The organism is Vibrio sp. 2304, assembly GCF_033339475.1.
GTDB lineage: Bacteria > Pseudomonadota > Gammaproteobacteria > Enterobacterales > Vibrionaceae > Vibrio > Vibrio alginolyticus.
In genome coordinates, this window is sequence record NZ_JAWOUQ010000008.1 from 115,344 (window position 1) to 219,250 (window position 103,907).

The following is a 103,907-nucleotide window of genomic DNA, read 5'->3' on the forward strand; positions in this document are numbered from 1 at the left end:
TCTGAGTGGTTACTCGCGATATTTGTTAAATAGATGTTAACTTTTGTACGTTTGGAAGCTGAAATTGGTTATAACAATAAATGCTCAATGGAGCTGAGTGAGCAAGCCCGTGAAAGAAAGAAAGTCAAGACCTGTTAATTTAGATTTACAGACCATCCACTTTCCTATCACAGCAATCGCATCCATCCTACACCGTGTGTCTGGGGTAATTACGTTTGTTGCGGTGGGTATATTACTGTGGTTACTATCCATTTCTCTGTCATCCCCAATGGGTTTTATGGAAGCCGCTGACATCGTCGATAGCTTCTTCGTAAAATTCATCCTGTGGGGAATTCTTACTGCACTTGCCTACCACATCGCAGGTGGTATCCGTCACTTATTGATGGATCTAGGTCACTTTGAAGAACTAGATTCAGGCACGATGAGCGCTAAAGTCGCGTTTGGTGCAACAGCAGTATTATCATTATTGGCGGGGATCTTGGTATGGTAAAACACGTATCTTCATTTGGTCGTAATGGTGTACACGATTTCCTACTAATTCGTGCAACTGCAATCATTATGACGCTATACACGATTTATCTGATTAGCTTCTGTGCATTTTCAGATATCTCTTACGCATCTTGGACCCAATTCTTTGGTGGTACCTTCACTAAAGTATTCACCATGTTGGCACTTGTCTCGATCCTGATTCACGCTTGGGTTGGTTTGTGGCAGGTATTAACTGATTACATTAAGTGCGCGAAACTACGTGGCGCACTACAACTTGGTGTTATTGCCGTTCTATTCGGCTATGTCTTCTCTGGTCTATTTATTCTGTGGGGTGCGTAAGTGTCTATTCCAGTTCGTGAGTTTGATGCCGTAGTAATCGGCGCTGGTGGTGCAGGTATGCGCGCTGCACTACAAATTTCAGAGCAAGGCCTATCATGTGCTTTGTTGTCAAAAGTATTTCCAACACGTTCTCATACTGTGTCTGCACAGGGCGGCATTACCGTTGCTCTGGGTAACTCGCACAAAGACGATTGGCAATGGCACATGTACGATACCGTTAAAGGTTCCGACTACATCGGTGACCAGAACGCGATTGAATACATGTGTAAAAATGGTCCTGAGTCAGTTATCGAGCTTGAAAAAATGGGTCTTCCATTCTCTCGTTTTGATAACGGTACCATATACCAACGTCCATTCGGTGGCCAATCTAAAGAGTTTGGTGGTGAGCAGGCTGCTCGTACAGCCGCTGCTGCAGACCGTACTGGTCACGCACTTCTTCACACGCTTTACCAGCAAAACGTAAAACACAAAACAACCATCTTCTCGGAGTGGTACGCTTTGGATCTTGTGAAAAACCAAGACGGCGCAATCATGGGTTGTACTGCGATTTGTATGGAAACGGGTGAAATCTGTTACTTCAAATCGAAAGCAACCATTCTAGCTACAGGTGGTGCAGGTCGTATTTACGCATCGACCACTAACGCGCACATCAACACGGGTGATGGCGTTGGTATGGCACTTCGCGCAGGCGTTCCAATGCAAGACATGGAAATGTGGCAGTTCCACCCAACAGGTATTGCCGGCGCGGGTGTTCTAGTGACGGAAGGTTGTCGTGGTGAAGGTGGTTACCTTCTAAATAAAGATGGTGAACGCTTCATGGAGCGCTACGCACCAAACGCGAAAGACCTTGCTGGTCGTGACGTGGTTGCTCGTTCAATGATGATTGAAATTCGTGAAGGCCGCGGCTGTGATGGTCCTTGGGGTCCACATATCAAGTTGAAACTTGATCACCTTGGTAAAGAAGTACTTGAATCACGTCTACCAGGTATCTGTGAACTGTCTCGTACATTTGCACACGTTGACCCAGTGAAAGAGCCAATTCCAGTAATTCCAACTTGTCACTACATGATGGGTGGTGTACCTACTCAAGTCTCTGGCCAAGCAATTAAGCAGAAGGCCGACGGTAGCGAGATGGAAGTACAAGGCCTTTACGCATGTGGTGAGATTGCTTCTGTATCGGTACACGGTGCTAACCGTCTGGGCGGCAACTCATTACTAGACTTGGTCGTATTTGGTCGTGCTACTGGCTTGCACCTTGGCGAAACGCTAGCAGCGCAAGCAGAAGCTCGTCCTGCAACAGAATCTGATATTGAAGCGTCTCTAGCGCGTACTATGCGTTGGGAAAACAGCACTGGTGGTGAAGATCCAGTTCAGATTCGTAAAGACCTACAAGCATGCATGCAAAACAGCTTCTCGGTATTCCGTGAAGGCGATGCGATGGCAACCGGTCTAGAAGAGTTGAAAGTGATTCGCGAACGTTTGAAAGATGCGCATCTAGCGGACAAGTCTTCAGAGTTCAACACGCAGCGTATTGAGTGTCTAGAACTTGATAACCTGATGGAAACCGCGTTTTCAACTGCCGTTGCAGCAAACTACCGTACAGAGAGTCGTGGCGCACATGCTCGTTTCGATTTCCCTGAGCGTGATGATGAGAACTGGCTATGCCACTCTATCTACAATCCGGAAACAGAAGCGATGACTAAGCGTGATGTGAACATGACGCCAACGCATCGTGAAGCTTTCCCGCCGAAAGTACGTACATACTAAAGGGAGGATACGACTATGAAATTAAACTTCTCTTTATACCGTTACAATCCGGATGTGGATACTAAGCCTTACATGAAAGAGTATACCCTTGAGGTAGACGAAGGCTCAGACATGATGGTGCTTGATGCATTGATTCTGCTAAAAGAGCAAGATCCAAGCATCGCGTTCCGTCGCTCATGCCGTGAAGGGGTATGTGGTTCTGATGGTTTGAATATGAATGGTAAAAACGGCCTAGCGTGTATCACACCGTTATCTGCTCTACAAGGCGATAAGATAGTTATTCGTCCACTACCAGGGTTACCTGTCGTGCGCGATCTTATCGTTGACATGACGCAGTTCTATGATAACTATGCGAAAGTTAAACCATTCTTGATTGATGATGGTGCATTACCACCATCACGTGAGAATCTACAATCGCCTGATGACCGTGCGCATTTAGATGGATTGTACGAATGTATCATGTGTGCATGTTGTACAACGTCTTGCCCATCATTCTGGTGGAACCCTGATAAATTCATCGGCCCAGCTGGTCTTCTCGCAGCGTACCGTTGGCTAATTGATAGCCGCGATACGGCAACAGATGAACGTTTGTCTGATCTTGATGATGCATTTAGCGTTTTTCGTTGCCATGGCATCATGAATTGTGTAAGTGTTTGTCCTAAGGGATTAAATCCGACGAAAGCCATCGGTCACATTAAGTCGATGTTGGTTAATCGTTCGGTTTAATTTACTCGCTCTTAGGAATGTCGCAGTGTTGCGGATCACCCGATATGACCGCTTCACTGCTTCAGTAATATTCGAGTAAAGAATACAAAAATTGCCGACCGTATTTTTAGTCGGCTCTTATAGCTCGGCAAAGACCGAAGCAAACGTGAAAACTACTGGTTAAGGGAAAATATGCACAACGGCGTGATGAAGGCATGGCTCGAGTCTTCACACTTGGCTGGCGCCAATGCAACGTATGTAGAGGACCTCTACGAACTGTATCTAAGTGATCCCGATCTGGTAAGTGAGGAGTGGAAACGTGTTTTTGAAGGCTTGCCTAAGCCATCAGAAGAAGTGGCAGAACAACCACATTCACGTGTCCGTGACTACTTCCGACGACTCGCTAGAGAAACAAAGCATTACAATGTCCAAGTTAGTGACCCAGATGTCGATGCAAAACAAGTAAAAGTTCTACAGCTAATCAACGCATACCGTTTCCGCGGGCATGAAGCTGCAGAATTAGACCCACTAGGTCTATGGCAACGCCCAACCGTGGCGGAGTTAGACCCTGCTTTTCATAATCTTACCGAAGATGACTTCGAAGAAACTTTCAACGTAGGTTCTTTTGCTGTTGGGCAAGAAACCATGAAGTTGAAAGATATCTATGAAGCCCTCAACAAAACTTATTGCGGTTCCATCGGTGCTGAATACATGCACATGACTGACACAGAGCAAAAGCGTTGGATTCAGCAACGCCTTGAGTCTGTCGTAGGCCAGCCATCATTCAACAAAGATGAGAAGCGCACATTCCTAGAAGAGCTAACAGCCGCTGAAGGTTTGGAGCGTTACCTCGGAGCGAAATTCCCAGGTGCAAAACGTTTCTCTTTAGAAGGTGGTGATGCGTTGATTCCGATGACGAAAGAGTTGATCCGTCATGCGGGTACAAGTGGAATGCGTGAAGTGGTTATCGGTATGGCTCACCGCGGTCGTTTGAACATGCTGGTGAACGTACTTGGTAAGAAACCTCAAGACCTGTTTGATGAGTTCGCCGGTAAACACGACGAAACTTGGGGTACGGGTGATGTGAAATATCACCAAGGTTTCTCTGCTGATTTTGCGACTCCAGGCGGTGATGTTCACTTAGCGCTTGCATTTAACCCATCGCACCTAGAAATCGTAAACCCGGTAGTCATGGGCTCAGTTCGAGCACGTCAAGACCGCTTGGGTGATAATCAAGGTAGCAAAGTGCTTCCTATCACCATCCACGGTGATTCTGCAATCGCTGGTCAGGGTGTGGTTGCCGAAACGTTCAACATGTCTCTTGCTCGTGGGTTCCAAGTTGGTGGTACGGTACGTATCGTCATCAACAACCAAGTAGGCTTTACGACGTCTAATCCTCGTGACACGCGTTCTACGATGTACTGTACCGATATCGCGAAGATGGTGCAGGCGCCAATTTTCCATGTAAATGCAGATGACCCAGAAGCAGTTGCTTTTGTTACTCGCATTGCATTGGATTACCGTAACGAGTTCAAGCGCGATGTCGTGATCGATCTTGTATGTTACCGTCGCCACGGCCACAATGAGGCGGATGAGCCAAATGCGACTCAGCCTTTGATGTACCAGAAAATCAAAAAGCATCCTACACCACGCAAATTGTATGCAGATGTTCTGATCGATAAAAATGAATCAGATATCGAGACAGCGACTCAGTTAGTCAATGAGTATCGCGATGCATTGGATCGCGGTGAAGTGGTTGTTAAAGAATGGCGTCCAATGGCGTTGCACTCTGTAGACTGGTCCCCTTACTTAGGGCACGAATGGGATATGGAGTGGGATTCAAAATACGACAAGACACGCCTTATTGAGCTAGGCAATCGTCTGTGTCAGTACCCAGAAAGCCATAAACTGCAAAGCCGTGTTAATAAGCTATACAACGATCGTCTAGCAATGATGACCGGTGAAAAAGCTATTGACTGGGGGATGGCTGAAACATTGGCGTATGCTACATTGGTTGACGATGGCAAGCGTATTCGTCTTTCTGGTCAGGACTCGGGTCGTGGTACTTTCTTCCACCGTCACTCGGTTCTTCATAACCAAACCGATGCAAGCACTTACATTCCATTAGCGAATATTCATGACAACCAAGGACCATTCCAAGTCTTTGACTCAGTATTGTCAGAAGAAGCTGTGTTGGCGTTTGAATACGGTTACGCAACAGCCGAACCAGGTGGTTTAACTATCTGGGAAGCACAGTTTGGTGATTTTGCCAACGGTGCACAAGTTGTTATCGACCAGTTTATCTCGTCAGGCGAGCAAAAGTGGGCGCGTTTGTGCGGTCTTACTATGCTTCTACCTCATGGTTATGAAGGTCAAGGTCCTGAGCACTCATCTGCACGTTTAGAGCGTTACCTTCAGCTTTGTGCTGAGCAAAATATGCAGGTTGTGGTTCCTTCAACACCGGCTCAGGTGTACCACATGATTCGTCGTCAGGTTGTACGCCCAATGCGTCGACCTCTCATTGTTATGTCGCCGAAATCTTTGTTGCGCCACCCTCTATGTACTTCAACGATTGAAGACTTGGCGGATGGTACATTCCAATCTGCAATTCCAGAAGTAGATGATTTAGAACCAAGCAAAGTGAAACGTGTCGTGTTCTGTGCTGGTAAGGTTTACTTTGACCTACTAGAGCAGCGCCGTAACAACGAGCAAGACGATGTTGCTATCGTGCGTATTGAACAGCTTTACCCATTCCCAATGGAAGAAGTACAAGCAGCAATTGCTCAATACACTAACGTTGAAGACTTCGTGTGGTGTCAGGAAGAACCTCAGAACCAAGGTGCTTGGTACTGTAGCCAACATAACTTCCGTGCCGCTATTCCTGCAGGTGCAAATCTTAAATACGCAGGTCGCCCAGCTTCTGCTTCGCCAGCAGTTGGCTACATGTCGGTGCACTTGAAACAACAAAAAGCGTTGGTTGAAGACGCTCTGAACGTGAACTCAAAAACTTCGAATTAAGAACTAGAAGTTAAAGGAAGAAACAGATATGACAATTGAAATTCTGGTTCCAGATTTACCTGAATCAGTTGCTGATGCAACCGTAGCGACATGGCACAAACAACCAGGCGACGCAGTAGAGCGTGACGAGGTTTTGGTTGACATCGAAACAGACAAAGTTGTGCTAGAAGTTCCAGCTCCGGAAGCTGGCGTTTTAGAAGCTATTGTTGAAGCAGAAGGTGCGACAGTACTTTCTAAACAAATCATTGCTAAATTGAAGCCAGGCGCAGTTGCAGGTGAACCAACTGCAGACAAAACAGAAGGTACTGAAGCATCTCCTGATAAGCGCCACAAAGCTGCGCTTAACGAAGAAAGTAATGACGCATTAAGCCCAGCAGTGCGCCGTTTATTGGCTGAACATGGCTTAGAAGCAAGCCAAGTGAAAGGCACTGGTGTTGGTGGTCGTATTACGCGCGAAGATATTGAAGCGCATCTTGCGAACGCTAAATCTGCGTCAAAAGAAGACTCGCCAGCAGTGGTAGACGTGCCGGCAGCGGCTCGCAGTCAGAAGCGTGTTCCAATGACTCGCCTTCGTAAGACAGTTGCTAACCGTTTGCTAGAAGCGAAGAACAATACGGCAATGCTAACGACGTTTAACGAAGTGAACATGAAACCAATCATGGACCTTCGTAAGCAGTACAAAGATCAGTTCGAAGAGCGTCACGGTATTCGTTTGGGCTTCATGTCTTTCTACGTGAAAGCAGTAACAGAAGCGCTTAAGCGTTACCCAGAAGTAAATGCTTCGATTGATGGCGATGACATTGTTTACCACAACTATTTCGACATTAGCATGGCGGTATCAACGCCACGTGGTCTAGTTACACCTGTCCTAAAAGACTGTGACAAGCTTGGTTTCGCTGATGTTGAAAAAGGCATCAAAGAACTGGCTATCAAAGGTCGTGATGGCAAGCTAACGGTAGACGAGCTAATGGGCGGTAACTTCACTATCACAAACGGTGGTGTGTTCGGTTCACTAATGTCTACACCAATCATCAACCCACCTCAATCAGCGATTCTTGGTATGCATAAGATCCAAGAGCGTCCGATGGCAGTGGATGGCAAAGTTGAAATCTTGCCGATGATGTACCTAGCGTTATCTTACGATCACCGCCTAATTGACGGTCGTGAATCAGTTGGTTTCCTAGTAACGATTAAAGAGTTACTAGAGGACCCAGCACGTCTCCTATTAGACGTTTAATATCGCTAAAACGTCTAGTTATCGTAGGTAGCTAGACGTTAAAAATTTCAATGGCTAGACTAGCTCAACGTTTGGCCTTCATTTGAATCCTTCAGTATGAGAACTCATGATGAAGGATTGATTTGAGAAGACCCTACAGACGTACAAGCAGCCAAGACTGCAGCGTTATGGAAATAATAAATCCCTTAAGGGAAAAACAAACGGAATATCGAAATGAATTTGCATGAATACCAAGCCAAACAGCTGTTTGCAGAATTCGGTTTGCCTGTGCCAGAAGGCTACGCGTGTGATACACCACAAGAAGCTTTTGAAGCCGCAGGCCGTATCAGTACAGCCAAGAAAGTAGTTAAATGTCAGGTTCACGCTGGTGGCCGTGGTAAAGCGGGTGGCGTAGAGCTACACGATACAAAAGAAGGCGTTAAAGAGTTTGCACAGAAGTGGTTAGGTAAAAACCTAGTAACTTACCAAACAGACGCAAATGGTCAGCCAGTAACAAAAATCCTTGTTGAAGAAGCTTCAAATATTGCGAACGAACTATACCTAGGTGCGGTAGTTGACCGTGCTAGCCGTAAGATCGTTTTCATGGCTTCTACCGAAGGTGGTGTGGAAATTGAAAAAGTTGCGGAAGAAACGCCGGAACTCATCCACAAAGCAGCAATTGACCCACTAGTAGGTCCACAAGCTTACCAAGGTCGTGAGCTAGCGTTCAAACTTGGTCTTGAAGGCGACCAAATCAAACAATTCGTTAAGATCTTTATGGGTCTTGGCACTATGTTTTCTCAGTACGATCTTGCTCTGCTAGAGATCAACCCACTTGTGATTACTGGTGAAGGCAACTTGCTATGTCTTGACGGTAAGATCAACATCGACTCAAACGCACTGTACCGTCAGCCTAAGCTTCGTGAAATGCACGATCCTTCACAAGAAGATGAGCGTGAAGCACACGCAGCTCAGTGGGAGCTGAACTACGTAGCACTAGACGGTAACGTTGGCTGTATGGTTAACGGTGCAGGCCTAGCAATGGGTACGATGGATATCGTAAACCTACACGGCGGCAAACCAGCTAACTTCTTAGATGTAGGTGGCGGCGCGACGAAAGAGCGTGTTGCTGAAGCATTCAAGATCATCCTATCTGATGACAATGTGAAAGCGGTACTTGTTAACATCTTCGGTGGTATTGTACGTTGTGACATGATCGCAGAAGGTATTATCGGCGCGGTTAAAGAGGTAGGCGTAAGCGTACCTGTTGTTGTTCGTCTTGAAGGCACTAACGCTGACCTAGGTCGCGAAGTTCTTGCTAATTCTGATGTTGATATCATTGCTGCTGAGTCGCTAACTGATGCTGCTCAGAAAGTTGTTGCTGCTGCGGAGGCTAAATAATGTCTGTATTAATTAACAAAGACACTAAAGTAATCTGTCAGGGGTTCACTGGTGGTCAAGGTACTTTCCACTCAGAGCAAGCTATCGCATACGGTACGCAAATGGTTGGCGGTGTGTCTCCAGGTAAAGGTGGCCAAACTCACCTAGGTCTTCCTGTATTCAACACAGTTCGTGAAGCAGTAGAAGCGACTGGTGCAACAGCGACAGTCATCTACGTACCAGCTCCTTTCTGTAAAGATGCAATCCTAGAAGCGATTGACGCGGGTATCGAGCTAATCGTAACGATTACTGAAGGTATCCCTACTACAGATATGATCGACGTGAAAGTGAAGCTAGAAGAAACTGGCGTTCGCATGATTGGTCCTAACTGTCCGGGCGTTATCACTCCTGATGAGTGTAAGATCGGTATCATGCCTGGTCACATCCACAAGAAAGGCAAAGTAGGTATTGTATCTCGTAGCGGTACTCTAACTTACGAAGCAGTTAAACAAACCACTGACGAAGGTTTCGGCCAGTCTACTTGTGTTGGTATCGGTGGTGACCCAATCCCGGGTTCAAACTTCATTGATATCCTAAAACTGTTCCAAGAAGACCCTGAGACAGAAGCGATCGTTATGATCGGTGAGATCGGTGGTACTGCAGAAGAAGAAGCAGCAGCATACATTAAAGAAAATGTAACGAAGCCAGTGGTTTCTTACATTGCTGGTGTAACTGCGCCTCCTGGTAAGCGTATGGGCCATGCTGGTGCGATTATCTCTGGTGGTAAAGGTACTGCTGAAGACAAATTTGCTGCACTAGAAGCGGCTGGCGTTAAAACTGTGAAATCTCTAGCAGAGATTGGCCAAGGTCTACGTGAAGTGACGGGTTGGTAATCGACCACACTACTTAATAAGTATTAAAAAGCCTGCGATTTCGCAGGCTTTTCTTTTTCCGTTTCCGTGGATTTATGTTTGTTGTTAGCAAGGTCTTTCGCGTTTAATACTCAATGCGATTATGCTTTGCTTTTAATCAGCTGGCTCAGCATAAATAAGGATGTTGCGCTGATCACTACGGAAGGGCCGGCCGGTGTATCGAAGTGCCATGATAGGCTAAGCCCCATCAGTACTGCCACAGAGCCAATAATGGATGCGAACAATGCCATTTGCTCTGGTGATGAAGAGACTTTACGTGCTGTTGCGGCTGGGATAATTAGGAGCGAAGTCATGATCAACGCGCCAACGAACTTCATACCTACTGCGATTACTACACCCACCATTAGCATTAACACCAATCTAACTAAGTCTGTATTCACGCCCTCAACAGCGGCAAGTTCTTCACTGACAGTGCTAGAAAGCAGTGGGCGCCAGAAGACGTACAAACACGCGCTTACCGCAACAACACCTGCGTAAATAAACATCAGATCTTGTGGAGAGACGGCAAGTAAGTCCCCAAATAGGTAGCTCATTAAATCGACGCGCACGTTTTCCAAAAAGCTAACCGATACTAAACCGATAGAGAGTGCACTGTGTGCCAAGATACCTAACAACGTGTCTGTAGCCACAAGTTGTTGCTTTTGCAGGGTGACAAGCAAAACGGCCAGAGCTAAACAGCAGACGAGTAGCGCAAGGTAGAGATTTACGTTGAGCAAGAAGCCCAGCGCTAGGCCCATTAACGATGCATGAGCTAGGGTATCTCCGAAGTAAGCCATTTTACGCCAAACGACAAATGACCCAAGTGGACCGGCAATGATCGCGATACCAATACCAGCAAGAATAGAAGGTAGGAGAAACTCAATCATGATGGTGATGTCCGTGTTTATGGTGGGAGCATGATATCGCATCACCGCTTACTGGCGTTCCGGATAAATCGTGATGATGGTGCTCATGGTCGTGATGATAAAACGCGAGAGACTCTCTCGCAGCATTGCCAAATAGTGCGATGTAAGAAGGGTGCTGAGTAATAGTGGCAGGTGAACCTGAGCAGCAAACATGGTGATGCAGACAAATAACATCGTCCGTTTTCGCCATCACTAAATGTAAGTCATGCGACACCATAAATACGCCACAATCAAAGCGGTGACGAATGCTCTCAATTAAGTCATAGAGATCGATTTGACCTTGGATATCCACACCCTGAGCTGGTTCGTCTAATACCAACAGCTGAGGACGCTGAAGCAGAGCGCGAGCCAGTAACACTCGTTGGTTTTCACCACCGGATAAGCGATGCATATTACTATTAAGTAAATGTTCAGCGCCAACAAGCCTTAATGCATCAATGCACTCCTGCTTACTGTATTTTCCTGCTAAATTTAGAAAGCGGGTTACATTCAATGGAAGGGAGTCATTGAGCTTCAACTTTTGAGGAACGTAACCAATTTTCAGTTTTCTTTGTCGGTTAAACTTGCCGCTAGTTGGCTTTTGAAGACCTAAGATAACTTTGACTAACGTTGATTTTCCCGCTCCATTGGGACCAATTAGGGTAGTTATTTTGCCCTTTTCTAATTCCATACTAATGTTATCGAGAACTCTGCGGCCATCGAACTCGACGCATAACTGCTCAAGATGGACTAAGGAAGACATGAATGAAACTCATTTGCAAATCAATAATGTTATAATGTAACATTATCTCACTTTCCACGCCATATCCCAAGTAAAACTATGAAAAGAGCATTAATTCTTGCTGCCTCAGCAATGTTAACACTGCCAGCACAGGCGGTAACGGTACTGACGAGTATCAAACCTATTCAGTTGTTAGTAACAGAGCTTACTCAAGGAGTAACTTCACCAGACGTGCTATTGCAGTCTAACACATCACCCCATGACTATGCTTTGCGTCCATCGGATGTTAAAAAGGTCGCTTCGGCTGATTTGGTTATCTGGTACGGACATGATCTTGAACCGTTTCTAGAGAAAGTTGTTTCGGATAGATCGAATACTTTGACTATTAGTCAAATTCCAAATCTAGAATTGCGTGAATTTGATAGTGAGCACAACCATGACCATGATGGGCACGATCATGGCTCACATGATCCGCACTTTTGGCTAGGTGTAAGCCAAGCACAACAAGTGGCCAAGGCTGTTGTGAATCAACTTGTATCACTTGATCCGGAAAATGCAGCTCAATATCAAGCGAACCTCAAAAAGTTTGAACTCGAGCTAAAAGACACTGACCAACAGATAAAGCAGAAGCTGGCACCAGTAAAAAACAAAGGTTACTTTGTATTCCATGATGCTTACGGTTATTTCGAAGATCGTTATGAACTAAATCAAATGGGGCATTTTACTGTGAGCCCGGAACGCAAGCCAGGAGCGAAGACCTTAATTCAAATTCGTCAAAAGCTAAGTGGTGGAGATGTGGCTTGTGTATTTTCTGAACCTCAGTTTACCCCGGCTGTCGTTCAGAGCGTAATGAGAGGCAGTGATGTCGCTAAAGGCGAGCTTGACCCGTTAGGGAGTACAATTGAAGCAAAACCTGGCAGTTACTTTACTTTTCTCAACAATATGGCGAATAGTTTTGAGCAATGCTTGAACAAAAAGTCAGATTAAGTGCTGTCGTAATGTAGGAGTAGTCTTTTTAACGTGATCCAGTAGTAAGAATTACAACCTTTGGTAAGGCGAGCCTTTTCTCAGAAAGTAATTGAGATATCATTACCAATAATTATCAGCTCAAAATAACCGTATCAATCCATGTTTTACAAACGATGAACGGTCACTTTCAGAGCACAAATTGATACAAAAGGTTTTCGTCTTGCTACGCCAATTAGCCCTTGCTCTGTTGGGCTTTGTCTTATCCTACCAAGCATTTGCGCTTCATAATGCAAATGCAATCTTTTACCCTTTGCCAACTCAGGCAAAGGGTACTTTTATCGCGGCTAAAAAGTTGTTCTTGGGTGAAAAGGGCGGTTTGTGGATTCATGACGTACACGGGAGAGTCCTGTTTTACGATGGTCAAACTATATTGCCTAAATCAGGTAGCTTCCTACAAACGTCGGCCAAGCAGTTGGCCTATCATAAAGGTGCTTTTTGGACCTTTATTGAAAATGAGGTCTATCGAACTTATCCAAATCAGGAGCGACGTTTAGTCTTTAGTTTAAATCCAGGCTCACAAATAAGAAAAATAGGGTCTTCAAAGAACTATATTTGGGTGAGTGATGGCGCGCATTTCTATACCTACAATATCGACACTAGCGAGTTAAACTCTTTCTCTCTATTGCAGCTCTATCAACATAGTAATAATAGCTACGTTTACATTAATGATGCGGTGCTAGTTGAAACGAAGTGGGCACTAGCAACGACTTCCGGCTTCTATCTTTCTGAAGGTGATAAGTTTGACCATGTCGCTGCCTCAGGTCAAAACTACATTGAGAAAGTCTATTATTCACACACGCGAAGAGAAATTTTGATAGGTACATTGCGTGGCGCTTTAATTTTCAATATTTACCAGCCTGATAAAGAAGTGATTAGAATTGGCGGCTCACATGTTTTGACATTCGCAGAGACAAATCAAGAGTATTGGGTGGGGACAGAGCATGGCCTTTATTTGTACTCATTTTTTTCAGGTGAGGTCACCGAAGTCGCGCCTGCAAGTTTTCTTGAGTTAGAGTTAGATAACACGAAGATTTATTCGTTGTTGAGCGACAATATGGGAGGGATGTGGATTGCGACTAACCAAGGTATTCGTTATTACTCGCTATTTAGTAAAAAATTTGAACGAGTGACCTTTAGTAGTTATGACTCACACACCCTATCAGGACGAATTCGGCAAACTATTGAAGGTCCTGATGGTGCGCTTTGGTTTGCTGATGACCGAAAGATTTATCGTTCAGGAAAGAGTGGGATTAACCAAGTCTTAGAGTTGGAGTCGCAGATCAATGAATTTGCGTTTCAAAACGGCATGCTTTGGCTTGCAACCTCAAAAGGGCTGGAAATATTTGAGCTAAATGGTCTCAACAAGATTACATTTCCTTATTTACAGGTTATGGCTGGACATGCCGTAGAGCATGTGACCGTTGATGGTGATGACCGTCTTTGGGTATCAAGCGGATACCATCTTTACAATGTTGATACTGCTGCACAAAGCGTACGAAACTTTGGAAGTGAGTGGCTAGTAAGTCAGTATTTGCCTGCTAAGGTTACGCGCCTATATGATACTGAAGATGCCCTATTAATAGGCACCGATCATGGCGTATACCAATACAGTAATGACAACATCCAGTTTATCCGTTTTTCAGAAAAGTTTGGTGAATCATTAGACATGACCACGGCGGTTGATGGCAGCCAGTGGTTTGCTTCATCTTATGGTGTGTTTAAAACAGATACACGAAGCGATGAAAAACGTGTTGTTGAAATGAGTGAGCCCAACGCCAGACCTGCTTGCTTGATCAGAGACAGGCAAGGTGTATGGTTAGCTTCCTCTGTTGGTTTAAGCTATTACCACCTTTCGGGTGAGTTAGTGAAACATTACTCATCGTCATCAGGCTTAATGAACAATGAGTTCCTCCCTGGTATTTGTAGCGTTATACAGCAGACAGAAATTGGTGAGCGAGAGCTTGTTCTGGGGTCGAAGTACGGACTCGTAAAAGCAGAAGCATCCAAGCTGCTTGTATCTAATCCCCCAGAGTCTAAGTTTATTGTTAGCCAAGTTGTGCTTGAAAATGAAGTTCTGCAAGTTGGTAGTGCCGATCTGAATGGGATCACACTGCCATATGGATCTTCGCTGAGTTTTTTATTCGGTGTGATGCCAAAACCAGACAGTCAAAATTTGTACTATCGATTGAACAACGATGACCCATGGCAAACGTTAGAGGGGGGCCAACTGACACTCGAGCACCTTAGTTCCGGTGAATATCACTTGCAGGTCAGTAATGAGTCTCAAGTTGCCACTGGAGTAGTTGGTTTAGAATCTCACTTTATCGTCCTTCATCCTTGGTATCTATCGCGATTTGCTATTTTAGGCTTTGTCGTAGCTAGTATTGCGGTCGTCGCATTACTTGTTTTCTGGCGCTCTCGCTACGTTGTACAGGCTAACCGTGATCTAGCAGCTCAAGTGACTCTCAAAACGAATCAGTTAAGACATCAAAGTAGAGTGTTGCTTACGAGCAACCAGCAATTACGTAAACAGATTCAAGTTAGAAACCTACTCGTAGACCATGTAGCTCTATCCATAAAATCAAGCGTCGACTTTATTGTGGCGAAACTACCTATGCCTCTCGATACTGCGACGGAGGATCATTTGGCTAAAACGAATTGGCAGTTAAATGAACTCAAAAGCGTTCCAAGTGATGTAAGTGGTGGGAGTCAGAACTACAACTTGAGTCAGATAACTCAGTCAGTGGTTGATGTATGGCAAGATGACTTTGCAAAAGCGGGTATTTTGGTAGAGCTAGAAGATGAGAGTAAGCAGAGCCGGGTTGCTCTGGAAAGCTTTAATCTTGATGTTATTTTCAATAGCATTTTTGCCAATATCATCAAGCGCTCTTTCCGGGGTCAAACGGTTAGAATTATGCTAGAAAAGGGGCATGATATTGTGTCATTGAGCTTTCTTGATTACGGGACGCAATTACCTAATAAAGTCGCGACTGGGCTTCCATCTAACTTAAATCACTCTGAGTTGAGTATTGACCACCTTGCCCAACTAGTGACAACGAGTGGTGGTTATTTGGCTGTCTTCTCTTCTGATGCTCAAAACAAAGTCGAGATTACATGGCCATCTGCGAAGGAAAGTAGTTATCTGGATGAACCGCAGCAAGAACTCAATCCTGTAACTATTGCAGAAGATCAAGTCACACCAGAGAAAGAGTGGTTGCAAAAAGTCTATCAATTAGTGGCAGAGCATTACCATGATCCTGAATTTGGCACTGCGTCAGCCGCTAAAATGCTGTATATGTCTGAACGCTCTTTGCAGAGACGTTTTAAATCTGCCTCGTCAAGAACGTTAAAAGACTATGTCACAGAGGTTCGTTTAGAAACGGCGTGTGAACAGTTATTGGCGGGTGAGAAAATCAGTGAAGTCGCCTTTAACTGTGGCTTTAATGATCCATCTTACTTTAGCCAAAAGTTTAAGCTGCATTTTGGTTTGCCCCCTTCCAAGTTTGCTTTGACTCAAGAAAGCCAAGAAATTAACTAGAAAACCTTCATTATACGCTCCCTAGTTAATAGTTAAGATGCTGGGGAGCTGCATACAGTGCTCTATTATTGCTGCAGTTGCTAACGCAGTAAGTTTCATTGTTTCTTCATCACATCTAGCCTACAAATCCATTCTCAACACGTAAGCACGATCACGTTCTATCTGTTAGTCGCGATGTTCATAGCAATAAGCATAAATGGCTTCAAGAGAATGATTTACTGATAGTTGCAACAAATAAATGACAGTTGTATTGCTGTATCAAAAGAGCGTGGTTCATTTGGGGGAGTTATGGCATGCGACATTCGTGAAAACGAAAACTGTGTTGAAAAGATGAATAAGGTAAAGAAGTTTTGAAAGAGGTGAAAAAAAAATATCGTGGTATAGCCGGGGGGACTATACCACGGGTGTCAAGGACACCTTCGCTTGCTGCCGGAGTGACATGTTGCCATGCCACCTCTGGAATTTATTAGAGAGGTTGCCCTCTCGATGGAGTAACTATACGAGAGGTTACTTATTTTTCTTATAAAAATAACGCCATGTTTATATGAGAAAAGCGACAACGTTTGGTTTTTTACTTAAACCATTGTTTTAATTTGAATTTTTTGTTTTCTGTCTTGGTTTGTGACATTTTTGTTTCGTTAGGTGTCATTTTTAATTGTTAATTTTGACGTAAATAACGAGAGGAAATTTACGAAGTTAACGTTTGAAAGCGTGAAAACATTTACGGAATCTTTGATTTCACACAAGGATTGAAGGGGTATAGGGGAGTAATATTGGCAACCTAAACTTATTAAATAATAATATTTCTCATTAGCAATACTCTTAAGGGCCACTATGAAGTTATCAGAGATTAATCCTGGCGATACGGTGACGATTCGGTTGTTAGATGGTCTTTCATCAGATATCAGAAAGAAACTCATGGTAATGGGGCTGCTTCCCAATACAGAAGTCAAAGTGATTCGACGTGCGCCAATGGGCGATCCTTTACAAGTCGAAGTCCGTGGTGTGTCTGTCGCATTGCGAGAAACAATTGCTCAGAAAATTGAAGTGGAGCGAGTGTAATGCAATATCAAGTGCTAACCGTAGGTAACCCTAATAGTGGTAAAACGACGCTATTTAATGGTTTAACTGGCGCAAAACAGCAAGTTGGTAACTGGGCAGGCGTCACGGTTGAAAAGAAAACGGGACAATTCAAGCATGCTGGGGATGAGTTTTTGCTCACTGACCTTCCGGGTATTTACTCATTAGACAGTGGTAATGATAGTAATAGTATTGATGAATCCATCGCATCGCGTGCGGTTCTAACTCATCCTGCTGATCTCATTATTAACGTGGTGGATGCTACAAGTTTAGAGCGCAGCTTATATATGACGCTGCAACTTCGCGAACTTGGTCGCCCTATGATTGTTGTCCTCAACAAGATGGATGCGCTAAAGCGTGAACGTCAGATGATTAACGTTGCAGAGCTTGAGAAAACGTTAGGTTGTCCGGTTGTCAGTTTATCTGCAACCAATAAAACTCAAGTGGCAGAGTTTAAAGAAAAGCTTCATAAATCCATCGTTCAAGGAGTGCCACTTAAGGAATTGTCTTTGCATTACGGTGAGAAGATGGAGTCGGCAATTCAAACGGTTTCCGCACTTTTTAACGACCAAAACGTCGCTCATCGTGCACTAGCGATTCGTGCGCTTGAAAAAGACACAATGGTGCTCAATAGTCTTTCTGATATTGATAGAAGCAAAGTCTTGGAAGTCATTACGACGTTAGATTTGGATATCGATTTGCATGTCGCGGATACTAAGTACACGCATCTGCATGAACAGTGTAAAAAAGTTCGCCGAAGCGAAGGCAAGTTAAGTCGTAGTGTGACTGAAAGACTCGACCAGTTTATTTTGAACAAGTGGATTGGAATTCCTTTCTTCTTTGTTGTTATGTACCTGATGTTTATGTTCTCGATTAACATCGGTAGTGCATTTATCGACTTTTTTGACATTGGTGTGGGCGCATTATTGGTTGATGGTGGGCATCACTTGTTAGATGGTCACCTACCTGTTTGGCTGGTTACGGTGATTGCTGATGGTTTAGGCGGCGGTATTCAAACGGTTGCTACCTTCATTCCGGTTATCGCGTGTTTGTACCTGTTCCTAGCGGTACTTGAGAGCTCAGGTTACATGGCTCGTGCAGCATTCGTACTAGATAAAGTGATGCAGAAGATCGGCCTACCGGGCAAAGCATTTGTACCGTTGGTTCTTGGTTTTGGCTGTAACGTACCGTCAATCATGGCAACTCGTACTCTAGACCAAGAACGTGAGCGTAAACTGGCTGCCTCTATGGCACCATTTATGTCATGTGGTGCTCGTCTGCCTGTATACGCGCTATTCGCTGCGGCATTCTTCCCAGGTTCTGGCCAGAACATTGTATTCGCACTTTACCTACTTGGTATTGTGGCAGCGATCTTCACAGGTCTTTTCCTTAAGCACACGCTTTACCCAGGTAGCAGCGATAGCCTATTGATGGAAATGCCAGATTACGAGCTTCCGACGCTACAAAACGTGGTGATCAAAACTTGGCAAAAGCTAAAGCGCTTTGTACTTGGTGCAGGTAAAACCATCGTTATCGTTGTTGCTATTCTGAGTTTCTTCAACTCATTGGGGACTGATGGCAGTTTTGGTAACGAAGACAGCGAAAACTCTGTGCTTTCTAAAGCAGCGCAAGTTGTGACTCCAGTATTCTCACCAATCGGTGTTCAAGAAGACAACTGGCCAGCGACCGTAGGTATCATTACTGGTATCTTCGCAAAAGAGGCGGTAGTTGGTACGCTGAACAGTCTATACACTACGCCAAGCGACGGTGAAGACGCAGAATTTGATCTAATGGGCAGCCTAGAAGAGGCAGTAATGAGTATCCCTGAAAACCTAGCCGGTTTGAGCTACTCAGATCCACTAGGTATTGAAGTGGGTGACTTAACTGACTCAAATGCCGTTGCAGAAGAGCAAGAAGTCGATGCTTCTATCTTCGGTAACATCAAATCGCAGTTTGCTTCTGGTAATGCCGCATTTGCTTACCTAATCTTTATCCTACTGTACACACCTTGTGTGGCGGCGATGGGGGCTTACGTACGTGAGTTTGGTCATAAGTTCGCACGCTTTATTGCGGTTTGGACAATGGGCTTGGCTTACCTATGTGCGACGTTCTACAACCAATTGACGCATTTCGCAGATAGCCCAGTAACAAGTGGTATTTGGATGGCTGTGATCGTAGCTATCTTCTTTGGCACATACCGTGTGTTCAAACAAGTTGGTAAGAAACAAAACGGTGCATTAGAGGTGCAAATAGCATGATTTTAAAAGAGCTTTATCAATACATTGCAGACAAAGGAACCGTCTCCCAGTCAGCTCTGGCTAAACAGTTTGGGATGAGTGAAGATGGTGCTGACGCGATGTTAAGTGTGTGGATTAAGAAGGGCAAAATTAGCCGCCTAGTTGACACCAATAAAGCTCATGACGTGACTCGAGTTCGCTACTCAGTGACTAAACAAGATGGTTTGTCTCTGACAGTCACCATGTAGCGACTATCAAAATTAGTCACCTAAAAATTATCACGTAAAAACGACAAAGCCGCATCAGCAATGATGCGGCTTTTATTTTGCTGGTTATTGTTTGTGAATACAGCGAAATTAATGTTCTTCAGAGTGTTTAGTCGCGCCTAACCCTAGGAACTTTAAACCAAGACTTAAAACTAAAATCGAAATAGGTAATGTTAAGATCGTCCAATCTAAGCTGTCGAAGTTAATCAGCACGAGCTCTAAGAACTTCACAAACAAGATCACGATGATGACTTCAGCCAAAATGTTTTTTAGATGGCCGATGTTTGGGGTTCTGATCCAATGCAAAACCGACTGCTCTTGTGTTTTCGCTTTAGCTTTGTTGGAAATAAATAGTGTGTAGATGCCGTGAGCAAAGATGAACAAAACTAGTGCGACAAGAAACGTATCCAGTGACTTGATCAAATAAGCGATCGCGATGTCTGCTTTATCTAAATGTGCGAGTGCTTCTGGAGGTGTTTGATTGAGAATGAAGACCGCAAATGCCGAATAGGTTTTTGCTGCACCCATAAGAAAAAGCAAGAATGAAGCAGCCATAGAACAGATAATGGCGATCCAGCTGACGTATCGGAATGTGTTGAAGACTTGTTTCATGATGACCCTCTCTAACTGAGCTGGTAGTCTAAACAAGTTTTATTTTAGTGATAATCCCGGAAAAATGAGAAAGATTGTTACAAATACGTATTAATCTTTCTCTGTCTATTTCAGCCGTATTCAAAGGCGAATTATTTTCGCTAGCAGTGCTTATGCTTTTTGGAAAATAGAGCTCAGTGACAGCACATTTTTAATGCGACCAAGCAATTCGTTTTGCTCTTCTTCTGTACGGAATTCACCTTTGGTATTACCCCAAACCGGTCCCGGCCATGCTATGTCATCTTTGAAGCGAGCGATATGGTGAATGTGCAGTTGCGGCACCATGTTACCTAGTGCACCGAGGTTTAACTTGTCTGGACGGAATGTTGCTTCCAGTGCTTGGCTTACCGCTTGAGACTCTAGCAAAAACTGTTGCTGTTCTTTCATTGGCAAGTGGTGAAGCTCTTTTAGGTTTGCACGTTTTGGTACCAAGATAACCCATGGCACAGCATTGTCTTTATGCAGAAGCGCCGCACACAGAGGGAAGTGACCGATAACGGTAGTGTCTTTTGCCAATTGAGGGTGCAGTTCAAAACTCATTATATTATCCGATTTGAATTGAATGACATCAGTATACGCCAGATAAAACAAAAGGTTGACGCTTTCACGCCAACCTTTCTAAATCGTCTCGATTCTAGAATCGCTTACATACGCTCTAGAGTATCAATACCTAGTAGAGACAGACCTTGCTTGATGGTCTTCGCTGTTAGCGCTGCTAGTTTCAGACGGCTTTGTTTCACAGCTTCGTCTTCAGCAACTAGGATAGGGCACGCTTCGTAGAAACTAGAGAACTGACCTGCTAGTTCGAATAGGTAGCTACACATGATGTGCGGTTGGCCTTCGCGAGCGACAGATTGAACCGCTTCTTCGAACTGCATAAGTTTAGCAATAAGTGCTTTCTCTTTCTCATCAGTGATTTTGATGTCACCTTGGAGAGCGTCCATAGCAACACCAGCTTTAGCGAAAATAGAAGCTACGCGAGTGTATGCATATTGCATGTATGGTGCTGTGTTACCTTCAAACGCTAACATGTTGTCCCAATCGAACACGTAGTCAGTCGTACGGTGTTTAGATAAGTCAGAGTATTTAACCGCTGCCATTGCAACTGTTTTAGAGATCTTCTCTTTTTCTTCCGCATCTAGTTCAGGGTTTTTAGATTCGATCAGTTGTGCTGCACGAACTTCTGCTTCATCTAGAAGGTCGGCAAGACGAACGGTACCACCCGCACGAGTCTTGAATGGCTTACCATCTTTACCAAGCATCATGCCGAACGCGTGGTGCTCAAGAGATACTGACTCAGGTACGTAGCCTGCTTTACGAACAATTGTCCAAGCTTGCATTAGGTGCTGGTGTTGACGTGAGTCGATGAAGTAAAGCACACGGTCTGCGCTTAGCTCTTCATAACGATATTTTGCACATGCGATATCGGTTGTTGTGTATAGGAAACCGCCATCGCGTTTTTGAACGATAACGCCCATTGGTTCGCCATCTTTGTTCTTGTATTCATCTAGGAATACAACTTGCGCGCCATCATCTTCAACGGCAAGACCTTGTTCTTTTAGGTCTGCAACGATCTTAGGAAGCATGTCGTTGTACATGCTCTCGCCCATTACGTCGTCACGAGTCAGTGACACGTTTAGACGGTCGTAGTTGCGCTGGTTTTGGATCATGGTTACATCAACGAGTTTTTTCCACATTTCTGCACAGTACTCGTCACCGCTTTGCAGTTTCACAACGTAGTTTCGCGCCTTTACTGCGAAGTCTTCATCTTCATCGTACAGCTTTTTCGATTCGCGGTAGAAGCCTTCAAGGTCCGCCAGTTCCATAGAAACTTCGCCAGACTCTTGTTGTACACGCTCAAGGTTTGCGATAAGCATGCCGAACTGAGTACCCCAGTCGCCGATGTGGTTCGCACGGATCACTTTGTGACCTAGGAACTCAAGAGTACGTACTACCGCATCACCGATGATGGTTGAACGTAGGTGACCAACGTGCATTTCTTTAGCTACGTTTGGTGCAGAGTAGTCAGCAACGATAGTTTGAGCTTCGTCTGCTGCAACGCCAAGACGTGAGTCAGCCAGTGCTGCTTCCGCTTGTTTTGCTAGAAACTCTTCGCTTAGGAAAATGTTGATGAAACCAGGACCTGCGATTTCTGTCTTGCTTGCAATACCATCTAGGTCTAGAACATCCAGTACTTTCTGTGCAAATTCTCGTGGGTTAGTACCCAGTTTTTTAGCAACGCCCATTACGCCGTTTGCTTGGTAGTCACCAAATTGTGGCTTTGCTGATTGGCGTACTGCCGCAGGACTGCCTGCAGGTGCGCCAGCGGCTTCTAGAGCCTGAGATACTTTGTCATTAATAAGTGCTTGGATATTCACACGCGTTTCCTTCAATTCAAGGACGAAGAACTCGGCGAAGTAAGTGCCGAGTTCTGTTGGAGTTCACAAAAATGGGGCTAATGATAACAACTTTATTGCTTTTCATACAGAGAGGAATTGGGGAAATTTATACTTTTTCGATTGAATGGAAATGTGGTTTGGTTTGCGTTTACTATTGCGCTCAGAGTAATGAGATAAATCGCCCCATAAGAGAGCCACAATGACGACTCCACTAGTTGAAAAACGCCTAGCGCCTAAATTGATGATCCAAGATCTGGATGAATTTATGGCGAAGATTGAAGAGCTTGCATCCCTGTTAAAACTGGATCTGAGCTTTGCTCAAGCTGACCATATTGCGCTGCGAATTAATGATACTGAAACAGCAAAAGCCGCGCATGAAGCATGGAATCAATACGGTAAGGTGATTTCACAAGCGAAAATCAACGGTCGTCCAATCATCGTTATCGAATTCGACAAAGCGTTGGAAAGCCGTGGTTGGAAGATTGAGTGTCTGGAACTGCCATACCCTGCGGAAGGCAAAATCTACCCAAATGAAAGTTGGGAACATGTGGAGTTTGTGATTCCGTCTCATGCCGAAACTGCAGACGAGTTTCTTGCTGATTTGAAACACACTTACCCAGCGTTTGGCGCGCGTTTTAATGAGTTGGAAGAGCTAGGTGTGAAGATCAAACTGTCGAGCCCGAAAGGGGATGGCGAACGCTTGAACAACCCAACCGTGGCGTTTAAGTACCAAGGCATTTGTATCAAACTGCACCCGCATTCACTTAAGCGTATTGTGGAGTCTGAGCAGGCGTAAAACGCTAGAGTGAGAATTGCTGAGTTACGAGAGGTAAAAAGGGAGCCGAGGCTCCCTTTCGTAAGCGAATCACTATTTAGCCGGTGATTTGCGTTTTGGGTTGGTAATGGAAAGTTTTTTGCCTTTCAACTCTTCATCTAGAGTGAGTGTGAAAGTCTTTGGAAACGGCATTCGTTTACAATGATCCACTTTGTTCCTGACGATTGTGAGCAGGGCTTCCGTTGAAGATTTTTGCTCTATTTTCAAGCTAAAGTCATCGTTCTTACTGCAGCCATTAGACTCGGCGATAAATGAAATTTGACTATCGCTAGTTCGATACGCTTCAACCATGATGGCTTGATGTTCAGACTCTAGACCTTGCTGCGTTTCTGTATTTGCCGAGCAAGCGACTAAACTGATGGAGCTCAAGCCAAGCAGCATTGTTTTGAGTACATATTGCATCTTATTGTCCTTTTTTGCGACGCAGGAAAGGACCTGCGGCCAGCAACATTAATAGGCTAATTGAGAAGCTGCCGCCTGAACTTGATGTTTTGGTTACGCTGCTCTCGCTAGTGTTATCTGAACTAACTGACATCTTGATATTGCGAATATACGCTTGCGCGTTGTAACCACCGCTAAACTCGTAATTTTTCAGATAAGCAAAAGTAACCGTGTTTGACTTCCTGTAAAAATCGATAGAAAGTTCACTGTAATCAAGAAGCTGGCGGGTGTAGTCATACTCTTGGCCATTGACAAAAACGACAAAATAATCGAAACCATCGGATAGGACTTTAAAATCCATGGATAGTTTGCCTTTTGGCAAATCGGTTAAATGCAAAATGGATGCACCAGTAGACATTCCCATTTCTGCTGACTGAAGCTCACCATTTTCAGTTGTCCAAGCGTATTCATTGGTGTAAACAGTTGCGCCAGCTAGTGGGATGGCACTGCTCAATGAGCTGCTTGCTTTATCTACACCTGTATACTTAAACGTTGTTGTAAGTTTGGACAGTTTCGGATGATCGGTAAAGAGCTCTATCGTTGTTACTGACTCTGAATAGCTAGGTTGGTAACCCACGGTAATTTGGCAGCTTTGAGAAGGCTTTAAGGTACCAGTACAAGTGCTTTTCTCGATGGTACTTCCGTATGATATTGTGCTTTCGTAGATGTTGAATGGGATAGTATCGTCATTACGAATAGTAAAGGTCTCTTGCTGCGCTTTTCGCTCAACGAAATGAAGATCTCGATACTGGGTATAACTGATAGTATTACGATGACTATCTATCCAACCATTGTGCTGAAAATGAGCGACGTTTGCATAAACACCATAAGCATTTGGTTGAGCACATCCATCACCCCAACTGACCACCCCTAATAACTTGTTGATGCCGTTATCGTCAACGATGAGCGGACCGCCGCTATCTCCTTGGCAGCTATCTTTACCTCCCCAATAGTATCCGGCGCAAATGCCATCATCTGATACATTAGAGTAGTTTCCTGGTAGGTTTTGGCAGGTAGCTCGATCTACGTATTCCAAATCTACTTGTTGTAAAACGGTTGGGTATATTCGGTCTGTCGTGGACGTATTTCCCCATCCAGCCACGTGCAACTTGTCTCCCACACGTACGCTATCTAAAAGTTCTGGCGTTGCCAGGTCAATCGTTGCGCTATCGATATTGCGTTCTAATTCAATAAGAGCGATGTCATTGTTCGTTGTATTGCTGTTATATTCATTATGTGAATAGATATTGTTAACAGCGATACGCTGCGATTGAGACTCGTTGTTTTGGTCATAAAGGCCAAGAACGATATCTATATCGTCCGCATTAAGACCTTCCACACAGTGCGCAGCAGTTAATACGTATTTTCCACCAAGGAAACTACCGCCACAGAAGTGGCCAATAGATGTAGGTTGTCCTTTACGGACCAGTGAAGCAATAAATTTCCAGTCGGAAGTGTTGGCAGGTTCGCCGCCGATAATGCGAGTGGATACATCATTCTGAACAGGCTCAAGAGTATCTGCGATTGTGGTTGCTGGTAAAGTCAGCCCAATCAGAAAAGCCACTAACGTTTTTTTCATTTTAATTCCGTAATATTAACGTGGTTTATTATAAGGAGGACAAATGATAAACGGAATCATTCTCTCAGTAAATAGTTGTAGAGAAATGAAAAATTATAACGTATCGGTTTAACTTTGATGGTTAGAATTGGAGGGGGGGATCTTCTGAAAAGATGAAACCCGCCACGTTGGACGGGTTTCACTATCGTTGTAACTAGTACGGAGGGATTACAGGATCACGGTCTTATTCCCATAAACAAAGACGTGGTCATTGATCACTTTATTCAAAGCCTTACTCAATACGTTCTTCTCTACATCGCGTCCTGCTTGCGCCATATCTTGGGCATTGAATGTATGGTCGACAGGAATTACGTCTTGCTTGATGATCGGCCCTTCATCTAAATCATTAGTCACGAAGTGTGCTGTTGCACCGATGATTTTCACACCGCGATCGTAAGCTTGTTGATATGGCTTCGCGCCAATAAAAGCAGGTAAGAAGCTGTGATGAATATTAATGATTTTGTGGTGATATTTCTCAACAAACGTCGGCGTTAATACGCGCATGTATTTAGCTAGCACCAAAAAGTCAGCATCGTATTGATCGATCACTTCTAGCATCTTCTGCTCGTGTTCTTCACGGCTAAGGTTTTCATGGGTCACGTGGTGGTAAGGAATGTCGAAGCGCTCAGTGAGAGTTTGCAGTTTGTCGTAATTCCCCACCACAGCGGCGATCTCAACATCTAGGCTTCCATCGTAGGTTTTCATCAGAATATCGCCTAAACAATGCGCTTCTTTTGTGACGAGAATGACGATGCGCTTACGGCGAGAGCCAACCAATTTACGCTTAGCACCTTGCGGGAGAGCTTGGTCCAAGTCGGCAAGAAACGTTTGATCGTTGAAGTATCCCTCTAGCTCCGTTCTCATGAAAAAGTGGCCACTGGTATTATCAACAAATTCGTTATTGTGAACGATGTTGAGTTGGTGCTTGTAACAGATATTAGTAATTTTCGAGATGAGACCCGGGGCGTCAGAACAGTGGGTCAACAGTGTTTTCTTTTCCATAAATCAGGTACTTCCATGCATTAATATTTTAGCGTACGAATTTGTTATTATTCCCTGGCGGGTGTAACTGTACTGCCATGTTTCACCATAAATAATCTATTCTTACGTTGGTTTCAACAAAATATCCGCGTGTCGCCGCAAGCTGGTCAGATTGTGGGCTGATGTCACTCCTATTCCTCTGATATACTCTCGATAATTTTTCAAACTCAATACCAAGCATGATCGCAAAAACTTTTTCCTCTGATGGCGCGTTAGGTAAGGCCATTCCTGGCTTTCAAGCTCGTCAGCCACAAATCGATATGGCGGAAGCCGTCAGCAGTGCGATCAAAGATCAAACCCAGTTGGTGGTGGAGGCAGGAACCGGAACCGGTAAGACCTTCGCATACCTAGTCCCTGCGCTGTTGAGCGGTAAAAAAGTGATCATCAGTACAGGCTCGAAAAACTTGCAAGAGCAGTTGTACCATCGTGACTTACCGCTCATGGTCAATGCGCTTGGTTTTTATGGCCAAGTGGCGTTATTAAAAGGGCGCTCTAATTATCTGTGTTTGGATCGTTTGAGCCGCCAAATGGTCGAAAGCCACACTAATGAATCTGACCCGACGTTATTAACTCAACTGGTTAAAGTGCGTGCTTGGTCATCAGAAACCAAAACAGGTGACCTTGGGGATTGTGATGATCTGCCAGAAGACAGCATGATCATTCCGACCATCACCTCAACCAATGATAACTGTTTAGGTAAAGAATGTCCGAGCTACACTGATTGCTTTGTATTGAAAGCGCGTAAGCGAGCCATGGATTCCGACATTGTTGTAGTGAACCATCACTTGTTTCTTGCTGATTTAGCGATTAAAGAAACAGGATTTGGTGAACTGATTCCAGAAGCCGATGTGTTTATTTTTGATGAAGCTCATCAGTTGCCAGATATTGCGAGCGAATATTTCGGCCAGTCAGTTTCAAGCCGCCAAATTCACGATCTTGCCAAAGACATTGAAATAGCCTATCGCACCGAAGCCAAAGATATGCGTCAATTGCAAAAAGTGGGCGACAAACTCATGCAAAGCGCAATGGACATGCGGATTGTATTGGGTGAGCCAGGCTTTCGTGGCAACTGGCGTGAGGCGTTGCAATCAGGTTCTATTAAGCGAGAATTATTGCGCTTAACTGACAGCCTCGAATTGGCGATTGATGTACTCAAAATAGCCTTAGGGCGCAGTCAATTACTGGATACCGCCTTTGAACGAGCCAATTTGATCAAAGGCCGCATCGACCGCGTCTGTGATGTCGATATTACCGGTTACTCATACTGGTACGATACCTCGCCTCGTCATTTCGCTCTGCACATTACGCCTCTTTCTGTCGCGGACAAGTTCCATGAGCAAATAGAGATTAAACAAGGCGCGTGGATTTTCACGTCAGCAACCCTAGCCGTATCGGGCGACTTCAAGCACTTTACTGAGCGCCTTGGCCTCAAGCCTACAAAGCAATTTTCTCTGCCGTCCCCCTTTGATTATCAAAAACAAGCGCGCCTTTGTGTGCCAAGGTATTTGCCAGAGCCAAACAGTAACGGCTTAGCGGATAAGTTAGTCCGAATGCTTGCTCCGGTGATTGAAGAAAATGATGGTCGCTGCTTCTTTTTATGTACCTCGCACAGCATGATGCGTGAACTAGGTGAGAAGTTCCGAGAAGTACTTGAGCTGCCTGTGTTAATGCAAGGGGAGATGAGTAAGCAGAAAACCTTGGCGGAGTTTATGGAACTGGGTAACGCTTTACTCGTGGCGACGGGCGCTTTCTGGGAAGGGATTGATGTTAGAGGTGATGCGCTGAGCTGTGTTATTATCGACAAATTACCGTTTACCGCCCCTGACGATCCGTTACTCAAAGCCCGTATCGAGGATTGTCGATTACGTGGCGGTGAACCATTTGCTGAAGTACAAATCCCGGATGCAGTGATTACGTTAAAGCAGGGAGTAGGGCGATTAATTCGAGATCAGAAGGATCACGGTGCGTTGATCATTTGTGATAATCGCCTCGTCACGCGAGACTATGGTGGTATTTTCCTCGGAAGCCTACCACCTATCCCAAGGACGCGAGACTTAGATGGAATCAAAGCATTCCTGAAAGCAGAACAATCTGTCACAGACGCAAGTGCTGAGGCATAACCCAATAAATGAAAGTTGTAGAGAGTTAAATGAGCGCAAAAATTCTTGCTATCGATACAGCGACTGAAAACTGTTCAGTTGCGTTGTTGGCTAATGATCAAGTGATTTCACGTAGCGCGGTTGCACCACGCGATCACACCAAAAAAGTACTGCCAATGGTTGATGAAGTACTCAAAGAAGCTGGCCTGACTCTACAAGAGCTGGATGCGTTAGCGTTTGGACGTGGTCCAGGTAGCTTTACTGGCGTTCGTATCGGTATTGGTATCGCACAAGGTTTGGCGTTCGGTGCTGACTTACCTATGATCGGCGTTTCAACGCTAGCTGCAATGGCTCAAGGTAGCTATCGCTTACATGGTGTGACCGATGTCGCTGTGGCCATTGATGCACGTATGGGTGAAGTTTACTGGGCACGTTACACTCGCCAAGCAAACGGTGAGTGGGCAGAGATGGATGCAGAGTGCGTAATTCCACCAGCACGTCTCGTTGAAGAAGCACAAGCAGACGACAAAACGTGGACGACAGCAGGTACTGGTTGGGATGCTTACCAAGAAGTATTAGCAGACCTACCGTTTAATTTGACGCATGGTGACGTTCTGTACCCTGATTCACAAGACATTGTGATTCTTGCTGAACAAGAATTTAAAAAGGGTAACACCGTGCCGGTCGAAGATTCGAGCCCTGTTTATTTACGTGATAATGTGACATGGAAAAAACTTCCTGGTCGCGAATAGTCCGTTTTTCATTAACCTGACAAAAAGCAGGGCGTTTGCCCTGTATTTTTATGGAGTGCTATGGCGTCGATTAATGGCTTGCCTCCTTCTTTGATTCCCGGTGCAAATCGCACTCATAAAGCCAGTCAAAAGAAGCAGGTAAATAAATCACAAACAAAGCAGCCTGTAGGTCAGCCTTCAAAGGTTGCTAACGCCGTGGCGCACTCCATAAAACACGTGGATGAGTCCCAAATTCACCGAGCTCAAGTGCAATATGACCTTCCTGAAGGGGGCGCACGTAAAGCAATGGAGCAGTACATGGATGTCATGAATCGAGCTAAAAAAGAGGAACTGGCTCAATTACTTGGTGTCGATATTTACGTGTGAGATCTCCCCAGCTTGGGGTTACAAATATTGAAAGGTGGTTTATGAAGGTTTTTGGACGGTTTTTTCTCGCATTATTTGCTTCGGTTGGTTTGTCTGCGTGTAGCTCGTTGCCAGAGGAGCTAAATGCAAGCACAGAATTGGTCGTTACAGACTATAAAGCTTTTGCTGAGTCTCAGGGGCAAGTGAGTGAAGATGTTCGCCTTGGTGGAATCATCGCTAAAGTGGATAACTTTAAAGATAAAACGCGTCTAGAGATTGTAAACCTTCCTATCAGTAAGTCTGGTAAACCTGATATTGATGAAGAGCCTACGGGACGTTTTGTCGCCTATTTTGATGGCTATTTAGAGCCTGTCGCCTTTAGTGAAGGCCGTTTGGTAACGGTTGTAGGCAAAGGAGCAGGGGAAGAAGAAGGAAAGATCGGTGAGCACGGTTACATCTTCCCGGTAATTAAGGGGGAAGGGTACCGTTTATGGAAAATTGAAGAACGTGTACGCATGTATGACTCGCCAACCTACTTTTACCCATGTTACTCGATTAACTGCCGCATGTGGCGTAATGATTTCCCACAAGACGGTAAAGTGATAAAACAGGTCAAATAATCTGCGATGCATGAGCGTCAATTCGAGCTTCCTGCCGGCAAAATGGCAGCCCTTGAGATAGGGAACGAGAAAACGGCTGACTTGTCAGTCGTTTTTCTTCATGGGTGGTTAGATAATGCGGGCAGCTTTAAAGCGCTCATGGAGCAGTTGAATCAACTTAATCCTCACTTACACCTCCTCGCCATCGATCATTTTGGTCACGGTTTATCGAGTCATAAATCTCACGATAATTATTACCCCTTTCACGACTATATTGCCGATTTGTATCAGTTTTTGGACGAATTATCACCAAACAGACTGATATTAGTAGGGCATTCACTTGGTGCTTTAATCGCAAGTTGCTATAGTGCAGCGTTTCCAGAGCAGGTCGAAGCTCTTGTGCAAATTGAGGGAGCAGGACCTCTTCATGAGGATCCTATTAACAGTTTGCCTCGTCTTCGCGATGGCGTTTTAAGTCGAATAAGACAGCAAAACAAGCCAGAGCGAGCCATTGCCTCCTTCGATCTGGCGTTAAAATTACGCATGCAAGCCAACCAATTAACCGCTGAGCAGCTTCTACCGATAGTCGAGCGTGGAACAGAGCAGCGAGGAGATAAATGGTATTGGCGGCATGACGCCAAGTTAAAATGTGCGTCGCTTTACCGAATGGCGCAAGCGCATGCTAACTCGATTACCAGCCAAATACGTTGTCCTCATTTGATTGTATTAGGCGATCAAGGATTTCAGAATTTACCATCTAACCAAGCTGATTGGGGAGAGAACCCACCGCAAGTGGTGTCTGTCAAGGGTGGTCATCACTGTCATTTAGAGCAAATACTCGAGGTCGCAACGCGAATTCTTGGTGTAGTTAACAAAATTTAAACAAGTGTTTGAGAGTTGCGTGCTCAAGCACGTTCGCTGTGCTGTAATAGCTTTCAAAATAAAAAGGACGCTATTTTTTAGCCAGTTATAAACGAGGAGTAACATCGTGGATAAACCATGGCTTTCACGTTATCCAAGTGACGTACCTGAAACCATTAATCCAGAGCAATATGAGTCTTTGGTAGAAATGTTTGAACAGTCTGTACAAAAATATGCAGACCAACCAGCATTCATGAACATGGGCTCGGTTATGACCTTCCGTAAATTGGAAGAGCGTAGTCGCGCATTCGCAGCGTATCTGCAAAACGAGTTAAAACTGCAAAAGGGTGACCGCGTCGCTCTGATGATGCCAAACCTACTGCAATACCCAGTGGCGTTGTTTGGTATTTTGCGTGCAGGTTGTATCGCCGTAAACGTTAACCCACTTTACACTCCTCGTGAACTTGAACACCAATTGAATGACTCAGGTGCGACGACGATTGTGATTGTGTCTAACTTTGCGAACACGCTAGAACAAATCGTCGATAAAACACCAGTCAAACACGTAGTGTTAACCAGTCTTGGTCAAATGCTGCCACGAGCGAAAGGTACGATTGTCGATTTTGTCGTGAAGTACGTTAAGGGCATGGTGCCTAAGTACGATTTACCTGGTGCAATCTCAATGCGTCAGGCTCTACGTAAAGGTCGTCGTCTACAATACGTTAAACCGTTTATGTCTGGGGATGACATTGCATTCCTGCAATATACGGGGGGGACGACAGGTGTCGCGAAAGGCGCGATTCTGACTCACCGCAACATGATTGCGAACGTTCTACAGGCAAAAGGCGCGTACGGACCGGTTTTATCTCCGGGGCGTGAATTAGTCGTGACAGCATTACCGCTGTATCACGTATTTGCTCTTACCGTAAACTGTCTGCTGTTTGTTGAAATGGGTGGTCGTAACTTACTTATTACGAACCCTAGAGATATTCCAGGGTTCGTGAAAGAGCTACAAAAGCATCCGTTTACTGCGATTACGGGCGTGAATACCTTATTTAATGCATTGGTCAATAATGAAGATTTCCACGAGTTGGATTTCAGTAATCTACGTTTAGCCGTTGGCGGCGGCATGGCAGTGCAGCGCTCAGTGGCAGAAAGATGGCAAAAGACCACGGGTTGCTATTTGCTCGAAGGTTACGGTCTAACAGAGTGTTCTCCGTTGGTGGCGGCATATCCGCATGATCTTGTTGAATACAATGGCTCTATTGGTCTGCCGGTACCATCAACAGAAGTTCGTATCGTGGACGAAGAAGGTAACGCTCTTGCGAATACTGAAACTGGCGAACTTCAAGTTCGTGGTCCTCAGGTTATGCAAGGTTACTGGCAACGACCTGAAGCAACGAAAGATACGATTAACGAAGACGGCTGGCTATCAACCGGCGACATCGTTAAGTTCGATGACGAAGGCTTCCTGCATATCGTTGACCGTAAGAAAGACATGATCTTAGTATCAGGCTTTAATGTTTACCCGAACGAAATCGAAGACGTTGTAGCACTTCACGGCAAAGTACTTGAAGTTGCTGCTATTGGTCAGCCGCATGAAGTGTCTGGTGAATTAGTGAAGATTTATGTCGTGAAACGCGATCCGAGCTTGACCAAAGACGAAGTGATCGCGCATTGTCGAGAACACTTAACTGGCTACAAAGTTCCGAAGTTGGTTGAGTTCCGCGAAGACTTACCTAAAACCAATGTCGGTAAGATCTTGCGTCGTGTTTTACGCGAAGAGAATGACGCTGAACTTGCGAAGAAAAGCGCATAAGCCGATTTCGTCGAGTCGAGAGATTTAAAAAATGATAGAATGCCAGCGTTTTGCTGGCATTTTTATAGCGAGAAGTATGTGAACTATCAAATTATTACTAAAAACAAAGACCTAGAAGAGGTTTGCACTCATGCCCGAGAGGCAGACGTAGTGATGCTGGATACCGAATTCGTTCGTATTCGCACTTTCTACCCGCAGTTAGGTCTGATTCAGCTTTTCGATGGTAATCGCCTCTCGCTGATTGATCCGACTGAATTAACGGATATGACGCCGTTTGTAGCGCTATTAAAAGATACTTCTGTGCTAAAAGTGCTGCACGCATGTGGTGAAGATTTAGAAGTTTTCCAAAACGCTTTTGGTTGTACACCATTCCCTATGGTGGATACGCAGCTGATGGCCGCTTTTCTCGGGCACGGCCTATCGACAGGCTTCGCATCGCTGGTGGAAGAATATTTAAGCGTAGAGCTCGACAAAAGTGAATCACGTACCGACTGGATGGCTCGTCCACTGACACAAAAGCAATTAGATTATGCTGCCGCAGATGTTCATTACTTGTTACCGTTATACGAAAAGCTGTTCGATAAGGTGACGCAAGCAGGTTGGTGGGAAGCTGTACAGCAAGAAAGTGATTTACTCGTTTCGAAACGTATTCGCGTAACCAATGAAGAGAATGCCTACCTTGATATTAAGGGCGCTTGGCAATTAAAACCTTCTGAGCTGGCGATTTTAAAGCCATTGGCGACGTGGCGTTATCGTGAAGCAATCAAACGAGATTTAGCGCTGAACTTTATCTTCAAAGAAGGTGATCTATTAACGGTCGCTCGTCTTGGTTTAACGAACTTTAAGAAGATGGAAGCAGAAGATATTGATATCCGAGCGATTAACCGCCATGGCGCGAAGATTGCCGCGATTGTTAAACAAGCGAAGCAAACACCTTCTGAAGAGTATCCTGCGAAAATTGAGCGTTTAATGGACTATCCGGGTTACAAGCAGGTCTTCAAAAATATGAAAGACTTGGTGAAATCGGCTTCGCAGAAGTCAGGTTTAGCCACGGAGTTCCTTGCCTCTAAAAAGCAGATCAATCAGTTGATCAGTTGGGTTTGGAAAAAAGATCGTGACCCAGAAGTATTGCCTGATTTGATGCAAGGGTGGCGTTTGGATTTACTCGGCGACAAGATGAACAAAGCATTAAAGTAATGAAAGATGAAAAAGGTTGGCCTCGATGCCAACCTTTTTCGTTCTAATTAGAGCATTCGTCTTGCGAGAGAAACTGATTACTTTTCTTCGTCTGGTAGCTTCACATTCAGCTCAAGAACTGAGATATCGTCGTCTTTGTGCTCAAATGTTAAGTCAACCATATTTGGATCAATTGCCACGTACTTGCTGATCACCTTCAAGATGTCTTCTTTTAATTGAGGCAAGTAAGACGGCGCAGGATCATTTTGGCTGCGGCGCTCTGCGACAATGATTTGCAAACGCTCTTTAGCTAGATTCGCAGAAGTTTTCTTCTGTGGACGGAAAAATTCTAATAATGACATGTCTAGCCTCCAAAGAGTCGTTTAAAGAGTCCTTTCTTCTCCTCAGTAAGGAAACGAAATTCAACCTGATTGCCTAATAAGCGATCAACGGTGTCAGAATAAGCCATACCCGCATCGGTGTTATCGTCAAAAGTGACTGGCACACCTTTGTTTGACGCGTTAAGCACGGCTTGGCTTTCTGGAATCACGCCCAGTAGTGGAATATGTAAGATCTCCTCTACGTCTTCAACGCTTAGCATTTCGCCTTGAGTGACGCGAGATGGGTTGTAGCGAGTCAGTAGAAGGTGCTGTTTTACTGGCTCTAGCCCTTGTTCTGCACGCAGTGACTTGGAATCTAAAATACCGAGAATGCGGTCAGAGTCACGCACAGAAGAGACTTCTGGGTTCGTTGTGACAATGGCTTCATCGGCATAGTACAAGGCCATTAACGCGCCTTGCTCGATACCTGCTGGTGAATCACAAATAATGAAATCAAAGCCCATTTCATCAAGTTCGCCGAATACGCGCTGAACACCATCTTTTGTCAGTGCGTCTTTATCACGAGTTTGAGAAGCAGGAAGAATAAATAGGTTGTCCGTGCGCTTATCTTTGATCAGCGCTTGGTTTAATGTCGCTTCGCCGTTAATGACGTTCACAAAGTCATACACGACGCGGCGCTCACAGCCCATGATTAGATCGAGGTTACGCAAACCGATGTCAAAATCGATCACCGCGGTCTTTTTTCCCTTAAGAGCTAGACCAGAGGCGATGGCTGCGCTTGAAGTGGTTTTACCAACGCCACCTTTACCAGACGTTACTACAATAATGCGTGCCATTTTTTTTCCTTTTTAGATTAAATCGCGAGAACTTCTAAATGTAATGATTCATCGGCTTTACTGATCATTACTTTCTTTTGCCAGTACTCGCTTTCAATTTGATCGCTTAACCAGTAGTCACCCGCAATGGATACCAGTTCTGCTTGTAAATCGTGGCAAATAATACGCGCTTCCTGCTGACCACTTGCTCCTGCAATCGCACGACCTCGAAGTGTGCCATGGATATGAATAGAGCCGTCAGCAATGACTTCAGCACCTGCACTTACGTGCGCTAGCACCACCAAATCACCATCTTTTGCGTAGATCTGTTGTCCTGAGCGGACAGGCGTACGAACTACTTTCGTTGGTGCCATTTTGGCAGGTGCTTGGCTGGGCGATTTGCTCGCCGACATAATGGCGAAGCCAGCTTCGGAAGCAAGGTTTTGTACACGCTTGTCTTTACAGCCCGTTACACCGACCGGAATAAAACCGGCATCTGAGATGCCTTGTTTAAGCTTAGGGAAATCAATGTCGCCTTGTACTTTTGCTATATTGATTACCAAAGGCGCGGATGCAAAAAAAGAAGGTGCTTGAGAAACTTTTTCTTGCAAAAATTCGACAGTCTTTGCGATCTCATTGTCAGAAAGGTGTAAAACTGACAATGTAAAACTGCTACCTTTAAGGTCTGGTGAATGGGTCATCGTGGACTTCTTGCCTTTATTGAAAGAGCGTTGCCTTAAACTAGGTATGTCATGTTATATTTCATCCTTTGACGCAGCAAGTTCTCTCGTGGGCAAATAGGTGAATTAATCTCAAATTTGCTATTAAGTTTGCGAGAATTTGACGTTTTCAACCTAATCCGCACTCAACGCGGCTAAATCAGCATAAAAGGCGTGTCATGCTTTGTTCTATTTATAAAAGCTCGAAAAAAGAAGGTACTTATCTCTATATTCCGAAAAAGGATGATTTTTCACAGGTTCCTGACACCTTAATGCAGATGTTCGGTAAGCCTATCGCTGTCATGACGATTAAACTTGATGGCCGTAAATTGGCACAAGTTGATATCGAAAAAGTGAAGGCTTCATTACAAAATGATGGCTTCTTTCTTCAGGTTCCACCGCCGCCGGAGAACCTATTAGAAAAGTACAAAGAACAAAAAGCCCAGCAGAAAGGCGAATAACGTCATCGTTTTTCATCTGGGATTTCTGCCTTGCTCAAGGAGGGCAATATGAAAAAGATACTGGCTACCATGCTTAGCGTTGGTATGTGTACCTCGGCTTTTGCAAGTAGCGAGGGTTTTGATGAATACTTGAATAAGCTGCGTGCTGAAGCTCGTGATAAAGGTATCTCAGAGCAGGTCATTAGTGCTGCTTTTGCTAATGTTGAGTACAAGCCCCGAGCAGTAAAAGCGGACCGAAACCAACCAGAAAAGAAACTGACATTGGATGAGTACATTCCTCGCGCGGTGCCTGAATGGAAGGTGAAGCAAGCCAGACAACTCTACAAAGAGCATTACACCGAGCTAAAGCGTATAGGCGATGAGTACGGTGTCCACCCGCGCTTTATTGTGGCACTTTGGGGAGTTGAAAGTAACTTTGGTAAGTTTACCGGCAACTTTAAAGTGATTGATGCACTATCCACAATGGCATTTGAAGGCCGTCGTGAAGAGTTTTTCCGTAAAGAGACTATGTCGGCACTGCAGATCCTCGATCAAGGCCATATTGAGCTAGAGAACTTTAAAGGCTCATGGGCTGGTGCGATGGGTCAATGCCAGTTTATGCCAAGCTCTTTCCTTCGTTTTGCTGCTGACGGCAACGGGGATGGTAAAAAAGACATATGGCAATCTGAAGCGGACGTGTTTGCATCAACCGCTAACTATTTGAGCAAGTCTGGTTGGGATGATAAATATACTTGGGGTCGCCAAGTTAAGGTTCCTAAAAATATTGATCGCAGTCTAGAAGGGCGCACGGCTGAAAAAGGCAAATACCTTCAAGAGTGGAGCCAATTAGGTATCACAAAATATGACGGTAGCCCGTTGCCAAAACTGGATGAAGACATCAAAGCATGGTTGATCATGCCGGACGACGAGAATGGTCGTACGTATCTGGTTTACAATAACTACAACGTATTGATGAAGTGGAACCGCTCTTACTACTTCGCACTTGCTGTGAGTCACTTGGCTGACCGCATTAAATACTGATCTGCCATCAAACAATTTGGCATCCAGTCTTCAATACAAGGGCTCTTCGGAGCCCTTTGTTTTTTCTATAACCAAATCGAGGTAAAGCGTGTTATCTGAACGTGCCGCACAAATGGTGATTTTCTCCGCTCTTCTTAAACACAAAAGCTTCACAGCTGCTGCAAAGAGCTTAGGCGTGTCGGTGTCTCATGTGAGTAAACAGTTAAGTCAGTTAGAAGCGTCTCTTGGTATCAAGCTTGTTCAACGCACTACGCGAAGCTTTACGCCGACTGAGGCAGGGAAAACCTTTTTTCATCACTGTGAGCAAGTGGTACAAGCGGTGAGCAGCGCCACATTAGAGATGGAAACCCAGCGGGATGAAGTGGCAGGTTTGGTACGTCTTGGGTTGTCGCAATCATTTGGTACCTTACACATTATTCCAGCGATTCAAGAGTTACGCGAACTGTATCCTCAACTTCAAGTGGAAGTACATCTGTTTGACTATAAGGTCGATATGTTAGCCGAAGGGCTCGATTTATGGGTAACCAACAACGAGCATTTGCCTGAAGGTTACATTGCGCAGCGTTTGACGGATTGCCAGTTTGTTGTTGCGGCATCGCCAGATTACTTATTGAAACATGACACGCCAACAGAACCGGATGACCTATCTGCTCACAACTGCCTCATATACAGAAGCTGGGAGCGTGACTATACGGGGTGGGCGTTTACCAAAGATCAGCAAGAATTGAACGTAAAAGTCTCGGGTAACTATTCAGTGGATCTGGCAGAAGCCGTTCGGGATGCGGCTATTGCAGGTTGGGGTATTGCCTACCTTGCCACTTACTTGCTGGGTGATGAGTTCAGAACGGGTAAGTTAATACAGCTGTTACCTGATTGGAAAGCCAGCCAGTCGATGCCGTTTTATGCGGTATACCCAAGCCGCCAGCATATGCCAAAAAAAATATCCGCAGTGATTAACTTTATCAAACAGAAGATCGGCAACCCTTGTCATTGGGACCAACGTTTGGCGCCTTACATCTCTATTCCTAAATAACAGGATCAATGACGTTGTAGAACGACACATAAGGTGATTCACTTCACAAAAATTTTTCCTGAATCAGAAACATATTTTCCATATGGAAATAATTAAGATAAGCAAACGTTTATCTTCAATAAATTCAATTGGTTATTTTGTTGGTCAGTTATTGGTCGCTTAAACTTTTCACACTGTTAACATCCTCAACTTGCAGCATTTTGAGTCCGCTATACAATCCGGTGCCTTCCATATCCCCCTTCTGTCGGATTCATTTTATGAACTCAATTATTGGTATCGTAGCCATACTATTCCTAGCATGGCTACTTTCTACAAATAGAAAAAATATAAAGCTGAGAACGGTGTCGTTTGCGTTTGCTTTGCAGGTACTGTTTGCGTTGTTGGTTTTATATGTACCAGCAGGAAGAGATGCGCTGAATTCAGTGAGCAGTGTTGTGTCGAATTTGATCAACTATGGTCAAGAGGGCATTGCGTTTTTATTCGGTAATTTGGCGACAGGGGGCTTCACCTTTGCGATCAATGTTCTGGGTATCATCGTTTTCTTCTCCTCTCTTATCTCAGGTCTTTATCACATAGGTGTGATGCCAAAAATCATTAACTTTATCGGTGGTGGTATTCAAAAGCTGCTGGGTATCGGTCGTGCTGAGTCTTTGTCTGCTACGGCGAATATCTTTGTTGGCACTATTGAAGCACCATTGATGGTAAAGCCTTACCTAAAACACATGACTGACTCGCAGTTCTTTGCAGTTATGACAGGTGGTTTAGCGTCAGTTGCTGGCGGAACGTTGGTTGGTTACGCATCACTGGGTGTCGACCTCAACTATCTTATTGCTGCTGCATTTATGTCTGCACCTGCCGGCTTGTTGATGGCAAAAATTTTAATGCCAGAAGATACGGATAAAGCAGCAGATATCGACATTAGCCAAGTTGAAATTCCACGTGCAACCAACGTAGTAGAAGCATTAGCCGATGGTGCCATGGCGGGAGTACGCATTGCGGTATCGGTCGGTGGTACGTTACTGGCGTTTATTAGTGTCATTGCAATGCTAAACGGAATGTTAGGCTGGATAGGTGATCTGATTGGGACCCCCTTAAGTTTTGAGCTCATCCTAGGTTTTGTGTTTGCGCCAGTCGCTTGGTTGTTGGGTATACCATGGCAAGAGGCAACCACAGCAGGCTCGCTGATTGGTAACAAGATTGTGGTGAATGAGTTCGTCGCTTTCATCCAGCTTGCAGAAGTGAAGTCTCAACTTAGTGAACACTCACAAGCAATCGTGACGTTTGCTTTGTGTGGCTTTGCAAACATCTCAAGCATGGCGATGCTGATTGGTGGGTTGGGCTCTTTGGTACCAGAAAAGCGTGCATTTGTTTCTAAGCATGGTTTCCGTGCGATTATCGCTGGTGTCATGGCGAACTTAATGAGCGCTTCGATTGCGGGCGTGATTTTAAGTCTGTAATTGAAATAGATATCAACAATTAGCAAAAAGGCTCCTTGCGGAGCCTTTTTCGTATCTGAAGTTTTACGCTATTTGTCTGTGTGGAACTGTTCGCAAGCGAGCATTGTGTTCTCAATTAAACTTGCGACGGTCATTGGGCCAACACCACCAGGAACAGGAGTAATAAAGCTCGCACTTTCACGTGCTTTGTCGTATTCCACGTCACCAACTAGTTTGCCTGAATCAAGACGGTTAATACCGACATCGACCACCACTGCGCCTTTTTTAATCCACTCACCAGGGATGAAGTTAGGCTTACCAACCGCAACCACGACAACGTCAGCTTGACGCACATGACTCTCTAGGTCTTTGGTAAAACGGTGACATGTTGTTGTTGTGCAGCCCGCAAGCAGCAGCTCAAGTGTCATTGGACGACCAACAATGTTTGATGCGCCAACCACAACCGCATGTTTACCACGTAGCTCAATGTTGTAACGGTCGAGTAGGGTAATTATGCCCTTTGGCGTGCAAGAGCGAAGCTTTGGAATACGTTGCGCAAGACGGCCAACGTTATAAGGGTGGAAGCCATCCACGTCCTTCTCTGGGTGAATGCGCTCTAAAACATGTGTTGTGTCTATGCCCGCAGGAAGGGGTAATTGCACTAGAATGCCGTCAATTTCATCATCGTTGTTTAATTCATCAATCAGCGCTAGTAACTCTTCTTCTGAGCTAGACGCAGGAAGGTCAAAAGACTTAGAAACAAACCCAACTTCTTCACATGCGCGGCGTTTGCTACCGACATAAACCTGAGAAGCAGGATCTTCACCAACTAGAACCACTGCTAAACCAGGAGCACGTAGCCCAGCTTCAACACGTGCTTTAACACGTGCAGCCACTTCGGATCGAACAGTTTGGGAAATGAGAGTTCCGTCTATATTTTGAGCAGTCATGACTTTCCTTATAAATTAAGAAGGCAGATTATCTGCGGCGCATTGTCGCAGAATTTCTTGTTAACATCCATACGCAAACGTTTGCTTTGTGGTGTTTTTGAACATTAAGCGTTTTAATGGACTTTTTTTAGGCATTCAGATCAGAATGTTATGAAAACCCGTTGATTTACCCGTTTGAACTCGTATAATCCTGTCCCTGTAGCGCGCCCTTAGCTCAGCTGGATAGAGCACGTCCCTTCTAAGGATGTGGTCATTGGTTCGAATCCAATAGGGCGTGCCATTTATTCAAAAGCCTCGATAACTCTTTGAGTTGTCGGGGCTTTGTCGTTTTTAGGTTTTTGGCTGTAATTGCCACTCTATCTACAACTTTTGAATGGCATTCTAGCCATTGCAATTTCTAGCAATCTGGATAGCCACCAACAAAAAAGCGCTGGTTAACCAGCGCTTTTGCATTTATTAAGGGAATTACATCTTTTTAAAGATGATGGAGGTGTTGATGCCGCCAAAGGCGAAGTTGTTACTCATCAAATATTTCACGTCCAGCTCTCGGCCTTGTCCGGCGATGTAGTCTAAATCGCCACATTGCTCGTCGAGGTTTTCTAGGTTGAGCGTTGGGTTAAACCAACCTGTGTGCATCATTTCTAAACCTAGCCACGCTTCAATCGCGCCACAGGCGCCTAGTGTGTGGCCAAAGTAGCTCTTGAGTGAACTGATTGGCACTTTGCCCAGAGCATTCGCTGTTGCGTTGCTTTCCGCAATATCGCCGCGGTCGGTGGCAGTGCCGTGAGCAGATACATAGTCGATCTTCTCAGCAGGAATGCCCGCGTTTTGCAAAGCCATTTCCATACAGATTTGCATGGTTTCCATCTGTGGTTGAGTGACGTGTGCGGCATCACAGTTGCTGGCAAAACCGATGATTTCTGCATAGATTTTCGCGCCACGAGCGACGGCGTGTTCGTACTCTTCCAGAACTAGCGTTCCCGCACCTTCACCAATCACCAAACCATCGCGATCGGAGTCATAAGGTCTTGGTGTGCTTTTCGGGTCTTCATTCTTCAGACTGGTGGCAAAAAGGGTATCGAAGACAGCGGATTCCGTTGGGCACAATTCTTCAGCGCCACCAGCAACCATTACCGTTTGGTAGCCATGTTTGATCGCTTCGTAGGCGTAGCCGATTGCTTGGCTGCCAGAGGTACATGCACTGCTGGTTGGGATCACTCGGCCTTTCAAACCAAAAAATAGACCAACGTTCACTGCTGTGGTATGCGGCATCATCTGCACGTAAGTCGTTGCGGTGATCGCTTTGGTGGTTTTCTCATTCAGCATGACACCAAATGCACCGATTGCGTCAGTACTGCCTGTTGATGAGCCGTATGCGATACCCGTTTGACCATTGGTGAGTACGTCGTTACCAATCAAACCTGCTTGGCTCAGTGCGTTTTCTGTTGCGACGGTCGCCAATTTAGAAACACGCCCCATGCCGCGTACTTGCTTGCGCTTGTAGTGCTTTGGCAGTTCAAAATCTAAAATTGGTGCCGCGAGCTTGGTGTTCAAACCATCATACTGTTCGTAAGAAGGCATGTATTGCGTCGCGTTCTGGCAGTCACGCAGTTTTGGCTCGACAGATTGCCAATCGTTACCAAACGCAGTCACGCCTGACATTCCGGTTACAACAACTCGACGGCTCATACTAGACCTCCGTTTACCGAAATGACTTGGCGAGTTACATAGCCTGCGATGTCAGACATAAGGTAACTGACTAAACCAGCAACTTCTTCTGGCTCTCCCATGCGGCGCAAAGGAATTTGCGGCATCGCGTGTTCTTTCACGTGTTCGTCTACCATGCCTGTGTCGATAAGCCCTGGAGCAACGCAGTTTACGGTGATTTTGCGTTTTGCCAGTTCAAGCGCGAGTGATTTTGTTGCACCAATTACGCCCGCTTTCGCTGCGCTGTAGTTAGTTTGACCACGATTCCCCATTAGGCCAGAGACTGATGCAAGGGTAACAATTCGGCCTCCTTTGCGCTTTTGCACCATTGGCATAACACAAGGGTGAAGAACGTTGTAGAAGCTATCTAAGTTGGTATGAATCACACCATCCCATTCTTCTTCGGTCATCGCAGGGAAAGCGGTATCTTTTGTGATGCCAGCGTTGTTTACGACGCCATAGTAAGCGCCGTGTTCGGCGATATCGGCTTCTAGCTTCTCACGACAATCTGCACGGTCACTGATGTCGAATTGGATAAGACGACCGCTACCACCATGCTGTTCGATGGTGTTTAGGGTGTCTTGCGCGCCTTGTTGATCGCCCATGTAATGGACAATGACTTGGAAACCATCTTTGGCTAATTGAACGGCAATGGCTTTACCGATGCCTTTGCTGGCACCTGTAACGAGGACTTGTCGGGTCATTGTTGACTCCTGATTTTCATTTCTTGTAATTTTTCTTCTGATGGAACGTAAACGTTCAATTGGCAAGTCGCTACAACAGTTCCTTGTAGCTCAATACGGGCTGAAAAAACCGCCATACCGTTATCTTCCATAACTTTTTCAGCATACACATCGAGCACCTGTCCGCGAGAAAACGCATCGCATTCAGACGTGTATCGACGGCTACCAAGCAAAAAGCCAATCGGTGGCGCTTGTTCTTTCATTAATGCGTGGTAACCAGACCACGCCGCGACAGATTGCGCCATAAACTCAATGCCAACGTAAGCTGGCACAGTTTGAGAGGCTGAGTCGAAGAACGGGTTGTGTTCTACGATATCAACCTGGCAGTGAATCGTATCTTGTTGAACATCCAAAGCACGATCAACCAAGATCATTGGTTTGTCGTGTGGCAAAAGTTGTTCGATGGGAGGAAGTTTAGTCATGAGCGTAACCAAAAATAAGACTAATATTATTGCCACCAAAAGCAAAAGAGTTGCTGAGAATCGCTTTGTTACCCAGTTTGGTTGGCGTCTCAACTAACGATATATGGATATCGTCTGCCTTGGTTTCGCAGTGTTGTATTGGCAAATCAAGGTTGTACTTGAGAATATGCCAAGCGACCGCGGCTTCCGTTGCACTTGCTGCGCCTAATGTGTGTCCGGTAAGTGGCTTTGTCGAGCTTACGGGAACGGAGTCACCAAAGCAGCGGTGGATGGCTTTGCTTTCCATCGCATCATTTAACGGTGTTGCTGTGCCATGCGCGTTGATGTAACCAATGTCTTGCGCTGTAAGTCCTGCATTGGTCAATGCTTTTTTCATCGCTTCTTCTGCGCCTAACCCTTCTGGGTGTGGTGCGGAAATGTGGTGCGCGTCTGAGCTATCGCCAGCTCCGAGAAGAGCAACGGGCGCGGGTGTTTTGCTTAGCAACATTAATGCTGCGGCTTCACCGATATTAATGCCGTTGCGATGTTGGTCAAACGGTTTACAAAGAGTATCGGATAGGGCTTCTAAACCGTTAAAGCCGTTTAGCGTTAGGCGACAAATGGTATCCACGCCACCCACAATGACCGCATCAACAATGCCAGAGCGAATCAGGCGTTGCGCGGTTAAAAAAACACGACCACTAGAAGAACAGGCGGTTGAAACTGAGTAATGTGGCCCGCTTAAATCAAAGTAGGCGGCAATAAAATCGCTGCAGTTGCCAAGCTCTTGTTTGGTGTAATGGTAGTCGGCAGGAAACTCGCCGTTTGCCAGCTTCTCTCCAAACGCGATTTCGCCATCTGAAATGCCAGATGTGCTGGTGCCGATCACGACCGCGATACGGTCACGGCCATATTCAGCAATGGCGTCATGCACGTCGCTTTCAATTTGCTGCAAAGCCGAAAGTGCGAGGCGGTTGTTTCTCGTATCAAACCGGCTGAAAGCTGATGGTAATTGCAGTAACGGCTGTGCAATTCGACCGATTACTGTTTGTCGGCCTGAATTCAAAATGTCTTGGTCAACCACCATGTTGGATGGTTTCGCTCCCGATAAACACTGGTGGATGATGGCGTCATCTTGTCCCATTGCGGAGTGGAAACCACAGGCCTGAATATACAAAGGTTGAGGAGAGCGATTAGGCATATTGTTGTTCTAAACTGTTCTTAGTTAATCTGATGTTGCAGTGTTTGAATAGAAATTGAAAACTGATGCTTGAGGTGGTGAAAATCAATCTTACCCTCTAATTTGTTAGAAGAACTGTATTGAATCTCAATGATCTTTTCACCGTCGCTATCAAAGATGGCGCGAGAATTATTTTTATCAATCATTTGCCACCTTACCTCATTTAACGATCCTTCCCAAGCGGAACTCGGCCAGAGCGTGATCATCAGGTTAAATAATACCTGTTCTGGCCGCGGTAGCGTACCTTGCAAACCGTTGAGTACTTCGGTTTGGATTTGTTCTCCATCGTAAGACAACGAGAGCACTCGCGTCCCCCAAGATGAGAAGCCTGCCAGTACCACTTCGTTGCTAGTCACTTGCAGTTGCACCGGAAGTTGCTCAGATGTGGGTTTGCCGTCAATTACCCAAGAGGCCGTAATCAATTGGCTGGCCGTCAACTGATAGCCCAAGCTTGCTGGAGTCGGTAAGTTAACTTGGGTGTTCTCAGCAATATCGACTTGAGGTGTCGATTGGTGAGGTACCAAGCTGCATGCACTTAAAAACAGACTCAGTACGATTAACGTCGCGCAGCGAAAAGCATGGTTAAAAATCATGACGTCGTTTCCTCTGTTTTAATCGCAATCGGAGAGAGCAGCCAAGCGACAAAAATACCACTTAACACCGTAATGCCGAAACTGTGAATCGCGTGAGTTTGGCTTAGTGACAGCAATCCAAATGACAGCACAGTGGTTATTGCCGAAAGGGTGATCGCCAATAGTGTGCTCACGCTGCGCGCTTTCTCGGCAAAGAACAGAGTGTAATCGATCCCGATACCAAGAATGAGCACCAAGCCAAGCAAGTTGAACAGGTTTAATGTTGTTCCCATCGCGACAGCAGTTGCCAGACCGCAGGCGCAAGCAATCAATGATGGCAGTAAAACTCGCCAACTGTGTTGCAGACCGTACCGCTTGATTAACACCAGAAAGATCACAGCACTGGCGGCTACCAATAGCTCCATGATTTTGATTCGGTATTCACCAAATAGGGCGGAGATTTCTTCTGCTTTGTTTAGGTAGACAACGTCAGGCTGCGATTTGGCAAAAGACTTAACAACGGCGGAGTCTTGCAATTGGTTTAACACCACTACCGTTGCCGATTTTCCTTTAATTTTACCCAAATGGAGAAAACGCACAGGCGCTGATACTGGGTTTTGCAAGTACTGATCAACCGTGACAGGGATAAAGTCGGCGTCCATTTTCGGCTTTTTATTTAAGCCCAGTCCGGATGCAAGTGGGCTGGATTGTGTTGCGTAAAGATCGCGAATCAATTGATAGTCTTGTTGCTGACGTTCCACTGAGCTCAAGTAGCGGCTCAGACTCTGGTAGCTTTCGATGGTGCTGTCCGCTTTCCACGCTTCTAATGTTGGCGTCAAAGACTCCAGTCTTTTCATTAGGTTTTCGTCATCGTCGGCGGTAACGACCAACATTTGCTGCGAAGATTGCATGCCACTGAGCGTCGTAATCAAGGTTTCTTGCTGCTTGAGATCTTTCGGCATCGTTTGCAGCAGACGAATGTCGTCATCGTAGTTTAATTGCAGCAAGAAAATGCCACTCGCAACCACACATAACATCGGTAATCCGACTTTAATTCGAGGTTGATTCCAAAGCGTTAACCATTTCGCCAACAATGATTGTCCCGGTAAAGTCGAAATGGTGCGCGATGGGTTACGAGCCAGTATCGGATACCAAGCCACCACGGTGATGTAAGCGGCAATCAGACCAATGGATGAAAACAGCGCAAGCTGCTGCAAACCAGGAAACGGTGCCACTAACATGCCCAAATAGCCGATCAAACTGGTGATTAAGCCAAGTGTGATCGCTATGAAAATATGCGTTAACCCTTGCTCGCTATCCCATTCATTTCCCGCCGCAAGACGTTCGGTTAGGTAGTGGAATGCGTAGTCGATAGACACGCCGATTAAACTTGCGCCAAACACTAAGCTGAACAGATGGACTTTTCCAAAAATCCACGTCGTAACGGACAACGCAACGAGCAAACCAATGGTGATGGAAAGCAGTGCGAGAGACAGTGGCATCACACTACGAAAGACCAACACGAACAATGCAATGATACCGAGCAGAGAGAACACACCGATGGTACTGATCTCCGATTTTGCACTTTGCGTACCAAAGTCGGCGTAAAATAGAACGCCAGTATGTGCAACTTCAGCGCCATATTTCTGCGCGACGCTTTGCTCTAGCGCTTGAATGTCAGGGACGGCAAGCTGCCCAGTTAGGCTATAAGGCGAGTCTTTTAGCTCAGCAGTAATAAGCAAGTATTGAGCACCGTCTTTTTCGACGGACAGATAGCCGTTATCCAATCGGAAAGAGGACGATTGCTGGGTAACTTGGCTTAAATAATCACGAAATAGCAAGAAAGGATCATTTTGTAACTCTTGCCCAGTCACTCCAGAAAACGGGTTGTACAGAGACTGAATCACATGTTGCACTTGCTGTTCTGGATTTTTGCTTAAACGCTCTCGTTGTTCAGGCGTCAGCAATTGGAAACGGTGCTTAAAGTAGTAACTCGCCCAAGCTTGCTGCTCTTGAGGTGAGATTTTTCCCACCACATCGCGAAAATGATTACTTTGTCGTAACCCCTTATCAAATTCAGTGGCCGCTGCAAAAAGGGCATTTTTGTCCGGCGCTGTGATCACGAAAATGACTTTGTCGCTCATACTTGCCGAGACCGACTCAAAGGCTTGCTCAGCCACTGGGTTTTGTTGGTTCTTCGGCAACAGTTTTAAAATGTTGGTCTCAATCGGAGATTCTGCACTCCAAACCCATTGTTTGAGTAGCAATGCGCCCGCTAAAACAACGAGATTGAGCCAAACCAGAGCAAAGGTATGAGTGCCAAGACTGAGTTTAGAAACGGAATTGAGCGTCTTCGGCATCCGTGAGTTCCTGAGGTAGAGAGGTCTGGTTTGTAAACGTGATTTCGGTCTTATCGCCGCGCAGCTCTTGCAGGGTTAGGCGATCAATGTGCGTTTTACCGGAAAGGGTGATGGCTTTAAACACCGCATTTAATGGCGACTGTTTGGGCACTAAAACGAGCTGCCACTGATTGTTCTCAACTGAAAAATCGAGTGTGAATTGTTCTTGCAGTGCAGAAGTATCCCCGTGGAACACGGATAAAAACACATGGCTAAAGTAGAACGCCATTGGGTTTTCTTCAGCAGAGATCGTTTTCGGATCTTGGTTGGCAAAAGTCTGACGAAGTTTGTTTTCCGTCAATACCAAATTGACTGCGAAAGGTTCTGTTTGTTGCCACAACAAGCCATGTGTTTTGCTCAGTGTGAACTGACCTTTAGAGGTTAAAGGTTGACTAAACATTTCCAGATGACGCTGCTGCGTAAAATCTCCGCGTACGATTTCATGCTGAGACAACTGCTGTTGAAGCGATGCCAAATCCGTTACATTTACTGTCGGTGTTGCCAGTGCTGAAGCAGAAAATATTAGCAAAAAAGAGAGTAACCACTTTTGCATTAGTTCAGGCTCCCATGGTTGTGCCATCGCTCTACTTTATCTAAAAAGACTGCTGGAGAAACAAAGCACATCTCTTGCTTTTCAATGGATACGGCGACTTGCGTTGTATGCGCTTTGCACATACGTTGATTCGTTTCGGCGTCGTAAATCACGTAATCCACACGTAAGCGGTTTTCCCACTCCGTGAGTTGCGCGGTAATACGAATGGTGTGATTAAACGGAATCGCCTTCACGTATTTAACGCGCGTGTCGATGATCGGCCACATGTACCCAGAGTCTTGCATATCGCGATAGCTGTATTGGATCTTTTCCATCAGCACACGACGCGCTTCTTCAAAATATCGAAAGAAGTTGCCGTGATAAATCACGCCCATCGGGTCAGCATCTTGGAATGAGGTGACCATAGTCACCTCCGCTTCTAATGGGTAGAGAACCTGCTCTTGCATTATACCTCCGCGTAGAGTGGCCAATGACGTTGCTGAATGCGTTCAATGAAATGGCGCAAATCTTGTTCCAATGGGCGATCTTCAATCACAAATTCAAACTCGCTCAGTACTGCGTCACGAATTACTCGCAAACTCTGACTCATGTGGTGTTCGTCCAATTCGTTATGACGACGACGAATCTCAACCGCTTGAACGCTTGCTAGGAGTGAAGCCGCAGCAACTTGCTCTGTTAACTCAAGTACGCGTAGGCAATCACGAGCCGCGATGGTACCCATGCTCACTTTGTCTTGGTTGTGACATTCGGTTGAGCGAGAAAAAACGCTCGCTGGCATGGTGTTTTTCAAAGCTTCTGCCGTCCAAGCTGAGATACCAATCTGAACCGCTTTAAAGCCGTGGTTGATCGGTTTACGCTCGCCTTCTGCACCGGTTAAGTTAAACGGCAGGCCGTTATTGAACTTGTAATCCATCAGTTGCGCCATCTGACGATCCAGCAAATCAGCTAAGTTCGCAATGTTCACTTTCAACGTATCCATCGCCATTGCGATATGACCACCGTAGAAGTGACCGCCGTGCAGAACGCGCTCGTTGTCGCCATCGATAATTGGATTGTCGTTGGCACTATTTAGTTCATTCTCAATCAATTGACGTAGCCAAGGCAGTGAGTCTTGCACCATGCCAATCACGTGTGGCGCACAACGCAGCGAGTAACGATCTTGCAGTCGGTCGCTATTGCGTGGCGGACGTTCAGCATTGAGATCATCACGCAGCCAAGCGGCAACTTGCTGTTGACCAGGGTGAGGTTTTACCGCAAACAACGCTTCATCAAAGTGGAAGTCATTACCTTGCATACCCACAGAGACCATTGCGGTAATCTTGGTGCACAGCTGCGCTAGGTATTCTGCGCGTTTGTAGGCAAGACAGGCGAGAGCAGTCATCACGGATGTACCGTTCATTAACGCCAAACCTTCTTTTGGTTTTAGGCGAATTGGCTCAATGTCCAGCTCTGCAAATACTTCTTGTGTTGGTCGCACATCGCCTTTGTAAAGCACTTCACGCTCGCCAATTAAGGTCGCCGCTAGGTAAGACAGAGGCGTTAAATCGCCACTTGCGCCCACCGAGCCCTCTTGTGGAATACGCGGCGCAATGTCGTGGTTGATAAGCGTAACGATTTGGTTCAACAGATCGTGAGACACGCCAGATACGCCTTGCGACAATGAACATAAACGTGTTGCCAGCACCGCACGAGCTTGCTCATGAGAAAGGATTTGACCTAAGCCACAACCATGGAAGCGTGTAAGGTGCAACGGAAGTTCATCCACAAGAGCGGGTGGAATCGCCACAGTACATGAATCGCCGTAACCCGTAGTCACGCCGTAAATAACGCCTTCTTCTTTCAGTAATCGTTCCAGAAACGCCACGCCACGATCAATTTTCGCGGTAAATTCTGGCGAGGTGTTCATGTTTGCCTTTGCACCTTGAGCAATGGCAACGACATCTTCGATGGTTAAAGATTGGGCACCAAAAGTGATGTTGTGATTATTGTTGTTTGTCATGTGGCTGATTACTTAAAGTCCAGAAGTTAAAAAAGTTGTACCACTGTAACGGCGCTTGCAGTGTGTGGTGTTCTAATCTGTGTGCGTACTGTTGAACAACGCGTTCTAGTGCCTGCTGACGCTCCTTGCGCGGTAGCGTGATTTGGTCACTAAAGTGTTCAAAGTACACATTAAAATGCGGAGTGTTCGCTTCATCGTCGCGTAGGCCGAAGAGTAGGTAAACCGGCGCTTTTAATACCGAGGCTAGCATGAATGGGCCTTGCGGGAATGGTGCAGGTTTACCAAGAAAATCTGCCCAAACGACACGATTTTCTTTGCTGGTGGAAGTGCGATCGCCAACGATCACCACCCATTCGCCTTGCTCGATTTTTTGTTGAAGCAGAATCGCGGTGTCTGGTCCCATTGAGCTGACTTGAATCAGATTCAGTTCCGAATTTGGGTTTACCGCCTTCATTACCGCATTAAATTGTTCAGCGTGTTGGGTAAATACCAAGGCATTGATTTTGACATGAGAGTGTCGACGACCAAGCGCGCGGCAGAGTTCGATATTGCCAAGGTGCGAGCCTAAAATGAGCACGCCTTGTTTTTTCTGCGCCATCTCTTCGAAATGATGCTGGCCGTGAATGGTTAGGTTATCGACGTTAAAGTCACCTTGCCAGGCAGCCAGTTTGTCGAGCATGGTTCGCCCAAAAGAAAGCAGATGATGATAGCTGTCCAACTGCTTTGGCAGTGCGATGTTCTGCTGCGTTGCGTAGTACTGCAAGTTTTGCAGGTAAATCTCAGACGCTTCACGGGCAGATTTACCCGTGAAGTGGTAGTAGCGCATGACTAATTTTAAAATCAGGTCAAACGCTTTTCTGCCGAACAAGCGGTAAACCGCGAGTAAGGTTTTGATGCCTAAAATCGTGCCTTGTTCTTTTCGTTTCGACCAGTGGGCATTACTGTCATCAGTGTTTCGGCGCTTTCTGGCGAGTAGCGAAGGAATGCGCGGCAACATGCCAAAAAATAGGCGAGTGTGCATCCAGCTTATCTTGACGTTGTCCCACAATGCGTCGAAGTGGGAAATGCCACCTTCAGGGTAGATCACGCGCGTTGGAACAAAATCAATGTCGACGCCTTCCCAATACATTCGCACCAGAATTTCAATATCAAAATCCATGCGTTTGCCGATGCTGTACTTGTTCAACACGGCGACCGTTTTCGCCACTGGATAGGCGCGAAAACCGCACATGCTGTCTTTGATTGACAGTGACAAGGTTTCTATCCACACCCAAACGTGTGTAGCGTAGCGACCATACAAACGGGATTTGGGTACGCTCTCGTCGTATATCGGTTGGCCCGAAATCAGGTTATCTGGTTTTGTTTCGCTGGCGCTGAGCAATTTCGGCAATGCTTCTAGGTCGTGCTGACCATCTGCGTCGATTTGAATGGTGTGCGTAAAACCAAGTTGGTGAGCTTGATGTAGGCCTGCCATCACAGCGCCACCTTTGCCTTGGTTTTCTCTCAAACTAATCAGTTTTATCAGCCCTTGCTCACTCAAAGCAGAAAGCGCTTGTTTGGTGTCTTCATTGCTGCCGTCGTCCACGACCAGCACTGGCAAAGCGAAAGAGGATAACGACGCAACCACGTCTGCAATTGTGCTGCCGTGGTTGTAGCAAGGAATTAAAAAGCAGGGGCGATAATCACTCACGTGACTCACCCAGTTTCATTTTGCCTGAAGAGTGAGTCACCAAGGTTTCACCGTTTTTCGATGTGTACTTAAAGGTCAATTTCTCGCGCTCATTGTCCCAAGAGAGTGAGAGGCAAACGGCTGCGTTTGGTAGAATCGGCTCTTGAAATTTGATGACTTCCATTCCTTTAAATACCTTGGGAGTATTCAAATATTGAACGGCGTAGAACAGCGCCCAATCAATTTGAGTGACGCCGGGTAAAAGAGGGAAGTGATTGAAATGACCTTGGAAATCTAAGATGTCAGCATCCACTCGCAGCGACAGCTCCGCGGTATGGTCACTCACTTCAATATTCTGAATAGTTGGTTTTCTTTTATCCATGTTACTAGCTTTATTGGAATAGTTTTTCAATTTCAGCAACTTGGCGTTTGCCTTGGCTGTTCAATGGAATTTCGTCGACCACTCGGAATTTTCTCGGGATAGCGATCGGTTCTAGCCAATTGCGCAGTGCCTTGCGAAGCTCAAGCCAAAATTTGCCTTTACCAAGTTCATTAAGCACATCGCTGCCTTGATCGTTAAGTACGATGATCGAGACTAACGTGAGGCGACCAGATTCTTCCATTGGGATCACCACGCTTTCTTGAACCCACGGCAATTGCTCTAAACGTTTTTCCACCTCGACAAGGGAAATACGCTTTTCTTCGACTTTGACGATTCGGTCAGTGCGTCCACGCAATTCAAAAGAAATACTATCATGGAAATAGCATTCATCCGCAGTTTGGTACCAAGTGTTTTCATCAATGTGTGGCGAGCGGAGCTTTAAACAATTCTCATGGTTAAGCTCGGCTTCAACACCAGGGAATAACGTCCAAGGAGTGCTGGCTACGTGCTGCTGACGGTAAGCAATGCCGCCGGTTTCTGTGCTGCCAAAAACTTCAATAGGAAGTGACCCAAACAACTGCTGGCTGTGCTGCGCCGCTTGGTTTGGCAAGGGGCCACCAGAAGAAAATACACACCGAATCGCAACCGGATCGTGCTCTTCACTGAGTCGTTTAAGTAACGCAGGGCTACTTACTAGCGTGGTGTCAGCATCGGCGTGATGGACAATTTGCTCTGGGAACTCTAGGTTGTGTGCTGAAAATGGACGTGCAGAGCACAAAGGCCACAATACGCGGAACAGCAAGCCGTAAATGTGTTGATGAGAAACGGTGCTTTCAACGCGTGTGTTGGCAACTGTGTCGCCCCATAGGTTATCTAGAATAGAAACTTCGATATCGAGCTGTTTAAGCGTTTTTGCAATGGCTTTTGGTGTGCCGCTTGAACCCGAAGTGAATAGCGTTACCGGTATTTCCGCTAGGTTTAATTCTCGCCAAAAATAAGGTTGTTTGGCCTCTGACTCGTTAATCACGGTGGTTTCTAGCAATGATTGAGCTTCGATCAAAAGCGAGCTCACCAGTTCTGGAACCGAGACATCGGCATCATGCAGCAACAAATCGTAGTGCTCACTGAGCTCTTTGAGTGCTTCTGGTTGGTAATTACCAGGTAATACAATGGATTTTCCTGCATAACAACAAGCAAAAAAGCCAACGGCAAACAGGTAGCTGTTGCCAAAACACAACGCAATGTTTTGCGTTGGTTGGGTTTCTAACTGCTGAGCAAGTGTTGCGACGTGCTGCTGGAAATCACCCCACGTGATAACCGTGTCGCGCTCGTAAGAGACTGGGGATTGCTCAGACCTTTCTGCGATGAACAAGGTCGCTAGGGAGGTAAAGCTCGAATACGTTGTATTCATACGATTAGTGTTCCTTTCGAACAAATTGACGCACGATCCATTCTCCAGCGAACAAGCCACCAGCAAGTAAGTAGCTGATGAGGCCGTTATAAAGCGTCCATATTTTTACTGGTAGGAAACAGGTATAGAGTGCAACAGCAGCGTTGAGCGTAAAAAAGGCGCACCAAACCATCGTCACTTTGCGAGTGTAAGCCACACCACTAGCCGGAAGGTTGGGTTCTTGCAAGCGAGCAAGCCTCTCTATGATCGATTGCGGCTGTTTTAAGCTCAGTCCAAATACACACAGCATACATACATTGACAACGACAGGGTAAAACTGAAGCCACCCATGTTGTTTAAACACCATGCCAAGCGTAATTAGGACAATGCCAACAGCGCCCGTAACGAGCGCCAAGAACTTAAACTCTTTTAGTGGGGTCTTATTTGCGACGAAAACACGCAAAAGTAACGCAGCAATTAACAAGCCCCCAACTAAGTTCAAGCCAAATTTATCTATACCGAAATAGACGGCGAAGGGGTAGGCAAACAGTACAATTGCAGACAGACCAGTCAGCAATTGGCGCATTAACTTTCCTTCAATAACTCAGTGACAGCGTTAACCACATCGTCAACGGTTCTTACTGCACTAAACTCTGCTGGCTTGATTTTTTTGCCAGTGACATTCTGTAGGTGTACGACCAAATCAACGGCGTCAATGCTATCAAGATCGAGATCTTGGTATAAGTGCGCATCTGATTGAATTTCGGCTGCGTCAATTTCGAACAGCTCAACAAGCGCATCTTTAACTTGTTCAAATACTTGATCTTTATTTACATCAGTCATGAATATACCTACAACTTATTCATTAGTTTGAGAAGAAACGTATTTCGCTAGATTTGCTACAGACGCAAAGTGTTCGCGCGTATTTGAGTCGTCGGCATCAATAACGATGTTGTATTGTTTTTTTATTGCGAGTCCAAGCTCAAGCGCGTCGATAGAATCTAAGCCAAGTCCATCACCAAAAAGTGGTGCATCCGTTTCAATATCATCTACGGTTAAATCTTCAAGGTTTAAAGCATCAATAATAAGTTGCTTAATGTCGTTGTGTAACTGTTCCACTGGGACCTGCTTATTAATAAAAGTTTTCTGGAAAAATGTTTTCAGCTAGGTGCTGTTGTAAGCGTCGCGCCGCTATTGTCGGCGACGTAGTTTGCTTTATAAAGGGGGTAATCTCAACTTTATCCTTAACTTCAACCCTGAAAAAGGGCTTTGTTGCCGGTACTTGATACCATTTTTTCTCTTTTGTGAGGAAACTTGGCGTTACCGTAATATGGACAACTCTTAAATCTCGTTCTGTTCTTACCGCAATTTGTGCTGCACCGCGTTGTAATTTCGGCTCTACACCTGGTGTTGTTCTTGTTCCTTCAGGAAATATAAGCAACACGTTGCCTTTGTTAAATCGTTCATCACAAAGTGCTAATAAATCATCCGGTGCTTCATTGGGAATATATCCGGCTGCTTTTACGATGTGCTTCATAAAAGGATTTGACCATATTGCCGATTTTACTAAACAGTCGCAGCGATTTAATTGTGAAGCAATGAGAACGTAATCGATTAAACTAGGGTGGTTGGCAACAATTAAACAATTACGATCTTGTTGAAGAATATCGGCACCAATAATTTGATAATCGATTGCGCCACTCAACTTCATCAATTTACAAAATGTGTTGAATGAATATCGAATCGCACCTTGAACTTTATATTCGCGTTCCGTTTGGTCTGAAACAAAAATACGAATGGTCGGAATAACAATGAAGCTCAGTACTAAACCACCTAACCCAAATACTGAAAAACAAAAGCCTGTTGCTAGCACACGCCAATACTGATTTAAGCGAGTCATTTTTTGTGCCATTCCCAAGCTTGTTGCGGAGCGAAAATAGTCCACTGGCTTTTATCTAACAAGTATTGTTGCAAAAATACTAAACCTTGAGGAAGAGGATGACCGGAACGTTCTGCGTTTATGGAGCTTTGTATCGCGAAATTGTCTCCATGAGAAAGTATTAAGCCAAGTCCAAACCCTTGGTATTGTTGGTTTTCATATTCTAAATAAGAGTCAGGCATAGGCTCATCAAAATCAACAAGCAGTACTTTTTTGTCAGGATTGTCGGACAAAAACAGCCATGCTTCTAATATTGCGCTTTGGAATGTGTTTTCTGCCGCAGCGATAGAAGTTAGGGGAATGGGTTGTTTAGTTGCGATAGTGGCAAGCCCTGCGGCGGTATTGTGCACCGATTGAGAAAAAGCCATCGGAGACGCCTCTTCTCCATTAATTATATCTTCAACTAGTGCGACGCTGCGATGCAGTTCACCATGACGGCTTGAAAATACAAGGTAATCAACTTGATGTTGATTAAGCATTTCGATTGCAGTTTGTACCGCCAGTTTACTGAGTGGGCTCATTCTTCTGCGCATCATCGCAGGAATATTTGCAACATTGATTTTGCCATCTTCTGGCCATTTTATCTCTGTTGCCCATTGTTTCCATTCATTGGATTCGGATAAACCGAATGAATTCGCTGTCCACGCATCAATATTGAACGAAATGTTGATCTTCGAGTTTGGCATATTGGGTTAAATTGTTTATTTTACAGCTCGATACAAATTGGGGTTGACCCAAATTCACAATAAAAAGGAAATTATCATGTCGCGTTTTAAGCTGTATGTCTCGTTATTATTAACTTTGCTTCTTGTTGGTTGTGGACGAGTACAACCTGTAATGAATGTGGAGGATACTCCAGTTGCTTATGATCTTCAAAATAAACAAGTAAAAATGGCCATAGTGCAATCAGCAACTAACCGAGGCTGGACGATCGAAGAAGTAAGCCCTGGTGTTCTTATTGCAAAAATCCACGTTCGTAAACACTCTGCAGAAGTAAAAATCCCATACAATAATAAATATTACTCAATTATTTATCTCAACTCAGTAAATCTCAAAGCAAGTGATGGCAAAATCCACCGCAATTACAATCGTTGGGTAAACAACTTGAATGTTGATATTCAGCGAGCTATTGCATTGTTGGGCAATCAATCTCAACAATAAAACTATTAATTGCAGTTAGGTTTTTCCGTGTTAAATCAAAATAATGACCCTTTTAATGCTTTTGAAGCGAAGACAGAAGCTCAGAAGTTATCTTTTGCACCAATCGTGTTCCAGACCGCCAAAACGCTTCGAGATTTAGGTATTTTAGCCGCTTTAGACAGCGCTGGCGCTCAAGGCATGAGTGCCACAGATATTGCCGAGAAAACGGGAGTATCAGAATATGGTGTTAAAGTACTGTTGGATATGGCGATTAGTGCGCATATTGTTTTATGGGAACGACCTAACTATTCGCTTGCAAACCTTGGTTTTTACCTTCTTCATGATGGTATGACGAATGCAAACATGGATTTTACGGCAGATGTTTGTTACGCCGCGATGATGCATTTGACGGAAGCAATTCAAGAAGGTAAACCGTCTGGTTTGAAAGAGTTGGGCAATTGGGAGACCATCTATCAAGGTCTATCGACGTTACCAGAACAAGCCAAACAGAGCTGGTTTAAGTTCGATCATTTCTATTCGGATCGCTCGTTCCCACTTCTGCTTAAAGAGGTATTTGCAAGCAAGCCAAAGCATCTTGTGGATATTGGCGGAAATACGGGGAAATGGGCGATTCAGTGTTGTAAACATGACCCTGACGTTCAAGTGACGATTGTTGATTTACCGCAGCAATTAGAAGTAGCGATGAAGAATGTTTCAGAAAACCAGTTCGTCGAGCGTGTACGTCCATACCCTGCAAACATGCTTGATAAAGCACAAACATTGCCTGAGCATGCTGACGTATGGTGGATGAGCCAGTTCTTGGATTGCTTTTCCCCAATTGAGATCCTCAATATCCTTAAAAAAGTTAAAGCCCAGTTAACGAAGGGAGATACTATTTACGTATTGGAGCTGTTTTGGGATGCTCAAAAATACGCGGGAGCTTCCTATAGCCTTAATGCCACTTCTCTTTATTTTACCTGTTTAGCTAACGGTAATAGTCGCTTTTATCGCAGTGATGATTTCTTAGAAATTGTCGAAGCGGCAGGTTTATCTGTCGTTGAAAGAACCGACAATATTGGCCTTGGTCATACCTTATTAAAACTACAAGCAAACTAAATTCAGAATGAAAACAGAGCTCAAGCAAGTTGTTGTCGTAGGAGCGGGGCCATCAGGTTCAACCGTTTCTGCGTTATTAAAATCGCGTGGCATAGATGTTGTTGTCTTAGAAAAAGCGACTTTTCCACGTTTTTCCATAGGAGAAAGCCTACTCCCTGCCTGTATGGAAGTTGTTGAACAAGCAGGAATGACCAATGCAGTAAAGCAGTTTGGCTTCCAGTATAAAGATGGTGCTGCATTTCGTCGTAATGGCGTATACACCCAGTTCGACTTTACAAACAAATACACGCCAGGACCGGGTACGACGTTTCAGGTTCAACGTGCCAACTTTGATAAAGTATTGGCAGATAGCGCTGAAGAGCAAGGCGTAGAGATTCGCTATCAGCATGAGCTGCTCAACCTAGTGTTTGAAGGGAAAAAGTCTCGATTAGAAGTGCTCGACTCAAATAAGAAGGCTTATCAAATCGAAGCAGATTTTGTGTTGGATGCAAGTGGCTTTGGGCGTGTTTTGCCACGCTTGTTGGAGCTAGAAGAACCTTCTTGTCTTCCGCCTAGAAAAGCGATCTTTACCCATATCGAAGATCATATCTCTCCCCAAGAGCCGGAATACGATCGCAACAAAATTTTAATTTCAGTTCATCCTGAAAATCACGACGTATGGTACTGGCTAATTCCATTCTCTAATGGTACTTGTTCGTTTGGTGTGGTGGGTGAGCCAGAATTTTTCGAACAATACCCAGAAGATAAGATTGCAGCGTTGCAGCAGTTAGCCAATGAAGAGCCGGGTTTGGCTTCTTTGTTGCGAAATGCGAATTACCCGAATCCAGCAGGCGAGTTGGGTGGCTATTCTGCTAACGTCAAACGTTTAGCGACAGAGCACTACGCGTTGCTTGGTAATGCAGGTGAGTTTCTTGATCCTGTATTTTCATCGGGTGTCACTATCGCCATGAAATCGGCAGAGTTTGCAGCGGACTGCGTGGTTCGTCAGCTGAATGGTGAAAAGGTTGATTGGCAAGAAGAGTACTCGCAACGCTTAATGGTGGGAGTGAACACATTCCGCACTTATGTGGAAGGCTGGTACAACGGCACGTTGCAAGATGTGATTTTCTATCAAAACCCGAACCCACGTATTAAACAGATGATTAGTGCGATTTTGGCTGGATATGCTTGGGATACGAATAATCCTTACGTAAAACAAAGTGAGCAGCGTTTGTCGACGCTTGCAGAACTAGTTCGGGAAGCTGAACTGTAAGAATATACATTCGCTTATCCGAGAATCAGTAAACCTAGGTCTTACCAAAAAATTGGTAAGACCTTTTTAATGCCTCTTTACTTTTACTTCTAGCGTGTTGGAGACACATTGACCACTTACATCGGTGTGTATCGAATTTGAGAATTTTTATGGTGACATTGATCACATCTAGAATGTCTATTGCTGATATTTATATTAAATTTGTAGGAAATGGATTACATTCTGGGAGTGTTCCCTACATCCGGCTTCGTTGTGAAAACGGTTTATAAGCAACTGTATAAGTTAGTAAAGTTCCAAAAACTACACCAAAAAAAAGACAAGTTTCTTACCAAATCAATTCGCTTGGTGAGTTCGAGCCATCGACTACGCCAAACGCTTCCTCTACTTTCTAAAATTGTCGAAGAACATGACGCATCAACGGTCTCTTCGATTGCAGATCCCGAGAACGCGGTCGCGTGGGGAGGTAAAGTTTCTCCAGAGTTCAAATCTAAAGTCATCCGTATTAGTAAAGAGCTAAAGATCAATCCTAATCATCTTATGGCGTGCATGGCATTTGAAACTGCTGAAACTTTCAGTCCAAGCATCAAAAATGGTTCCGGAAGCGGGGCTACAGGGTTAATTCAATTTATGCCCTCTACCGCAGAGTCATTAGGAGTGAACACAAAGACTCTTGCGAGAATGAGCGCGCTTGAACAACTTGACTATGTGAAAGCGTACTATTGGCCCTATCGAAATAAAATTAATAGCTTAGAAGATGCTTACATGGCCATTCTCTACCCTGCTGCGATTGGTAAACCGCCGTCTTTCGTTTTGTTCAGACAAGGCTCAATTGCCTATCGACAGAATGCAGGTATCGACCGCCACAACACGGGGAAAATCACGCTTAATGATGTTTCCTACAAAGTGAGGAAAAAATTAGAAAAAGGTTTGCAGCCCAATTTCATGGGCTAAGATTGTGTCATGTTCCTAGTTTTTCGCGCATGAATCCTTCTGTTACTTCACGGGGATTCTGATACACTACGCGCCCATTTCCTCTGTTGAGACCTTTCTATGCCATTTTCTAAGCTTGGTTTAAGCGCATCGATTGCTGATGCAGTAAAAGCGCTAGGTTATGAAAAACCCACTTCTATCCAACAAAAAGCCATTCCAATCGTATTGCGTGGCCGCAATTTAATTGCAGCAGCGCAAACGGGCACAGGTAAAACGGCCAGTTTTGTTCTGCCAATCTTAGAAAAGCTTAGTCGAGGCGAAACGCAACGTAAAAAACGCGCTCGTGCGATTATCCTAACGCCAACACGCGAACTTGCGCTTCAGGTTCATCAAAGTATTGAAGCTTATGGTAAAAACTTACCATTACGCTCAATGGCGATGTTTGGTGGTGTGGATTATGCACCACAAAAACAAGCCTTGATCGAGGGTGTCGATATTGTGGTAAGCACGCCTGGGCGCTTGATTGATCTGTACGGTCAACGCGCGATTCACTTTGATGAAGTGGAAATGCTAGTGCTTGATGAAGCCGACAAAATGTTGGATATGGGATTCATCGATGCGATCGACAAAATCGTCGACTGTATGCCAGAACATGTGCAAAGTTTGCTGTTCTCAGCGACGTTATCTAACCCTGTTCGTGACTTGGCGAAAAATGCGATTATTGATCCTGAAGAGATCACGATTGCAAAGCACAGTGCCTCAAAATCAAATATTAAACAGTGGATCACGACCGTCGATAAAGACATGAAGTCGTCGCTGTTAAGTCACTTGCTTAAAGAAAATGACTGGTCGCAAGTACTGGTATTTATTGAAACTAAACACGGCGCAGCCAAACTGGTAAGCCAACTTGAGAAACGTGGCATTGTGGCAGAAGCATTCCACAGTGGCCGTAATCAGCGTGTTCGCCAGGAATTAATAGAAAAGTTTAAAGCGGGTGAAATCCAGTACTTAGTCGCAACCGGCGTTGCTGCGCGCGGTATTGATATTGATAATCTGCCAGTTGTCATCAACTACGATTTACCTTACCCGGCGGATGAGTATGTACATCGTATTGGTCGTACAGGTCGTGCTGGCGCGAAAGGTGAGGCGATATCACTGGTTTCAAAAGACGACTTTAAGAACCTCTGCATGATTGAAAGTCGTTTAGGGCACTTGCTAGAGCGAGTGGAAATTGAAGGTTTTGCGCCAAGAAAGCCAGTACCAATTTCAATTTTAAATTACGTGCCTAAGAATAAACGTAAACCGCACGATAAGCGCGAATCAAAATAGCCAGTTTATCCCATGATCTAAAAGCCGCATTCTTGCGGCTTTTTGCGTTTTAAGGCATCCAATTATGTAGCCATCGCGACGGTTTCTATTCGGTAATGAGGAAAAAAGTTAATCAGTGTCATACGCTTAACACGTAAAGTGAATCAAGGTGCGTTAAGCTTTTGTCAATTATCTGTCCGCAGGTTTGCACAAGGTAAGGAATGGGCGCAAACTTTTTTGCTTGCTAATGAATGCATAAGATGGGGCACAAATGAAAACAGGTGATAAGCAATTCGCCGTTATTGGTCTTGGCCGATTTGGTTTGGCAGTGTGTAAAGAGTTACAAGATTCAGGCGCTCAAGTTTTAGCCGTTGACATCAACGAAGACAGAGTTAAAGAAGCCGCCAGTTTTGTTAGTCAGGCGGTTGTGGCTAACTGTACTCACGAAGAGACGGTTGCTGAGCTCAAACTTGATGATTACGACATGGTGATGATTGCCATCGGAGCGGATGTCAATGCCAGTATTCTTGCGACATTGATTGCTAAAGAGGCGGGAGTAAAGTCAGTATGGGTTAAAGCCAACGACCGTTTCCAAGCTCGTGTTCTGCAAAAAATTGGCGCAGACCACATTATCATGCCTGAGCGTGACATGGGGATACGTGTCGCGCGTAAAATGCTCGATAAACGGGTTCTTGAGTTCCACCCATTAGGCAGTGGCTTAGCTATGACGGAGTTTGTGATTGGCTCTCGTTGGATGGGTAAGACACTAAGTGATTTGGCTCTGTGCAAAGTCGATGGCGTGCAAGTGCTAGGGTTTAAACGGGGCCCAGAAATTACCAAGGCACCTGACCTTAATACCACACTAGAAATTGGTGACCTAATTATTGTGGTCGGCCCTCAAGATGCGCTCGCAAATAAATTAAAATCGCTATGACGTATTTTCATCAGAAAGGTGTTTTTTACGCACCAGATGGTAAACAAGAGAAAGCGAAAGGCAACGAACCGCGAATTATATTGCTCAGTTTTCTCGGTGTTTTACTGCCTTCTGCGGTATTGCTAACCTTGCCAGTTTTTTCTGTTACGGGCCTGTCGATAACGGATGCTTTGTTTACCGCAACGTCCGCTATTAGTGTGACAGGGCTTGGTGTTGTCGATACTGGGCAACACTTTACGCTTGCGGGCAAAATCTTGCTGATGTTTTTAATGCAAATCGGTGGGTTGGGGCAGATGACTTTGTCGGCGGTCTTACTCTATATGTTCGGCGTGCGTTTGAGTTTGCGTCAACAAGCGCTGGCGAAAGAAGCATTAGGGCAAGATCGGCAAGTCAATCTAAACCGACTAGTAAAGCGGATTGTTGTTTTCGCGCTTGTTGCAGAAACGATCGGGTTTATTTTTCTCTCTATCCGCTGGGTCCCTGAAATGGGCTGGAAGACTGGTATGTTTTACGCCTTGTTTCATGCAATTTCTGCATTTAACAACGCTGGGTTCGCGCTGTTTTCTGACAGTATGATGAGCTTTGTGAATGATCCGTTGGTTATCTTTACACTGGCGGGGCTATTCATTTTTGGCGGGCTTGGTTTTACTGTTGTGGGTGACATCTGGCTAAACTGGCGCAAAGGTTTCCACTTTTTGCATCTTCACACCAAAATCATGCTGATTGCGACACCGATATTGCTCTTAGTCGGAACGATGATGTTTTGGTTACTTGAGCGAAGCAACCCAAACACAATGGCGTCTTTACCTGCAACAGGGCAATGGTTGGCGGCATTCTTTCAATCTGCGAGTGCGCGAACGGCAGGGTTTAATAGTGTTGACTTGGCGTTGTTTACCCAGCCGGCCTTACTGGTCATGATTGTTCTGATGTTAATTGGAGCGGGTTCCACCTCAACGGGGGGCGGTATTAAAGTTTCCACATTTGCTGTTGCGTTTATGGCTACGTGGACCTTTTTACGCCAAAAGAAACATGTGGTTATGTTTAAGCGAACCATAAATTGGCAAACTGTGACTAAGTCATTGGCAATTATCGTTGTGAGCGGAGCCATCCTGACAAGCGCAATGTTTTTATTGATGCTTACCGAGAAGGCCAGCTTTGATAAAGTTATGTTTGAAACCATTTCCGCATTTGCCACAGTGGGGCTCACCGCCGGTTTGACTGCGGAACTTTCTGAACCTGGTAAATACATTATGATCGTGGTGATGATCATTGGTCGTATTGGGCCGCTCACGCTTGCCTACATGTTGGCACGTCCTGAACCTACCTTGGTCAAATACCCAGAAGACGCCGTTCTTACAGGTTAATATAGCGTTAAACAATGGCCGCGCGACCATTACGAGCATTGATTAATAGCAGTGCTCGTACATTTATAGAATATGTGGAATGTTGCCCAGTTTTACCTACAAATTCGTAGAAGTTCATTTCTTCTTCCTTTCGTTTCGATACTATTCATTCACTCAATTTATATTCTCAGAAGCTACGCTCATAACAGCGTTTTGGAATCCGACGCTTTTGTAGTGTGACACCAAACTACGTCGTGTTATCTGAGCGAATTGATACCAGCCTTCGTCAATAGTCACTCAGTCTTACTCTATGCCCATAGGGTTACTTTGTGTTTGTTGTGCTTGGTATTAATTAACGAATCGAAAAGATGGAGTCGTACTTTGAAATTCAACACACTCGCCATGGCTATGCTAACTGCGCTTCTTGCAGGGAAGAGCATGGCAACTACTCCGCCATCACCGGTTTGGCATACTATTGCGTTGAGCGATGGTAGTTCCAGTGAGGCAATTCTACGTGGAACGGCAGATTTCCACTGGTTTGAAGATAAGCAGGGCAATGCCTTACTTCAGGAAGACGGCGTTTGGTTTTTCGCGCGGATTCAGCGCGAGTCAGACACGCCAATATTGATCTCGACAGGTGTGGTGAAAACGCAGTCGAGTGAGCCACCTGAGTCGGCGAGGTTTCGCCCGGATTTACAAGTTAAACCGCAATTATCTTCTCTAAAAACCATTGAACCGATGGCACGAAAAAACCTACTGCGTTCGGCGCAAGGTTACCAGGCGATGAGCAGTTCAACGGTGAAGCAGCAGCCCCTATTGGTTGTGCAAGTTTCGTTTGATGACCAAGCAATGGTGCACGATTTTGAGCAACGCGTATTTAATACCAATGGTCAAAGCGTTGTGGATTACTTTGATAAAAACTCTCAAGGTAAATTCAAAGTTGTTCCTGCACTTGAGAGTTACGGCACCGCCAATGACGGTGTGATAGATGTGACTGTGGCACAAAGCCACCCTAACTGTCACTCTAGTTCTACTGATAAGACATGCACCGCCAAGTTGAATGCGGTTTTCACCGAGGCTTATCAAAAACTGGATCCATACTTTAATCTTTCGGCCTACGACAGCAATCAAAATGGTACCGTAGAACCGTCAGAACTCTCTGTCATGTTTATTTTTGCGGGGGGCGATCGTTCAACAGGGGTTCTCAACCGTCCTGCTATTTGGCCGCACAAATTCTCTCACGATGATGTCACACTAGATGGTAAAAAGATCACAGACTATTGTGTGTTCGCTGACTATCAAGTTGATCATCAAGCGACCTTGGGCGTGATCGTACACGAGCTTGGCCACTTAATGCTTGGCTTACCGGATTTGTACGCAAGGAACAGTGATGCCTCGATCGGCTCTTGGGGCGTGATGGGTGGCGGTTCATGGGCGCAGAAACCGGGAGATTCATACGCTGGTGACACTCCGGTGAACATGAGTGCATGGAGCAAACACGCTGCTGGTTTTGTTGTACCAACGGTAACTCATGAAAGTCCAGCGCCTATTTCTGTGAACAACGACGATGTCAAGCTGGTGTATCTCGACCCGTACTTGAAAGAGTTTGGCCCACGTGTTTACTTGGAAAATCGCACCTTTAGCGGTTACGACCGAGCATTGGCGGCTGAAGGTATCCTGGCGACGTCGGTCAATGTCCAGAACCGCTTTAATGATGTTGGCGCGATGCAGGTTCAAATCATGCAGGCTGATGGTCTGAATGAGTTAGAAAATGGTGGTAGGAGTGACGCTGACGATTTGTACCCTAATGGTGGCAATGTCATTTCAGATACATCGACCCCGGGTCTGAGAACGATCACAGGGTTTGATACTGGGGTTCGTATTTCCAACATTGCCAGCAACACCAACGGTGGTAGTTTTTCTCTTGAACATACAAACGAACCAAATAAGTCAGCATGGCTGAACTCTCTTCACCAAGGTTATGTGTACGCGAGTGGGAGTAACACTCTGGCGGTGCCACTGGACTTGAATCGTGATACAGAGCTTGATGGCCTTCAACTTTACGCGCAAAGAGATAGCGCTCAAAGTGACATGACTTATCGAGTTTGGCGATTCCCATTTTCTGGAAACATTGGCTATCGATTAATATTGAATCAAAACAACGCTGAGCTTTTACAGCAAGGTAACTTCCAAAAGTCATCTCGAATTTTATTCCCTCAATCAAGCCAATTGAGTGCGGGTCAGCATTTATTGGTCGTTGAATTGGAAGGCGGTCAATTTGATGCAAACTTTGATTTCGGTCGCTTGCTAAAAACTGAAAAAGCCTCTCTACCTGTAATGTGGACTGGTGATTACAGTGAGATTGGCACGTTTGGTCTAGAAAAAGCCGGGTTCTCTTATATTCCGTTTGCAGCATTATTAAATGTGGATGCGAGCAACTTGGTTGAAGCGAAATCTGATTCGTTACAAACCAATAAAAATACGCCAATCAAACTGAACCTGATGGACAATGATTTCATGGCGGTAGGGTATCAGTTCAATGTGGACATTGTGCAGAAGCCTGAGCACGGCACCATCTCTGGCAACCAGTACCAACCTGAAGCTAACTTCGTTGGTCTGGACACTTTCCAATATCGTTTGTTGTCGGTTGATGGTGCGTACTCATCTTCAATCGTGAATGTGCAAGTGGAAGTGCTTGGCAGCAACGAAGCGCCAGTGGCTGTGATTGATGTTGATAATAAAGATATGACGGTTGGGCAGCGAGTCACGTTGTCTGCGTTAAATAGTACGGATGCTGATGGTGATGTGTTGAGTTATAAATGGGAGCAGTTGGCTGGCACTTCAGTTTCTCTTGGCAATGCAACCAGTGTTAGCACAAGCTTTACGGTGCCTCAAGGTGCAAAAGCGGGTGAGGTTCTGACATTCCGTTTAACCGTGACTGATCCTAGTAATGAAACGTCCAGTGCTACCGTCGATTTAACCATGAAAAACGCAGCGCCACTTACGCTTCCAGATACGGCGACCGTTGCCGTTGGTGAAAGTATTCTGATTGATGCAGCGAGCAATGATTCGGATGTGAACGGCGATAAACTGGTTGTAGAAAGCGTACAGAACGTAACGGGTGTGGGAAGTGCGAGTGTAGAGAATGGTAAAATCCGTTTTCAAGCACCGGATAGCCCTACTGACGGCATCAAGCTGCAATATACGGTTTCAGATGGTCATGGTGCCACTGCTACGGGGGAAGTTATCGTGACGGTTGTTGCTTCTTTGAAGACAACGACATTCAAGAACTCTGAAGGTAGCGGCAGTGTTTCTTATTGGGCTTTGATGTTGCTTGCAACATTAGGCTGGCGACGTCGGGTCTAAAACGGTATTGAATTGCGGTATAAGCCACTCACATTGAGTGGCTTATTTTTTATCTGATCTATTTTGGTTTCGTTCTCATTGTCTTATGAGATGTGTTTCTCATTATTTTTAAAGCGATTTTTCTACTCTGCGGTTACCCTAGGGGCCGATTTTTATGAACTAAGGATGTTATATGTCTACCGAGGGCTTTTCTGTTTCGGAAATATGCCGAGAAGCGGCAGTGATGGTCAGAAGGAATCTACTCGCAATTGTTATTGCTTGTATTCCGTTGATTATCGTGCACTCAATTTTTGCTTTTATGTATCCTGAAATGACGGGGCAAGATCAAGCGAACGTTCAAGAAGGCAATGTCGCAGGGTTTTATTTCGTCACAATTATTTTGTACCCACTTGTTGCCGCTATGGCGGCTGTGCGTGTGCATCGAATTTATTTAGTCGGTGATTACATGCACTCGGCGTTGGATGTATTTCGTTTGTCAGCTCGAGAATTCCGTTTCATAGGCTGGTGGATACTGTTTGGACTGATGATGATGCTCGTTATTGGTATCCCGATCTTTGTGTTGTCGTTTATCTACATTGCAGAAAGTGGTGAAGCTGACTTTGTTGCTATGGCTATTATCACAACGATTGCAAGCATTCCTGGCTATTGGGTAATGGCGCGATGGTCATTTGTGTTGCCAGCGACTGCAATGGATCATCAGCCGCGCAGTTTGCGTCGTTCGTGGAACCAGAGCAGACCATACAACAAACAAGTATTCATTTTGATGGGACTAATTCCATTGGGTGCGGGCTTGCTCAGTCAGCTGATCTTTAGCCACTTTACGAATCTCTTTATGTTGAGCCTCGTCGGTGTGGCCTATGGTATTTTTGGCGCGTACCAGCTGGCATTGTTATCGTTGAGCTATAAAACGGTAGTGGATATCGAACGCGCTCGTTTTGATACGACATCACAGCCACCAAAAACGGGTGAAGAATTTTCCGCTTAACCCTTTGATCGTTTTTACATGCTACCTCCGTTTAGGAGACGGTCTGCGGCAGGTTGATACCTTCCTGCCGCCTTCGCGTTATTCACGCAAAATACCCATGCCCATTTCATGGCTGAATGACAGGGACATTCACACGTATACTCACAACAGTACTTCTTTTTATTAAGGAACCCTACATGTCCATTTGGCAACGGGTCAATTTCACCCATCGCTTTAGTCAATTACCGTCAGCGTTCTATACGTTGGTCGAGCCACAACCCTTGGACAACACTCGCTGGGTCGCTTGGAATGGTGAGTTTGCACAGCAGTTTGGTTTACCAGCAGAGCAAAACGATGAGTTATTGGCGGTTTTTTCTGGGCTAAGTGAATTCGAACAATTTCGTCCTCTTGCGATGAAATATGCAGGCCATCAGTTTGGCGTTTACAACCCAGATTTGGGCGATGGACGTGGATTACTGTTGGCAGAAATTGAGCATCAGGATGGTACTTGGTTTGATCTTCACCTCAAAGGTGCAGGGCTAACGCCTTACTCGCGAATGGGAGATGGGCGAGCGGTATTACGCTCAACTATCCGTGAGTACTTGTGCAGTGAAGCCATGGCGGGCCTTGGGGTTCCCACGACACGTGCTCTCGGTATGATGGTCAGTGATACACCTGTTTATCGAGAAAAAACGGAATCGGGCGCTTTGTTACTTCGAATGGCTGAAACCCATGTTCGATTCGGTCACTTTGAGCATTTCTTTTACACCAACCAGTTAGCAGAGCAGAAGCTGTTGGCGGATAAGGTGATTGAGTGGCACTTTGCTGATTGTGCATCGGCGGAGAAACCATATGCCGCGATGTTTGACGCCATCGTGACTAAAACAGCCGAGATGATCGCATATTGGCAAGCTTTTGGTTTTGCGCATGGTGTGATGAATACCGATAACATGTCAATTCTTGGGCAAACTTTTGATTATGGTCCGTTTGGCTTTCTTGATGATTATGAGCCGGGATACATTTGTAATCATTCAGACTACCAGGGTCGTTACGCATTTGATCAACAGCCTAGAATTGCGCTTTGGAACCTGTCAGCACTGGCGCATGCGCTATCGCCACTCGTTGAACGAGAAGATTTAGAATCGTCGTTGAGTCAATTTGAAGTTCATTTAAGCCAGCAGTTCAGCCGCCTCATGCGTGAGAAGTTGGGCTTAAAAACCAAGATAGCGGAAGACGGGCGTTTGTTTGAAGCTATGTTTGAGCTTCTTCACCAGAACAAAACGGACTACACTCGCTTCTTCAGAACACTTTCAAACCTTGATAATGCGCCTTCCCAAGCCGTAATCGATTTATTTCTCGACCGAGAAGCTGCGCGAGCTTGGCTTGATCTGTACTTAGCTCGGTGTGAGCTAGAGGTTGATGAACTAGGGGGCCTGATTTCAACCGAACAGCGTTGCAAACAGATGCGTCAAGCCAATCCCAAATACATCTTGCGTAACTACTTGGCTCAGTTGGCGATTGATAAAGCGGAAGAAGGGGACTTTAGCGAATTACACCGATTGGCCGAACTGTTAAAACGCCCATTTGATGAGCAACCCGAGTTTGATGATTACGCGAAATTGCCGCCGGAATGGGGGAAGAAAATGGAGATAAGCTGTTCTTCATAAATGGGTCATTTCCCACCCATTTGTATCTTTTTCTTGGGTGGAATTCACTCGTTACACTTCTGATTCATGTTAATGGGCTATGTTAATTTATTGAAATACATATAAATTTTAACATGGTCCATTAATTGCTCTTTGTTGAACATCCGTTTCCATCGCCTAACACCTAGTTACTCATGGACGGGATGGGATGTGATTCAACAAGGAGAATAATAATGTTTAAGCCTCTAACTCTACTATCTGTCTCTGCACTTGCCGTTACCAGTTTTAATGCTGCCGCAAATTGTGACCCGGGTGAAACGGTCATCAAGTTTAGCCATGTAACGAATGCGGACAAACACCCTAAAGGCATCGCGGCTTCGTTACTTGAAAAGCGCGTCAACGAAGAGATGAACGGTAAAGTCTGTATGCAGGTGTTTCCTAACTCAACACTTTATGATGATGACAAAGTGTTGGAAGCGCTACTGAACGGTGATGTTCAACTCGCTGCTCCTTCTCTTTCTAAGTTTGAGAAATTCACCAAGAAGTACCGCCTTTTCGATCTCCCTTTCTTGTTCGATGATGTCGACGCGGTTGACCGTTTCCAAAACTCGGAAGCGGGTGAAAAGCTGAAAAATTCAATGAAACGTCGTGGCCTACAAGGCATTGCGTTTTGGCATAACGGCATGAAGCAAATGTCAGCCAACAAGCCGCTCATTTCTCCAACTGATGCTGAAGGACTTAAGTTCCGTGTTCAAGCGTCTGATGTACTCGTTGCTCAGTTTGAGCAGCTAGGTGCTAACCCACAAAAAATGTCGTTCAAAGAAGTTTACGGCGGCTTGCAAACTAAGGTTATTGATGGTCAAGAAAATACTTGGTCAAACATTTACGGCAAAAAATTCTTCGAAGTTCAAGATGGCATTACGGAAACGAACCACGGAATTTTGGATTACTTAGTTGTGACGTCAAACGACTTCTGGGAAAACCTACCAGATGATCAGCGCGAGCAGTTAAATACCATCATTCAAGAGGTAACTGCGCAGCGTAATGCTGAGTCAACCAAAGTAAACCTTGCGAATAAGAACAATATCATCGAAGCCGGTGGTGTGGTTCGTACTCTAACGCCAGAACAGCGCCAAGAGTGGGTCACTGCACTTCAACCAGTATGGAAGAAGTTCGAAAAAGACATTGGTTCTGACCTAATCGAAGCCGCTTTGGCGTCTAACCAAAAATAATAACACCTAGCACATTTAGCCCTCTCAAACTAAGGGGGCTCTTTCCCTCTACAGACGACGTGATGTAATTATGGAACAGACTTTTTTTGCCAAGGCTGGACGAATCACCGATGCCATTGAAGAGACTTTGATTGCTTTCTTCTTGGGTGCCATGACCTTGCTGACCTTTGCCAATGTCATCTTTCGTTATGTTTTTAACGACAATATTCTTTGGGCGCTTGAGCTCACCGTTTTCATGTTCGCATGGATGGTGTTGGTTGGCGCATCTTATGGTGTGAAAAAACACTTTCATATTGGTGTCGATGTCATTATTAACATCGTTCCGGAAGGTAAACGAAAAGCCCTTGCGCTTTTTGCAGCAATGTGTTGCTTAGCCTTCTCTATTTTGCTGTTAATTGGCGCTTGGAACTACTGGTATCCGTTCGCTACTGACCGAGCGTGGTATGAAACGGACGATATTCCGATGCCTGAAATACTCCAGTTCATGGCCGACTGGTTAAATGAGGGAGAGCGTTATGAAAAGCTGCCACGTTTTATTCCTTACTTCGCTTTGCCGCTTGGAATGGCGCTACTAACGTTTAGATTTGTTCAAGTCACGTGGCAAATCGCTACTGGTAAGCTCGATCGCTTGATTGCAGGACATGAAGCGGAGGAAGAGCTCGAATCTCTTAAAGCTGAGATGAGTGACGCTGAAGACGTAATGGCTCCAAAGGCCTCGCAAGACGCTAAAAACAAGGAGCAATAAGCCATGGATATCTTATTTCTATTTTTGATGGTAATTGGCTTTATGCTGGTTGGCGTGCCAATTGCTATTTCGCTGGGCCTTTCTAGTGTTCTTTTCCTTTTAATGCATTCGGATGCCTCTTTAGCGTCAGTTGCTCAAACGCTGTTTAATGCATTCGCGGGCCACTACACGCTATTGGCTATTCCATTCTTTATATTGGCTTCAAGCTTTATGTCGACGGGTGGCGTAGCAAAGCGGATAATTCGTTTCGCCATTGCCATTGTAGGCTGGTTCCGCGGCGGTTTGGCGATGGCTTCGGTTGTAGCGTGTATGATGTTTGCCGCGTTGTCAGGTTCCTCACCTGCAACGGTTGTTGCCATAGGTAGTATTGTTATCGCAGGTATGATCAAAAACGGTTACTCAAAAGAGTTTGCCTCTGGGGTAATTTGTAACGCAGGTACGCTAGGGATTTTGATCCCACCTTCGATTGTGATGGTGGTGTATGCAGCCGCAACAGATGTGTCAGTTGGACGTATGTTCCTTGGTGGTGTGATTCCCGGTTTGCTGGCGGGTGTCATGTTGATGATCGCGATTTACATTGCCGCGAGAATCAAGAACCTTCCAAAACAGCCTTTTGTCGGTTGGAAAGAAACCTTCGATGCCGCCAAGGATGCAAGCTGGGGCTTGTTGTTGGTCGTCATCATTCTTGGTGGTATCTATGGCGGTATCTTTACGCCGACAGAAGCCGCTGCGGTTGCTGCTGTGTACTCATTCTTTATTGCTAACTTTGTATACAAAGACATGGGGCCATTTGCAGACAAGAAAAACACTAAACCTGCGCTCGTTAAAATCTTCCAAACCTTTGTTCATAAAGACACGAAACACACCCTGTATGAAGCGGGCAAACTCACCATCATGCTGTTGTTCATCATTGCTAATGCCTTAATTTTGAAGCATGTTTTAACGGAAGAACGCATCCCGCAAATGATCACCGAGTCGATGCTCTCGGCTGGTCTCGGACCCATCACTTTCTTGATTGTGGTGAACGTCTTGTTGTTGATTGGTGGTCAGTTCATGGAGCCATCAGGCTTGTTGATCATTGTTGCGCCGCTCGTGTTCCCAATTGCGATTGCATTAGGCATAGACCCAATTCATTTGGGCATAATGATGGTGGTGAATATGGAGATAGGAATGATAACGCCGCCCGTGGGTCTTAACTTATTTGTGACCGCTGGTGTTGCCAAAATGTCGATGATGAACGTAGTGAAGGCAGCATTACCTTGGGTTGGAGTGATGTTCTTATTCCTAATTATCGTCACATATGTACCATGGGTATCGACTTGGTTGCCTACTACCTTGATGGGGCCGGAGATCATTACCAAGTAATGGAAGCCAGAAAGTAGAAAGAGGTGTGAGAATTCACACCTCTTCATCTATTGATTTGTAACAAGTTTTGCGCGGGTCTGAATTAATTCGACGTTCATAGTGTCGCCACCTCTTTTTATTTTTACGACGCTCTTCACCGAGTCTTCTCTCTTCTTGATAGCAACCGTCTACGAGCACGGTATCTGTAACAATCGGTATTCTCACTTTTTCGTTCATATCTATAACAACCATGATGAACCCGTTGTTAAAAATTATGATTCAAGTTGAGTATAATGCCAGCTATTTGAACGTGTTTTATTTGTAAAGGTCTTTATTTATTTGGTAGCGCTGCATCTTGTCGTAAAGAGTTTTTCTTGGCACATTCAATTGGCACATTGTCTGTTTAATACTACCATTGTTTTCTAATAAAGCGCCTTCAATGGCTGCTCTCTCAAACTCCGCCACTTGCTCTGCAAGGCTTGAGGAAGACTTAGCAACTGGGTTCGATTCTCCCAACTGAATTAACTTACCCAATAGCACAAAACGCTCTGCAGCATTTCTGAGTTCTCGAACATTGCCAGGCCAGTCATGGCTCATCAGTTGCGCTAGATCTTGGGGTGACAAGCTAGGTGAGCTTTTGCCATAACGTGAAGCTGCTACCAACAGAAAGTGGTGAAAGAGGGCGGGAATGTCTTCTTTTCGTTCGCGTAGTGGCGGGAGATCCAGGGTCACGACATTGAGCCGATAATAGAGGTCCTGACGGAAAGTACCTTCTTCAGCTGCGTGTTTTAAATCGACCTTTGTTGCGGCAATCACTCGAATATCTAAAGGCAATAATTCATTGGAACCGACACGCTCAATCACGCGCTCTTGTAATACCCTCAATAAACGAATTTGGGCTTGGATAGGCATCGACTCGATCTCATCCAAGAAAAGTGTGCCGCCTTGTGCAAACTCAAATTTACCGATACGACGGCTTTCGGCGCCAGTGAATGCGCCTTTTTCATGGCCGTAGAGTTCACTCTCAATTAAGTTCTCTGGAACCGCTCCACAATTTACGGCGACAAAGTTTTGGTTCCGGCGAGAGCTTTGCTCATGTAAAGAGCGAGCGATTAACTCTTTCCCTGTACCGGTCTCACCAAACAATAAAATATCGGCGTCGGTATCGGCGATTTGGGTGATGGTCTCTCGTAATATTTGGATGCTAGAGGTTTCACCAATAACTCGTGGACCAAGGGTTTTACTGGCTTTAAGTGACAGGCGCAGTTTTTCATTTTCATTGGTTAGTTTGCGCTTCTCAATCGCCCGCTTAACCGTTTCAACCAAATGTTCTGGCGCAAAAGGTTTCTCAATAAAGTCGTAAGCGCCTTGATGAAGGGCTTGCACAGCCATGGAAATATCACCGTGTCCCGTGATCATGATGACGGGTAAGTTTGCATCGCGTTGAGTCAAAGTTGTCAGCATATCCATACCAGAAATGCCCGGCAAACAGATATCAGTGACCACGACGCCAGCTTCTTCTCCTTGCTGCATCGCTATTAAAGCCGATTCTGCATCCACAAAAAACTTGGCGTCGATATCCGCCAGTTCAAAGGTCTGTTCTATAGCGAGTCTGAGATCGGCCTCATCATCAATAAAAAACACCTGACACATGATCTTATCCTTTTGATGGTTCAGTGTTGTAAGAAGTGATAGGTAAACACAATGAGAATCGAGCGCCGCCTTGTTCTCGATTATGGGCACATAATTTTCCATTCATACTGGCTAAGATTTGTTGCGAGATAGAGAGACCCAAACCTAAACCGTTCAGTTTAGTGGTTAGAAACGGCTCACATAAATCAGAAAGTGAGAAAGAGCCAAGCCCTGGGCCATTATCATCAACATGAATCCAAACCAAATCAGTGTGCTCATCGTGTTCTACAGATAATTCTACCTGTTTGTCTTGTTGCTCTTTGAGTGCTTCTATCGCATTAGTCAGTAAATTGACCAACACTTGCTCCAGTTGAATAATATTGATCTGCACTTCAACATCATGCTCTGGCAAATTTGTTTCTAACGTGACGCGCCCTGATTTAAATGTGGGCTTCATCAGTTCTTTTACAGAGGCTATCACAGGGAACAATCGAGATTGAGCCAACTCGTCACCACTGGTTTTTTTGGCGAAAGAGCGAAGTTGCTGACTGATATTTGCCATACGGTCAGTGAGAGCAGAAATGCGAGTGAGATTATCTTCCACTCGCTCATATTTTTCTTTTTTTAGAAACAGCTTGCCGTTCTCCGAAAAGCTACGAATTGCCGCAAGTGGATTATTCAGTTCATGGCTGATACTGGCCGACATTTGTCCTAACACCGCGAGTTTCGCTGCTTGCACCAATTCGTCTTGAGTAACGCGTAAAGTTTGCTCGGTATCGATACGCTGTGCGATCTCCGCTTGCAACTCGGCAGTCCGTGCCATGACTTGATATTCCAACTTTTGATTTGCTTCTTGTTGAATTCGTTCAAGTTGCAAGTGACGCTGTTGACGGTGATAGATAAGCTGACCAATTAAAAACAAAACCATGAATGCTAGAGTGAGTACAAAGATGTAACCCATGGTGAACCAAACGATCGACTGTTTAGGAGACAGCACACGAATAGTCAGTTTGAGTTCGGGAAGGGGCAGCGAAGAGACCACCAAGGTTCCTTTATTGTATGGGTAACCCTGTTTAAGCTCAGAATGCACCTCGTCCAAACTACCCACTAATCCAAGCGTTTCAATTGGCGCATCAAGATATTGTTGGCTTGCCCAAACTTGCTTTTTCTCTTTTTTTGTCAGTGGCTGTAAGCTTTTGAGTAGCCATTCACTTCGGCTACTCATGAAAACAATTCCGTATGGGTCGCTGGCGACAAAAACACTGTTAGGTTGCTGCCAGTTGTCCTCTATCTTACTTAGGTCCATCTTCACCACGACGACACCAAGTACACCGCCAGCGTATACGATGGGATAAGAATAGTAGTAGCCACGTTTACCAGATGTTGAGCCCAGTGCGTAGTATTGGCTTCGTTTACCTACAATGGCTTGTTTGAAATAAGGTCGAAATGCAAAATTTCGACCGATAAAGGAGCGCTCTTTACGCCAGTTGCTGGCCGCGATCGTTGTACCCCATTGATCGATTAAGTACGTATCCGCTGCTTCAATCACGCCATTAACGGACTCTAAATACCGATTAGTGATTTCCAGTTGCGCACTGTTGTTGGGGTGCTGAAGCGCTTGATAAAGAGGATCATCTTTAGCGAGAAGATTTGGGATATGGGCGTACTTATCGAGTTTATTTTTTATATGGCCAGAAAATTGCTCCAGCTGTGATTGGTGTTTATCAAGTAGAGATTGATAACTGGTCTGCCAAACCCAATGGCCACCGATAATTGCGGACAGGAAATAGAAAGCAAAAAATGTCAGCAGAATCCGTTTTTTTTGCGACATCCTTACACTCCTTACAACTTCCTTTGGTCACGTAAGAAAATGTTAATAGTTTGTAGGAAGGATTAGGGATTTAGTTTTCAACTCTGTGGAGTAAAACAAGAGCAAGATCTCTTTTTAGGCTTTTCGATAAAAAAACCGGTCGATTCTCTTGAAAAAGTCGCTATTGTCCCCATTCTAGATATGCTGGCGATGCTTAGACGGTGTCTGAATCGCATTTTTGAAGAAAAAATGGGTCAGCATTCGAGAATTTAGCGCAGACAATGTCCACATAGTGGCTATTGGCTCGACAGGGTTGCGACAGATCGCTAGAATGTCGCGTCTAAAAATTCTGTCCTGAGGCTAATAGGAGATACCTTTGGTTATTTTATCGAAGATATCACTGATTAGTCCGGTACTGACAACCAGTATCGATACTCGATTTTAAATTAGGTGTTCGGACAGAACACTACACAAGGATGAAGCGTAAGCTCCTCTGAGTTTCGCTCATACGCTCGGAAAACCGAGCCACTTTAGAGGTTTATATATAATGCAAGTTACTGTTGAAACGCTAGAGGGCCTAGAGCGCCGTCTAAACATTACTGTTCCAGCTGCAAACATCGAAGACGCTGTAACAGCTGAACTACGCAACATCGCTAAAAACCGTCGTTTCGATGGTTTCCGTAAGGGTAAAGTGCCTCTAAAAATGGTTGCTAAGATGTACGGCAAAGCAGTACGTCAAGACGTTCTTGGTGAAGTAATGCAACGCCACTTCATCGAAGCTATCGTTAAAGAGAAAATCAACCCAGCTGGCGCTCCAACTTTCGCTCCTGTAGAGAACAAAGAAGGTTCAGACCTAGTTTTCACTGCAACTTTTGAAGTTTACCCAGAAGTTGAGCTTAAAGGCCTAGAGAGCATCACTGTTGAAAAACCACTAACAGAAGTTAAAGATGCAGACGTAGAAGAGATGATCGATACTCTACGTAAGCAACAAGCAACTTGGGTTGAAGTTGAAGAAGCAGCAGAAGATGGCAAACGCGTAAGCATCGACTTCGTTGGTTCTATCGACGGTGAAGAGTTCGAAGGCGGTAAAGCTGAGAACTTCCCTCTAGAAATGGGTGCTGGTCGCATGATCCCTGGTTTCGAAGACGGTATCGCAGGTAAAACTGCTGGTATGGAATTCGACATCGACGTGACTTTCCCAGAAGATTACCACGCTGAAAACCTAAAAGGTAAAGCAGCTAAGTTCGCAATCAAAGTGAACAAAGTTGAAGCTCGTGAACTTCCAGAACTAAACGACGAGTTCGTTGCTAAGTTCGGTGTTGTTGAAGGTGGTGTTGAAGCACTTAAAGCTGAAGTTCGTAAGAACATGGAACGCGAACTTAAGCAAGCTGTTAAGAACCGCATCAAAGAGCAAGCGATTGACGGTCTAGTTGAGCAAAACGACATCAACGTACCATCAGCGCTTATCGAGCAAGAAATCCAAGTTCTACGTCAACAAGCTGCACAACGCTTCGGTGGTAACCCAGAAGCTGCTGCTCAGCTTCCACGTGAACTGTTCGAAGAACAAGCTAAACGTCGCGTAGTTGTTGGTCTTCTACTAGGTGAAGTAATCAAATCTGAAGAGCTAAAAGCGGACGACGAGAAAGTTAAAGCTCTAATCGAAGAAATGGCTACTGCATACGAAGATCCATCAGAAGTTATTGCTTACTACGAGCAAAACGAAGAAATGATGAACAACATGCGCAACGTAGCTCTAGAAGAGCAAGCAATCGACGCGATCATCGCTAAAGCACAGGTTTCTGAGAAAGAAGTAGGCTTCAACGAGCTACTTAACCAACAACAACCTGCTGCTTAATAAGCAATATCTTGCGTAGAAGGTTGACTTAACGTTAACTATTCTGCTAACAATGGTCCGTATGATAGTCATCATCCGGGCCATTTATTTTAGGGACATAAGAATATGAGCTACCAAGAAAAAAATGCAATGTCGCCAATTATGGACGCGCTAGTACCAATGGTGGTTGAACAAACTTCCCGAGGCGAACGCTCTTACGACATCTACTCACGTCTGCTGAAAGAGCGCGTGATTTTTTTAACGGGTCAAGTGGAAGACCACATGGCAAACCTTGTCGTGGCTCAGCTACTTTTCCTAGAATCTGAAAATCCAGATAAAGATATTTTCCTATACATCAACTCGCCAGGCGGCAGCGTAACAGCTGGTATGTCTATTTACGATACCATGCAGTTCATTAAGCCAAATGTCAGCACTGTGTGTATGGGTCAAGCATGTTCAATGGGTGCCTTCCTGCTTGCAGGTGGTGCGCCAGGTAAGCGTTACGTACTGCCTAACTCTCGTGTAATGATCCACCAACCATTGGGTGGTTTCCAGGGTCAAGCTTCTGATATCCAAATCCATGCTCAGGAAATCCTGACGATTAAACAGAAGCTAAACAAGTTGTTAGCAGAACATACAGGCCAACCTCTTGAAGTCATTGAGCGCGATACTGATCGTGATAACTTCATGTCATCAGAGCAGGCTGTGGAATACGGTATCGTGGATGCAGTGTTAAGCCACCGTGGCGAGTAATTAGCCAGCGCATTTTGGCAAAAATTGATATACACTCATTCATGAAGAGTAAAGGCTAAGAGGTTAGCGAATGACAGATAAAAGCAAAGAAAGTGGCAGCGGTAAATTGCTGTACTGTTCTTTCTGCGGCAAAAGTCAGCACGAAGTTCGCAAGCTAATCGCAGGTCCGTCAGTGTACATTTGCGACGAATGTGTCGACTTATGTAACGATATTATTCGCGAAGAAATCAAGGATGTTCTCCCTAAGAAAGAATCTGAAGCGTTACCAACGCCAAAACAGATCCGTGAACACCTTGATGACTATGTGATCGGGCAAGATTACGCGAAAAAAGTGCTCGCAGTTGCGGTATATAACCACTACAAGCGTTTACGCAATGGTGATACAACGAGCGAAGGTGTGGAGCTTGGTAAGAGTAACATCCTTCTAATTGGTCCTACAGGTAGCGGTAAAACACTACTTGCGGAGACATTAGCTCGATTCTTGGATGTGCCATTTACAATGGCAGACGCGACGACACTAACCGAAGCCGGTTACGTAGGTGAAGACGTTGAAAACATCATCCAAAAGCTTCTGCAAAAATGTGATTACGATGTAGCTAAAGCGGAACGCGGCATCGTTTACATTGATGAAATTGATAAGATTTCACGCAAAGCTGAAAACCCATCTATTACGCGTGACGTATCTGGTGAAGGTGTTCAGCAGGCGCTACTAAAACTTATCGAAGGTACGGTTGCATCGGTTCCACCTCAAGGTGGTCGTAAGCATCCTCAGCAAGAATTCCTACAAGTGGACACATCTAAGATCCTGTTCATCTGTGGTGGTGCTTTTGCTGGCTTAGACAAAGTGATTGAGCAGCGTGTTGCAACAGGTACAGGTATTGGCTTTGGTGCTGAAGTTCGTTCGAAGAATGAATCGAAGACGGTAGGTGAGCTATTTACTCAAGTTGAACCTGAAGACTTAGTGAAGTACGGCCTCATTCCAGAATTCATTGGTCGTCTACCTGTAACAACAACACTGACTGAGCTTGATGAAGAAGCGTTGATTCAGATCCTATGTGAACCGAAGAACGCACTGACCAAGCAATATGCAGCATTGTTTGAGCTAGAAAACGCCGAACTTGAATTCCGTGAAGATGCGCTGCGCGCTATCGCGAAAAAAGCAATGGAGCGTAAAACAGGTGCTCGTGGCTTACGCTCGATTCTTGAAGGCGTGCTACTTGAAACCATGTACGAATTACCATCTGCAACAGACGTTAGTAAAGTCGTGATTGATGAGTCCGTCATTAATGGCGAGTCAGAGCCACTGCTTATTTACAGTAACGCAGACAATCAGGCAGCTGGAGCAGAGTAAATTCAGCCATAATGAAAAAGGAGGTAAGTAATTACCTCCTTTTTTTATTTCTCTTATTGAATCCAAACAATTAGCCCCCATATACTGCCTTAAGTAATACGTTAAACGTGAAAGCGGAAGAGAGAATTATATGAACTTGGAACGTTCCGAGCGTATCGAGATCCCGGTACTACCTCTACGTGACGTAGTGGTCTACCCACACATGGTTATTCCATTGTTTGTTGGTCGTGAGAAATCGATTAGCTGTCTAGAAACGGCGATGGAAACCAACAAACAAGTTCTTCTTGTGGCACAAAAGCAAGCGGATACTGACGAGCCTACGGTTGACGACCTATTTGACGTAGGTACGGTAGCCACCATTCTCCAGCTCTTGAAGCTTCCGGATGGCACAGTAAAAGTATTGGTCGAAGGCCAGCAGCGAGCAAAAATCAATCACTTTAAAGAGAGTGACTTCTTCCTAGCGGAAGCTGAATTTGTTGTTACGCCAGAATTGGATGAGCGTGAGCAAGAAGTGATTGTTCGCAGCGCGATTAATCAGTTTGAAGGGTTCATTAAGCTAAACAAGAAGATTCCACCAGAAGTGCTAACGTCACTTAATGGTATCGACGAAGCCGCACGCTTAGCGGATACCATTGCGGCTCATATGCCGTTAAAGTTGGTGGATAAGCAGCAAGTGCTTGAAATTGTTGACGTCACTGAGCGTCTGGAATTCCTGATGGGCCAGATGGAATCAGAGATCGACTTGCTGCAAGTTGAAAAACGAATTCGTGGTCGCGTTAAAAAGCAAATGGAAAAATCTCAGCGTGAGTATTATCTGAATGAGCAAATGAAAGCGATTCAGAAAGAACTTGGTGAGATGGAAGACGCACCAGACGAGTTCGAAACGCTACAGAAGAAGATTGACGAATCAAAAATGCCTCAAGAGGCACGTGAAAAGACAGAGCAAGAGCTGCAAAAGCTTAAGATGATGTCTCCAATGTCTGCTGAAGCAACAGTGGTTCGTAGCTACATCGATTGGATGGTCAGCGTTCCTTGGGCTAAGCGCTCAAAAGTTAAGAAAAACTTAGCGAAAGCAGAAGAGGTTCTTAATGAAGATCACTACGGTCTAGAACGCGTCAAAGAACGTATCCTTGAATACCTGGCTGTTCAAAACCGTATCAACAAGCTAAAAGGTCCTATCCTTTGTCTTGTTGGTCCTCCTGGTGTAGGTAAAACGTCTCTTGGTCGTTCAATTGCTTCAGCTACAGGCCGTAAGTATGTTCGTATGGCGTTGGGTGGTGTGCGTGATGAAGCGGAAATTCGTGGTCACCGTCGTACTTATATCGGCTCATTACCAGGCAAATTGATCCAGAAGATGTCGAAGGTTGGTGTGAAGAACCCGCTGTTCTTATTGGACGAAATCGACAAAATGTCTTCCGATATGCGTGGTGATCCGGCATCGGCTCTACTAGAAGTACTTGATCCTGAACAGAATAACTCGTTCAACGATCACTACCTAGAAGTGGATTACGATCTCTCTGACGTTATGTTTGTTGCGACATCGAACTCGATGAACATCCCGGGTCCATTGTTAGACCGTATGGAAGTTATTCGTTTATCTGGTTACACCGAAGACGAGAAGCTGAACATTGCAAAACGTCACCTTGTTGATAAACAAGTGAAGCGTAATGGCTTGAAAGCGGATGAGATCGTCATTGAAGATTCTGCGATTATTGGCATCATTCGTTACTACACGCGTGAAGCGGGTGTCCGTAACTTAGAGCGTGAGATTTCTAAGATCTGCCGTAAAGCGGTGAAGAACATCTTGCTGGATAAGGACATCAAGTCAGTAACGGTAACGATGGACAACCTAAAAGAGTACTTAGGTGTTCAACGTTTCGATTACGGTAAAGCGGATGAAAGTAACCGAATTGGTCAAGTAACTGGCCTAGCTTGGACCGAAGTGGGTGGCGATCTATTAACGATTGAAACTCAATCAATGCCAGGTAAAGGTAAGCTGACACAAACGGGTTCTCTTGGTGATGTGATGCAAGAGTCTATCCAAGCAGCAATGACAGTGGTTCGCTCTCGTGCAGAAAAGCTAGGTATCAATACTGACTTCTACGAGAAGAAAGATATTCACGTACACGTCCCGGAAGGCGCGACACCAAAAGATGGCCCAAGTGCGGGTACAGCAATGTGTACAGCATTGGTTTCTTCTCTAACAGGCAACCCTGTGAAAGCAGAAGTAGCGATGACGGGTGAAATCACACTGCGTGGTGAGGTTCTACCTATCGGCGGCCTAAAAGAGAAGTTACTTGCGGCACACCGTGGTGGCATTAAGACAGTGCTAATTCCAAAAGATAACGAGCGTGATTTGGAAGAGATTCCTGATAATGTTATCGCGGATCTGGAAGTTATCCCTGTACAGTGGATTGATGAAGTACTGAAAGTCGCACTAGAGCGAGACCCGACGGGCGTTGAGTTTGAGTCTCAAAAATAGTGATGTGTAGCAAAAATAAGTAAAAGTTTACGCTGATAAGCCCAAAAAGGCTTGTCAGCGTTTTTTTTGGGCGCTAAGTTAGTTTCGATAGCTGCCAGCCCTTGATGAATAAGGGGTGGAGCATATTTTCTTAACAATGGAACGAAAGTCATCACAAAAATAATCACAGATGACACAAAGGGGAAATTACAGTGAATAAAACTCAGTTAGTAGAACAAATCGCAGAAAATGCAGATATTTCTAAAGCGTCAGCGGGTCGTGCTCTAGATGCATTCATCGAAGCAGTAAGCGGAACTCTTCAATCTGGTGATCAAGTCGCTCTAGTTGGCTTTGGTACATTCAGCGTTCGCACTCGTGCTGCACGTACTGGTCGTAACCCAAAAACTGGTGAAGAAATCCAAATCGCAGAAGCAAAAGTACCAGCTTTCAAAGCTGGTAAAGCACTGAAAGACGCTTGTAACTAATCACGGCGTTTTTCTGTAACCGGCCATTTGCTTAACTTTTGCTCAAACAATAAGTTTCGAACAAAAATTTACAAACTTCGAGCCGAACTTTCTTAAATTATGCGCATCATACTGATGCGCATTTCTTTTTCTGATATTATTGCGCCATTATTTCTATTAGATAGAAGCAGTAGGCTTCAATTGTGGAGAGCAGTTAAATTATGATGGATCGACTACGCGAAGGCGTGAATAGCATCGCGGTCAAAATTATCCTTGGACTTATCATCCTGTCTTTCGTATTTGCAGGTGTAGGTAGCTACATCGTTGGTGGTAGCAACAACTCTGCAGCGAAAGTCGGTAACACTGAGATTCCTCGTGGTGAGTTCGAGATGGCATACCAAAATGAGCGTAACCGTATGCAAGCTCAGTTGGGTGACTACTTCTCTCAAATGCTGGCTGACCCTGCATATGTTGAATCTTTCCGCAAATCCGTTTTAGATCGAATGATCAATGACGTGTTGCTTGACCAACAAGCTGAAGCTTTGGGGCTGCGAATCAGCGACACTCAAGTGCGTAGCATGATTCTAGACATGCCTCAGTTCCAATCTAATGGTCAGTTTGATCAAGAGATCTATCAAGCTTCTTTGCGTCGTGCAGGCTTTTCGCCAGACTCTTTTGCTGAGTACATGCGTCGTGAATTGGTTCGTGAGCAACTGCTGAATGCGCTACAAAACAGTGAATTTATTCTGCCGGGTGAAGTACAAGCAGAAGGCAAGCTGTTCACTCAAACTCGTGATATTCGCACGATTCAGATCGACTTAGCGGAGTTTGCGAAAAATATTGAATTGACCGACGAAGAAATTCAAGAGTACTACAAAGCAAACCCAGACAACTTTACACGTCCAGAGCAGGTTAAAGTCTCTTACATCGAACTGTCAGCTGAAGCGCTAAAGGAACAAGTTAATGTTTCTGATGCTGAGGTGAAAAAGTACTACGACGAGCACTTAAACAAATACTCTTCAGAAGAGCAACGCCGTGTCGCTCACATTCTTGTAGAAGGGGACGATGAAGCAAAAGCGCAAGCTATCCTAGATGAGCTAAACGCGGGTGCAGACTTTGCGACGCTTGCTCAAGAGAAATCTGACGATTTTGGCAGCGCTGAAAACGGTGGTGACCTAGGTTGGATTGAGCGTGATGTGATGGACCCTGCTTTTGAAGAAGCGGCATTCGCACTGAAGAATCCTGGCGATATGTCGGGTCTAGTAAAGTCGGACTTTGGCTATCACATTATCAAGCTTGAAGAGCTAAAAGATTCTGTGGCGAAGCCATTTGAAGAAGTCGCTGCTGAAATCAAACAAGAGATGGTTGACCAACAAGCGATCGATCAATTCTACGAGTTGCAAAATGAGCTTGAGCGTGTAGCGTTTGAATACCCAGACTCATTGTATGATGCTTCTCAAGCGGTTAACCAAGAAGTGAAGACAACAGACTTTATTTCTCAGGTTGACGCACCTGAAGTGCTTCGTAGCCCTGCGGTAATGCAAGCTATCCTAAGCCCTGAAGTTAAAGAAGATGGCCTAAACTCTGAAGCTATCGAAGTTGCGCCTGAGCATGTTATCGTTGTTCGTGTTGAAGATGCGCGTGACGAGACAGTTCTTCCACTAGAAGAAGTGAAAGATCAGGTTGTTGCAGAGCTATCTCGTGTTAAAGGTGAGCAAGAAGCGATGGAACTTGGAACACAAGTCGTTGCGGCATTGAAAGAAGGTAAGACGAACGTGCTTGCTGAAAACAATCTTGCCTTTGGTGAACAAGAGACAGTAGATCGTCGTTCTCCGTTGGCAACAACGGTATTCGCGATGGCAAAACCAGTCGATGGTAAACCAGTATACGGTCAGTCTAAAGATCTTGAAGGTAACATCATTATCATCGAGCTTGATGCTGTAAACGCAGAGCTAGATAGTGAGTTAGAAGATCAAGTTGCGATGCAAATGCAGCGTGCATCTTCTCAGCAAGATTTATCATCTGTACTAGCCGTACTGCGTGCAAATACTGACATTGAGTACTTTGTTGTGAGCAACTAAGCACAATTAGTGTAATTTGTATGTTGAATAAAACGGACCGCATAAGCGGTCCGTTTTATTTTTGTCTTTATGAACTTCAATCATCAATAGGCATTACTTAAATTAGTGCGCGTTTAAGTGATAGCGGCCGTTGTGAATTCCGGGTCATCTCAGTTTGTTAAATGCATAACCATATTGCTTTCCATTGCAAACTTGATAGTGACTCGCTCTCGACGACTGTTTTTAGCCTACTATTTTGGAGATTGTATGTTCAATATGAAATGGATTTTGACATTGTGCTTATTTGTTTTTGCACCTTTTAGCATGGCTGCGGATTCAGCCACTGACAAATATGAAGGAATTGAAATTACTGTAAATATCAACACGGCCACTGCTGAAGAAATTGCGACCATGTTGAAAGGTATAGGTGAGAAGAAAGCGCAGAGTATAGTGGACTACCGCGAGGAACATGGCCCTTTTAAAACGGCAGCAGATTTGAAGAGCGTAAAAGGCATAGGTGAAGCGACAGTTAAGAAAAACGAAGACCGCATTTTACTGTAGCTTGATGTATTGCAGATATTGAGTCTGAATTCAGAACAATATCTGTTTCCCTATTACTGCTTTCCCGAACCAGCCCCTCTTTCGTGGTTCGGGATTTTTTATCCGAATAAACGACGGCGAAGGCCTTTTTCCAGTAAAGCCATTACTAACCCACCGAGTGCGCCAAACATATGAGCATCAATAGCAACGTTTGCACCGATAAGCTCAGCAGTACTGCTGGATGGGCCATAGACCTGCTCCCATGCTACTTTGGCGATTAGTCCTCCAACTAACAACACACTGCTTCTTCTGCTTTCAAAGACTTCTCTGAGCGCCCAAAATCCAAACAATCCGTGTAATACGCCGGATAAACCCACGTATACCGACATGTTGGTAAACAAATTCAGCGCACCAACACATGCACATAAGATTGAAAAAACGATAAGGAAGTTACGAGTGCTTGGGCGAAAAATAAAAGTAATGATCCACAATCCGGCGAGGTTCATTCCTAAGTGCGCAAAGTTGGTATGTGTGAGATTTCCTGTTACGATTCGCCACCATTCACCATGGCGTATATTGTAGCTGTGCCACTCGGTTAGGCTTGCCATTGGTTCAAATTGAAGTATCAAACAGATCACGCTGATAATACTCAGCAAGGTATAAAGGTTCACTCTATGTCTCGTTATTGTTCTCGTTGTGGAAAATCGCAAAAAGCGTGTATTTGCCAATGGATTGTACCGCTGGCAAGCGAGGTAGAACTTATCATTCTTCAGCACACGAGTGAAGAACATCGTCCGCTTGGTACGGCACGGATTCTCAATTTGAGTTTAGATAACTGTATTTGTTTGATAGGAGAGGACTTTTCTTGTGATGATGCCTTAAATCACTTATTAGCGGATGAGTCATATCAACATTTTGTTCTTTACCCATCAGAAGAGTCACGATGCATTTCTGAAATCACTCAAGCGAGTCATAGTGTATCTAAGAAAATACGTTTGATTTTGCTCGATGGTACGTGGAAAAAAGCGTACAAAATGTGGCAACTCTCAAGCAACTTACATCCACTCCCAACCGTGCAGTTGCCTAAGCAACTACAAGGGCACTACACCATTCGTAAGGCGCCCTCTGAGAATAGCTTATCGACAGTCGAGGCTGGTTATCATTCGCTTCGCTTGCTTGAACCCGAGCGAGACTTTACACCGCTGATGCGTGCGTTTGAAAAGATGATCGAATTCCAAATCGCCCAGATGCCTCCGGGCGTTTTTGAAAAGAATTACTTGAAAGGTTGAGTGTTACTAAAGAACGATGGAAGAGAAAAGTTGGCGGTGTAGCTTTTGCGCGTGACCATCGGTCATTGCAGAAATATAATCGGCGATGACCCTCATCTTATTGCTCTCTCTCTTCGCCTGACACCACAGATCTTTTGTATGAACGGGTAGTAATCGCTCTGGGTCTGCTGTTAACGCTTCAAAAATATCCATAATAATTTGCTGACCCTTATACTCAACGATCTGGACCTGCGGGACTTGGATAACGAAGGTGCTGACAAAGTGCTTGAGTACGTCAAGTGCACGTGCCATCTGTGGTTCTAAACACGCATTCCAAGACAGTAACGGGTTATTAAACGGCTCATCCACCGCTTTGATTGAAATGCTGGTCAGTAGCGCGTGAACCATACCACCGATGGCATCTTTCCGCTCATGGTGCTTCCCGCTAAATAGCATCTGTCCGATGGAATCGATATGAGCTTCAAACCACGGGTCGCCACAGTCCGCTAATTGACTTGCTGCGCCTTCTTGCCATTGCTGACGTGTCACCATACCAAGTACGATTGCATCTTCTAAATCATGAACACCGTAGGCGATATCATCTGCTAGCTCCATGATTGAGCAATCGATTGATTTAAAACGCGTTTTACTGTGTTCAAACTCCGATTCTGGCGTTGAACGCATCAGACTAAGCAATGCCTTGTCGTTGTCAGAAAGCGGTGCAATTACCCAATCAAATAAGTCTTTATCACAATCATAAATGCCTTTAGCTGGGCTCCAATCTTTTGCTTTTAGTTTACGTTGATGCTCGGCTGGTTGAGGCAACTTGACGGAGCGTGTTTGACTAATGAGGGCAGGGTACTTAATCAAACCAAGCAGTGTGCGGCGTGATAAATTCATTCCGAAATGCTCGGTATAAGGCTCTAACTTAGTGACGATACGAAAGGTTTGGGCGTTCCCCTCGAAGCCGCCATGTTCGCGCATTACGTAGTTTAGAGCGACTTCTCCCCCATGACCGTATGGAGGATGCCCGATGTCGTGCGCCAAACATAATGAATCAATTAAGCTGTCTGATGGTAATAGATCGCGGAACTCTGGCTGTTTTTTCTTTAACTGGGCGACGATACCGGTCCCGAGTTGCGACGCTTCTAAGGAGTGTGTTAACCGGCTGCGGTGAAAGTCTTCCAAGCTATTGCCGTGTACTTGGGTTTTTGCTTGTAGGCGTCGAAATGCAGCCGAGTGAAGAATGCGCGCTCGGTCTCGTTGGTACGGGCTCCGATGGTCGTCTCGACGGATTTTATGCTCATCATCATGGCGCTCTTGCCATTGCGGGTGTAATTCAAACGACACGATTATCTCCGTAAGCTAACTGATTTCATCTAACGATAATTCGAAACTTGGGGCAAAGGTATTGAGAAAGTAATCCATTTCAGGCGTTCTGCGTTCTTGCAAAGTGACGTCTAAGCGTTTTTTTGCCAGAGCGAACTCATGGTTGCCGGCGCTTAGTTCTTCGAGACATTTTAAATAGGCACAGATGGAATCGGCTTGCTTAACGATTTTTGCGTCCTCTTCGTGAGCAGAGTGAGAAAGAAGATAGGGGGCAAAGTCATCTTGGAACTCTTCCGGTAACATTGAGAGTAATTTTTGCTCCGCTGCCGATTCTATCTTCTTATATTCTTTGGCAATTTCAGGGTTGTAATACTTCACTGGAGTCGGAAGATCACCCGTTAATACTTCACTGGAGTCATGGTACATGGCAAGAATCGCGATGCGTTCTGGATTAAGGTTGCCGCCGAACTTTTTGTTTTTAATGAGGGCAAGGGCATGAGCGACAAAAGCAACTTGTAAGCTATGCTCTGAAACGTTTTCTGGTGAGACGGACCGCATTAAAGGCCAGCGTTGGATCAGCTTCATTCGAGCCAGGTGGGCGAAAAAATGGCTTTCTTTCATGGCTTTCTCCGTTTCTGGTGTAAAAAAGGAACTCACTAGGAGTTCCTCTAAGCATATGAGAGATCAGCACTAATTACTACCAGTGATTCATTACTGGCTGTAGGTTGATAGGAATCTTTCAAAACGTCCAATGGCGATTTCTAGATCTTCAACGTGCGGTAGTGTCACGATGCGGAAGTGGTCTGGTTTTGGCCAGTTAAAGCCGGAACCTTGCACCAGTAAGACTTTCTCTTGTTTTAAGAAATCTAAAACCATCTGTTGATCGTTCTTGATGTTGTACATTTTAGTGTCGATTTTCGGGAAGAGGTACATCGCACCCTTAGGTTTGACACAAGAAACACCAGGAATCTGATTGATCAGTTCATACGCTCGGTTGCGCTGCTCTAATAAGCGTCCGCCAGGTAAAATCAGTTCATTAATACTCTGGTATCCACCTAACGCGGTTTGAATCGCATGCTGCATTGGTACGTTTGCGCATAAACGCATCGATGAAAGCAGCTCCAAGCCATTCACGTACCCTTGAGCCAGATGTTTAGGCCCCGTTAAGAACATCCAGCCACCACGGAAACCACAAACACGGTAGGCTTTTGAAAGGCCATTGAATGTCATGACTAGCACGTCTTCAGTGAGTGTGGCGACTGAGGTATGTGTTGCACCGTCGTACAACACTTTGTCGTAGATCTCATCTGCGAAAATGATCAGTTTGTGCTGGCGTGCTATCTCAATCACTTCAAGTAGGAAGTCACGGCTGTATACCGCACCTGTCGGGTTGTTCGGGTTGATCAGAACAATGCCACGTGTCTTTGGTGTGATTTTCTTTTTGATGTCTTCAAGGTCTGGGTACCAGTCAGCCTCTTCATCACATAGATAATGAACCGGCTTACCACCAGATAGTGCAACTGAAGCTGTCCATAACGGATAGTCTGGTGCTGGGATCAGCATTTCGTCGCCATTGTTTAATAGCGCTTGCATGGCCATTACGATCAACTCAGACACGCCGTTACCTACATACACATCTTCGACATCTAGCGAGCGTATACCTTTACGCTGATAGTGTTGGACCACAGCTTTACGAGCAGAGTAAATACCTTTGGAATCACAATAGCCTTGAGAAGTCGGCAGATTACGAATCACGTCGACTAAAATCTCATCAGGGGCGTCAAAACCAAATGGGGCAGGGTTACCAATGTTTAGCTTTAGGATTTTATGCCCTTCTTCCTCCATGCGCTTAGCATGTTTGAGTACAGGACCCCTAATGTCGTAGCAGACATTGTCGAGTTTTGACGACATCCCGATATTTTGCATTGTTTAATTCCTAAAAATTCGTTAATTTCTTTATTAAAATACAATAATTTGTTTTTTATTAGAATATATATCTGTAAATAATCTGTCTGCTGGTTAAGTTTTGCTCGCTTGCTATCACAGGATTTTGCAAAAGATCGCATACGACCTTGATTTGCTTTGGGTCTAAACTTAGAGTAGCCGTCAGTTACCATTTATCCTCACATACAACGAGGTTGATTTGTCACAGTTCCATCAAGCCGTAAAGAGAATTATCGAGCGAGTTCAGCAATCGGAAGGCAATCAAACACGTCTGGTCGAGCCCCTTAGCGAGAAACCTAATTTCTCATTTATTGATTGGCTTGATGCACAACCACTTTTCCCTAAGTTTTATTGGCAGTCCCGCGATACACGTGAAGAGGTCGTTGCACTAGGGCAATTGCACGCTTTTGTTGAGCCAGGTCCTGCTTATACCATTCTAGGTGAAGGGCAAAGAGTCTGGGGCGGGCGCTCTTTTGATGGACAGCATGAGAAGAATCGTCGCTGTATGCCTTCTTTTTTCTTTTTGCCTCAAATTGAGTTAATTCGTTTTGACCAACAGTGGTCTCTCGCAGTTAATATTTCAGAAGACAAAGCGCGAACTCTAGCTGGGTTGAATAAACTGGTTTGTGAGGTCGCGACCTTAGCTCCAATTTCGTCTCACATCCGCTCTATTGTTCATACGCCAAGTCAGCCTCAATGGAATGAGTTAGTTCATAAGGTTCTGACTGGTATAGAGAATGATGATTTTAAGAAAGTGGTTTTAGCGCGTCGCTCTACCGTGCAGCTTGATAACACATTAAGTGCTGCACAGCTACTTAAAGCAAGTTACTTAAATAACCATCATAGCTTCCATTTCATGCTGAGCTTAGACAGTAAGCACAGTTTTATGGGGTCTACGCCAGAACGTTTGTATTCTCGCGTAGGGCATGAGCTACATACCGAAGCGTTAGCAGGTACGATTGGTCGGGGAGACAATGCCACTCAAGATATGGAGTTGGCGAATTGGTTATCCCAAGACCAAAAGAACCTCAACGAAAACCAGTATGTGGTGGACGACATCATTGACCGTCTATCACCGCATTCTGAAATGGTTGAAGTGGAAGCTGAACCGAGTTTGGTCAGACTACGAAAAGTGCAGCACCTTAAGCGAAATATTCACGCTAGTCTAAGAGCGGGGATAAATGGTGTTCAGTTGTTATCGGCGCTTCAGCCAACAGCGGCGGTTGCTGGCTTACCCCGACAAGAGTCCATGCAGTTTATTCTTGATAATGAGCCGTTTGCACGCGGCTGGTATGCAGGCTCTATGGGTTACATCAGCCATGAGCGTGCAGAGTTTTGTGTCGCAATCAGAAGTGCGCTTGTGCTCGGTGAGCAAGTACAACTGTTTGCGGGCGCAGGGATTGTTCCAGGCTCCATTGCAGAACATGAGTGGGCAGAACTTGATAAGAAAATGTCGACGTTACTTACGCTGATTTCTGATCATCCGCCATTGGGAGTCGCATCATGAGTCATGACCAAGCGGTGCTCAATCGAGTTTGGTCAGAAACCATATTGATTGAGCTTCAGCGATTTGGCGTTAAGCATGTTTGTATCGCTCCCGGATCTCGTTCTACGCCTTTAACTTTAGAAGCGGCAGAACAGTCCGACTTTTCCATTCATACTCATTTTGATGAGCGTGGATTGGGCTTTATGGCTCTTGGTTTAGCGAAAGCTACTCAGGAACCCGTGGCAATTATCGTTACCTCTGGTACGGCAGTGGCGAACTTATTACCGTCGGTTGCCGAAGCCAAACTTACTGGTGAAAAACTGGTGCTGCTGACAGCAGATCGTCCAGTAGAACTTGTCGGCTGTGGTGCAAACCAAGCGATAAATCAATTGGGTATTTTTTCACATCATGTTTCGGCCAGTTTGAATTTACCAAGCCCAAATTTAGCAACGTCGCTTAACTGGTTGCTGACCTCTGTTGACGAAGTGATGTTTACTCAGCAATTGCAGGGTAGTGCCGTTCATATTAATTGTGCATTTCCAGAGCCTTTGTATTCCAACGGCGCAAAAGCGGATTATCAAACCTACTTAGATTCGGTCGCCGGATGGCGAAAAGGAAGCGGCACTTATACTCAGCGTTTTAGCCATTTGTCACAGGCGAACATCCTGCCTTTTTCAGACAAAAAAGGCTTGGTTGTGATTGGCAGCTTACCGCTTGAACAAGCGAAGTCGGCGCAGGCATTTGCACAAAAGATGGGATGGCCAGTACTTGCAGACCCGCAAAGTGGTCTCAGTTCGGATTGGGCGTATTACGATGTATGGCTTCAACTTCCCGAGTTCGCAAACGAGCTTGAATCTTGTGAACTTATTATCCAATTTGGTAGCCGAATCATCTCCAAACGTTTGAACCAATGGATTGATAAACAAGTATCGAAAAATCAACAAAGTAAAGACGTTCAGTATTGGTATGTCTCACCTTGTATGGACCGGAATAACCAAAATCATCTGGCGCAAATGCACTGGGTTGAGCCTCCTAAAACGTGGGTTTCTCGCATTAGTTTTGAGAAGTCAATATTTGCTGGGTGGGCTGATAGGTTAGCGAATGACGTTAAGCGAGTTCATCAACGTATCGAAGAAGCCTTCCTATCTGATTCAGCGTCTGCCATTGACGAAATTGCGTTGGCAGCAGACATCAACGAGCGCACAAAGAACGTAGATGTTTTCTTGGGTAATAGCTTGTTTGTTCGGCTTGTTGATATGTACGGAAAATTGGATGGTGTAGAGGTTTTCACTAATCGAGGCGCATCAGGGATTGACGGTTTGTTTGCTGCGGCATCAGGCGTGCAACGGGCAAGAGGTAATCCGTTACTGATGTATATCGGTGACACAGCAGCACTTTATGATCTCAATTCTCTGGCGCTATTTTCTCACAATAAACTGCCGGCGGTACTTGTTGTTACTAATAATGACGGCGGTGCGATTTTTGATATGTTGCCAGTACCACCAGAGCGCAGGACGACATATTATCAAATGCCTCATGGTTATCAGTTTGAACACGCGGCAAAGCAGTTTGGTTTGGCGTATTTGCATGTTTCTACACTGGAGCAATTCCAATCATCTGTAAAAGAGCATTTATGTCACCGCCAAGGCACGTTGCTGGTCGAGGTTCAAACCCTATCTAACCAAGCTGCTGAGACACTCAAGGCATTTAATAAGAGTCTGAATGCTTTACTTTGAACGTTTCCCTGTATTAGAAAAACACCAAAGTAGAACGTTGCCCACTTTGGTGTTTTTGCATGGCTTGCTTGGTAGCGGTGAAGATTGGCAAGCGTGTATCAACGCGTTACCCGAGTATGAACGTGTTACGGTTGACCTCCCTGGTCATGGGCACAGCCAATCTATTTCTTGCAGCGATCTGAATGATTGCTGCAAACTTCTTGGTTCCACACTATCTTTATTATTTCCCTCACAACAACCACTTATTTTGATTGGTTACTCTATGGGCGGCCGCATTGCGATGCATGGTATTGCCCATCAATGCTTTCCAGATCTCAATATTGCGGGCGCGATTGTTGAAGGGGGAAACTTCGGGCTTCAAACTGAGTCAGAGAAACAGGTGAGATTAGAGAATGATGCTCGCTGGGCAATGCGTTTCAAAACTGAACCACTTGAACGTGTTTTGAACGATTGGTACCAACAAGCGGTGTTTTCTTCACTAAACCATGAGCAAAGACAAACATTCATTGCGAAGCGAAGTGATAATCTTGGCTCAGCGGTGGCGAATACGTTGATGGCGACATCGTTAGCCAAACAGGCATATTTGTTGCCCTCACTGCAAAAGCAGAACATACCAGTGTATTACTTGTGTGGTGAGAAAGACCAAAAATTTAGCCAACTGGCACAACGTAGCGGGTTGGCGTATCGACAAGTTGAAGGCGCTGGTCATAACGTCCATCAAGAGCAGCCCAAACAGTTTGCGATACATATCAAGCAAATAATTCAGTCTCACTTTGGTGAGAGTAACGAGAACAATGGGAATCACCATGGCTAAAACAGTAGGCATTTCTGAAGAAGAACTTTACGCTCCGGTTCAATGGAAAGATTGCAGCGAGAAATACGAGGACATTCATTATCACAAGTCTGTAGATGGTATCGCGAAAATCACTATTGCACGTCCTCAAGTGCGTAACGCGTTTCGTCCTCAAACGGTAAAAGAGATGATTGATGCGTTGGCAGATGCACGCTACGACTCTGGTGTTGGCGTGATCATTCTGACAGGTCTAGGTGAAGACGCATTCTGTTCTGGTGGCGACCAGAAGATCCGTGGCGACTACGGCGGCTATAAAGACGACCAAGGTACACACCACCTAAACGTATTGGACTTCCAACGTGATATTCGTACTTGTCCCAAACCAGTGATCGCATCTGTAGCTGGTTGGGCTGTGGGCGGTGGTCATGTACTGCACATGATGTGTGACCTAACGATTGCAGCTGACAACGCTCAATTTGGTCAAACAGGCCCTAAAGTGGGTTCATTTGACGGAGGTTGGGGCGCATCTTACATGGCTCGTATCGTAGGCCAAAAGAAAGCTCGCGAAATTTGGTTCCTATGTCGTTTCTACAATGCTCAAGAAGCAGTAGACATGGGCCTAGTAAACACAGTTGTACCACTAGCGGATCTAGAGAAAGAAACCGTTCGTTGGTGTCGTGAAGTACTACAGCACAGCCCAATGGCATTGCGCTGCCTGAAAGCTGCATTAAACGCAGATTGTGATGGTCAAGCGGGTCTGCAAGAGCTAGCGGGTAACGCAACGATGATGTTCTACATGACTGATGAAGGCCAAGAAGGTCGTAACGCCTTTAACGAGAAGCGTCGCCCAGACTTCGATAAATTCCCTCGCAACCCATAATCCGTCTAAATGAGGAGCGTGTTAGCTCCTCTGTTCCTTTTTTCCTGAGCGCCTCGCCCTCTGGGAGGCTGGTGGGATTGCTCGTCAGAACGCTCAAATATACGGCATTACATAGGACTTGAATTATGCGTGAAGCGAAAATTTATCGTTATAGCTTGCCCATGGATAGTGGTGTCATCCTACGTGACAACAAGCTAACCGAACGTGTTGGTTATGTTGTTGCGCTTTCCGAAGATGGTAAAACAGGGTTTGGAGAAGTCGCTCCTCTTCCTGGTTTTAGCTTAGAGAGCACCGAAGATGCGGGTGTTCAGCTACAAGAACAGGCGGAGCGTTGGGTAGCAGAGTTGGATGTGGATTATGCCAATATGTACCCGTCGGTTGCGTTTGGTTTATCGATGGCACAGCTTGAATTAGCTGGTGGCTTACCACAACAAGGTAAATACCAAACAGCGCCACTATGCACTGGCGACCCAGATGAGCTCATTCCAAAGCTGAACGAAATGGAAGGTGAGAAAGTCGCTAAGGTGAAAGTTGGACTTTATGAGCCAATTCGCGATGGCATGCTTGTGAACCTTTTTCTTGAATCAATCCCTCAATTAACGCTTCGACTCGATGCCAATCGCGCTTGGACACCAGAAAAAGCGCAGCAGTTCGCTAAGTACATTGCCCCGTCTCTGCGTCAACGAATCACGTTTCTAGAAGAGCCGTGCCGCTCTCCTGGCGATAGTCTCTCTTTTGCGATTAATACTGGTATTGCTATCGCTTGGGATGAAACATTGCAAGATGCGGTTCGTCGTGAAGATTTCCGTCTTGAAGATCTAACTGGTGTGAAAACGATCATCATCAAACCCACACTCATTGGTTCAGTGGATTTTTGTATTACACTGATAGAGAAAGCGAAGTCACTGGGGATGAAAGCAGTGATTAGCTCGAGCATTGAATCCAGTCTCGGTTTAACTCAATTAGCGCGCTTTGCCCAATGGCAGCTGCCTGATGAAGTTCCAGGTTTGGATACGATTGGCTTATTCAAAGCTCAGCTAGAGCAGGGCTGGCCTAAGTGTGAACTTCCCGTTCTTCCTCTAAAAGACCAGGAGATTGTGTGGCATTCTGCGTAGACAATATTGCGAAGGCACCATGGAAATATTGGGCTCAAACGAGCCCTTTTTCTATTGCACTCAAGACATCAACAGAAGTATTAAACTGGCAACAACTCTCGAAGCGTATTGACCAATACACTCACTATTTGAATGACTTGGGTGTAACTCGGGGGGATGTGCTGACTTTGGTTGGCAAGAACCAAGTAGAAACACTGTTGTTTTATCTTGCCTCCAAACAGTTAGGCGCGCTCGCTGCGCTGACCATGGAACAACCACTAGATAAGTTGCAGGGTAAGCTTGCTACACTTTACAGGCCTGATCAAACTCGGTTTATCTGGTTTTCTCAGGAGTGCGCTTCGACCTTTTCTGAACATGATATACAAAAACTCAAGGCAACATTGCTTTCACCGCCTGTAGTATCACAGCAAGAGAGTGATTCGTTGACTGAAGATAGCTATCATCATGACCGGCTAGCTTCAGTAGTATTTACTTCTGGCTCTACAGGGGAGCCTAAAGCTGTGGTTCATACACATCGACAGCATCTTGCGTCTGCAGAGGGCTTGTTGCAGGAGTTCATTTTCACTCAGCAAGATGCTTGGCTATTATCGCTTCCGCTGTATCACGTCTCTGGATTAGCGATTGTCTATCGTTGGCTATATGTCGGAGCAACACTAAAAGTCGGTTCAGGGAAACTTGTTGATGATATTCAGGGCGTATCACACGCTTCTTTGGTTGCGACTCAGCTCAAACGGTTATTGGATGATGATGCACATTTGTCATTGACACATGTGCTACTGGGCGGCAGCCACGTTGATCACGAGTTGGCACTACGAGCAACAGGGCAAGGCATTGAGACATGGTTAGGTTATGGGATGACGGAGGCGGCCTCTACCGTTACCGCAAAGAGAATTGACAGCACCAGTAATGCTGGACATGTATTGAAGCACCGTAAGATAAAATTAGTTGACCAACGCATTTTTGTTGGCGGTAAGACATTAGCGGCAGGGTATTTCCATCAAGGACATGTTACCCCATTTCTGGATGAGAAAGGCTGGTTTGACAGCAAAGATCTTGGCGAGTGGCAAGGTGATGAATTAAAGATAATCGGCCGTGCCGACAATCAGTTTATCTCTGGTGGTGAGAATATCCATTGTGAAGAGATTGAAGCCGCTTTGAACCAAATTGATGGTGTAGTGCAGAGTATAGTGGTTCCAGTCGAAGACGCGGAGTTTGGTCATAGACCAGTAGCTGTTATTCAGACCAATGGATTGCGCAGCAAGTCGGAGTATGACCAGCACTTGCAATCAAAGTTAGAGAAGTTTAAATGGCCAGTGGAATACCATGTAATGCCACAAACTCTACTAGAAGGTGGGATCAAAATTTCACGTAAGGCTGTGAAAGAGTGGCTGCTGTCATCACTTCAGCATTAGTCAATTTTGCTATGTATTAGTCATAAAGAGAATTTCGTATCCTTATAACTCTGAATCATAATTATGCTTCTTCGTGGAGATAAAATGCATAAGGTTCAGGATGGCAAAGCTAGTTTTAATTGCGGCAGTAGCACTACAAATTGGTATCGCGATAAGTAGTGAAGGGCTAGCCCGCTCTCTTGCAGAGCTAACGGCATTTTTGATCGCTATTGCGTTGGTCGTTATATACAAAAATAGCAAACGGGAAATGCCGTCCCCTCAACGCGATAAGCAGACCACCAATATCTAAAACAGTAACCAACTTAGAGAAGTGGTCGAAATTAACACCCACAGAGTCACACCAAACAACAGCGGCTTAGCTCCAGCTGACTTTAGTTTTGAAATTGAAATGCTGCAACCTATCAAGAACAGACAAACAACCAACGCTTGCTTTGCTCCAATGAAAATGCCGTGATAGACCATTTCAAATTGAGGAAAAAAGTCGCTAAACGCGATAGCTGCACAGTACCAAAAAATGAAATAAGGGATAGCTAGTTTTTTCTTTCCATTCTCTTTTTGGCCTCTTGAAAAGATGACGGCACTGATCAAAGCAACAGGAATGATCCATAAAGCGCGCGCGAGTTTCAATGTTGTTGCCGTCGTTAGTGCTTCTTCCCCATAGGCCGAGGCAGCCCCGACAACAGAAGATGTGTCATGAATGGCAATCGCAGCCCATGTGCCAAACGTGTGTTGATCTAGCCCTAAAGCATGTCCAATCACAGGAAACACAAAGAGTGCAATGGAGTTCAGGACAAATACCGTTGCCAGTGCTAATCCAATCTGCTCGTCTTTAGCTTTAATCGCCGGTGCCACAGCAGCAATTGCGCTACCACCACAAATTGCAGTACCTGATGAGATTAAGTAAGCGGTTACTCGCTCCAATTTAATTACCCTGGCAATGAGAGTGCCCATGATCAGTGTGCCTGTAATAGTGGCGATGATCAGGCCGATACCATCCGATGTGACTGTAAGCGCTTGCTCAAAGTTGATGCCAAAGCCTAAGCCAATAATCGAGTAAGACAGCAGCTTTTTAGTAAAAGAAGCGATGGGCAGCTCGGAAGGCACAAAACCAAAACTTGCGAGTAGAAAACCGATAACTAGAGCAATGGGAGAGGAGGCAAGGGGGGTTAAACAAAAAAGTAACGCCAATCCAAACAGGAGGTAGTTTCTATTCAAGGTTTTTATTCGCTGTTGTGAATGAAAGGGAGAGTATATCGCACTGGGTGTGGTCAGTTTGTCTTAATGATTTGAACACATGTTCAGTTATCCTAAACATGTGTTCAAGTGTATTTTATCGCCAGTCGCCTCTGAGTTGATGCACTTTATCGAACATTGTTTTTGCCGTTGCCTCATTTGGTGGCACCGGTTGTCCTGCCTCAATTTCTAGCTTTGACCAAAATCGAGTCGGTAAGCCACAGCATGCGCGACCTTTTGCGCGGCTGAAATAGCTTCCCCATAAGCCTTTAAGTGCAACAGGTATGACGGGTACTGGGCTACGACGTAGAATGATATCAATACCTCGCATGAATTCATTCATTTCACCATCTGAAGTTAATCTTCCTTCAGGGAAAATACAGACGATATGACCTTCGCTTAGCGCGGCTTCCACATCGTTAAATGCACGTCTGATAGAGCTTCTGTTACTCGCTGAAATTGGAATTACCCCAGTTCGACGTAAAAAGCGCCTTAATGGAGGTAGGTTGGCGTAATCTTCCTCCATCACAAAACGAATCAACCTTGGGCATACTGCACTAAGTAGCAATGCATCCATGTAGCTTACATGATTACATACAATCAATGCACCACCATGCTCGGGTAGGTTGTGTAGATTCTTATGCTTAACTCGATAGATGGTGTGCGTAAGCATCCACATGACCAAGCGAACAACAAAAATAGGAATTTGCAAAAAGATGTAAGCGGCGACTAAGAAATTTAAAATGGCTAACAATGCAAACAGTTGAGGAATTGTCATCTTGATTACACTTAGGCACACAATACCTAAGACAGCGCTGCCGACCATAAACAGAGAGTTAAAGATGTTGAGCCCTGCGATGACTTGAGCACGTTCGGTTTCCTTCGCTCGATGCTGCATTAATGCGTAAAGAGGCACGATAAACAAACCGCCCGAAGCGCCAATCATCAATAGGTAGAAAAATAATGGCCAAAAAGGCTCATATCTAAAGAAGTCTACAAAGTTATGGAAAGTAGGTAGATCATTGGGAATGGAAGTGGCCATTAGGTACCCAAATACCGTAATGCCAAAGGCACCAATTGGCACAATACCGACTTCGATACGATGGTTTGAGATCCAATTGCAAAGTAGCGACCCTAGCGCGATACCAATGGAAAATAGAGCGAGCAAGAAAGACACCGCACTCTCGGTGCCATTTAGGTAAATCTTAGTGAAATTCGGAAATTGTGTTAGATATGCGGCGCCTAAAAACCAAAACCAGCTTATTGCCATTATGCATTGAAAAACAACTCGATCGGATTTGGCGATAGAGAGCGTGTGTTTGGTTTGCTTGTATGGTTGCCAACGAAAAGAGAGATTGGGCGCGCTGGCTGCAGCAAAGGGGATTGAGCGGCTCGACAAGTAGCCTAACAATGCGAAGATCACGACACAAAATGCGGCAAGGTATTTTGCGTTGTCTGCAGAGGCTATAATCCCAGCGCCTAAGGTGCCAATAAGGATGGCGATAAAGGTACCAGCTTCAACAAGAGCGTTGCCGGGCACTAACTCTTTAGCATTTAACTTTTGAGGCAAAAGGGCATATTTAACTGGGCCAAAAAATGCTGACTGTGTGCCCATTAAAAACAGTAGCAATAAAAGCACACCATAACTTTCGGTTATGAATCCGATGGCACCCAACAGCATGATGGCTATTTCAAATAGTTTGACCTTACGAATAAACCATGACTTTTCATATTTGTCGGCTAATACGCCAGCGGAAGCAGAGAACAGAAAGAACGGTAGAATGAACAAGCCTGCCGCAAGGTTGATGAACAAATTGCTCGAAATAGGCAGTGCACTGGAGCTCGCGAATGCGACAAACAACAGCAAAACGTTTTTAAAAATATTGTCGTTGAAAGCGCCAAAAAACTGAGTAATGAAATAGGGCAGGAACTTTCTCTGCGTAAGTAACGACGGCTGTCTGTCGGATGACATGGATAATCCTTTGCTACCAGTTCGTGAGATAGTTAGAAAGAAGATTACTGATCAACTCTTTGCCATCAATCGGTTCACTAGAGAAAAACTTATCATCAACACTGAGTAAAGTAATGCCATGTACGCCAGACCAAAGGACTCGACTCGCTTGAATCACTTCGGATTCAGTACGATGTGGTGCGATTTGAGCCAATAGTGACTCTAGCATTCCCGTCATACCATCGATACGTTTGGCATGCCATTCCGGAAGTTCTGCTCCATTCATGTTGTGTTCGAACACTAACTGCCAACGGTATGGGTGTTTTTGAGCAAAATCGTGGTAGCAATAAGCGAGTTCAAAAAGCGCTTGATGGGAGTCTTTGCTGTCATTAGTCGCTTTGCGTGCTTCTTGAGATAACTCATCTAAAGTTTGAGCGACAACATGAAGCAGTAGCAAATTATAATTACCAAAAACATTTACCAATGTGCTTGGCACGTAACCAATCATGTTAGCGATTTTACGAAGACTGAGTTCGTGGTAAGAATTCTCATCTAAAAAGTTTTTGACCGTTGTTAACGTCAAATTCACTAACTCTTCTCGGGTGTGATCGTTTCTGCGCGCCATACTCTCAAACTACTTTATTGAACATCGTTCAATATGATAGTCAGCTACCTATTAACCGTCAACAAGGCAATGTGTCCAAGTGCCCTCAAGGTGTAGGATTCTGAGCTGTGTCACTGATTCTAATTCAAGTAAAACAATCTGGAGTATTAGTGAACTTATTCCATACTTTTTTTACATTGATCAAGCGCCTTCAGCTGAATTGTAAGCAGTGTGAGCAGTCTGCATTTTTGGCAATATTCTGATACATGTCAGCTTCTATAAGCTATTTTCATCAATCGGTATACAGAGTATGATGACTTAAAAATCATCTTTGGCGTGCTACTGTTTGAAACAACGATTGTTTCGTCTTGAAAATGGGGCACTATCTTAGATAGCTAACTTTAAGGATAACGATGAAACGTTTATTTTCTATTGTTGCTTTATTGATGTTTACTGTTGCTGTAACGCCTATCGCGGAAGCGAAGAAGTTTGGTGGCAGTAAGTCTTTCGGTAAGAGCTACAAAACTGCACCAGCACCGAAACAACAGCAACAAAACACCAATACGGTCGGCAAAGATCAGACGACAAAGTCTTCAAGTAAGAAAGGCCTTATGGGTGGTCTGCTAGGCGGACTTCTTGCTGGTGGTCTACTTGCTGCATTCTTTGGCGGTGCTTTTGAAGGTATCCAGTTTATGGATATCCTAATTATTGGTTTGATTGCCTTTGTCATCTTTAAACTAATGCGCGGTATGCTAGGTGCGAAGCAGGGCAGTATGAACCAGCATCGTCAACAGCCTGCATTTGGTGGCAACGCATCTAAGTTTGAGCAACCAAACATGCAAAACTTTGAGCAACAACCAAACACAAATAATGGTGGCTTTGGTGGTTTTGGCGCTCAAACAGACGTACCACATAACTACCCACCGGGTTTTGACCAAGCAGCGTTCATTAATGGTTCTCGTGAACACTATCGAATCCTGCAAGGTGCGTGGAATCACAACCAGCTAGAAACTATTGAAGAATATGTTTCTCCAAGCTTGTTTGAAGACCTAAAAGCAGAGCGCGCGAAGCTCGACGGTGAGCAGCATACTGACGTAATGTACGTTGATGCGGAGATCGTCCGCGCTGATTACGATGCAAATAAAGCACAGCTTAGTCTGCAGTTTAGCGGTCGTTACCGTGACACAGTAGAAGGTGTTGAAGAAGAAATCGAAGATATCTGGCACCTAGAGCGTGACTTGACTGCGCCTAGTGCGCCATGGTTAATCGTTGGTATTCAAGGCTAGTCACCTTTAAACCAATTTAGTCACTAGTAAAAATCCCGCATCCCCTGCGGGATTTTTTGTATCTATCATTTATATTTCTTGTACGTGTTTTTATACAAACATCACTAATTGAGTCCGTTTGGTAATTTTGCGAGCCCACTTTTTCTAGTAAGTCCTCAAGTGTTTTCCTATTTATATTGAACATTCATATTAAGGCCATACGAACTAACAAAATCAAAATAGCTAGTACATTGTTTGTAGGGTAAAGATCTGCTCCTCAGCCTTTTGTTTGTGGAGTTTCACATGGGGTTGGTTGCTTTAGTGAGATTGAGTATAGGTTATACCAATCGTAGTAAATAACTGGTCATTCTAGCTTGTTAAAATACTCGATAACTGCGCCTTGTTCTCAAGCATTTTCCCTACGCTATTTCTGATCACTTATTTACTGTGATAGGTATTCAATCGAGCAGAGTTTCGGTTAGGAGTGAAAGGTTCGTTGTAGTAGGACTATGCTATCAAGATCCTGAAACGAAAAAAGCCAGCTCAATGAGCTGGCTTCTTCAATATGGTGGAGGGGGACGGATTCGAACCATCGAAGGCAGTGCCGGCAGATTTACAGTCTGCTCCCTTTGGCCACTC

At 45.0% G+C, this 103,907-nt stretch carries 93 protein-coding genes and 1 tRNA gene; 55 read left to right on the plus strand and 39 right to left on the minus strand.

Going from position 1 to position 103,907, the window contains the following annotated elements:
• Nucleotides 1–97: 97 nt before the first annotated feature.
• The 8 genes from sdhC (at nt 98) to sucD (ending at nt 9,807) form a co-directional block, all read left to right on the plus strand.
• Entirely contained in the window at nt 98–490 is a 393-nt protein-coding gene (gene sdhC, locus R7P64_RS16500) for a succinate dehydrogenase cytochrome b556 subunit (protein ID WP_017634811.1), read from the plus strand.
• Complete coding sequence (gene sdhD / locus R7P64_RS16505; RefSeq protein WP_005382169.1) at nt 484–828, plus strand: succinate dehydrogenase, hydrophobic membrane anchor protein; 345 nt, start codon at nt 484–486, stop codon at nt 826–828. Before sdhC ends, sdhD begins: the two co-directional genes overlap by 7 nt.
• On the plus strand, nt 829–2,595 hold the full coding sequence (gene sdhA / locus R7P64_RS16510; RefSeq protein WP_005382172.1) for a succinate dehydrogenase flavoprotein subunit: 1,767 nt from the start codon (nt 829–831) through the stop codon (nt 2,593–2,595). It begins immediately after the preceding gene.
• 15 nt (nt 2,596–2,610) lie between these two features.
• Nucleotides 2,611–3,321 carry a succinate dehydrogenase iron-sulfur subunit gene (locus R7P64_RS16515; RefSeq protein ID WP_005382174.1) on the plus strand — a complete coding sequence of 237 codons (711 nt, stop codon included), beginning with the start codon at nt 2,611–2,613 and terminating at the stop codon, nt 3,319–3,321.
• 171 nt (nt 3,322–3,492) lie between these two features.
• Nucleotides 3,493–6,318, plus strand: coding sequence for a 2-oxoglutarate dehydrogenase E1 component (gene sucA / locus R7P64_RS16520; RefSeq protein WP_005382176.1), 2,826 nt, complete (start codon nt 3,493–3,495; stop codon nt 6,316–6,318).
• 28 nt (nt 6,319–6,346) lie between these two features.
• Nucleotides 6,347–7,555: a 2-oxoglutarate dehydrogenase complex dihydrolipoyllysine-residue succinyltransferase gene (gene odhB / locus R7P64_RS16525; protein WP_017819950.1), complete on the plus strand. Its 1,209-nt coding sequence runs from the start codon at nt 6,347–6,349 to the stop codon at nt 7,553–7,555.
• Nucleotides 7,556–7,768: 213 nt separating this feature from the next.
• A complete protein-coding gene (sucC, locus tag R7P64_RS16530) occupies nt 7,769–8,935 on the plus strand; it encodes an ADP-forming succinate--CoA ligase subunit beta (RefSeq protein WP_005382179.1) in 1,167 nt (388 codons plus the stop codon).
• On the plus strand, nt 8,935–9,807 hold the full coding sequence (gene sucD / locus R7P64_RS16535; protein ID WP_005382181.1) for a succinate--CoA ligase subunit alpha: 873 nt from the start codon (nt 8,935–8,937) through the stop codon (nt 9,805–9,807). Before sucC ends, sucD begins: the two co-directional genes overlap by 1 nt.
• Nucleotides 9,808–9,926: 119 nt before the next feature.
• Here the strand turns inward: sucD and znuB are convergent, their stop codons facing one another.
• On the minus strand, nt 9,927–10,712 hold the full coding sequence (gene znuB, locus R7P64_RS16540) for a zinc ABC transporter permease subunit ZnuB (protein WP_005382183.1): 786 nt from the start codon (nt 10,710–10,712) through the stop codon (nt 9,927–9,929).
• On the minus strand, nt 10,705–11,493 hold the full coding sequence (gene znuC, locus R7P64_RS16545; RefSeq protein ID WP_318123715.1) for a zinc ABC transporter ATP-binding protein ZnuC: 789 nt from the start codon (nt 11,491–11,493) through the stop codon (nt 10,705–10,707). The genes znuB and znuC overlap by 8 nt, the downstream gene beginning before the upstream one ends.
• 78 nt (nt 11,494–11,571) lie before the next feature.
• On the opposite strand from znuC, the gene znuA reads away from it, so the two are divergent.
• The 5 genes from znuA (at nt 11,572) to R7P64_RS16570 (ending at nt 19,604) form a co-directional block, all read left to right on the plus strand.
• Entirely contained in the window at nt 11,572–12,459 is an 888-nt protein-coding gene (znuA, locus tag R7P64_RS16550; protein WP_033906913.1) for a zinc ABC transporter substrate-binding protein ZnuA, read from the plus strand.
• A gap of 202 nt (nt 12,460–12,661) precedes the next feature.
• On the plus strand, nt 12,662–16,039 hold the full coding sequence (locus R7P64_RS16555; protein WP_053350448.1) for an AraC family transcriptional regulator: 3,378 nt from the start codon (nt 12,662–12,664) through the stop codon (nt 16,037–16,039).
• A gap of 834 nt (nt 16,040–16,873) precedes the next feature.
• Entirely contained in the window at nt 16,874–17,101 is a 228-nt protein-coding gene (locus tag R7P64_RS16560) for a FeoA family protein (RefSeq protein WP_005382190.1), read from the plus strand.
• Nucleotides 17,101–19,377 (plus strand): Fe(2+) transporter permease subunit FeoB, encoded by a 2,277-nt coding sequence (gene feoB, locus R7P64_RS16565; RefSeq protein WP_318123717.1) that lies wholly within the window; start codon nt 17,101–17,103, stop codon nt 19,375–19,377. The genes R7P64_RS16560 and feoB overlap by 1 nt, the downstream gene beginning before the upstream one ends.
• On the plus strand, nt 19,374–19,604 hold the full coding sequence (locus R7P64_RS16570; protein WP_318123718.1) for a FeoC-like transcriptional regulator: 231 nt from the start codon (nt 19,374–19,376) through the stop codon (nt 19,602–19,604). Before feoB ends, R7P64_RS16570 begins: the two co-directional genes overlap by 4 nt.
• A gap of 108 nt (nt 19,605–19,712) precedes the next feature.
• Here the strand turns inward: R7P64_RS16570 and R7P64_RS16575 are convergent, their stop codons facing one another.
• The 3 genes from R7P64_RS16575 to argS form a co-directional block, all read right to left on the minus strand.
• The gene (locus R7P64_RS16575; RefSeq protein ID WP_042523163.1) at nt 19,713–20,234 is read right to left on the minus strand and encodes a YqhA family protein; all 522 of its coding nucleotides are present in this window, start codon (nt 20,232–20,234) and stop codon (nt 19,713–19,715) included.
• Nucleotides 20,235–20,384: 150 nt separating this feature from the next.
• On the minus strand, nt 20,385–20,813 hold the full coding sequence (locus R7P64_RS16580; RefSeq protein ID WP_318123720.1) for an HIT domain-containing protein: 429 nt from the start codon (nt 20,811–20,813) through the stop codon (nt 20,385–20,387).
• A gap of 104 nt (nt 20,814–20,917) precedes the next feature.
• Nucleotides 20,918–22,651: an arginine--tRNA ligase gene (gene argS, locus R7P64_RS16585; protein ID WP_005388349.1), complete on the minus strand. Its 1,734-nt coding sequence runs from the start codon at nt 22,649–22,651 to the stop codon at nt 20,918–20,920.
• Nucleotides 22,652–22,871: 220 nt separating this feature from the next.
• Here argS and R7P64_RS16590 point away from each other — a divergent pair, with 220 nt between their 5' ends.
• Nucleotides 22,872–23,468, plus strand: coding sequence for a VOC family protein (locus R7P64_RS16590; protein WP_213912469.1), 597 nt, complete (start codon nt 22,872–22,874; stop codon nt 23,466–23,468).
• A 72-nt stretch (nt 23,469–23,540) separates the two neighbouring features.
• Here R7P64_RS16590 and R7P64_RS16595 read toward each other — a convergent pair whose 3' ends face one another.
• From R7P64_RS16595 to purU, 3 genes are all read right to left on the minus strand, one after another.
• A complete protein-coding gene (locus R7P64_RS16595; RefSeq protein WP_154204751.1) occupies nt 23,541–23,909 on the minus strand; it encodes a hypothetical protein in 369 nt (122 codons plus the stop codon).
• A 1-nt stretch (nt 23,910) separates the two neighbouring features.
• Nucleotides 23,911–25,527, minus strand: coding sequence for a serine protease (locus R7P64_RS16600; protein WP_318119043.1), 1,617 nt, complete (start codon nt 25,525–25,527; stop codon nt 23,911–23,913).
• A 207-nt stretch (nt 25,528–25,734) separates the two neighbouring features.
• Entirely contained in the window at nt 25,735–26,568 is an 834-nt protein-coding gene (gene purU, locus R7P64_RS16605) for a formyltetrahydrofolate deformylase (RefSeq protein WP_005382206.1), read from the minus strand.
• A gap of 218 nt (nt 26,569–26,786) precedes the next feature.
• On the opposite strand from purU, the gene R7P64_RS16610 reads away from it, so the two are divergent.
• The 7 genes from R7P64_RS16610 to rnd all read left to right on the plus strand — a co-directional run bounded on the left by R7P64_RS16610 (nt 26,787) and on the right by rnd (nt 34,279).
• Entirely contained in the window at nt 26,787–28,727 is a 1,941-nt protein-coding gene (locus R7P64_RS16610) for an ATP-dependent DNA helicase (RefSeq protein WP_005382210.1), read from the plus strand.
• Between the two features lie 29 nt (nt 28,728–28,756).
• Complete coding sequence (gene tsaB / locus R7P64_RS16615) at nt 28,757–29,458, plus strand: tRNA (adenosine(37)-N6)-threonylcarbamoyltransferase complex dimerization subunit type 1 TsaB (protein WP_033906910.1); 702 nt, start codon at nt 28,757–28,759, stop codon at nt 29,456–29,458.
• Nucleotides 29,459–29,518: 60 nt separating this feature from the next.
• Entirely contained in the window at nt 29,519–29,824 is a 306-nt protein-coding gene (locus R7P64_RS16620) for a hypothetical protein (protein WP_017819942.1), read from the plus strand.
• Between the two features lie 41 nt (nt 29,825–29,865).
• Nucleotides 29,866–30,423 carry a Slp family lipoprotein gene (locus R7P64_RS16625; protein WP_258644889.1) on the plus strand — a complete coding sequence of 186 codons (558 nt, stop codon included), beginning with the start codon at nt 29,866–29,868 and terminating at the stop codon, nt 30,421–30,423.
• A 6-nt stretch (nt 30,424–30,429) separates the two neighbouring features.
• Nucleotides 30,430–31,284 carry an alpha/beta fold hydrolase gene (locus R7P64_RS16630; RefSeq protein WP_213967013.1) on the plus strand — a complete coding sequence of 285 codons (855 nt, stop codon included), beginning with the start codon at nt 30,430–30,432 and terminating at the stop codon, nt 31,282–31,284.
• A 106-nt stretch (nt 31,285–31,390) separates the two neighbouring features.
• Entirely contained in the window at nt 31,391–33,082 is a 1,692-nt protein-coding gene (fadD, locus tag R7P64_RS16635) for a long-chain-fatty-acid--CoA ligase FadD (protein ID WP_005382216.1), read from the plus strand.
• Between the two features lie 78 nt (nt 33,083–33,160).
• Nucleotides 33,161–34,279 (plus strand): ribonuclease D, encoded by a 1,119-nt coding sequence (gene rnd, locus R7P64_RS16640; protein ID WP_085569974.1) that lies wholly within the window; start codon nt 33,161–33,163, stop codon nt 34,277–34,279.
• A 77-nt stretch (nt 34,280–34,356) separates the two neighbouring features.
• Here the strand turns inward: rnd and minE are convergent, their stop codons facing one another.
• The 3 genes from minE to minC are packed head-to-tail and all read right to left on the minus strand — an operon-like array spanning nt 34,357 to nt 36,115.
• The gene (gene minE, locus R7P64_RS16645) at nt 34,357–34,620 is read right to left on the minus strand and encodes a cell division topological specificity factor MinE (RefSeq protein WP_005388332.1); all 264 of its coding nucleotides are present in this window, start codon (nt 34,618–34,620) and stop codon (nt 34,357–34,359) included.
• 2 nt (nt 34,621–34,622) lie between these two features.
• On the minus strand, nt 34,623–35,435 hold the full coding sequence (gene minD, locus R7P64_RS16650; RefSeq protein WP_005388331.1) for a septum site-determining protein MinD: 813 nt from the start codon (nt 35,433–35,435) through the stop codon (nt 34,623–34,625).
• A 17-nt stretch (nt 35,436–35,452) separates the two neighbouring features.
• On the minus strand, nt 35,453–36,115 hold the full coding sequence (gene minC / locus R7P64_RS16655) for a septum site-determining protein MinC (RefSeq protein ID WP_005382304.1): 663 nt from the start codon (nt 36,113–36,115) through the stop codon (nt 35,453–35,455).
• Nucleotides 36,116–36,312: 197 nt separating this feature from the next.
• Here minC and R7P64_RS16660 point away from each other — a divergent pair, with 197 nt between their 5' ends.
• The 4 genes from R7P64_RS16660 (at nt 36,313) to R7P64_RS16675 (ending at nt 40,104) form a co-directional block, all read left to right on the plus strand.
• Nucleotides 36,313–36,594: a YcgL domain-containing protein gene (locus tag R7P64_RS16660; protein ID WP_005382303.1), complete on the plus strand. Its 282-nt coding sequence runs from the start codon at nt 36,313–36,315 to the stop codon at nt 36,592–36,594.
• Nucleotides 36,595–36,642: 48 nt separating this feature from the next.
• A complete protein-coding gene (locus tag R7P64_RS16665; RefSeq protein ID WP_005388330.1) occupies nt 36,643–37,614 on the plus strand; it encodes a lytic transglycosylase domain-containing protein in 972 nt (323 codons plus the stop codon).
• 88 nt (nt 37,615–37,702) lie between these two features.
• Nucleotides 37,703–38,647, plus strand: a complete 945-nt coding sequence (locus tag R7P64_RS16670) for a LysR family transcriptional regulator (protein WP_017634801.1) — start codon at nt 37,703–37,705, stop codon at nt 38,645–38,647.
• A 257-nt stretch (nt 38,648–38,904) separates the two neighbouring features.
• The gene (locus R7P64_RS16675; RefSeq protein WP_005382298.1) at nt 38,905–40,104 is read left to right on the plus strand and encodes a NupC/NupG family nucleoside CNT transporter; all 1,200 of its coding nucleotides are present in this window, start codon (nt 38,905–38,907) and stop codon (nt 40,102–40,104) included.
• A 68-nt stretch (nt 40,105–40,172) separates the two neighbouring features.
• On the opposite strand, the gene folD is transcribed toward R7P64_RS16675, so the two are convergent.
• The gene (gene folD, locus R7P64_RS16680; protein WP_005382297.1) at nt 40,173–41,033 is read right to left on the minus strand and encodes a bifunctional methylenetetrahydrofolate dehydrogenase/methenyltetrahydrofolate cyclohydrolase FolD; all 861 of its coding nucleotides are present in this window, start codon (nt 41,031–41,033) and stop codon (nt 40,173–40,175) included.
• 203 nt (nt 41,034–41,236) lie between these two features.
• On the opposite strand from folD, the gene R7P64_RS16685 reads away from it, so the two are divergent.
• Nucleotides 41,237–41,313 (plus strand) — tRNA-Arg (locus tag R7P64_RS16685).
• A gap of 185 nt (nt 41,314–41,498) precedes the next feature.
• Here the strand turns inward: R7P64_RS16685 and R7P64_RS16690 are convergent.
• Genes R7P64_RS16690 through R7P64_RS16770 form a run of 17 tightly spaced genes read right to left on the minus strand, consistent with a single transcriptional unit; the run spans nt 41,499 to nt 56,713 of the window.
• Nucleotides 41,499–42,722, minus strand: a complete 1,224-nt coding sequence (locus R7P64_RS16690) for a beta-ketoacyl-ACP synthase (RefSeq protein ID WP_025508283.1) — start codon at nt 42,720–42,722, stop codon at nt 41,499–41,501.
• Entirely contained in the window at nt 42,719–43,444 is a 726-nt protein-coding gene (gene fabG, locus R7P64_RS16695; RefSeq protein ID WP_005388326.1) for a 3-oxoacyl-ACP reductase FabG, read from the minus strand. The genes R7P64_RS16690 and fabG overlap by 4 nt, the downstream gene beginning before the upstream one ends.
• Nucleotides 43,441–43,905: a hotdog family protein gene (locus R7P64_RS16700; RefSeq protein ID WP_047009504.1), complete on the minus strand. Its 465-nt coding sequence runs from the start codon at nt 43,903–43,905 to the stop codon at nt 43,441–43,443. The genes fabG and R7P64_RS16700 overlap by 4 nt, the downstream gene beginning before the upstream one ends.
• Nucleotides 43,898–45,085: a beta-ketoacyl-[acyl-carrier-protein] synthase family protein gene (locus R7P64_RS16705; protein WP_318123723.1), complete on the minus strand. Its 1,188-nt coding sequence runs from the start codon at nt 45,083–45,085 to the stop codon at nt 43,898–43,900. The genes R7P64_RS16700 and R7P64_RS16705 overlap by 8 nt, the downstream gene beginning before the upstream one ends.
• Before the next feature lie 20 nt (nt 45,086–45,105).
• Nucleotides 45,106–45,717 (minus strand): DUF3261 domain-containing protein, encoded by a 612-nt coding sequence (locus R7P64_RS16710; RefSeq protein ID WP_140143527.1) that lies wholly within the window; start codon nt 45,715–45,717, stop codon nt 45,106–45,108.
• Nucleotides 45,714–48,056 carry an MMPL family transporter gene (locus R7P64_RS16715; RefSeq protein WP_213973141.1) on the minus strand — a complete coding sequence of 781 codons (2,343 nt, stop codon included), beginning with the start codon at nt 48,054–48,056 and terminating at the stop codon, nt 45,714–45,716. The genes R7P64_RS16710 and R7P64_RS16715 overlap by 4 nt, the downstream gene beginning before the upstream one ends.
• On the minus strand, nt 48,028–48,648 hold the full coding sequence (locus tag R7P64_RS16720; protein WP_213973161.1) for a LolA family protein: 621 nt from the start codon (nt 48,646–48,648) through the stop codon (nt 48,028–48,030). Before R7P64_RS16720 ends, R7P64_RS16715 begins: the two co-directional genes overlap by 29 nt.
• A complete protein-coding gene (locus tag R7P64_RS16725) occupies nt 48,648–49,094 on the minus strand; it encodes an acyl-CoA thioesterase (RefSeq protein ID WP_005460557.1) in 447 nt (148 codons plus the stop codon). The genes R7P64_RS16720 and R7P64_RS16725 overlap by 1 nt, the downstream gene beginning before the upstream one ends.
• Nucleotides 49,094–50,647: an HAL/PAL/TAL family ammonia-lyase gene (gene hutH / locus R7P64_RS16730; RefSeq protein WP_005396014.1), complete on the minus strand. Its 1,554-nt coding sequence runs from the start codon at nt 50,645–50,647 to the stop codon at nt 49,094–49,096. Before hutH ends, R7P64_RS16725 begins: the two co-directional genes overlap by 1 nt.
• Entirely contained in the window at nt 50,631–52,337 is a 1,707-nt protein-coding gene (locus tag R7P64_RS16735; RefSeq protein WP_213973142.1) for a glycosyltransferase family 2 protein, read from the minus strand. Before R7P64_RS16735 ends, hutH begins: the two co-directional genes overlap by 17 nt.
• Nucleotides 52,330–52,698, minus strand: a complete 369-nt coding sequence (locus tag R7P64_RS16740; RefSeq protein WP_176310852.1) for a 3-hydroxyacyl-ACP dehydratase — start codon at nt 52,696–52,698, stop codon at nt 52,330–52,332. Before R7P64_RS16740 ends, R7P64_RS16735 begins: the two co-directional genes overlap by 8 nt.
• 10 nt (nt 52,699–52,708) lie before the next feature.
• The gene (locus R7P64_RS16745) at nt 52,709–54,109 is read right to left on the minus strand and encodes an AMP-binding protein (protein WP_213973143.1); all 1,401 of its coding nucleotides are present in this window, start codon (nt 54,107–54,109) and stop codon (nt 52,709–52,711) included.
• A 4-nt stretch (nt 54,110–54,113) separates the two neighbouring features.
• On the minus strand, nt 54,114–54,674 hold the full coding sequence (locus R7P64_RS16750; RefSeq protein WP_170897199.1) for a hypothetical protein: 561 nt from the start codon (nt 54,672–54,674) through the stop codon (nt 54,114–54,116).
• Nucleotides 54,674–54,931, minus strand: coding sequence for an acyl carrier protein (locus tag R7P64_RS16755; protein WP_086046591.1), 258 nt, complete (start codon nt 54,929–54,931; stop codon nt 54,674–54,676). Before R7P64_RS16755 ends, R7P64_RS16750 begins: the two co-directional genes overlap by 1 nt.
• A 15-nt stretch (nt 54,932–54,946) precedes the next feature.
• Entirely contained in the window at nt 54,947–55,207 is a 261-nt protein-coding gene (locus R7P64_RS16760) for a phosphopantetheine-binding protein (RefSeq protein ID WP_005382278.1), read from the minus strand.
• A gap of 13 nt (nt 55,208–55,220) precedes the next feature.
• Entirely contained in the window at nt 55,221–55,988 is a 768-nt protein-coding gene (locus R7P64_RS16765; RefSeq protein WP_005388305.1) for a lysophospholipid acyltransferase family protein, read from the minus strand.
• On the minus strand, nt 55,985–56,713 hold the full coding sequence (locus R7P64_RS16770) for a beta-ketoacyl synthase chain length factor (protein WP_053303275.1): 729 nt from the start codon (nt 56,711–56,713) through the stop codon (nt 55,985–55,987). The genes R7P64_RS16765 and R7P64_RS16770 overlap by 4 nt, the downstream gene beginning before the upstream one ends.
• A gap of 76 nt (nt 56,714–56,789) precedes the next feature.
• On the opposite strand from R7P64_RS16770, the gene R7P64_RS16775 reads away from it, so the two are divergent.
• From R7P64_RS16775 to R7P64_RS16835, 13 genes are all read left to right on the plus strand, one after another.
• The gene (locus R7P64_RS16775; protein WP_005382272.1) at nt 56,790–57,188 is read left to right on the plus strand and encodes a hypothetical protein; all 399 of its coding nucleotides are present in this window, start codon (nt 56,790–56,792) and stop codon (nt 57,186–57,188) included.
• A 27-nt stretch (nt 57,189–57,215) separates the two neighbouring features.
• Nucleotides 57,216–58,283, plus strand: a complete 1,068-nt coding sequence (locus R7P64_RS16780) for a class I SAM-dependent methyltransferase (protein ID WP_053307501.1) — start codon at nt 57,216–57,218, stop codon at nt 58,281–58,283.
• Between the two features lie 7 nt (nt 58,284–58,290).
• On the plus strand, nt 58,291–59,535 hold the full coding sequence (locus R7P64_RS16785; protein ID WP_042524009.1) for an NAD(P)/FAD-dependent oxidoreductase: 1,245 nt from the start codon (nt 58,291–58,293) through the stop codon (nt 59,533–59,535).
• 210 nt (nt 59,536–59,745) lie between these two features.
• Nucleotides 59,746–60,486 (plus strand): transglycosylase SLT domain-containing protein, encoded by a 741-nt coding sequence (locus R7P64_RS16790; protein WP_081008346.1) that lies wholly within the window; start codon nt 59,746–59,748, stop codon nt 60,484–60,486.
• A gap of 99 nt (nt 60,487–60,585) precedes the next feature.
• Nucleotides 60,586–61,794 carry a DEAD/DEAH box helicase gene (locus R7P64_RS16795; RefSeq protein WP_005382264.1) on the plus strand — a complete coding sequence of 403 codons (1,209 nt, stop codon included), beginning with the start codon at nt 60,586–60,588 and terminating at the stop codon, nt 61,792–61,794.
• A 250-nt stretch (nt 61,795–62,044) separates the two neighbouring features.
• Complete coding sequence (locus R7P64_RS16800) at nt 62,045–62,707, plus strand: potassium channel family protein (protein WP_005388291.1); 663 nt, start codon at nt 62,045–62,047, stop codon at nt 62,705–62,707.
• Nucleotides 62,704–64,071 carry a TrkH family potassium uptake protein gene (locus R7P64_RS16805; RefSeq protein WP_064353721.1) on the plus strand — a complete coding sequence of 456 codons (1,368 nt, stop codon included), beginning with the start codon at nt 62,704–62,706 and terminating at the stop codon, nt 64,069–64,071. The genes R7P64_RS16800 and R7P64_RS16805 overlap by 4 nt, the downstream gene beginning before the upstream one ends.
• Before the next feature lie 360 nt (nt 64,072–64,431).
• Entirely contained in the window at nt 64,432–67,416 is a 2,985-nt protein-coding gene (locus R7P64_RS16810) for a M6 family metalloprotease domain-containing protein (RefSeq protein ID WP_318123726.1), read from the plus strand.
• A 172-nt stretch (nt 67,417–67,588) separates the two neighbouring features.
• The gene (locus tag R7P64_RS16815) at nt 67,589–68,401 is read left to right on the plus strand and encodes a sugar transporter (RefSeq protein WP_222712397.1); all 813 of its coding nucleotides are present in this window, start codon (nt 67,589–67,591) and stop codon (nt 68,399–68,401) included.
• Nucleotides 68,402–68,577: 176 nt separating this feature from the next.
• Complete coding sequence (locus tag R7P64_RS16820; RefSeq protein WP_206970935.1) at nt 68,578–70,047, plus strand: protein adenylyltransferase SelO; 1,470 nt, start codon at nt 68,578–68,580, stop codon at nt 70,045–70,047.
• A 212-nt stretch (nt 70,048–70,259) separates the two neighbouring features.
• Nucleotides 70,260–71,258 carry a TRAP transporter substrate-binding protein gene (locus tag R7P64_RS16825; protein ID WP_130546585.1) on the plus strand — a complete coding sequence of 333 codons (999 nt, stop codon included), beginning with the start codon at nt 70,260–70,262 and terminating at the stop codon, nt 71,256–71,258.
• Between the two features lie 70 nt (nt 71,259–71,328).
• Complete coding sequence (locus R7P64_RS16830; RefSeq protein ID WP_005384308.1) at nt 71,329–72,003, plus strand: TRAP transporter small permease; 675 nt, start codon at nt 71,329–71,331, stop codon at nt 72,001–72,003.
• 3 nt (nt 72,004–72,006) lie between these two features.
• Nucleotides 72,007–73,368: a TRAP transporter large permease gene (locus R7P64_RS16835; protein WP_005382255.1), complete on the plus strand. Its 1,362-nt coding sequence runs from the start codon at nt 72,007–72,009 to the stop codon at nt 73,366–73,368.
• A 33-nt stretch (nt 73,369–73,401) separates the two neighbouring features.
• Here R7P64_RS16835 and R7P64_RS16840 read toward each other — a convergent pair whose 3' ends face one another.
• The 3 genes from R7P64_RS16840 to R7P64_RS16850 form a co-directional block, all read right to left on the minus strand.
• A complete protein-coding gene (locus R7P64_RS16840) occupies nt 73,402–73,584 on the minus strand; it encodes a hypothetical protein (protein WP_080276915.1) in 183 nt (60 codons plus the stop codon).
• A gap of 78 nt (nt 73,585–73,662) precedes the next feature.
• Nucleotides 73,663–75,000, minus strand: a complete 1,338-nt coding sequence (locus R7P64_RS16845; RefSeq protein WP_017819922.1) for a sigma-54-dependent transcriptional regulator — start codon at nt 74,998–75,000, stop codon at nt 73,663–73,665.
• 4 nt (nt 75,001–75,004) lie between these two features.
• Nucleotides 75,005–76,810 (minus strand): ATP-binding protein, encoded by a 1,806-nt coding sequence (locus R7P64_RS16850; RefSeq protein ID WP_222712396.1) that lies wholly within the window; start codon nt 76,808–76,810, stop codon nt 75,005–75,007.
• 526 nt (nt 76,811–77,336) lie between these two features.
• Between R7P64_RS16850 and tig the strand changes: the two genes are divergently transcribed.
• From tig to R7P64_RS16885, 7 genes are all read left to right on the plus strand, one after another.
• Entirely contained in the window at nt 77,337–78,644 is a 1,308-nt protein-coding gene (gene tig / locus R7P64_RS16855) for a trigger factor (RefSeq protein ID WP_005382251.1), read from the plus strand.
• Nucleotides 78,645–78,749: 105 nt separating this feature from the next.
• Nucleotides 78,750–79,376, plus strand: a complete 627-nt coding sequence (gene clpP / locus R7P64_RS16860) for an ATP-dependent Clp endopeptidase proteolytic subunit ClpP (RefSeq protein ID WP_005382347.1) — start codon at nt 78,750–78,752, stop codon at nt 79,374–79,376.
• A gap of 70 nt (nt 79,377–79,446) precedes the next feature.
• Entirely contained in the window at nt 79,447–80,727 is a 1,281-nt protein-coding gene (gene clpX, locus R7P64_RS16865) for an ATP-dependent protease ATP-binding subunit ClpX (protein WP_005382345.1), read from the plus strand.
• 130 nt (nt 80,728–80,857) lie between these two features.
• Entirely contained in the window at nt 80,858–83,209 is a 2,352-nt protein-coding gene (gene lon, locus R7P64_RS16870) for an endopeptidase La (protein WP_005382343.1), read from the plus strand.
• A 191-nt stretch (nt 83,210–83,400) separates the two neighbouring features.
• Entirely contained in the window at nt 83,401–83,673 is a 273-nt protein-coding gene (locus R7P64_RS16875) for an HU family DNA-binding protein (RefSeq protein ID WP_005382341.1), read from the plus strand.
• Nucleotides 83,674–83,873: 200 nt separating this feature from the next.
• Nucleotides 83,874–85,733 carry a peptidylprolyl isomerase gene (ppiD, locus tag R7P64_RS16880; protein WP_318123728.1) on the plus strand — a complete coding sequence of 620 codons (1,860 nt, stop codon included), beginning with the start codon at nt 83,874–83,876 and terminating at the stop codon, nt 85,731–85,733.
• A gap of 255 nt (nt 85,734–85,988) precedes the next feature.
• Nucleotides 85,989–86,273 carry a ComEA family DNA-binding protein gene (locus R7P64_RS16885; RefSeq protein ID WP_031777211.1) on the plus strand — a complete coding sequence of 95 codons (285 nt, stop codon included), beginning with the start codon at nt 85,989–85,991 and terminating at the stop codon, nt 86,271–86,273.
• 98 nt (nt 86,274–86,371) lie between these two features.
• Here R7P64_RS16885 and rrtA read toward each other — a convergent pair whose 3' ends face one another.
• Entirely contained in the window at nt 86,372–86,923 is a 552-nt protein-coding gene (gene rrtA / locus R7P64_RS16890; RefSeq protein ID WP_005382331.1) for a rhombosortase, read from the minus strand.
• Between the two features lie 3 nt (nt 86,924–86,926).
• Between rrtA and R7P64_RS16895 the strand changes: the two genes are divergently transcribed.
• Complete coding sequence (locus tag R7P64_RS16895; protein WP_025766956.1) at nt 86,927–87,541, plus strand: tRNA-uridine aminocarboxypropyltransferase; 615 nt, start codon at nt 86,927–86,929, stop codon at nt 87,539–87,541.
• 6 nt (nt 87,542–87,547) lie between these two features.
• Here the strand turns inward: R7P64_RS16895 and R7P64_RS16900 are convergent, their stop codons facing one another.
• The 3 genes from R7P64_RS16900 to R7P64_RS16910 form a co-directional block, all read right to left on the minus strand.
• On the minus strand, nt 87,548–88,870 hold the full coding sequence (locus R7P64_RS16900; RefSeq protein WP_318123730.1) for an anti-phage deoxyguanosine triphosphatase: 1,323 nt from the start codon (nt 88,868–88,870) through the stop codon (nt 87,548–87,550).
• Nucleotides 88,871–88,885: 15 nt separating this feature from the next.
• Nucleotides 88,886–89,470 (minus strand): 5'-deoxynucleotidase, encoded by a 585-nt coding sequence (gene yfbR / locus R7P64_RS16905; protein ID WP_025766954.1) that lies wholly within the window; start codon nt 89,468–89,470, stop codon nt 88,886–88,888.
• 90 nt (nt 89,471–89,560) lie between these two features.
• Nucleotides 89,561–90,775 (minus strand): pyridoxal phosphate-dependent aminotransferase, encoded by a 1,215-nt coding sequence (locus R7P64_RS16910; protein ID WP_005384283.1) that lies wholly within the window; start codon nt 90,773–90,775, stop codon nt 89,561–89,563.
• 217 nt (nt 90,776–90,992) lie between these two features.
• Between R7P64_RS16910 and R7P64_RS16915 the strand changes: the two genes are divergently transcribed.
• The 7 genes from R7P64_RS16915 to R7P64_RS16945 all read left to right on the plus strand — a co-directional run bounded on the left by R7P64_RS16915 (nt 90,993) and on the right by R7P64_RS16945 (nt 98,504).
• Complete coding sequence (locus R7P64_RS16915) at nt 90,993–92,300, plus strand: isochorismate synthase MenF (RefSeq protein ID WP_033906881.1); 1,308 nt, start codon at nt 90,993–90,995, stop codon at nt 92,298–92,300.
• The gene (gene menD, locus R7P64_RS16920) at nt 92,297–94,015 is read left to right on the plus strand and encodes a 2-succinyl-5-enolpyruvyl-6-hydroxy-3-cyclohexene-1-carboxylic-acid synthase (RefSeq protein WP_213867087.1); all 1,719 of its coding nucleotides are present in this window, start codon (nt 92,297–92,299) and stop codon (nt 94,013–94,015) included. The genes R7P64_RS16915 and menD overlap by 4 nt, the downstream gene beginning before the upstream one ends.
• Nucleotides 94,002–94,829 (plus strand): 2-succinyl-6-hydroxy-2,4-cyclohexadiene-1-carboxylate synthase, encoded by an 828-nt coding sequence (gene menH, locus R7P64_RS16925; RefSeq protein ID WP_213867088.1) that lies wholly within the window; start codon nt 94,002–94,004, stop codon nt 94,827–94,829. Before menD ends, menH begins: the two co-directional genes overlap by 14 nt.
• Nucleotides 94,822–95,688: a 1,4-dihydroxy-2-naphthoyl-CoA synthase gene (gene menB, locus R7P64_RS16930; RefSeq protein WP_009707163.1), complete on the plus strand. Its 867-nt coding sequence runs from the start codon at nt 94,822–94,824 to the stop codon at nt 95,686–95,688. The genes menH and menB overlap by 8 nt, the downstream gene beginning before the upstream one ends.
• 125 nt (nt 95,689–95,813) lie before the next feature.
• Entirely contained in the window at nt 95,814–96,803 is a 990-nt protein-coding gene (gene menC / locus R7P64_RS16935) for an o-succinylbenzoate synthase (RefSeq protein ID WP_213867089.1), read from the plus strand.
• Nucleotides 96,788–98,215, plus strand: coding sequence for an o-succinylbenzoate--CoA ligase (menE, locus tag R7P64_RS16940; RefSeq protein ID WP_213867090.1), 1,428 nt, complete (start codon nt 96,788–96,790; stop codon nt 98,213–98,215). Before menC ends, menE begins: the two co-directional genes overlap by 16 nt.
• A gap of 100 nt (nt 98,216–98,315) precedes the next feature.
• Nucleotides 98,316–98,504 (plus strand): hypothetical protein, encoded by a 189-nt coding sequence (locus tag R7P64_RS16945; RefSeq protein WP_005382314.1) that lies wholly within the window; start codon nt 98,316–98,318, stop codon nt 98,502–98,504.
• Here the strand turns inward: R7P64_RS16945 and R7P64_RS16950 are convergent.
• The 3 genes from R7P64_RS16950 to R7P64_RS16960 form a co-directional block, all read right to left on the minus strand.
• On the minus strand, nt 98,501–99,430 hold the full coding sequence (locus R7P64_RS16950; protein ID WP_115385833.1) for a YeiH family protein: 930 nt from the start codon (nt 99,428–99,430) through the stop codon (nt 98,501–98,503). The genes R7P64_RS16945 and R7P64_RS16950 overlap by 4 nt on opposite strands.
• A 115-nt stretch (nt 99,431–99,545) precedes the next feature.
• A complete protein-coding gene (locus R7P64_RS16955; RefSeq protein WP_213867091.1) occupies nt 99,546–101,420 on the minus strand; it encodes an MFS transporter in 1,875 nt (624 codons plus the stop codon).
• A gap of 13 nt (nt 101,421–101,433) precedes the next feature.
• On the minus strand, nt 101,434–102,024 hold the full coding sequence (locus R7P64_RS16960; RefSeq protein WP_005382308.1) for a TetR/AcrR family transcriptional regulator: 591 nt from the start codon (nt 102,022–102,024) through the stop codon (nt 101,434–101,436).
• A 392-nt stretch (nt 102,025–102,416) separates the two neighbouring features.
• On the opposite strand from R7P64_RS16960, the gene R7P64_RS16965 reads away from it, so the two are divergent.
• A complete protein-coding gene (locus R7P64_RS16965; RefSeq protein WP_154204731.1) occupies nt 102,417–103,289 on the plus strand; it encodes a Tim44 domain-containing protein in 873 nt (290 codons plus the stop codon).
• The last annotated feature ends 618 nt before the right edge of the window (nt 103,290–103,907 follow it).

Excerpts from the sequence above, each read along its gene's own strand:
- R7P64_RS16910 (WP_005384283.1), bottom strand. The coding sequence starts at position 90,775 with ATGCAAAATATCGGGATGTCGTCAAAACTCGACAATGTCTGCTACGAC.
- R7P64_RS16800 (WP_005388291.1), top strand. The coding sequence starts at position 62,045 with ATGAAAACAGGTGATAAGCAATTCGCCGTTATTGGTCTTGGCCGATTT.
- znuC (WP_318123715.1), bottom strand. The coding sequence starts at position 11,493 with ATGTCTTCCTTAGTCCATCTTGAGCAGTTATGCGTCGAGTTCGATGGC.
- R7P64_RS16515 (WP_005382174.1), top strand. The coding sequence starts at position 2,611 with ATGAAATTAAACTTCTCTTTATACCGTTACAATCCGGATGTGGATACT.
- R7P64_RS16750 (WP_170897199.1), bottom strand. The coding sequence starts at position 54,674 with ATGCGCCAATTGCTGACTGGTCTGTCTGCAATTGTACTGTTTGCCTAC.
- odhB (WP_017819950.1), top strand. The coding sequence starts at position 6,347 with ATGACAATTGAAATTCTGGTTCCAGATTTACCTGAATCAGTTGCTGAT.
- R7P64_RS16765 (WP_005388305.1), bottom strand. The coding sequence starts at position 55,988 with ATGACTCGCTTAAATCAGTATTGGCGTGTGCTAGCAACAGGCTTTTGT.
- R7P64_RS16745 (WP_213973143.1), bottom strand. The coding sequence starts at position 54,109 with ATGAATACAACGTATTCGAGCTTTACCTCCCTAGCGACCTTGTTCATC.
- minC (WP_005382304.1), bottom strand. The coding sequence starts at position 36,115 with ATGACCCATTCACCAGACCTTAAAGGTAGCAGTTTTACATTGTCAGTT.
- znuA (WP_033906913.1), top strand. The coding sequence starts at position 11,572 with ATGAAAAGAGCATTAATTCTTGCTGCCTCAGCAATGTTAACACTGCCA.
- R7P64_RS16625 (WP_258644889.1), top strand. The coding sequence starts at position 29,866 with ATGAAGGTTTTTGGACGGTTTTTTCTCGCATTATTTGCTTCGGTTGGT.
- R7P64_RS16700 (WP_047009504.1), bottom strand. The coding sequence starts at position 43,905 with ATGACTAAACTTCCTCCCATCGAACAACTTTTGCCACACGACAAACCA.
- clpX (WP_005382345.1), top strand. The coding sequence starts at position 79,447 with ATGACAGATAAAAGCAAAGAAAGTGGCAGCGGTAAATTGCTGTACTGT.
- tig (WP_005382251.1), top strand. The coding sequence starts at position 77,337 with ATGCAAGTTACTGTTGAAACGCTAGAGGGCCTAGAGCGCCGTCTAAAC.
- znuB (WP_005382183.1), bottom strand. The coding sequence starts at position 10,712 with ATGATTGAGTTTCTCCTACCTTCTATTCTTGCTGGTATTGGTATCGCG.
- hutH (WP_005396014.1), bottom strand. The coding sequence starts at position 50,647 with ATGACAAACAACAATAATCACAACATCACTTTTGGTGCCCAATCTTTA.
- R7P64_RS16675 (WP_005382298.1), top strand. The coding sequence starts at position 38,905 with ATGAACTCAATTATTGGTATCGTAGCCATACTATTCCTAGCATGGCTA.
- R7P64_RS16840 (WP_080276915.1), bottom strand. The coding sequence starts at position 73,584 with ATGAACGAAAAAGTGAGAATACCGATTGTTACAGATACCGTGCTCGTA.
- R7P64_RS16600 (WP_318119043.1), bottom strand. The coding sequence starts at position 25,527 with ATGAAAAAAACGTTAGTGGCTTTTCTGATTGGGCTGACTTTACCAGCA.
- R7P64_RS16595 (WP_154204751.1), bottom strand. The coding sequence starts at position 23,909 with ATGCAATATGTACTCAAAACAATGCTGCTTGGCTTGAGCTCCATCAGT.
- R7P64_RS16770 (WP_053303275.1), bottom strand. The coding sequence starts at position 56,713 with ATGCCAAACTCGAAGATCAACATTTCGTTCAATATTGATGCGTGGACA.
- R7P64_RS16705 (WP_318123723.1), bottom strand. The coding sequence starts at position 45,085 with ATGCCTAATCGCTCTCCTCAACCTTTGTATATTCAGGCCTGTGGTTTC.
- R7P64_RS16610 (WP_005382210.1), top strand. The coding sequence starts at position 26,787 with ATGATCGCAAAAACTTTTTCCTCTGATGGCGCGTTAGGTAAGGCCATT.
- R7P64_RS16825 (WP_130546585.1), top strand. The coding sequence starts at position 70,260 with ATGTTTAAGCCTCTAACTCTACTATCTGTCTCTGCACTTGCCGTTACC.
- clpP (WP_005382347.1), top strand. The coding sequence starts at position 78,750 with ATGAGCTACCAAGAAAAAAATGCAATGTCGCCAATTATGGACGCGCTA.
- R7P64_RS16720 (WP_213973161.1), bottom strand. The coding sequence starts at position 48,648 with ATGCAAAAGTGGTTACTCTCTTTTTTGCTAATATTTTCTGCTTCAGCA.
- R7P64_RS16835 (WP_005382255.1), top strand. The coding sequence starts at position 72,007 with ATGGATATCTTATTTCTATTTTTGATGGTAATTGGCTTTATGCTGGTT.
- minE (WP_005388332.1), bottom strand. The coding sequence starts at position 34,620 with ATGTCATTATTAGAATTTTTCCGTCCACAGAAGAAAACTTCTGCGAAT.
- R7P64_RS16805 (WP_064353721.1), top strand. The coding sequence starts at position 62,704 with ATGACGTATTTTCATCAGAAAGGTGTTTTTTACGCACCAGATGGTAAA.
- R7P64_RS16945 (WP_005382314.1), top strand. The coding sequence starts at position 98,316 with ATGGCAAAGCTAGTTTTAATTGCGGCAGTAGCACTACAAATTGGTATC.
- R7P64_RS16830 (WP_005384308.1), top strand. The coding sequence starts at position 71,329 with ATGGAACAGACTTTTTTTGCCAAGGCTGGACGAATCACCGATGCCATT.
- R7P64_RS16785 (WP_042524009.1), top strand. The coding sequence starts at position 58,291 with ATGAAAACAGAGCTCAAGCAAGTTGTTGTCGTAGGAGCGGGGCCATCA.
- R7P64_RS16620 (WP_017819942.1), top strand. The coding sequence starts at position 29,519 with ATGGCGTCGATTAATGGCTTGCCTCCTTCTTTGATTCCCGGTGCAAAT.
- R7P64_RS16885 (WP_031777211.1), top strand. The coding sequence starts at position 85,989 with ATGAAATGGATTTTGACATTGTGCTTATTTGTTTTTGCACCTTTTAGC.
- R7P64_RS16715 (WP_213973141.1), bottom strand. The coding sequence starts at position 48,056 with ATGCCGAAGACGCTCAATTCCGTTTCTAAACTCAGTCTTGGCACTCAT.
- ppiD (WP_318123728.1), top strand. The coding sequence starts at position 83,874 with ATGATGGATCGACTACGCGAAGGCGTGAATAGCATCGCGGTCAAAATT.
- sucA (WP_005382176.1), top strand. The coding sequence starts at position 3,493 with ATGCACAACGGCGTGATGAAGGCATGGCTCGAGTCTTCACACTTGGCT.
- fabG (WP_005388326.1), bottom strand. The coding sequence starts at position 43,444 with ATGACCCGACAAGTCCTCGTTACAGGTGCCAGCAAAGGCATCGGTAAA.
- menD (WP_213867087.1), top strand. The coding sequence starts at position 92,297 with ATGAGTCATGACCAAGCGGTGCTCAATCGAGTTTGGTCAGAAACCATA.
- purU (WP_005382206.1), bottom strand. The coding sequence starts at position 26,568 with ATGGAAAAGAAAACACTGTTGACCCACTGTTCTGACGCCCCGGGTCTC.
- tsaB (WP_033906910.1), top strand. The coding sequence starts at position 28,757 with ATGAGCGCAAAAATTCTTGCTATCGATACAGCGACTGAAAACTGTTCA.
- R7P64_RS16665 (WP_005388330.1), top strand. The coding sequence starts at position 36,643 with ATGAAAAAGATACTGGCTACCATGCTTAGCGTTGGTATGTGTACCTCG.
- minD (WP_005388331.1), bottom strand. The coding sequence starts at position 35,435 with ATGGCACGCATTATTGTAGTAACGTCTGGTAAAGGTGGCGTTGGTAAA.
- R7P64_RS16965 (WP_154204731.1), top strand. The coding sequence starts at position 102,417 with ATGAAACGTTTATTTTCTATTGTTGCTTTATTGATGTTTACTGTTGCT.
- R7P64_RS16590 (WP_213912469.1), top strand. The coding sequence starts at position 22,872 with ATGACGACTCCACTAGTTGAAAAACGCCTAGCGCCTAAATTGATGATC.
- R7P64_RS16560 (WP_005382190.1), top strand. The coding sequence starts at position 16,874 with ATGAAGTTATCAGAGATTAATCCTGGCGATACGGTGACGATTCGGTTG.
- sdhD (WP_005382169.1), top strand. The coding sequence starts at position 484 with ATGGTAAAACACGTATCTTCATTTGGTCGTAATGGTGTACACGATTTC.
- R7P64_RS16630 (WP_213967013.1), top strand. The coding sequence starts at position 30,430 with ATGCATGAGCGTCAATTCGAGCTTCCTGCCGGCAAAATGGCAGCCCTT.
- R7P64_RS16775 (WP_005382272.1), top strand. The coding sequence starts at position 56,790 with ATGTCGCGTTTTAAGCTGTATGTCTCGTTATTATTAACTTTGCTTCTT.
- R7P64_RS16820 (WP_206970935.1), top strand. The coding sequence starts at position 68,578 with ATGTCCATTTGGCAACGGGTCAATTTCACCCATCGCTTTAGTCAATTA.
- folD (WP_005382297.1), bottom strand. The coding sequence starts at position 41,033 with ATGACTGCTCAAAATATAGACGGAACTCTCATTTCCCAAACTGTTCGA.
- R7P64_RS16725 (WP_005460557.1), bottom strand. The coding sequence starts at position 49,094 with ATGCAAGAGCAGGTTCTCTACCCATTAGAAGCGGAGGTGACTATGGTC.
- yfbR (WP_025766954.1), bottom strand. The coding sequence starts at position 89,470 with ATGAAAGAAAGCCATTTTTTCGCCCACCTGGCTCGAATGAAGCTGATC.
- R7P64_RS16845 (WP_017819922.1), bottom strand. The coding sequence starts at position 75,000 with ATGTGTCAGGTGTTTTTTATTGATGATGAGGCCGATCTCAGACTCGCT.
- lon (WP_005382343.1), top strand. The coding sequence starts at position 80,858 with ATGAACTTGGAACGTTCCGAGCGTATCGAGATCCCGGTACTACCTCTA.
- R7P64_RS16580 (WP_318123720.1), bottom strand. The coding sequence starts at position 20,813 with ATGAGTTTTGAACTGCACCCTCAATTGGCAAAAGACACTACCGTTATC.
- R7P64_RS16850 (WP_222712396.1), bottom strand. The coding sequence starts at position 76,810 with ATGTCGCAAAAAAAACGGATTCTGCTGACATTTTTTGCTTTCTATTTC.
- R7P64_RS16660 (WP_005382303.1), top strand. The coding sequence starts at position 36,313 with ATGCTTTGTTCTATTTATAAAAGCTCGAAAAAAGAAGGTACTTATCTC.
- R7P64_RS16960 (WP_005382308.1), bottom strand. The coding sequence starts at position 102,024 with ATGGCGCGCAGAAACGATCACACCCGAGAAGAGTTAGTGAATTTGACG.
- R7P64_RS16690 (WP_025508283.1), bottom strand. The coding sequence starts at position 42,722 with ATGAGCCGTCGAGTTGTTGTAACCGGAATGTCAGGCGTGACTGCGTTT.
- feoB (WP_318123717.1), top strand. The coding sequence starts at position 17,101 with ATGCAATATCAAGTGCTAACCGTAGGTAACCCTAATAGTGGTAAAACG.
- R7P64_RS16570 (WP_318123718.1), top strand. The coding sequence starts at position 19,374 with ATGATTTTAAAAGAGCTTTATCAATACATTGCAGACAAAGGAACCGTC.
- menB (WP_009707163.1), top strand. The coding sequence starts at position 94,822 with ATGGCTAAAACAGTAGGCATTTCTGAAGAAGAACTTTACGCTCCGGTT.
- R7P64_RS16955 (WP_213867091.1), bottom strand. The coding sequence starts at position 101,420 with ATGTCATCCGACAGACAGCCGTCGTTACTTACGCAGAGAAAGTTCCTG.
- R7P64_RS16790 (WP_081008346.1), top strand. The coding sequence starts at position 59,746 with ATGGATTACATTCTGGGAGTGTTCCCTACATCCGGCTTCGTTGTGAAA.
- R7P64_RS16895 (WP_025766956.1), top strand. The coding sequence starts at position 86,927 with ATGTCTCGTTATTGTTCTCGTTGTGGAAAATCGCAAAAAGCGTGTATT.
- menH (WP_213867088.1), top strand. The coding sequence starts at position 94,002 with ATGCTTTACTTTGAACGTTTCCCTGTATTAGAAAAACACCAAAGTAGA.
- R7P64_RS16815 (WP_222712397.1), top strand. The coding sequence starts at position 67,589 with ATGTCTACCGAGGGCTTTTCTGTTTCGGAAATATGCCGAGAAGCGGCA.
- R7P64_RS16575 (WP_042523163.1), bottom strand. The coding sequence starts at position 20,234 with ATGAAACAAGTCTTCAACACATTCCGATACGTCAGCTGGATCGCCATT.
- R7P64_RS16755 (WP_086046591.1), bottom strand. The coding sequence starts at position 54,931 with ATGACTGATGTAAATAAAGATCAAGTATTTGAACAAGTTAAAGATGCG.
- menC (WP_213867089.1), top strand. The coding sequence starts at position 95,814 with ATGCGTGAAGCGAAAATTTATCGTTATAGCTTGCCCATGGATAGTGGT.
- sucD (WP_005382181.1), top strand. The coding sequence starts at position 8,935 with ATGTCTGTATTAATTAACAAAGACACTAAAGTAATCTGTCAGGGGTTC.
- R7P64_RS16795 (WP_005382264.1), top strand. The coding sequence starts at position 60,586 with ATGCCATTTTCTAAGCTTGGTTTAAGCGCATCGATTGCTGATGCAGTA.
- R7P64_RS16710 (WP_140143527.1), bottom strand. The coding sequence starts at position 45,717 with ATGATTTTTAACCATGCTTTTCGCTGCGCGACGTTAATCGTACTGAGT.
- sucC (WP_005382179.1), top strand. The coding sequence starts at position 7,769 with ATGAATTTGCATGAATACCAAGCCAAACAGCTGTTTGCAGAATTCGGT.
- R7P64_RS16740 (WP_176310852.1), bottom strand. The coding sequence starts at position 52,698 with ATGGATAAAAGAAAACCAACTATTCAGAATATTGAAGTGAGTGACCAT.